The 96,446-nt window shown below is 59.3% G+C and carries 87 protein-coding genes and 2 tRNA genes; 50 read left to right on the top strand and 39 right to left on the bottom strand.

What is annotated here, in order from left to right; all coding sequences use genetic code 11:
- Positions 1–219: 219 nt before the first annotated feature.
- Positions 220–2,670, bottom strand: a complete 2,451-nt coding sequence (locus LQ215_RS07820; protein ID WP_230148588.1) for a glycogen/starch/alpha-glucan phosphorylase — start codon at positions 2,668–2,670, stop codon at positions 220–222.
- Between the two features lie 253 nt (positions 2,671–2,923).
- Between LQ215_RS07820 and LQ215_RS07815 the strand changes: the two genes are divergently transcribed.
- Positions 2,924–3,361 (top strand): YkgJ family cysteine cluster protein, encoded by a 438-nt coding sequence (locus LQ215_RS07815; RefSeq protein ID WP_003196865.1) that lies wholly within the window; start codon positions 2,924–2,926, stop codon positions 3,359–3,361.
- A 221-nt stretch (positions 3,362–3,582) separates the two neighbouring features.
- Here LQ215_RS07815 and typA read toward each other — a convergent pair whose 3' ends face one another.
- Positions 3,583–5,403 carry a translational GTPase TypA gene (gene typA / locus LQ215_RS07810; RefSeq protein ID WP_003186725.1) on the bottom strand — a complete coding sequence of 607 codons (1,821 nt, stop codon included), beginning with the start codon at positions 5,401–5,403 and terminating at the stop codon, positions 3,583–3,585.
- 138 nt (positions 5,404–5,541) lie between these two features.
- Positions 5,542–6,996 (bottom strand): tRNA uracil 4-sulfurtransferase ThiI, encoded by a 1,455-nt coding sequence (thiI, locus tag LQ215_RS07805; protein WP_230148586.1) that lies wholly within the window; start codon positions 6,994–6,996, stop codon positions 5,542–5,544.
- 328 nt (positions 6,997–7,324) lie between these two features.
- Here thiI and glnA point away from each other — a divergent pair, with 328 nt between their 5' ends.
- The 6 genes from glnA (at position 7,325) to ntrC (ending at position 14,191) form a co-directional block, all read left to right on the top strand.
- Positions 7,325–8,731, top strand: a complete 1,407-nt coding sequence (glnA, locus tag LQ215_RS07800) for a type I glutamate--ammonia ligase (RefSeq protein ID WP_014336114.1) — start codon at positions 7,325–7,327, stop codon at positions 8,729–8,731.
- 121 nt (positions 8,732–8,852) lie between these two features.
- Positions 8,853–9,416, top strand: coding sequence for a chorismate mutase (locus tag LQ215_RS07795; protein ID WP_230148584.1), 564 nt, complete (start codon positions 8,853–8,855; stop codon positions 9,414–9,416).
- 864 nt (positions 9,417–10,280) lie between these two features.
- Positions 10,281–10,799 (top strand): DUF4124 domain-containing protein, encoded by a 519-nt coding sequence (locus tag LQ215_RS07790; protein WP_230148582.1) that lies wholly within the window; start codon positions 10,281–10,283, stop codon positions 10,797–10,799.
- Positions 10,796–11,419, top strand: coding sequence for a DUF4124 domain-containing protein (locus tag LQ215_RS07785; RefSeq protein ID WP_230148580.1), 624 nt, complete (start codon positions 10,796–10,798; stop codon positions 11,417–11,419). Before LQ215_RS07790 ends, LQ215_RS07785 begins: the two co-directional genes overlap by 4 nt.
- Positions 11,420–11,672: 253 nt before the next feature.
- Positions 11,673–12,758 carry a nitrogen regulation protein NR(II) gene (gene glnL, locus LQ215_RS07780; protein WP_053117539.1) on the top strand — a complete coding sequence of 362 codons (1,086 nt, stop codon included), beginning with the start codon at positions 11,673–11,675 and terminating at the stop codon, positions 12,756–12,758.
- The gene (gene ntrC, locus LQ215_RS07775; protein ID WP_058546238.1) at positions 12,755–14,191 is read left to right on the top strand and encodes a nitrogen regulation protein NR(I); all 1,437 of its coding nucleotides are present in this window, start codon (positions 12,755–12,757) and stop codon (positions 14,189–14,191) included. The genes glnL and ntrC overlap by 4 nt, the downstream gene beginning before the upstream one ends.
- A 540-nt stretch (positions 14,192–14,731) precedes the next feature.
- Here the strand turns inward: ntrC and LQ215_RS07770 are convergent.
- A complete protein-coding gene (locus tag LQ215_RS07770; RefSeq protein WP_230148578.1) occupies positions 14,732–15,172 on the bottom strand; it encodes a hypothetical protein in 441 nt (146 codons plus the stop codon).
- Between LQ215_RS07770 and trmL the strand changes: the two genes are divergently transcribed.
- Entirely contained in the window at positions 15,171–15,626 is a 456-nt protein-coding gene (gene trmL / locus LQ215_RS07765) for a tRNA (uridine(34)/cytosine(34)/5-carboxymethylaminomethyluridine(34)-2'-O)-methyltransferase TrmL (RefSeq protein ID WP_003196848.1), read from the top strand. The genes LQ215_RS07770 and trmL overlap by 2 nt on opposite strands.
- A 187-nt stretch (positions 15,627–15,813) precedes the next feature.
- Here the strand turns inward: trmL and secB are convergent, their stop codons facing one another.
- Genes secB through LQ215_RS07750 form a run of 3 tightly spaced genes read right to left on the bottom strand, consistent with a single transcriptional unit; the run spans position 15,814 to position 17,007 of the window.
- Positions 15,814–16,296, bottom strand: coding sequence for a protein-export chaperone SecB (gene secB, locus LQ215_RS07760; protein ID WP_230148576.1), 483 nt, complete (start codon positions 16,294–16,296; stop codon positions 15,814–15,816).
- 41 nt (positions 16,297–16,337) lie between these two features.
- A complete protein-coding gene (grxC, locus tag LQ215_RS07755) occupies positions 16,338–16,592 on the bottom strand; it encodes a glutaredoxin 3 (protein WP_230148575.1) in 255 nt (84 codons plus the stop codon).
- Between the two features lies 1 nt (position 16,593).
- Positions 16,594–17,007, bottom strand: coding sequence for a rhodanese-like domain-containing protein (locus LQ215_RS07750; RefSeq protein ID WP_230148574.1), 414 nt, complete (start codon positions 17,005–17,007; stop codon positions 16,594–16,596).
- 152 nt (positions 17,008–17,159) lie between these two features.
- Between LQ215_RS07750 and gpmI the strand changes: the two genes are divergently transcribed.
- The 4 genes from gpmI (at position 17,160) to LQ215_RS07730 (ending at position 22,328) form a co-directional block, all read left to right on the top strand.
- Complete coding sequence (gene gpmI, locus LQ215_RS07745) at positions 17,160–18,689, top strand: 2,3-bisphosphoglycerate-independent phosphoglycerate mutase (RefSeq protein WP_230148573.1); 1,530 nt, start codon at positions 17,160–17,162, stop codon at positions 18,687–18,689.
- 216 nt (positions 18,690–18,905) lie between these two features.
- Positions 18,906–20,198: a murein hydrolase activator EnvC family protein gene (locus tag LQ215_RS07740; RefSeq protein WP_230148572.1), complete on the top strand. Its 1,293-nt coding sequence runs from the start codon at positions 18,906–18,908 to the stop codon at positions 20,196–20,198.
- A gap of 32 nt (positions 20,199–20,230) precedes the next feature.
- A complete protein-coding gene (locus LQ215_RS07735; protein ID WP_230148571.1) occupies positions 20,231–21,547 on the top strand; it encodes a S41 family peptidase in 1,317 nt (438 codons plus the stop codon).
- 1 nt (position 21,548) lies between these two features.
- Positions 21,549–22,328, top strand: a complete 780-nt coding sequence (locus LQ215_RS07730; RefSeq protein ID WP_230148570.1) for a divergent polysaccharide deacetylase family protein — start codon at positions 21,549–21,551, stop codon at positions 22,326–22,328.
- Between the two features lie 313 nt (positions 22,329–22,641).
- On the opposite strand, the gene LQ215_RS07725 is transcribed toward LQ215_RS07730, so the two are convergent.
- The 7 genes from LQ215_RS07725 to LQ215_RS07695 all read right to left on the bottom strand — a co-directional run bounded on the left by LQ215_RS07725 (position 22,642) and on the right by LQ215_RS07695 (position 28,451).
- A complete protein-coding gene (locus LQ215_RS07725; RefSeq protein WP_230148569.1) occupies positions 22,642–23,388 on the bottom strand; it encodes a substrate-binding periplasmic protein in 747 nt (248 codons plus the stop codon).
- Between the two features lie 63 nt (positions 23,389–23,451).
- Positions 23,452–24,222, bottom strand: a complete 771-nt coding sequence (gene hisF / locus LQ215_RS07720; RefSeq protein WP_003186747.1) for an imidazole glycerol phosphate synthase subunit HisF — start codon at positions 24,220–24,222, stop codon at positions 23,452–23,454.
- 9 nt (positions 24,223–24,231) lie between these two features.
- Positions 24,232–24,969 carry a 1-(5-phosphoribosyl)-5-[(5-phosphoribosylamino)methylideneamino]imidazole-4-carboxamide isomerase gene (hisA, locus tag LQ215_RS07715; protein ID WP_003196828.1) on the bottom strand — a complete coding sequence of 246 codons (738 nt, stop codon included), beginning with the start codon at positions 24,967–24,969 and terminating at the stop codon, positions 24,232–24,234.
- A gap of 42 nt (positions 24,970–25,011) precedes the next feature.
- Entirely contained in the window at positions 25,012–25,266 is a 255-nt protein-coding gene (locus tag LQ215_RS07710) for a DUF2164 domain-containing protein (protein WP_230148568.1), read from the bottom strand.
- Positions 25,266–25,904 (bottom strand): imidazole glycerol phosphate synthase subunit HisH, encoded by a 639-nt coding sequence (hisH, locus tag LQ215_RS07705; RefSeq protein ID WP_003196824.1) that lies wholly within the window; start codon positions 25,902–25,904, stop codon positions 25,266–25,268. The genes LQ215_RS07710 and hisH overlap by 1 nt, the downstream gene beginning before the upstream one ends.
- Positions 25,904–26,497 (bottom strand): imidazoleglycerol-phosphate dehydratase HisB, encoded by a 594-nt coding sequence (gene hisB / locus LQ215_RS07700; RefSeq protein WP_003186751.1) that lies wholly within the window; start codon positions 26,495–26,497, stop codon positions 25,904–25,906. The genes hisH and hisB overlap by 1 nt, the downstream gene beginning before the upstream one ends.
- 292 nt (positions 26,498–26,789) lie before the next feature.
- A complete protein-coding gene (locus LQ215_RS07695) occupies positions 26,790–28,451 on the bottom strand; it encodes an OFA family MFS transporter (RefSeq protein WP_230148567.1) in 1,662 nt (553 codons plus the stop codon).
- 508 nt (positions 28,452–28,959) lie between these two features.
- Here LQ215_RS07695 and LQ215_RS07690 point away from each other — a divergent pair.
- The 11 genes from LQ215_RS07690 (at position 28,960) to LQ215_RS07640 (ending at position 39,633) form a co-directional block, all read left to right on the top strand.
- Positions 28,960–31,191, top strand: a complete 2,232-nt coding sequence (locus tag LQ215_RS07690) for an AsmA family protein (protein WP_230148566.1) — start codon at positions 28,960–28,962, stop codon at positions 31,189–31,191.
- Complete coding sequence (gene mutY / locus LQ215_RS07685) at positions 31,188–32,255, top strand: A/G-specific adenine glycosylase (protein ID WP_230148565.1); 1,068 nt, start codon at positions 31,188–31,190, stop codon at positions 32,253–32,255. The genes LQ215_RS07690 and mutY overlap by 4 nt, the downstream gene beginning before the upstream one ends.
- Positions 32,252–32,524, top strand: coding sequence for an oxidative damage protection protein (locus LQ215_RS07680; protein ID WP_230148563.1), 273 nt, complete (start codon positions 32,252–32,254; stop codon positions 32,522–32,524). The genes mutY and LQ215_RS07680 overlap by 4 nt, the downstream gene beginning before the upstream one ends.
- Positions 32,525–32,626: 102 nt before the next feature.
- A tRNA-Phe gene (locus LQ215_RS07675) sits at positions 32,627–32,702 on the top strand.
- A gap of 365 nt (positions 32,703–33,067) precedes the next feature.
- Complete coding sequence (locus LQ215_RS07670) at positions 33,068–34,015, top strand: antitoxin Xre/MbcA/ParS toxin-binding domain-containing protein (protein ID WP_230148561.1); 948 nt, start codon at positions 33,068–33,070, stop codon at positions 34,013–34,015.
- A 122-nt stretch (positions 34,016–34,137) separates the two neighbouring features.
- Positions 34,138–34,467 (top strand): DHCW motif cupin fold protein, encoded by a 330-nt coding sequence (locus LQ215_RS07665; RefSeq protein WP_230148559.1) that lies wholly within the window; start codon positions 34,138–34,140, stop codon positions 34,465–34,467.
- Positions 34,468–34,528: 61 nt separating this feature from the next.
- A complete protein-coding gene (locus LQ215_RS07660; protein WP_230148557.1) occupies positions 34,529–34,936 on the top strand; it encodes a hypothetical protein in 408 nt (135 codons plus the stop codon).
- Between the two features lie 220 nt (positions 34,937–35,156).
- Entirely contained in the window at positions 35,157–36,215 is a 1,059-nt protein-coding gene (locus LQ215_RS07655) for a PDDEXK nuclease domain-containing protein (protein ID WP_230148555.1), read from the top strand.
- 94 nt (positions 36,216–36,309) lie between these two features.
- Positions 36,310–36,915: a biliverdin-producing heme oxygenase gene (locus LQ215_RS07650; RefSeq protein WP_230148553.1), complete on the top strand. Its 606-nt coding sequence runs from the start codon at positions 36,310–36,312 to the stop codon at positions 36,913–36,915.
- Entirely contained in the window at positions 36,912–39,146 is a 2,235-nt protein-coding gene (locus LQ215_RS07645) for an ATP-binding protein (protein ID WP_230148551.1), read from the top strand. Before LQ215_RS07650 ends, LQ215_RS07645 begins: the two co-directional genes overlap by 4 nt.
- A gap of 40 nt (positions 39,147–39,186) precedes the next feature.
- Positions 39,187–39,633 carry a hypothetical protein gene (locus tag LQ215_RS07640; RefSeq protein WP_230148549.1) on the top strand — a complete coding sequence of 149 codons (447 nt, stop codon included), beginning with the start codon at positions 39,187–39,189 and terminating at the stop codon, positions 39,631–39,633.
- Positions 39,634–39,642: 9 nt separating this feature from the next.
- Here LQ215_RS07640 and LQ215_RS07635 read toward each other — a convergent pair whose 3' ends face one another.
- On the bottom strand, positions 39,643–40,080 hold the full coding sequence (locus LQ215_RS07635; RefSeq protein ID WP_230148547.1) for a carboxypeptidase regulatory-like domain-containing protein: 438 nt from the start codon (positions 40,078–40,080) through the stop codon (positions 39,643–39,645).
- Between the two features lie 376 nt (positions 40,081–40,456).
- On the opposite strand from LQ215_RS07635, the gene LQ215_RS07630 reads away from it, so the two are divergent.
- The 8 genes from LQ215_RS07630 (at position 40,457) to LQ215_RS07595 (ending at position 47,471) form a co-directional block, all read left to right on the top strand.
- Positions 40,457–41,230: an ABC transporter ATP-binding protein gene (locus LQ215_RS07630; protein ID WP_014336086.1), complete on the top strand. Its 774-nt coding sequence runs from the start codon at positions 40,457–40,459 to the stop codon at positions 41,228–41,230.
- Positions 41,231–41,243: 13 nt separating this feature from the next.
- Complete coding sequence (locus LQ215_RS07625) at positions 41,244–41,999, top strand: ABC transporter substrate-binding protein (protein WP_230148545.1); 756 nt, start codon at positions 41,244–41,246, stop codon at positions 41,997–41,999.
- 78 nt (positions 42,000–42,077) lie between these two features.
- On the top strand, positions 42,078–42,773 hold the full coding sequence (locus LQ215_RS07620; protein ID WP_057449165.1) for an ABC transporter permease: 696 nt from the start codon (positions 42,078–42,080) through the stop codon (positions 42,771–42,773).
- Complete coding sequence (locus LQ215_RS07615) at positions 42,770–43,459, top strand: ABC transporter permease (RefSeq protein ID WP_230148543.1); 690 nt, start codon at positions 42,770–42,772, stop codon at positions 43,457–43,459. Before LQ215_RS07620 ends, LQ215_RS07615 begins: the two co-directional genes overlap by 4 nt.
- The gene (locus LQ215_RS07610) at positions 43,440–44,672 is read left to right on the top strand and encodes a methyltransferase (RefSeq protein ID WP_230148541.1); all 1,233 of its coding nucleotides are present in this window, start codon (positions 43,440–43,442) and stop codon (positions 44,670–44,672) included. The genes LQ215_RS07615 and LQ215_RS07610 overlap by 20 nt, the downstream gene beginning before the upstream one ends.
- Before the next feature lie 331 nt (positions 44,673–45,003).
- On the top strand, positions 45,004–45,828 hold the full coding sequence (locus LQ215_RS07605; protein ID WP_230148539.1) for an FkbM family methyltransferase: 825 nt from the start codon (positions 45,004–45,006) through the stop codon (positions 45,826–45,828).
- 75 nt (positions 45,829–45,903) lie between these two features.
- A tRNA-Thr gene (locus LQ215_RS07600) sits at positions 45,904–45,979 on the top strand.
- Between the two features lie 172 nt (positions 45,980–46,151).
- On the top strand, positions 46,152–47,471 hold the full coding sequence (locus LQ215_RS07595; RefSeq protein ID WP_095068254.1) for a tyrosine-type recombinase/integrase: 1,320 nt from the start codon (positions 46,152–46,154) through the stop codon (positions 47,469–47,471).
- A 31-nt stretch (positions 47,472–47,502) separates the two neighbouring features.
- Here the strand turns inward: LQ215_RS07595 and LQ215_RS07590 are convergent, their stop codons facing one another.
- Entirely contained in the window at positions 47,503–47,850 is a 348-nt protein-coding gene (locus LQ215_RS07590) for a hypothetical protein (RefSeq protein WP_041475665.1), read from the bottom strand.
- A gap of 1,110 nt (positions 47,851–48,960) precedes the next feature.
- On the opposite strand from LQ215_RS07590, the gene LQ215_RS07585 reads away from it, so the two are divergent.
- From LQ215_RS07585 to drt3b, 3 genes are all read left to right on the top strand, one after another.
- Complete coding sequence (locus LQ215_RS07585) at positions 48,961–49,932, top strand: integrase domain-containing protein (protein ID WP_230148537.1); 972 nt, start codon at positions 48,961–48,963, stop codon at positions 49,930–49,932.
- 455 nt (positions 49,933–50,387) lie between these two features.
- Entirely contained in the window at positions 50,388–51,722 is a 1,335-nt protein-coding gene (drt3a, locus tag LQ215_RS07575) for an antiviral reverse transcriptase Drt3a (RefSeq protein WP_230148535.1), read from the top strand.
- On the top strand, positions 51,715–53,646 hold the full coding sequence (drt3b, locus tag LQ215_RS07570; RefSeq protein WP_230148533.1) for an antiviral reverse transcriptase Drt3b: 1,932 nt from the start codon (positions 51,715–51,717) through the stop codon (positions 53,644–53,646). Before drt3a ends, drt3b begins: the two co-directional genes overlap by 8 nt.
- A gap of 258 nt (positions 53,647–53,904) precedes the next feature.
- Here the strand turns inward: drt3b and LQ215_RS07565 are convergent, their stop codons facing one another.
- The 3 genes from LQ215_RS07565 to LQ215_RS07555 form a co-directional block, all read right to left on the bottom strand.
- Positions 53,905–56,175, bottom strand: a complete 2,271-nt coding sequence (locus tag LQ215_RS07565; RefSeq protein ID WP_230148531.1) for a hypothetical protein — start codon at positions 56,173–56,175, stop codon at positions 53,905–53,907.
- A gap of 556 nt (positions 56,176–56,731) precedes the next feature.
- Positions 56,732–57,157: a type II toxin-antitoxin system HicB family antitoxin gene (locus LQ215_RS07560; protein ID WP_230148529.1), complete on the bottom strand. Its 426-nt coding sequence runs from the start codon at positions 57,155–57,157 to the stop codon at positions 56,732–56,734.
- A gap of 121 nt (positions 57,158–57,278) precedes the next feature.
- Positions 57,279–57,476 (bottom strand): type II toxin-antitoxin system RelB/DinJ family antitoxin, encoded by a 198-nt coding sequence (locus LQ215_RS07555; protein WP_230148527.1) that lies wholly within the window; start codon positions 57,474–57,476, stop codon positions 57,279–57,281.
- Positions 57,477–57,950: 474 nt separating this feature from the next.
- On the opposite strand from LQ215_RS07555, the gene LQ215_RS07550 reads away from it, so the two are divergent.
- Positions 57,951–58,229: a DUF3077 domain-containing protein gene (locus LQ215_RS07550; protein WP_057449173.1), complete on the top strand. Its 279-nt coding sequence runs from the start codon at positions 57,951–57,953 to the stop codon at positions 58,227–58,229.
- Positions 58,230–58,457: 228 nt separating this feature from the next.
- Positions 58,458–60,065: a methyl-accepting chemotaxis protein gene (locus tag LQ215_RS07545; protein WP_230148525.1), complete on the top strand. Its 1,608-nt coding sequence runs from the start codon at positions 58,458–58,460 to the stop codon at positions 60,063–60,065.
- A 138-nt stretch (positions 60,066–60,203) separates the two neighbouring features.
- Here LQ215_RS07545 and LQ215_RS07540 read toward each other — a convergent pair whose 3' ends face one another.
- Complete coding sequence (locus LQ215_RS07540) at positions 60,204–60,881, bottom strand: RES family NAD+ phosphorylase (protein WP_230148590.1); 678 nt, start codon at positions 60,879–60,881, stop codon at positions 60,204–60,206.
- Positions 60,881–61,291: an MbcA/ParS/Xre antitoxin family protein gene (locus LQ215_RS07535; protein WP_003196771.1), complete on the bottom strand. Its 411-nt coding sequence runs from the start codon at positions 61,289–61,291 to the stop codon at positions 60,881–60,883. The genes LQ215_RS07540 and LQ215_RS07535 overlap by 1 nt, the downstream gene beginning before the upstream one ends.
- 394 nt (positions 61,292–61,685) lie before the next feature.
- Between LQ215_RS07535 and LQ215_RS07530 the strand changes: the two genes are divergently transcribed.
- Positions 61,686–62,612 carry a LysR family transcriptional regulator gene (locus LQ215_RS07530; RefSeq protein WP_230148523.1) on the top strand — a complete coding sequence of 309 codons (927 nt, stop codon included), beginning with the start codon at positions 61,686–61,688 and terminating at the stop codon, positions 62,610–62,612.
- Here LQ215_RS07530 and LQ215_RS07525 read toward each other — a convergent pair.
- The 8 genes from LQ215_RS07525 to LQ215_RS07490 form a co-directional block, all read right to left on the bottom strand.
- On the bottom strand, positions 62,529–62,846 hold the full coding sequence (locus LQ215_RS07525; protein ID WP_116643381.1) for an AzlD domain-containing protein: 318 nt from the start codon (positions 62,844–62,846) through the stop codon (positions 62,529–62,531). The genes LQ215_RS07530 and LQ215_RS07525 overlap by 84 nt on opposite strands.
- Positions 62,825–63,538 carry an AzlC family ABC transporter permease gene (locus LQ215_RS07520; protein WP_003196767.1) on the bottom strand — a complete coding sequence of 238 codons (714 nt, stop codon included), beginning with the start codon at positions 63,536–63,538 and terminating at the stop codon, positions 62,825–62,827. The genes LQ215_RS07525 and LQ215_RS07520 overlap by 22 nt, the downstream gene beginning before the upstream one ends.
- Entirely contained in the window at positions 63,535–63,972 is a 438-nt protein-coding gene (locus LQ215_RS07515) for a GNAT family N-acetyltransferase (protein WP_230148521.1), read from the bottom strand. Before LQ215_RS07515 ends, LQ215_RS07520 begins: the two co-directional genes overlap by 4 nt.
- Before the next feature lie 13 nt (positions 63,973–63,985).
- Positions 63,986–64,732, bottom strand: coding sequence for a 2OG-Fe dioxygenase family protein (locus LQ215_RS07510; protein ID WP_230148519.1), 747 nt, complete (start codon positions 64,730–64,732; stop codon positions 63,986–63,988).
- Positions 64,733–65,182: 450 nt separating this feature from the next.
- The gene (locus tag LQ215_RS07505; protein ID WP_230148517.1) at positions 65,183–66,469 is read right to left on the bottom strand and encodes an OprD family porin; all 1,287 of its coding nucleotides are present in this window, start codon (positions 66,467–66,469) and stop codon (positions 65,183–65,185) included.
- A 391-nt stretch (positions 66,470–66,860) separates the two neighbouring features.
- Positions 66,861–67,061 carry a hypothetical protein gene (locus tag LQ215_RS07500; protein ID WP_041475659.1) on the bottom strand — a complete coding sequence of 67 codons (201 nt, stop codon included), beginning with the start codon at positions 67,059–67,061 and terminating at the stop codon, positions 66,861–66,863.
- Between the two features lie 243 nt (positions 67,062–67,304).
- Complete coding sequence (gene aguA, locus LQ215_RS07495) at positions 67,305–68,411, bottom strand: agmatine deiminase (RefSeq protein ID WP_230148515.1); 1,107 nt, start codon at positions 68,409–68,411, stop codon at positions 67,305–67,307.
- Positions 68,412–68,663: 252 nt separating this feature from the next.
- A complete protein-coding gene (locus LQ215_RS07490) occupies positions 68,664–71,576 on the bottom strand; it encodes an aminotransferase (protein WP_230148513.1) in 2,913 nt (970 codons plus the stop codon).
- Positions 71,577–71,805: 229 nt separating this feature from the next.
- On the opposite strand from LQ215_RS07490, the gene rfbB reads away from it, so the two are divergent.
- From rfbB to LQ215_RS07455, 7 genes are all read left to right on the top strand, one after another.
- Positions 71,806–72,888, top strand: a complete 1,083-nt coding sequence (rfbB, locus tag LQ215_RS07485; RefSeq protein ID WP_230148511.1) for a dTDP-glucose 4,6-dehydratase — start codon at positions 71,806–71,808, stop codon at positions 72,886–72,888.
- Positions 72,885–73,760, top strand: coding sequence for a glucose-1-phosphate thymidylyltransferase RfbA (rfbA, locus tag LQ215_RS07480; protein ID WP_230148509.1), 876 nt, complete (start codon positions 72,885–72,887; stop codon positions 73,758–73,760). Before rfbB ends, rfbA begins: the two co-directional genes overlap by 4 nt.
- A complete protein-coding gene (gene rfbC / locus LQ215_RS07475) occupies positions 73,757–74,302 on the top strand; it encodes a dTDP-4-dehydrorhamnose 3,5-epimerase (RefSeq protein ID WP_230148507.1) in 546 nt (181 codons plus the stop codon). Before rfbA ends, rfbC begins: the two co-directional genes overlap by 4 nt.
- Positions 74,299–75,180, top strand: coding sequence for a dTDP-4-dehydrorhamnose reductase (gene rfbD, locus LQ215_RS07470; protein WP_230148505.1), 882 nt, complete (start codon positions 74,299–74,301; stop codon positions 75,178–75,180). Before rfbC ends, rfbD begins: the two co-directional genes overlap by 4 nt.
- Positions 75,181–75,253: 73 nt before the next feature.
- Positions 75,254–77,062 carry a sensor histidine kinase gene (locus LQ215_RS07465; RefSeq protein ID WP_230148497.1) on the top strand — a complete coding sequence of 603 codons (1,809 nt, stop codon included), beginning with the start codon at positions 75,254–75,256 and terminating at the stop codon, positions 77,060–77,062.
- A complete protein-coding gene (locus tag LQ215_RS07460; RefSeq protein ID WP_230148495.1) occupies positions 77,059–78,450 on the top strand; it encodes a sigma-54-dependent transcriptional regulator in 1,392 nt (463 codons plus the stop codon). Before LQ215_RS07465 ends, LQ215_RS07460 begins: the two co-directional genes overlap by 4 nt.
- 37 nt (positions 78,451–78,487) lie before the next feature.
- Positions 78,488–78,943, top strand: a complete 456-nt coding sequence (locus LQ215_RS07455) for a YiiD C-terminal domain-containing protein (protein WP_230148489.1) — start codon at positions 78,488–78,490, stop codon at positions 78,941–78,943.
- 165 nt (positions 78,944–79,108) lie between these two features.
- On the opposite strand, the gene cysQ is transcribed toward LQ215_RS07455, so the two are convergent.
- Positions 79,109–79,936, bottom strand: coding sequence for a 3'(2'),5'-bisphosphate nucleotidase CysQ (gene cysQ, locus LQ215_RS07450; RefSeq protein ID WP_230148487.1), 828 nt, complete (start codon positions 79,934–79,936; stop codon positions 79,109–79,111).
- On the bottom strand, positions 79,933–80,499 hold the full coding sequence (gene nudE / locus LQ215_RS07445) for an ADP compounds hydrolase NudE (protein ID WP_230148485.1): 567 nt from the start codon (positions 80,497–80,499) through the stop codon (positions 79,933–79,935). Before nudE ends, cysQ begins: the two co-directional genes overlap by 4 nt.
- Positions 80,500–80,587: 88 nt before the next feature.
- On the opposite strand from nudE, the gene yrfG reads away from it, so the two are divergent.
- Positions 80,588–81,250, top strand: a complete 663-nt coding sequence (yrfG, locus tag LQ215_RS07440) for a GMP/IMP nucleotidase (protein WP_214510974.1) — start codon at positions 80,588–80,590, stop codon at positions 81,248–81,250.
- A 655-nt stretch (positions 81,251–81,905) separates the two neighbouring features.
- Here yrfG and lysM read toward each other — a convergent pair.
- The gene (gene lysM / locus LQ215_RS07435) at positions 81,906–82,346 is read right to left on the bottom strand and encodes a peptidoglycan-binding protein LysM (RefSeq protein WP_230148483.1); all 441 of its coding nucleotides are present in this window, start codon (positions 82,344–82,346) and stop codon (positions 81,906–81,908) included.
- Between the two features lie 133 nt (positions 82,347–82,479).
- Between lysM and LQ215_RS07430 the strand changes: the two genes are divergently transcribed.
- The 4 genes from LQ215_RS07430 (at position 82,480) to LQ215_RS07415 (ending at position 87,491) form a co-directional block, all read left to right on the top strand.
- On the top strand, positions 82,480–83,367 hold the full coding sequence (locus tag LQ215_RS07430) for a LysR family transcriptional regulator (protein ID WP_230148481.1): 888 nt from the start codon (positions 82,480–82,482) through the stop codon (positions 83,365–83,367).
- A 93-nt stretch (positions 83,368–83,460) separates the two neighbouring features.
- The gene (fdhD, locus tag LQ215_RS07425) at positions 83,461–84,300 is read left to right on the top strand and encodes a formate dehydrogenase accessory sulfurtransferase FdhD (RefSeq protein WP_230148479.1); all 840 of its coding nucleotides are present in this window, start codon (positions 83,461–83,463) and stop codon (positions 84,298–84,300) included.
- Positions 84,297–86,645, top strand: a complete 2,349-nt coding sequence (locus tag LQ215_RS07420) for an FdhF/YdeP family oxidoreductase (protein ID WP_230148472.1) — start codon at positions 84,297–84,299, stop codon at positions 86,643–86,645. Before fdhD ends, LQ215_RS07420 begins: the two co-directional genes overlap by 4 nt.
- A 366-nt stretch (positions 86,646–87,011) precedes the next feature.
- Positions 87,012–87,491 (top strand): glycine zipper domain-containing protein, encoded by a 480-nt coding sequence (locus LQ215_RS07415; protein WP_058544959.1) that lies wholly within the window; start codon positions 87,012–87,014, stop codon positions 87,489–87,491.
- A gap of 79 nt (positions 87,492–87,570) precedes the next feature.
- On the opposite strand, the gene LQ215_RS07410 is transcribed toward LQ215_RS07415, so the two are convergent.
- From LQ215_RS07410 to LQ215_RS07390, 5 genes are all read right to left on the bottom strand, one after another.
- Positions 87,571–87,990, bottom strand: a complete 420-nt coding sequence (locus LQ215_RS07410; protein ID WP_230148470.1) for an acyl-CoA thioesterase — start codon at positions 87,988–87,990, stop codon at positions 87,571–87,573.
- 45 nt (positions 87,991–88,035) lie between these two features.
- The gene (locus LQ215_RS07405) at positions 88,036–89,262 is read right to left on the bottom strand and encodes a 3-hydroxyacyl-CoA dehydrogenase (RefSeq protein WP_230148468.1); all 1,227 of its coding nucleotides are present in this window, start codon (positions 89,260–89,262) and stop codon (positions 88,036–88,038) included.
- A 107-nt stretch (positions 89,263–89,369) separates the two neighbouring features.
- Entirely contained in the window at positions 89,370–91,298 is a 1,929-nt protein-coding gene (locus LQ215_RS07400) for a RecQ family ATP-dependent DNA helicase (RefSeq protein WP_230148467.1), read from the bottom strand.
- A gap of 193 nt (positions 91,299–91,491) precedes the next feature.
- Positions 91,492–91,746: a colicin E3-like toxin immunity protein gene (locus LQ215_RS07395; protein WP_230148465.1), complete on the bottom strand. Its 255-nt coding sequence runs from the start codon at positions 91,744–91,746 to the stop codon at positions 91,492–91,494.
- 7 nt (positions 91,747–91,753) lie between these two features.
- Positions 91,754–93,001: a colicin E3/pyocin S6 family cytotoxin gene (locus tag LQ215_RS07390; RefSeq protein WP_230148459.1), complete on the bottom strand. Its 1,248-nt coding sequence runs from the start codon at positions 92,999–93,001 to the stop codon at positions 91,754–91,756.
- A gap of 189 nt (positions 93,002–93,190) precedes the next feature.
- On the opposite strand from LQ215_RS07390, the gene LQ215_RS07385 reads away from it, so the two are divergent.
- The gene (locus LQ215_RS07385) at positions 93,191–93,544 is read left to right on the top strand and encodes a DUF1493 family protein (protein ID WP_230148457.1); all 354 of its coding nucleotides are present in this window, start codon (positions 93,191–93,193) and stop codon (positions 93,542–93,544) included.
- A 76-nt stretch (positions 93,545–93,620) separates the two neighbouring features.
- Here LQ215_RS07385 and LQ215_RS07380 read toward each other — a convergent pair whose 3' ends face one another.
- Positions 93,621–95,165 (bottom strand): phosphoenolpyruvate carboxykinase, encoded by a 1,545-nt coding sequence (locus LQ215_RS07380; protein ID WP_230148455.1) that lies wholly within the window; start codon positions 95,163–95,165, stop codon positions 93,621–93,623.
- A gap of 178 nt (positions 95,166–95,343) precedes the next feature.
- Complete coding sequence (gene hslO, locus LQ215_RS07375) at positions 95,344–96,246, bottom strand: Hsp33 family molecular chaperone HslO (RefSeq protein WP_230148453.1); 903 nt, start codon at positions 96,244–96,246, stop codon at positions 95,344–95,346.
- Between the last annotated feature and the right edge of the window lie 200 nt (positions 96,247–96,446).

Genomic DNA, 96,446 nt, shown 5'->3' with positions numbered 1-96,446 from the left:
GAGCAAAGCTTGCTCGCGATCCAGGCGCTGCGGTCCTCAAGAGACCGCGGCGTTTTCATCGCGGGCAAGCCTTGCTCCCACACAGCCCGCTCCCCACATTGGATTGTCGGCGTGCCATTAACTGAGCCCGGCCACACCCCAGCCCGGCGAAACTGGCGCCTAGTATATCGACGAAGCCCAACTGCCGTTGGGCTTCGCTCACATTTCTTACAGCAAATGCTACTCCAGGGCTTTCCAGATGTCGGTCGCGTACTCACGGATGGTCCGGTCCGAAGAGAACCAGCCCATCCGCGCGGTGTTGAGCACTGCCGAACGCCACCATTGCTTGGAGTCGTGCCAACGCTCTTCGACCTTGACCTGGGCGTTCCAGTACGCGTCGAAGTCGGCGCACACCAGGAAGCGGTCGTAGTCCACCAACGAGTCCACGAGCCCGACGTAGCGCATCGGATCATCTGGCGAGAACACTCCGCCGCGAATCGCCTGCAACACGTCGTTGAGTCGATGGGACGCGGCGATGTCCGGCGCGGCGCTGAATTCGCCGTTTTGCTTGCGGGCCTCCACCTGCTCGGCGGTCAGGCCGAAGATGAACATGTGCTCACCGCCGACGCGCTCATGCATCTCCACGTTGGCGCCGTCCATGGTGCCGATGGTCAGCGCGCCGTTGAGGCCGAACTTCATGTTGCTGGTGCCCGACGCTTCGAAACCGGCCGTGGAGATCTGCTCCGACAGGTCCGCCGCCGGAATGATGCTTTCGGCCAGGCTGACGTTGTAGTTGGGCAGGAACACCACTTTGAGCAAGCCGCGCACGGTCGGGTCGTTGTTCACCACCCGGGCGATGTCGTTGGTCAGCTTGATGATCAGCTTGGCCTGGTGGTAACTGGCGGCGGCCTTGCCGGCGAAGATCTTCACCCGCGGCACCCAGTCCACTTCCGGCTCGGCACGGATCGCCTGGTACAGCGCCACGGTGTGCATCAGGTTGAGCAACTGGCGCTTGTACTCGTGGATCCGCTTGACCTGCACGTCGAACATCGCCGCCGGGTTCACGGCAATCCCCAACCGCTCGTGGATCAAGTAGGCCAGGGCCTTCTTGCTGTGCAGGCGCTGCTCGGCGAACTGCTTGCGAAACGCCGGCTTGTCGGCAAACGGTTCCAGTTCGATCAAGCGCTCCTCGGGGTTGTCGAGCACGCTTGGGCCGAGGGCATCGACCATCATCGAGGTCAATTCGGAGTTGGCCTGGAACAACCAGCGGCGGAAGGTGATGCCGTTGGTCTTGTTGTTGATCCGATCCGGATAGAGCTTGTGCAACTCGGAAAACACCGTGCTGCGCATCAGTTGGGTATGCAACCCGGACACGCCGTTGACGCTATGGGAACCAAGGAACGCCAGGTTGCCCATGCGCACCCGGCGGCCATTGTCTTCTTCGATCAGCGACACCGAGCGCAGCACATCGAAATCGTGCACGCCCTTGGCCCGCAGTGAATCGATGTGCTGGGCATTGATCAGGTAGATGATCTGCATGTGCCGGGGCAACATGCGCTCCATCAACCCCACCGGCCAGGTTTCCAGGGCTTCGGGCAGCAGCGTGTGGTTGGTGTAGGACAGCGTGTCCTGGGTGATCTGCCAGGCCGCGTCCCAAGCCACGTCGTAGACGTCCACCAATTGCCGCATCAGCTCGGCCACGGCAATGGACGGGTGAGTGTCGTTGAGCTGGATTGCGGCGTGATCGCCCAGGGTCAGTACCGAGGTGTGCATGTTGCGATGCCGGCGCAGCAGGTCTTGCAGCGAGGCGGCGACGAAGAAGTATTCCTGACGCAGACGCAGCTCCTGACCGGCCTCGGTGCTGTCGGCCGGGTACAGCACGCGGGAAATACTTTCGGCCCGGGCCACTTCAGCTACCGCGCCCAAGTGGTCGCCGGCATTGAAGCGCTCCAGGTGCAGGTCTTCCACGGCTCGGGCACGCCACAGGCGCAGGGTATTGACGCTGGCACCGCGCCAACCCACCACCGGCGTGTCATAGGCAATGGCCCGCACGGTTTCGCCCGGCGTCCAGACTTGCCGGGTCTTGCCGGCGTCATCGGTGACGGTCTCGACGCTGCCGCCAAAGCCGATCGGGTAGACCACCTCCGGCCGCTCGAACTCCCACGGGTTGCCGAAATCCAGCCAGTGTTCGGTCTGCTCCTGCTGCCAGCCGTCGACAATCGCCTGGCGGAACAGGCCGTGCTCGTAACGGATGCCGTAGCCATGGCCGGCAATGCCCAGGGTCGACATGCTTTCCATGAAACACGCGGCCAAGCGGCCAAGACCGCCGTTGCCCAATGCCGCATCCGGCTCGAGCAAGCGGATACGTTCCAGGTCCACGCCCAGCTCGGTCAGGGCCTCGCGCGCCGTGTCCAGCAGGCCGAGGTTGCTCAGGCTGTCGTAGAGCAAGCGACCGATGAGGAATTCCAGGGAGAGGTAATAGACGCGCTTCTGACCCTTGCGGTAGATCTGTCGCGTGTGATCCATCCAGTGTTCGACCATGTGGTCGCGGGCAGCGAGGGCAATGGCTTCGAACCAGTCGTGATCAAACGCATGATCCGGGTCCTTGCCGACGGCATAAGTGAGTTTGGTCAACACGGCGTCGCGAAATGCCGCAACTTCGGCTTCGCGAACAAGTGGTTCTTGAGTCATTGATGAGACCTCGAACGAGCATGGAATTGTCTGAGCCTAGTCGGTCTGACAGACGGTACAGGCTCTTGGTTCGGTGGATTTCCCCGAGTGTCGGAGAATCGCCGCCATGAAATTGCCGGATGGTCGAATGAATGCAGGGGCCGTGCCGATCCGGGCGGGTTTGGCCGGAATGAAAAAAAACTGGCGGATGGTCGTTCAAAATTTCACCAGTCCCGGTATGATCGCGCGCCCTGATGCATGCTGGTAAACCGTGATGATGAAGCCCAACCTGATCGCCGCCGCGGAGATCGACCGACTCGATACCTGGGCCAAGTACTCTGCCCCGATGTGCGGTTCCTGCGTGTCGAGCTGCTGCACGCTGCCGGTGGAGGTCAAGATCAAGGACCTGATCCGCATCGGCATCGTCGATGAGTTCGAACTGGGCGACCCGCCGAAGAACATCGCCAAGCGCCTGCAAAAGGAAGGGATCGTCGAGCGCTACAACCAGAAATCCGAGATCTTCACGCTCCAGCGCATGAGCAACAACGATTGCCTTTATCTGGATCGCAAGAGCCGGTTGTGCACCATTTACGAGAAACGCCCGGACACCTGCCGCAACCATCCGCGGGTTGGACCACGGCCAGGCTATTGCGCCTACAAGCCCAAGGAAGTGGAGCGCGAGCGTAATCCGCGGACGCTGGACAAATTCTGACCAAATGGCTCAGCGGCGTCTGAGCCACCGTCATCGCGAGCAAGCTCGCTCCCACAGTAGATTTATGTCGGACACAAAATCCGTATCCACCGCAAATCCACTGTGGGAGCGAGCTTGCTCGCGATAGGGCCCTGACAAGCGACACACAAAACCCAGGCATAAAAAAACGCCCCCGATCTCACGACCGGGGGCGTTTTTTTAGCCGCTAACTAAGTCGAAACTCAGTTGCCGCTTTTCTTGGCAGCGCGGGTACGCTCGCTTTCGCCAAGGATTTTCTTACGCAGGCGAATCGACTTAGGCGTCACTTCACACAGTTCGTCTTCCTGCACGAACTCCAGCGCTTGCTCCAGGGTGAACTTGACCGGCGGAACCAGGGCGATGGTTTCGTCCTTGCCCGAAGCACGCATGTTGTCGAGCTTCTTGCCTTTGGTTGGGTTCACGCCCAGGTCGTTGTCGCGGCTGTTCAGGCCGACGATTTGACCTTCGTAGATATCCTGGCCGTGCTCGACGAACAGCTTGCCGCGCGCTTGCAGGGTTTCCAGCGAGTAGGTCAGGGCCTTGCCGGTCGCAACCGATACCAGGACACCGTTCTGACGGCCGGACATGTCACCGGACTTCATCACGTCGTAACGATCGAAGATCGAAGTCAGGATGCCGCCACCGGAGGTCAGGGTCAGGAACTCGTTACGGAAACCGATCAGGCCACGAGCCGGGATGTTGTACTCAAGGCGCACACGGCCCTTGCCATCCGGAACCATGTTGGTCAGGTCGCCTTTACGCAGGCCCATTTGCTCCATGATCGCGCCCTGGGATTCTTCCGGCAGGTCGATGGTCACGTTTTCGTACGGTTCGTGCTTGACGCCATCAACCATGCGGATGATCACTTCAGGACGGCCCACGCCCATTTCGAAACCTTCACGACGCATGGTTTCGATCAGTACCGAGAGGTGCAGCTCGCCACGGCCGGAGACCTTGAACTTGTCGGCCGAGTCGCCTTCTTCAACGCGCAGGGCAACGTTGTAGAGCAGCTCTTTGTCCAGGCGTTCCTTGATGTTACGGCTGGTCACGAACTTGCCTTCTTTACCGCAGAATGGCGAGTCGTTGACCTGGAAGGTCATGGAAACGGTTGGCTCGTCGACGGTCAACGGCTTCATCGCTTCGACGTTCAGTGGGTCGCACAGGGTGTCGGAGATGAACAGTTGCTCGAAGCCGCTGATGCAGACGATGTCGCCGGCTGCAGCTTCTTCAACGTCGATGCGGTGCAGGCCGTGGTGACCCATCAGCTTGAGGATACGACCGTTGCGCTTCTTGCCGTCGGCGTCGATGGCAACCACCGGGGTGTTCGGCTTGATGCGACCACGGGCGATACGGCCAACACCGATCACACCCAGGAAGCTGTTGTAGTCCAGTGCCGAGATCTGCATCTGGAACGGACCGTCACGGTCGACTTTCGGTGCTGGTACGTCGTCGACGATCGACTGGTACAGCGGGGTCATGTCTTCAGCCATGGCGGTGTGGTCCAGACCGGCAATACCGTTCAGGGCCGAGGCGTAGACGACTTTGAAGTCCAGCTGTTCTTCGGTGGCACCCAGGTTGTCGAACAGGTCGAAGATCTGGTCCAGAACCCAGTCCGGACGCGCGCCTGGACGGTCAACCTTGTTGATGACCACGATCGGACGCAGGCCGGCTTCGAAAGCCTTCTTGGTCACGAAGCGGGTTTGCGGCATAGGGCCGTCCTGGGCATCAACCAGCAGCAGCACGGAGTCAACCATCGACATCACGCGCTCTACTTCACCACCGAAGTCGGCGTGGCCCGGGGTGTCCACGATGTTGATGTGGTAGCCATTCCAGTTGATGGCGGTGTTTTTCGCCAGGATGGTAATACCGCGCTCTTTTTCCTGGTCGTTGGAGTCCATCACGCGCTCGTCGTTGAGCTCGTTGCGCTCCAGGGTGCCGGATTGACGCAAGAGTTTGTCTACCAGGGTGGTCTTACCATGGTCAACGTGAGCAATGATGGCGATGTTGCGTAGATTTTCGATCACTTGTGTATCTCGATCAGAGGATTCGGTGTGCTGACAGGTCGTGGCAGCGATTTACGTTGAGTCCGACAAGGCCGTTACAGCCTGTCGGCGGCGTCGGGGGGCCGGTGACGCAGGCCACAGGCAAACAGCCCCGGGCACTTAGCTCGGTCGATAAACGCGCACATTGGCATGCCCCTCACTGAGCAAATGGTGGGCATGCAGGCGACTCATCACGCCTTTGTCGCAATACAGCAGGTACTGGCGAGTAGGGTCCAGTTCCTTGAAACGCGCGTTCACGGCATAGAACGGCATCGTTTTTACCTCGATGCCGGCGATACTCAGCGGGTCGTCTTCAGCGTCGTCCGGGTGACGGATGTCGATGATGATCTGACCGGCCAGCGCTTCGCCGACTTCTTCAATCTGAATGTTCTGGCCCAACTCATCGATGACTCGATCGATTGGCACCAGCCTGGCGTTTTCGAGCGCACGCTCGAGCACCGCCATGTCGAATTCTTTCTCTTCGTGCTCCACCCGCCCGCGCTTGGCCGCCGTCTTCGGATTGACCGAGATGACGCCGCAGTACTCCGGCATGTGCCGGGCAAACTCGGCGGTGCCGATTTCATTGGCCTGGTCGATGATGTCCTGCTTGTGGCTGGCAATCAGCGGCCGCAAGACCAACTTCTCGGTCACGCAGTCGATCACCGACAGGTTCGGCAGCGTCTGGCTCGACACCTGGGAGATCGCCTCGCCGGTCACCAGTGCATCGATTTGCAGGCGGTCGGCAATTCGTGAAGCGGCGCGCAACATCATACGCTTCAAAATGACGCCCATATGACTGTTATCGACTTTGCCGAGAATCTCGCCCAGGACTTCTTCGAACGGCACACTCACAAATAACACGCGCTGGGAGCTGCCGTACTTCTTCCAGATGAAGTGCGCCACTTCCATCACGCCCAGTTCATGGGCACGTCCGCCGAGGTTGAAGAAGCAGAAATGGCTCATCAAGCCGCGACGCATGATCTGGTAGGCGGCCACCGTGGAGTCGAAACCGCCGGACATCAACACCAGGGTCTGCTCCAGCGAACCCAGCGGGTAACCGCCGATGCTGTTGTGCTGGCTGTGGATCACGAACAGCCGCTGGTCGCGAATTTCGATGCGCACTTCGACCTGCGGGTCTTTCAGCGAAATACCGGCCGCGCCGCACTGTCGGCGCAACTGGCTGCCGACATACTTCTCCACATCCATCGAGCTGAACGGGTGCTTGCCGGCACGCTTGCAGCGCACCGAAAAAATCTTGCCGGCCAGGGCATCACCATAATGGAGCATGCACTTGGCGAGGATGTCGTCGAAATCCCCCAGCGGGTATTCGTCGACTTGCAGGAAATGCGCGATGCCCGGCATGCAGCTCAGGCGCTCGGTCATTTCCTTCAGGACCTTGGGTTCGCTGACACGGGTTTCCAGCTCGAGGTTGTCCCACACGCCGTTCACCACCACGGCCGGGTCCAGGTCTCGGAGCACGGCGCGGATGTTCTTGGCCAACTGGCGGATGAAACGCATCCGTACCGGGCGGCTCTTGATGGTGATCTCGGGGAAGACTTTTACGATTAGTTTCATGAAAACAGCGCGCGAACGGCCAGCCGAAAAAGGGGGGCGCGGATTATAGCGGAAATTGCTCAAGGTTTAACCAGTTTATGTGCAGATGGTTTTGCATGCACCAAAACAGGTCATTATCGATTGGCGACGCCACATTGCAGTGCGTTATTGTCTGACAATCTTTGATTTACGCCTTTAAAAGCGTGGATTTGGTGCAAAAAACCCATGCTGGGGCACTGGCATGCAATTTGCTCCCTTGTGAGGCAGGTTGCCATGGCAGAGTATTCGCGCCGGCATCACCCATATCTAAGGGCACTCCACTACCCGCCCGAAGCCACCCGGAGGACATATGTCGAAGTCGGTTCAACTCATCAAAGATCATGACGTCAAGTGGATTGATCTGCGCTTCACTGACACCAAAGGTACTCAACATCACGTGACCATGCCGGCCCGTGATGCGCTGGACGACGAATTCTTTGAAATCGGAAAGATGTTCGACGGTTCCTCCATCTCCGGCTGGAAAGGCATCGAAGCCTCCGACATGATCCTGATGCCGGACGACGAAACGGCCGTCCTGGACCCGTTCACCGAAGAGCCGACCCTGATCCTGGTCTGCGACATCATCGAACCTTCGACCATGCAAGGCTATGACCGCGACCCACGCGCCATCGCCCACCGCGCCGAGGAATACCTGAAGTCCACCGGTATCGGCGACACCGCTTTCTTCGGTCCTGAGCCTGAGTTCTTCATCTTCGACTCGGTCAAGTTCAAGTCCGATATCTCCGGCTCCATGTTCAAGATCTTCTCCGAACAAGGTTCGTGGATGTCCGACCAGGACGTGGAAGGCGGCAACAAAGGCCACCGTCCAGGTATCAAAGGCGGCTACTTCCCGGTTCCACCGTTCGATTTCGACCACGAAATCCGTACCTCCATGTGCAACGCACTGGAAGAAATGGGCCAGACCGTCGAAGTTCACCACCACGAAGTGGCCACTGCCGGCCAGAACGAAATCGGCGTGAAGTTCAACACGCTGGTCAAGAAGGCTGACGAAGTCCAGACCCTGAAGTACTGCGTACACAACGTTGCCGACGCCTACGGTCGCACCGCGACCTTCATGCCGAAGCCACTGTACGGCGACAACGGTTCGGGCATGCACGTTCACATGTCGATCTCCAAGGACGGCAAGAACACCTTCGCCGGCGAAGGCTATGCCGGCCTGTCGGACACTGCCCTGTACTTCATCGGCGGTATCATCAAGCACGGTAAGGCCCTGAACGGCTTCACCAACCCGTCGACCAACTCCTACAAGCGTCTGGTACCAGGCTTCGAAGCCCCGGTCATGCTGGCCTACTCGGCTCGCAACCGTTCCGCCTCGATCCGTATTCCTTACGTGAACAGCCCGAAAGCCCGCCGTATCGAAGCACGCTTCCCGGATCCGGCTGCCAACCCGTACCTGGCCTTCGCTGCACTGATGATGGCCGGTCTGGACGGTATCCAGAACAAGATCCACCCTGGCGATGCCGCTGACAAAAACCTGTATGACCTGCCGCCTGAAGAGGCCAAGGAAATTCCACAGGTGTGTGGCAGCTTGAAAGAAGCCCTGGAAGAGCTGGACAAGGGCCGTGCCTTCCTGACCAAGGGCGGCGTATTCAGCGATGACTTCATCGACGCTTACATCGCACTGAAAAGCGAAGAAGAAATCAAGGTTCGCACCTTCGTACACCCACTGGAATACGAGCTGTACTACAGCTGCTGATCCAGTAAACGCCGCCACGCACGGCGTGAATAAAGAGAGGCCTCCTTCGGGAGGCCTTTTTTATGGGCGCAGGTTACGTGCATGATGCCCCGGCGCTCCCCCACAGAAGACGAGATTGCCCATGACTTTGCGCTTCAAGCTCTGCCTTGCCCTGTCTGCCGCGCTGCTGGCCGCCACCGCCGAAGCCGCCTCGGCTCCCGCCCCTGAAGCCCTTACCCCGTTGCTTAACGCCATTGGCGAACGCCTGGCCCTCGCCGATCAAGTGGCGTTGAGCAAATGGGACAGCCATAAACCGGTAGAAGACCGTCAGCGCGAGCGTGAAGTCATTGCCGGCGCCGTTGCCCAGGCGCCGGCCTACAAGCTCAGTGGCGAAACCGTGGAAGCGTTTTTCGCCGCCCAGATAGAAGCCAACAAAATGGTGCAGTACATCAACCTGTCCGACTGGGCCCTGGAAGGCAAGGCCCCGGACCTCCCACGCCCGGACCTGGTGGGACAGATCCGCCCGCAGCTCGATCGACTGCAAAAACGCCTGCTGCAACAACTGGCCGACTTCACCCCCTACCGCACCGACCCGCAGTGCCCGCAATGGCTGGCCCGAGCCACCCACCACAACAAACAGCACCCGGTACACCGCCTCGCCCTGATCCGGGCGACCGGAGAGCTATGTATCTCCACAAAATCCTGAGGCACCCCACTTCCCCTGTGGGAGCGAGCTTGCTCGCGATGAGGCCGGCACAGCCAACATCTCAGTGACTGACATACCGCTTTCGCGAGCAGGCTCGCTCCCACAGTGGTTCTGCATCGGACACAAGATTTGTGTTCACAGCAGATCTCCTGTGGGAGCGAGCTTGCTCGCGATGAGGCCGGCACAGCCAACATCTCAGTGACTGACATACCGCTTTCGCGAGCAGGCTCGCTCCCACAGTGGTTCTGCATCGGACACAAGATTTGTGTTCACAGCAGATCTCCTGTGGGAGCGGGCTTGCTCGCGATGAGGCCGGCACATCCAGCATCCCTGTGACTGACACGCCGCTATCGCGAGCAAGCTCGCTCCCACAATGGTTCTGCATCGGGCCCAAGGGTTGTGTTCACAGCAGATCCCCTGTGGGAGCGAGCTTGCTCGCGATGAGGCCGGCACATCCAACATCTCAGTGACTGACATACCGCTTTCGCGAGCAGGCTCGCTCCCACAGTGGTTCTGCATCGGACACAAGATTTGTGTTCACAGCAGATCTCCTGTGGGAGCGGGCTTGCTCGCGATGAGGCCGGCACAGCCAACATCTCAGTGACTGACATACCGCTTTCGCGAGCAGGCTCGCTCCCACAGTGGCTCTGCATCGGGCACAAGATTTGCGCTCACAGCAGATCCCCTGTGGGAGCGAGCCTGCTCGCGAAGGCGGCGGCACAGTCGATACCGATGCAAGCTGACACACCGCATTCGCGAGCAAGCCCGCTCCCACAGGAGGCGCATGTAACACAACAACTTGGGCCAACCCTCCGCCCTGACCTATGCTGCAACCCATCACTTTTAGTTTTCGGTCGATTTTCCATGGGTCGTGGTTTTCCAATCATCCTGTTGTTGCTGTTGGCACTGCCCGCCGCCGCGCAGATCTACAAGTACACCGACGCCGAGGGCAACACCGCCTACAGCAACCAGCCGCCCCAAGGCGTACCGGCCCAGACGGTGGAGTTGCCGCCGCTCAACAGCATCGAACGCCAATCCCCAGCCAGCCCGAACACACCACCAGCCCCCGCCAACAGCGACGAGCCGCGCAATGCCTACGAGATATTGGAACTGACGGACATCCCCACCGACGAAGCCCTGCGCGCCAACAATGGCACTTTCACCGTTGGCGTCCGGGCACAACCGCGCCTGCAGAGCCCGCATCTGTTCCGGTTGTTGCTGGACGGCCAACCCTACGGCCAGCCGTCCAACGTGCCGCGCCTGCAATTGATGAACATCGATCGAGGCGAGCACAGCCTGGCGGTTCAAGTCATCGACGGGGATACCCTCGTGCAACAAAGCGAGACCGTGACCTTCACCGTACAGCGGGTGCACCAGCCATGATCCGCTGGTTGCTCGCGCTCAGCCTGGCACTGGCGGCGCTGCCTGGGGTGGCGCAGGTCTACACCTACATCGATGCCCAGGGTAATCGCGTCTTCACCGATCAGCCGCGCCCCGGCAATGCGAAGAAAGTCCAACTGCCACCCAGCAACCGGATGTCGACGCCGCCCCCGAGCACAACCTCGGCGCCCGAGCCCGAAGCCCGGCCCGAGCCCCTGTTTCATTACGAAATGCTCCGACTGTTGATACCCGAGCCGGACGCGACGATTCGCAGCACCGCAGGCGAACTGATCGTCAGCGTCACCAGCGAACCCGGCCTGAAAAAGGGCCACCGCTATCGCCTGTTGCTCGATGGCCAGCCAACAGGCGCGCCGGGGCCGAGCCCGGTGTTTGCCTTGAGCAACATCGATCGAGGCACGCATCACCTGGCGGTAGAAATCCTCGATGAGCAGGACCGCATCGTCGAACGCACCGCCAACCAGCCCTTCCACATGCAACGCATGTCCCTGGCGCAAAAGCGCCGCATCAAACCCTGCGCCCTGGCCGATTACGGTCAACGCCCCGAGTGTCCCCTCGCCGAAAAACCTGAAGAAGAAAAAAGCAGCATCTTGCCGTTCTTCTGATGCTGCTCAGGCTGGCGCACTATATTGGTGCAATCCATTGCACGCTACTCAGTTTTTAAACCCATTTTGGTTCGAAAGTACCCGAAAAAGCTGGCAGAACGCCACGCGACAGGGCGAAAAACACCCTTTTGAGGCTCTAAACGCTTCTTTTCGGAGCCTTGGTTTGGTTTTTGCATTTTCCTGGCAATAGCGCATCAATCGCGCGCGCAATTTGGGACCGGTCCCCAGTTGCTACGCTCCAAAAGAGGTCCTGATGACCATTAGCGACGCACTACACCGCTTGCTGCTCGACAACCTCACTACCGCGACCATCCTGCTCGACGCCGAACTGCGCCTCGAGTACATGAACCCGGCGGCAGAGATGCTCCTGGCCGTCAGTGGCCAGCGCAGCCACGGGCAGTTCATCAGCGAGTTGTTCACCGAATCCGCCGAAGCGCTCAATTCCTTGCGCCAGGCGGTGGAACAGGCCCATCCGTTCACCAAGCGCGAAGCGATGCTCACCGCGCTGACGGGCCAGACCCTGACCGTGGACTACGCGGTTACACCGATCCTGAACAACGGCGCCACCCTGCTGCTGCTGGAAGTCCACCCGCGTGATCGCTTGCTGCGCATCACCAAGGAAGAGGCGCAACTGTCCAAGCAGGAAACCAGCAAGATGCTGGTGCGTGGCCTGGCCCACGAGATCAAGAACCCCCTCGGCGGGATTCGTGGCGCGGCGCAGTTGCTCGCCCGCGAACTGCCGGAAGAAAGCCTCAAGGACTACACCAACGTCATCATCGAAGAAGCCGACCGCCTTCGGAACCTGGTGGACCGCATGCTCGGCTCGAACAAGCTGCCATCGCTGGCGATGTGCAACGTCCATGAAGTGCTGGAGCGCGTCAGCAGCCTGGTGGAAGCCGAAAGCCAAGGCTGCATCACGTTGGTGCGCGACTATGACCCGAGCATTCCCGATGTCTTGATCGACCGCGAGCAGATGATCCAGGCCGTGCTGAACATCGTGCGCAACGCGATGCAAGCCATCAGCAGCCAGAACGAGCTGCGCCTGGGTCGCATCAGCCTGCGCACCCGCGCCATGCGCCAGTTCACCATTGGCCATGTGCGCCATCGCCTGGTGACCAAGATCGAAATCATCGACAACGGCCCGGGCATCCCTGCCGAACTGCAGGAAACCATCTTTTTTCCCATGGTCAGCGGCCGCCCGGACGGTACCGGGCTGGGCCTGGCCATTACCCAGAACATCATCAGTCAGCATCAGGGCTTGATCGAGTGTGAAAGCCACCCCGGCCACACCACTTTCTCGATCTTCCTGCCACTGGAACAAGGAGCCACATCGACATGAGCCGTAGTGAAACCGTGTGGATCGTCGATGACGACCGTTCTATCCGTTGGGTCCTGGAAAAAGCCTTGCAACAGGAAGGCATGACCACCCAGAGCTTCGACAGCGCCGATGGGGTGATGAGTCGCCTGGCGCGTCAGCAACCGGACGTCATCATCTCCGACATCCGCATGCCTGGCGCCAGCGGCCTGGACCTGCTGGCGCGGATTCGCGAACAGCATCCGCGACTGCCGGTGATCATCATGACCGCCCATTCCGACCTGGACAGCGCCGTGGCGTCCTACCAGGGCGGCGCTTTCGAATACCTGCCCAAGCCGTTCGACGTCGATGAAGCCGTGTCCCTGGTCAAGCGCGCCAATCAACATGCCCAGGAACAACAGGGCATGGAAGAGGTGCCGGCCCTGGCCCGCACCCCGGAAATCATCGGCGAAGCGCCGGCGATGCAGGAAGTGTTTCGCGCCATCGGGCGCCTGAGCCACTCCAACATCACCGTGCTGATCAACGGCGAGTCGGGCACCGGTAAAGAACTGGTGGCCCACGCCCTGCACCGTCACAGCCCACGGGCGGCATCGCCGTTCATCGCGCTGAACATGGCCGCGATTCCCAAGGACCTGATGGAGTCCGAGCTGTTCGGCCACGAAAAAGGTGCGTTCACCGGCGCGGCCAACCTGCGGCGCGGGCGCTTCGAGCAAGCCGACGGCGGCACATTGTTCCTCGACGAAATCGGCGACATGCCGGCCGACACCCAGACCCGCTTGCTGCGCGTGCTGGCCGATGGCGAGTTCTACCGGGTGGGCGGGCATACGCCGGTCAAGGTGGACGTGCGCATCATCGCCGCGACGCACCAGAACCTGGAAACCCTGGTTCACGCCGGCAAATTCCGTGAGGACTTGTTCCACCGCCTGAACGTGATCCGCATTCATATCCCGCGCCTGGCGGACCGTCGCGAAGACATCCCGACCCTGGCCCGGCACTTCCTCAGCCGCGCGGCCCAGGAACTGGCGGTCGAGCCCAAGCTGCTCAAGAGCGAAACCGAGGAATACCTCAAAAACCTGCCGTGGCCGGGCAACGTGCGTCAGTTGGAAAACACCTGCCGCTGGATCACGGTGATGGCTTCGGGGCGCGAAGTGCACATCAGCGACCTGCCGCCGGAGTTGTTGAGCCTGCCGCAGGATTCGGCCCCGGTGACCAACTGGGAGCAAGCCCTGCGCCAGTGGGCCGACCAGGCCCTGTCTCGCGGCCAGTCGAGCCTGTTGGACAGCGCCGTACCGGCCTTCGAGCGGATCATGATCGAAACCGCCCTCAAGCACACCGCCGGCCGCCGCCGCGACGCCGCCGTGCTGCTGGGCTGGGGCCGCAATACCTTGACCCGCAAGATCAAGGAATTGGGGATGAAGGTCGACGGTGGGGATGATGATGACGGGGATGAGGGCTGATCGGCCTTTAACCCTTCGCTGATCTTGAAGGCCAATCGCGAGCAAGCTCGCTCCCACAATGGTTCTGCATCAGGCACAAAATTTGTGTTCACCGCAGATCCCCTGTGGGAGCGAGCTTGCTCCGGGCGGCGATCCGACGATGCTTTTTAAAGGACTGTGTGCACCGCATCAATGCACTGCGAACCGCAATTGCGCATGCACAACGAGCCAAAACCAATCGATCCAGCTCAAAAAAAAATGCACAAATAAAAACAAAAGCCCCGGAATACGGGGCTTTTCGCTTCTTCAGCAGATTTTTTGTGACAAGCCATTTAAAACTGGCACGCCCCCTGCAATAACCCAATCACTACCCAGTTTCGGGGACCTTGGTACAGGCAGGCCGGGGATTCCCCATTTTATACCGGGCTCATCGAGCCCACTGTTTTGGGGGCCTTGATACAGGCAGGTCAAGGTTTCCCTTCTTTACACCAGGGCTGGACCTTCGCGGTAAGCCCTCCCGTTTTGGGGACCTTGGTATAGGCAGGCCGGGGATTCCCTCTTTTATTGCTCCTGGAGACGGACCTCCAGCCGCCAGCGGTCATCGACCTCGCTGGCGGTCCACGTCCCGCGCAACGGACGCGCCGCCACCAGCGTCAGCAAAACCCCTTTGTCACTCAACCGCACCCGCCAGTTCACGTCCTTGCCGTTGAGCTTGAGCTGGCCCTTCTGCGGCCGACCTTGCGCTTCGAACAACAGCGCCACCGAGCCGTCGATGACTTCCCCGTGCAGCTTGGGTTCGGTGTTGAACCAGGCCACCACCCCACCGTCAATCACCTCGACCTGCTGCAGCACGCTCGGTTCGGGCGTGGTCAGGCGTCCGATCATCAATCCGACCATCATGCCGAAGATCGCCAACGAACCCATCACCCGAGGCATTAGCTTCGAACGTCGGTCGGTTTGCGGCGTAGAATGCCGCTCATCTTCATCTGCGGAGCCGTGCATGTTTCACGTCATCCTTTTTCAACCGGAAATTCCGCCGAATACCGGCAACGTCATCAGGTTGTGCGCCAACAGCGGCTGCCACCTGCATTTGATCGAACCGCTGGGCTTCGACATGGACGACAAGCGCCTGCGCCGTGCCGGTCTCGACTATCACGAGTATGCCACCTTGCAGCGTCACGCCGACCTTGCCAGCTGTCTGGAAAGCCTCGGGCATCCGCGCCTGTTCGCCTTTACCACCAAGGGTTCGCGGCCGTTCCATGACGCCAGCTTTGTCGCCGGAGATGCGTTCCTGTTCGGCCCGGAAAGCCGTGGCCTGCCGGCCGAGGTGCTGGACGCCCTGCCCGCCGACCAGCGCCTGCGCCTGCCGATGCGCGAAGGCTGCCGCAGCCTGAACCTGTCCAATACCGTGGCGGTGGCGGTTTATGAGGCGTGGCGGCAGAACGGCTTCGCCTGAGCCCTTCCTGCCCGCCAGAAACACCTGTGGGAGCTAGCCTGTAAGAGCCGAGCTTGCTCGCGATGAAGTCGACACGGTTCAACTGCAAAACCGCGTCATCGTTCATCGCGAGCAAGCTCGGCTCCCACAGGGCTCGCTCCCACAGGTTTTGTGCTCGGCTGACGGACGCTATGCCCGACCGTGCCGCTTACTGAACGGTCGCGTCGCCTTCTTGCTGCATGCGCTGCAGTTCTTGCGCATACAGGGCATCGAAGTTCACCGGGGCCAGCATCAGGGCCGGGAACGAACCGCGGGTCACCAGGCTGTCCAGGGTTTCGCGGGCGTAAGGGAACAGGATGTTCGGGCAGAACGCGCCGAGGGTGTGGCTCATCGAAGCGGCATCCAGATTCTTGATCAGGAAGATCCCGGCCTGTTGCACTTCGGCGATGAACGCCACTTCGTCACCGTTTTTCACGGTAACCGACAGGGTCAGCACCACTTCGTGGAAGTCATCTTCCAGGGCTTTCTGGCGTGTGTTCAGGTCCAGGCCTACGCTCGGCTCCCACTGCTGGCGAAAGATCGCCGGGCTTTTCGGGGCTTCGAAGGACAGGTCACGGACATAAATGCGCTGCAAGGAGAATTGCGGTGCGGCTTCTTCTTCAGTGGCAGCTGTGTTCTGTTGGTCAGTCATCGCAGATCCTTCTTACTTTCAGGTTCTATTAATAGGAAAATTCAGGCCTTGAGCAGTGCGTCGAGCTTGCCGGCGCGCTCCAGGGCGAACAGATCATCGCAACCGCCCACGTGGGTGCTGCCGATCCAGATCTGCGGCACGGACGTGCGCCCGGCCTTCTGGGCCATTTCGGCGCGCAGTTGCGGCTTGCCGTCGACCTTGATCTCTTCGAAGGCCACGCCTTTGTTCTGGAGCAGGAACTTGGCTCTGGAACAATAGGGGCAGTAATCGCTGGAATAGACAACGACGTGGGACATTTCACTTCACCAGGGGCAGATTGTCGGCTTTCCAGCTCGCAACACCGCCGGACAGCTTGGCAGCGGTGAAACCGGACTTCATCAGCTCGCGGGCGTGGGTGCCGGCGTGCTGGCCTTGGGCATCTACCAGGATCAGCGTCTTGGTCTTGTGTTTTTCCAGCTCGCCGATCCGGGCGATCAGTTTGTCCTGGGGGATATTCACCGCCCCGACAATGTGGCCGGCGGCGTAATCCTTGCTCGGGCGGATGTCCACCACCACGCCGGCATCCTTGTTGACCAGCGCCGTCAGCTCGCCGGTACTCAGGCTGCGACCGCCACCCTGTATCGTATGGGCTACCAGCAACGCCAGCAGTACGACGAAGATACCGACGAGAATGTAGTGGTTAGTGGCAAATTCAATCAGGTGAGCAACCATCGAAGGAGGTTCCAGGGCGTTAAAATGTCGGCCAGTATACACAGCACGCAAGGCCGGCCAAACCCCGCCCGGCGGTGACGCCGTCGGAACTTACCTTTAAACTGCCCGTCCCTTTTGCATCGTCTTCTTTTAACCCGCCACGAGTGGATTCCATGACTACCACGCCTAAACCTTTGGTCCTGATGATTCTCGACGGCTTCGGTCACAGTGACAGCCACGAATCCAACGCCGTGTATTCGGCCAAAAAGCCTGTACTGGACCGCTTGTGGGCCACCGTGCCCAACGGCCTGATTTCCGGCAGCGGCATGGACGTCGGCCTGCCGGACGGGCAGATGGGCAACTCCGAAGTCGGCCACATGAACCTCGGCGCCGGCCGCGTGGTGTACCAGGACTTCACTCGCGTGACCAAAGCGATCCGCGACGGTGAGTTTTTCGAAAACCCGACCATCTGCGCCGCCGTGGATAAAGCCGTGGCTGCCGGCAAGGCCGTGCATTTCATGGGCCTGCTGTCCGACGGTGGCGTGCACAGCCACCAGGACCACTTGATTGCCATGGCCGAACTGGCCTTCAAGCGCGGTGCCGAGAAGATCTATCTGCACGCGTTCCTCGATGGCCGCGACACCCCGCCGAAAAGCGCCACCTCGTCGATCGAACTGCTGGACGCCGCGTTCCAGGCCCTCGGCAAGGGGCGCATCGCCAGCATTATCGGCCGCTACTACGCCATGGACCGCGACAACCGCTGGGACCGCGTGGCCCAGGCCTACAACCTGATCGTCGACGGCAAAGCCGAGTTCAACGCCGCCACCGCCCAGGAAGGCCTGCAAGCCGCCTATGAGCGCGGTGAAAGCGACGAGTTCGTCAAGGCCACCACCCTCGGTGAGCCGGTCAAGGTAGAAGACGGCGATGCCGTGGTGTTCATGAACTTCCGCGCCGACCGCGCCCGCGAACTGACCCGCGTGTTTGTCGAAGACGACTTCAAGGAATTCGAACGCGCTCGCCAGCCGAAACTGGCCGGTTTCGTGATGCTGACCCAATACGCCGCCAGCATCCCCGCGCCATCGGCCTTCGCCGCCGGCAGCCTGGAAAACGTGCTGGGCGACTACCTGGCGAAGAACGGCAAGACCCAACTGCGCATCGCCGAAACCGAAAAGTACGCCCACGTGACGTTCTTTTTCTCCGGCGGCCGTGAAGAGCCTTTCCCAGGCGAAGAACGCATCCTGATCCCTTCGCCAAAAGTCGCCACCTACGACCTGCAACCGGAGATGAGCGCGCCGGAAGTGACCGACCGCATCGTCGAGGCCATTGAAAACCAGCGTTACGACGTGATCGTGGTCAACTACGCCAACGGCGACATGGTGGGCCACAGCGGCGTGTTCGAGGCGGCGGTCAAGGCCGTGGAATGCCTGGACACCTGCGTTGGCCGCATCGTCGAAGCCCTGGAAAAGGTCGGCGGCGAAGCCCTGATCACGGCCGACCACGGCAACGTCGAGCAGATGTCCGACGAATCCACCGGCCAGGCCCACACCGCCCACACCACCGAGCCGGTGCCGTTCATCTATGTCGGCAAGCGCAACTTCAAGGTCCGCGACGGCGGCGTGCTGGCCGATGTCGCGCCGACCATGCTGATGTTGCTGGGCATGGAGAAACCGGCGGAGATGACCGGGACTTCGATCCTGGTCTGACCCAACACTTACCAATGTGGGAGCGAGCTTGCTCGCGATAGCGGCATTACAGTCAACATCTATGTTGGATGTCATGGCCTCATCGCGAGCAAGCTCGCTCCCACAGGGTTCAAGGTGTTTTTTGGGCCAGTTATCACACAGCCCCAAATGGGCGTTTTTTTTGCAGCCTGGGGCGGGCATACTAGGCCGTCCCTTTCCCTGGTGTCGCCCGCCTCTATGCTTCGCGTCCTGATAGCCCTCGCTCTGACCTGCTTGCTCCAACCGGCCTTCGCCGACGAGCGCGCGCAAACCCAACAGCAGTTGGAAGCCACGCGCCAGGACATTGCCGAGCTGAAAAAGCTGCTGGGCAAGTTGCAGGAAGAGAAATCCAGCGTGCAGAAAGACCTGCGCGGCACCGAGACCGAGATGGGCAATCTGGAGAAACAGGTCGAGGCCCTGCAAAAAGAGCTGAAGAAAAGCGAATCCGAGCTGCAGCGACTCGATGGAGAGAAAAAAAAACTCCAGAGCGCGCGCACTGAACAGCAAAAGCTGATCGCCATCCAGGCTCGGGCCGCCTACCAGAACGGCCGCCAGGAATATCTCAAGCTGTTGCTCAACCAGCAGAACCCCGAGAAATTCGCCCGCACCCTGACTTATTACGACTACCTGAGCCAGGCCCGCCTGGAACAGCTCAAGAACTTCAACGAAACCCTGCGCCAACTAGCCAATGTCGAAAAAGACATCGAACTGCAGCAAGCCCAGTTGCTGGTGCAGAAAAGCAGCCTCGACACCCAGCGCGAAGCACTGGAGAAGGTTCGCAAGGAACGCCAGGTGGCCCTGGCCAAGCTCAATGATGACGTGAAGGCCCGCGACAGCAAACTCAAGGCCCGCGAGCAGGACCAGGCCGAACTGGCCAATGTGTTGAAAACCATCGAAGAAACCCTGGCCCGCCAGGCCCGAGAGGCAGAAGAAGCGCGCCAGAAAGCGCTGATCGCCCAGCAGGAAGCCGAAAAAAAGCGTTTGCGTGAAGCCCAGGCCGACGCGGACGCCGGCGATGCGCCGCGCAAGCCGGTGAAATCAAGTCCCGGCGCGCTGGTTTCCAGTGATGGCGAAACCTTCGGCGGCGCTTTTGCGTCGGCGCGGGGCAAACTTCCATGGCCGGTCAATGGTCGACTGCTTGCGCGCTTCGGTGAAACCCGCGGCGACGACACCCGCACCAAGTGGGACGGCGTGATGATCAGCGCCTCCGCCGGCAGCCAGGTGCATGCCGTGCATGGCGGGCGCGTGGTCTTCGCTGACTGGCTGCGCGGCGCCGGCCTGCTGGTGATCCTGGATCACGGCAACGGTTATTTGAGCCTGTACGGCCACAACCAGACGCTGCTCAAGTCCGCGGGGGATGTGGTCAAGGCCGGTGAGTCCATCTCCACGGTCGGTAACAGTGGCGGGCAGGATACGCCAGCACTGTATTTCGCTATTCGTCAGCAGGGTCGCCCCAGTGACCCGGCCCAATGGTGTCGTGCGCAAGGATAAGCGCGCCCATCCTATTAAGGAGTTCGTTCGACATGCTGCATTTGTCCCGCCTTACCTCGCTGGCCCTGACGATCGCCCTGGTGATCGGTGCGCCCCTGGCTTTCGCCGCCGAACCGGCCCCGTCGGCACCCGCCGCCACAGCCGCGACCACCAAGGCCCCGCTGCCGCTGGACGAACTGCGCACCTTTGCCGAAGTCATGGACCGGATCAAGGCCGCCTATGTCGAACCGGTGGACGACAAGGTACTGCTGGAGAACGCCATCAAAGGCATGCTCAGCAACCTTGATCCGCATTCGGCCTACCTGGGGCCGGAAGATTTTGCCGAGCTGCAGGAAAGCACCAGCGGCGAATTCGGCGGCCTGGGCATCGAGGTCGGCAGCGAAGACGGTTTCGTCAAAGTGGTTTCGCCGATCGACGACACGCCCGCCTCCAAGGCCGGCATCCAGGCCGGTGACTTCATCGTCAAGATCAACGGCCAGCCGACGCGCGGCCAGAGCATGACCGAAGCCGTGGACAAGATGCGCGGCAAGATCGGCCAGAAGATCACCCTGACCCTGGTGCGCGACGGTGGCGCGCCGTTCGACGTGACCCTCACGCGCGCGGTCATCCAGGTCAAGAGTGTGAAGAGCCAGCTGCTGGAGTCGGGCTACGGTTATATCCGCATTACCCAATTCCAGGTCAAGACCGGCGAAGAAGTCGCCAAGGCCCTGGCCAAGATGCGCAAGGACAACGGCAAGAAACTCAACGGCCTGGTCCTGGACCTGCGCAACAACCCCGGCGGCGTGCTGCAATCGGCGGTGGAAGTGGTGGATCACTTCATCACCAAGGGCCTGATCGTCTACACCAAGGGCCGCATCGCCAATTCCGAGCTGCGTTTCTCGGCCACCGGCAACGACCTGAGCGAAGCGGTGCCATTGGTGGTGCTGATCAACGGCGGCAGCGCCTCGGCCTCGGAAATCGTCGCCGGCGCCCTGCAGGATCAGAAGCGCGGCGTGGTCATGGGCACCACCAGTTTCGGCAAAGGCTCGGTGCAAACCGTATTGCCCCTGAACAACGACCGCGCCCTGAAGATCACCACCGCGCTGTACTTCACGCCCAACGGTCGCTCGATCCAGGCCCAGGGCATCGTTCCGGACATCGAGGTGCGCAAGGCCAAGATCACCAACGAGCAGGACAGCGAATACTTCAAGGAAGCCGACCTGCAAGGTCACCTGGGCAATGGCAACGGCGGCGCCGACAAACCGACCGGTTCCGGTGGCAAGGCCAAGCCAATGCCACAGGATGACGACTACCAGTTGGCCCAGGCCCTGAGCCTGCTCAAAGGGTTGAACATCACGTCCGGCCGCTGAGATGGGCCTGCGTTTCACCTTCGTCCTGCTGTGCCTGCTGGCGGGGGCCGTTAACGCGGCGCCCGCCACACCTTCCTCGCCGCCCAAGGCCTACCTGAGCCTGATCATCGACGACCTGGGGCAAAACCTGCCTCGGGACCGCCGGGTACTGGCCCTCCCCGGCCCGGTCACCGCCGCGATCATGCCCGACACACCCCACGCCGCCGAATTTGCCCGCGAAGCCCATCGCGCCGGCAAACTGGTCATGCTGCACATGCCCATGGACCCGGCCACGGGGCCGTTCGCCTGGCACCCGGAGCTGCCCATCGAAGAACTGGGCAAGCGCCTCGACGCGGCGTTCGCGGCCGTGCCTTATACCAGCGGGATCAACAACCACATGGGCAGCCGCATGACTGCCCAGCCCCAGGCCATGGCGTGGTTGATGGCGAACTTGCAACAGCGACACAAGTTTTTCGTCGACAGCCGCACCAGCGCCCAGACCGTCGCCGCCGCCGAGGCGCAGAAGATCGGCCTCGCCAGTGTGTCGCGGGACGTGTTCCTGGACGACGAGCGCACCGAAGCCGCCATCACCCACCAGCTCCAGACCGCCATCGACCTGGCCCGCCGGCAAGGCTCGGCCGTGATGATCGGCCATCCCTACCCACAGACCCTGGCGGTGCTCGAACGCGAGCTACCCCAGCTCAAGGCCCAGGGCATCGAATGGATCGACATCAAGTCGATGATCAGCCTGCGCAGCAACCGGGCGATGCTCGGGCATGGGAAAGATGGGGTTTATCGGTAGCGGCTGACCGCGTCGCCGCCATCGTCGGATCGCCGCCCGGAGCAAGCTCGCTCCCACAGTGGTTCTGCATCGGGCACAAGACTTGTGTTCACCGCAGATCCCCTGTGGGAGCGAGCTTGCTCCGGGCGGCGATCCGACGATGAAGGCTGCACATTCAACATCTCTGCAAGCTGATCCACCGCATTCGCGAGCAGGCTCGCTCCCACATTTTTATCTGTGGTGAATGCAGTATCTGGGTTCGCCCCGATACCTGTGGGAGCGAGCTTGCTCCGGGCAGCGATCCGACGATGACGGCAGTGCGGCGGGTACAGCCTTAGAGATACCGCGCCATGATCGCGTCCACTTCACCTTCCTTGCGCAGTTCATCCAGGGCCTTTTGAAGCCGGGCGACCACGTCGTCGGGCACGTCCTTGTTCAAGGCCAGGTACAGCTCGGCACTGTTGAAGCGCAGCACGGTCTTGAGATCGTTCACCCCTTCCTGACGTGCCAGGTAACGCCCGGCAGGATCCCCGGTGGCCCACAGATCGATCTGGCCGTTGACCAGTTTCCGGGCGTTGTCCTGATCGCGTAACACGACAATCGGCTTCAGCCCTTGCTTGGCCAATGTCTCGGCAATCGCGTCGCCCTTGTAGGCACCGATCTTGTACTGGCGCGCCTGCCCCAGCGAGTCGAGGGCGATCTTGCTGTCGGACTTGGCGAGCATGATCCAGTCATCCGGACCGATGGGCCCGACCCATTTGAACAGCTTCTCACGCTCCGGCAACCGCGCCATGACAAACACGCCGTAGCCAGGGTTTTCCAAGGCGAGTTTGTAGATGCGCTCCCAGGGGAAACGCAGCGTCAGGCTGTAGGAGATATCGGCGCGCTTGAATATTTCCCGGACGATGTCCACGGCAATGCCATGGATGTTCTCGTCCTGGGCGAAGTTCTTGCCGTTCTTGGCCATGTTGTACGGGGGGAAGTTTTCCGTCAGCAACACCAGCGATGTATCAGCGGCGCGGACAGTGCCAGCGAGCAGCAACGTGGCACCGGCAAAGGCAAGAACGAGGCGTTTGAGCATGTCGGGCTACCGCAATCCATGGTGTGCCCAAGAGTGCCTTGGGCCCGCCATGGTGTCCAGCGGTCAGCGAACGCAGATACCGCGATGCGCCATGTAGGCCTTGGCTTCCGGCACGGTGTATTCGCCAAAGTGGAAAATGCTCGCCGCCAACACCGCGCTGGCATGGCCCTCGATAATCCCGTCGGCCAGGTGTTGCAGGTTGCCGACGCCGCCGGAAGCGATCACCGGAATGCCCAGGGCATCGCTGATGGCGCGGGTCACACCGAGGTCGAAGCCGTTTTTCATGCCGTCCTGGTCCATGCTGGTCAGCAGGATTTCACCGGCGCCCAGGCCTTCCATCTTCTTCGCCCACTCGACGGCGTCGAGGCCCGTGGGTTTGCGACCGCCGTGGGTGAAGATCTCCCAGCGCGGGGTTTCGCCAGGGCCGGAGACCTTCTTCGCGTCGATGGCGACGACGATGCACTGCGAACCGAAGTGCTGGGCCGCTTCACCGACGAATTCCGGGTTGAACACCGCCGCGGTGTTGATCGACACCTTGTCGGCACCGGCATTGAGCAGGTTGCGGATGTCCTGCACGGTGCGCACGCCACCGCCCACGGTCAGCGGGATGAACACCTGGCTGGCCATGCGTTCGACGGTATGGAGCGTGGTATCGCGGCCATCGACGCTGGCCGTGATGTCGAGGAAGGTGATCTCGTCCGCACCCTGTTCGTCGTAGCGACGGGCGATTTCCACCGGGTCGCCGGCATCACGGATGTTCTCGAACTTGACGCCCTTGACCACCCGGCCGTTGTCCACGTCCAGGCAAGGGATGATGCGTTTGGCCAGCGCCATGGTGAGTCCTCAGCCTTTATAGGTATCGCAGAAGGCCTGGGCCTCGGCGACGTCCAGGGTGCCTTCGTAGATCGCGCGACCGGTGATCGCACCGATGATGCCCGGTGCCTTGGCGTCGAGCAGTGCCTTGATGTCACCCAGGTTGTGGATGCCACCGGAAGCGATCACCGGGATCTTCGTCGCTGCAGCCAGGGCGGCGGTGAACGGGACATTGCAGCCCTGCATCATGCCGTCTTTGGCGATGTCGGTGTAGACGATGGCAGACACGCCGTCGGCTTCGAAACGCTTGGCCAGGTCGATCACCTGTACGGTACTGACTTCAGCCCAGCCGTCAGTGGCGACGAAACCATCTTTTGCGTCCAGGCCAACGATGACCTTGCCCGGGAAGGCGCGGCACGCTTCAGCCACGAACTCGGGCTCCTTCACGGCCTTGGTGCCGATGATCACGTAGCTCACGCCAGCCTTGACGTAGTGCTCGATGGTTTCCAGCGAGCGGATGCCGCCGCCGATCTGGATCGGCAGGTTCGGGTAGCGCTTGGCAATGGCCGTGACCACTTCGCCATTGACCGGCTGCCCTTCGAAGGCGCCGTTCAGGTCGACCAGATGCAGGCGACGGCAGCCGCCCTCCACCCACTTGGCGGCCATGCTCACCGGGTCATCGGAAAACACCGTGGAGTCTTCCATGCGGCCCTGGCGCAGACGTACGCAAGCGCCGTCCTTGAGATCGATAGCGGGGATAATCAGCATCTGGCAAACCTTCAAATACGAATATTCAGCTTGGCTCGAAAATCAGTTTTTCTCGAGCGCCCACAAGTCGCTTTCAATGCTTTCGAACCTTTCTTTAAGGTGCGTCTGCACATCGAAAATCGCCCTGTTGTAATAGTGCGGAGCAATTTCGCGGGTAAACAGGTCAAGAATTTCCGCCGCTTCGAACGAGCCCAGGTCCAGCTCGAAACGTTCCTCCATGAACCGCTGGATCTTGCGGTTCGCTTCACTCTCCTGCTCGGATGTGAGGCTGAGGATCGGCGGTTTCTTGCGGGCCATTACCAGCGCCCATCCCACGCCGCGAAGTTCTGCAACAGTTGCAGGCCATGGGTATGGCTCTTCTCGGGGTGGAACTGCACGGCGAAGCGCGAACCATCGGCCAGGGCCGCGGCGAAATCGACGCCATAGTGGCCGCTGCCCACCACCTGCCGCGCATTGCCGGCGGCGATGTAGTAGCTGTGCACGAAGTAGAAGCGCGCCAGGTCCGGGATGTTGTGCCACAGCGGGTGATCCACCGTCTGCTTCACTTCGTTCCAGCCCATGTGCGGGACTTTCAGGTGCTCGCCGTCTTCATGCAGGCCCTTGCCGAAAAACTTCACCTGGCCTGGGAACATGGCAATGCAATCGACGCCGTCGTTCTCTTCGCTGTGTTCGAGCAAGGCTTGCATGCCCACGCAGATACCGAGGAACGGACGGTCCTGGCTGACTTCGTGCACCAGCTTGTCGAAGCCCAGGCGACGAATCTCGGCCATGCAATCGCGAATCGCACCGACGCCGGGGAACACTACCCGGTCGGCTTCGCGAATCACGTCGGCATCGCTGGTGATCAGCACCTTGCCGGCGCCCACGTGCTCGAGGGCCTTGGCCACCGAGTGCAGGTTGCCCATGCCGTAGTCGATAACCGCGACCGTCTGCATTACAGGACGCCCTTGGTGGAAGGCATCTGGCCGGCCATGCGGTCATCGAGCTCGACGGCCATGCGCAGCGCGCGGCCGAAAGCCTTGAACACGGTTTCGATCTGGTGGTGGGTGTTGTGCCCGCGCAGGTTGTCGATGTGCAGGGTCACGTTGGCGTGGTTGACGAAGCCCTGGAAGAATTCCTGGAACAGGTCGACGTCGAAGCCGCCGACGGTGGCACGGGTATACGGCACATGCATCTGCAGGCCCGGGCGGCCGGAGAAGTCGATGACCACCCGCGACAGCGCTTCATCGAGCGGCACGTAGGCATGGCCGTAGCGACGGATGCCCTTCTTGTCGCCGATGGCTTTGGTAAAGGCTTGCCCCAAGGTGATACCGACGTCCTCCACCGTGTGGTGGTCATCGATATGCAGGTCACCCTTGCTGACGATGTCCAGGTCGATCAGCCCGTGACGGGCGATCTGGTCCAGCATGTGCTCAAGAAAAGGTACACCGATATCAAACCGGGCCTTTCCGGTGCCATCCAGGTTGATCGAGGCTTTGATCTGGGTTTCCAGAGTGTCGCGCTCGACAGACGCCTTACGTTCGGCCATCACCAGCTCCGCAAAATCATTGGGCGAAAAAGGCAGCCATTATAGGGGCGCGAGCGGCAAACAGAAACACAAGAGGTGACATCACTGACGGGCTGAATCCCGGGCTGTCGGTGATAGACATGTCCATACAAGTCTTTGCCATCACCCAAAACGACTGTGGGAGCGAGCTTGCTCGCGATAGCGGTGGGCCAGCCGACCATGATGTCGACTGACACACCCTCATCGCGAGCAAGCTCGCTCCCACACAAGCTCCCATAAGAGTTGCCCTGGCCTGATGGCCAGGGCAACGGTCTTAGTGGAACAACACCGCCGTCTTCTGCAGGGTCACCCACACACCCCACGCCAACGGAATGCCCACCACCAGCCAGGCGGCGATTGCCAGGGGTTTGGTGCCTGGCGCCGCTTTCCACTCCAGCGAAGTGGTGCTGTCGGCGCCCTTGTCATGGCCCAGCGCCTGTTCGGCGGCCAGTTCGGCGTCGGTCATGAAGTACTTGTCGGCGACCGGACGGACCAGCAGGTTGCACAGGAAGCCCAGCACCAGCAGGCCGGCGAGGATGTACAAGGTGATGTCATAGGCCGCGGCACGTTCAACGCCGATGCTCAGTTGATATTCACGCAGGTAGTTCACCAATACCGGACCCAGCACGCCCGCCGCCGCCCATGCGGTCAACAGGCGACCGTGGATCGCGCCGACCATTTGCGTACCGAACAGGTCCGCCAGGTAGGCCGGCACAGTGGCGAAACCGCCGCCGTACATCGACAGGATGATGCAGAACGCCGCCACGAACAGCGCGACGCTGCCCAGGTGACCGAGGTTCGGGATCAGCGCGTACAGGGCAAAGCCCAGGGCGAAGAACACGAAATAGGTGTTTTTGCGACCCAGGTAATCCGAGAAGGATGCCCAGAAGAACCGGCCGCCAATGTTGAACAGGCTCAGCAGACCGGTGAAACCGGCCGCGATGGCCGCGATCTGGCCCAGTTGCACGGCGTCCAGCTGACCGAAAGGCAGGTCATTGCCGAGCAACTTGCCGCCGAACACTTCCTGCAACAGTGGCGAAGCCATGCCGAGGATGCCGATACCGGCGGATACGTTCAGGCACAGCACCAGCCATACCAGACGGAACTGCGGGGTCTTCCAGGCCACGTTCACGTGAACGTGGCGATGGGTGATCATCGCGTTCGCGGCTTTCTTCGGTGCCGGGGTCCAGCCTTCAGGCTTCCAGCCGGTTGGTGGAACGCGGTACGACAAGGCGCCACCGATCATGAACACGAAGTAGATCGCGGCCATGACCAGGAAGCTCTGCCATACGCCCACGCCGGTTGGCGAAGCGAAATGGCTCATCAGCGCAGCAGCCAGCGGAGCACCGACCATCGCACCACCGCCGAAACCCATGATCGCCATGCCGGTGGCCATGCCGCGTTTGTCCGGGAACCACTTGATCAGGGTCGACACCGGGGAGATGTAGCCTAGCCCCAGGCCGATACCGCCGATCACGCCGGAACCGAGCCACATCAACCAGATCTGGTGGGTATAGATACCCAGCGCAGAAATCACCAGGCCACCGCACCAGCACAACGCCGATACAACACCGGCCTTGCGCGGCCCGGCGTGTTCCAGCCAGCCGCCCCAGATGGCTGCCGAGCAACCCAGGAAAATGAAGAACAGGGTGTAGATCCAGCCGAGCATCGAGATCGGCCAGTCACATTGGGACGAAAAGACTTGCGAGATGAAGCTCATATCCGGAGCACAGGCCACAGGCTTGGAAATACCCAAGGCTTTGGACAGTGGCAGCCAGAACACCGAGAAGCCGTAGGCCATGCCGATGCACAGGTGAATGGCCAGTGCGGCCGGTGGAACCAGCCACCGGTTGAAACCGGGCTTGGCGATGATACGTTCCTTGGAGAGGAACGCTGGCTGGTCGGCGACGCCGCCTGCCGTGATGCTCGTGCTCATTGTGTATCCCCCAATTATTGGAATGGTCCGTCAGCCACGCGTCACCCTCAGCCTTCATTGCACGCAGGCATGGCTGTATTTTCTGGTGAAGCTCCATAGTGTGCGACATCAAGTCGCAGAAGGACGGACGAACGGGCAAAGGTTACCATTTGCTGGTGACAGAAAAACCAAAGTGATATCACCTTTTTCGTGCCATCTGTCTTATCGCACGCTGGCTCGCTTTCTGTAGGGGGCTAACGATTTATTTTTTCAGGAACTGACACCAGCCCCTGTGGCGAGGGGACTTATCCCCGCTGGGGCGCGAAGCGGCCCTGAGACTCGATACTTCGGTCCATCAGGTTGATTGCGTTTGCTGATCGGTGTTGCTTCGCAACCCTGCGGGGATAAATCCCTGTCCCCATTGGTCTTTGTTCGGCAGGCCTGCCGGAAGAACGATCCCCAACGCGCCATCAACGCAGGGCGTTATACTCCCGGCTAAATTTTGAACTCAACCTACAAGGATTCGCCCATGAAAGCGTTCGGCAAAATCCTGGGTCTGGTACTTCTCGGGCTGTTGCTGATCATTGTGGCCCTGGGCTTTGCCCTGACCCACCTGTTCGATCCCAACGACTACAAAGAAGAGATCCGCCAGATAGCCCGCGACAAGGCCCACATCGAGCTGACCCTCAATGGCGACATCGGCTGGAGCCTGTTTCCATGGCTGGGCCTTGAGTTGCACGACGCCAGCGTCGCGACCTTGGCCAGTCCGGGCAAGCCTTTCGCCGACCTGCAGATGCTCGGTCTTTCGGTCCGGGTAATACCGCTGCTGCGCCGGGAAGTACAGATGAGCGATGTGCGGGTCGAAGGCCTGAACCTGCGGCTCAACCGTGACAAGAACGGGCACGGCAACTGGGAAGACATCGGCAAGGTGCCCGCCTCTGCGTCGACGGCGAAGGCGCCGGCGCCCGTGCCGGCCGAACAACCGACCCCGCCCGTCGGCACCCCGGCAGAAAAACCTGCCCAGCCGACCCGCCTGGACATCGATAGCCTGACCGTGAACAACGCCCGGGTCGAATACACCGACGAGCAGACCGGCAAGCTGTTCACCGCCGAGAGCATCCAACTGAGCACCGGCCCAGTCCACGACTCCACCAATATCCCGGTCACCCTGACGGCATTCCTGTCCAGCAACCAGCCAGCCGTACGCGTACGCACCGAGGTGACGGGTGAACTGCGCTTCGAACGTGCCCTGCAACGCTACAAGTTCGAAGACCTGAAACTGTCCGGCGAAGCCACGGGCGACCCGTTGCAGGGCAAGACCCTGAACTTCGCCGCCCAAGGCCAACTGTTCCTGGACAAGGCGGCCAACGTCGCCGAATGGACCGGCATCAAGCTGTCGCTCAATCAACTGCGCGCCCTGGGTGAACTGAAGGTCAACGACCTCGACAAGACTCCACAACTGAATGGCGGGGTGTCGATCGCTCAGTTCTATCTGGCGAAGTTCGTCGACAGCGTCGGCCAGCAACTCCCGGCCATGGCCGAAGGCAGCCTGAGCAAGGTCGAACTGGTCAGCCGCATTGCCGGCACGCCGAGCAGCGTCGAATTCAACAACATCAACCTGAAGGTCGACGACAGCAATTTAAGCGGTCGCATCGCCGTGGAAGACTTTGCCAAACAGTCCCTGCGCGTACAGCTCAAGGCCGACACGTTCAACGTCGACCGCTACCTGCCGCCAAAGTCCGCCGAAGCCGACAGCTCCAAGGCGGCCCGCGAGGCTGAAGTCAGCAACACCGAAGCCAGCGCCATGGCCGGTGCCGGCAGTACACCGCTGCCAAGCGCCCCGACCCAGGGCGCCTGGAGTAACGACCGACTGTTTCCGGTGGAACGCCTGAGCAAGCTGGACCTCGATGCCGACCTGACTTTCGGACAACTGACCCTCGATAAACTGCCGATCCAGAACGCCGCGCTCAAGGCCACCGGCCGGGGCGGCCTGCTGACCCTGGAGAACCTGCGGGGCGATCTGTACAGCGGCAACTTCGAAACCAAGGGCACCCTGGACGTGCGCCAGCCTACGCCACAGTTGAGCCTGCAAACCCGTATCAACCGGGTCCCTGCCGAGAAGATCATCGAAAGCCAGGGCAAGAATCCACCGGTCAAGGGCCTGGTCACGCTCAATAGCGCAATCACCGCCAGCGGCAATAGCCAGAAGGCCCTGATCGACAGCCTCAACGGCAACGCCGGGTTCGTCATCCACGATGGCGTGCTGCTCAATGCCAACCTCGAACAGCAATTGTGCAAAGGCATCGCCACCCTCAATCGCAAGAGTCTCAGCGGCGAACCCCGGGGCAAGGACACGCCGTTCCAGCAACTCAACGGCAACCTCACCTTCAACAATGGCGTCGCCAACAACCCGGACCTGAAAGTGCGCATCCCCGGCATGACCGTCAACGGCAACGGTGATATCGACCTGCGGGTGCTGGGCATGGACTACCGTGTCGGCATCATCGTCGAAGGTGACAAGAGCGACATGCCCGACCCGGCCTGCCAGGTCAACGAACGCTACGTTGACGTCGAATGGCCGTTGCGCTGCCGCGGCCCGTTGGAGCTGGGCGCCAAGGCCTGCCGCCTGGACAACGAAGGGATGGGCAAGGTCGCGGCGAAACTGGCCGGTGACCGTCTCGGCGACAAGATCGACGAGAAGCTGGGCGACAAGGTCAGCCCCGAACTCAAAGATGCGCTCAAGGGGCTGTTCAAGCGATGAGAGCGGAACAGTTTTCCACCGCCGTACTGGACTGGTTCGACCGCCACGGGCGCCACGATTTGCCCTGGCAACAAGCCATCTCGCCCTATCGGGTGTGGGTCTCGGAAATCATGTTGCAGCAGACCCAGGTCAGTACCGTGCTCAACTACTTCGACCGGTTCATGGCCTCGCTGCCCACCGTTCAAGCCCTGGCCGCCGCGCCGGAGGACGAGGTGCTGCATTTGTGGACCGGGCTGGGCTATTACACCCGTGCGCGCAACTTGCAGAAAACCGCGAAAATCGTCGTCGAGCAGTACGGCGGCGAGTTTCCCCGGGACGTGGAAAAACTCACCGCGTTGCCGGGGATCGGCCTGTCCACTGCCGGCGCCATCGCCAGCATCAGCATGGGCCTGCGGGCGCCGATTCTCGATGGCAACGTCAAGCGGGTACTGGCGCGCTTCACCGCCCAGGAAGGCTACCCAGGCGAACCCAAGGTTGCCAAACAGCTGTGGGCCACCGCCGAACGCTTCACGCCGCAGGACCGCGTCAACGCCTACACCCAGGCAATGATGGACCTGGGCGCCACGCTCTGCACCCGCAGCAAGCCCAGTTGCCTGCTCTGCCCGCTGAAGCAAGGCTGCGAGGCCCACATGCTGGGCCTGGAAACCCGCTACCCGATTCCCAAGCCTCGCAAGGAAGTGCCCAAGAAGCGCACCTTGATGCCGATGCTGGCGAACCACGAAGGCGCAATCCTGCTTTACCGTCGCCCTTCCACAGGGCTGTGGGGCGGACTGTGGAGCCTGCCGGAACTCGACGACCTCGATGACCTGCAGCACCTGGCCCTGCAACACTCGCTGGAATTGGGCAGCCAACAGGAAATGCCAAGCCTGGTGCACACCTTCAGCCACTTCCAGTTGGCGATCGAACCCTGGCTGGTCCGGGTCCGGGAAACCGGCCATCACGTGGCCGAGGCCGACTGGCTCTGGTATAACCTCGCCACCCCGCCGCGCCTGGGCCTTGCCGCCCCGGTCAAAACCTTGCTCGAACGCGCGGCCGCCGTAATGAACGCAGGAGAGTTGCAATGACCCGCACCATCATGTGCCGCAAGTACAAAGAAGAACTGCCTGCCCTGGAGCGTGCTCCATTCCCGGGCGCCAAGGGCCAGGACATCTACGACCACGTCTCGGCCAAGGCCTGGGCCGACTGGCAGAAACACCAGACCCTGCTGATCAATGAAAAACGCCTGAACATGATGAACGCCGAAGATCGCAAATACCTTCAAGGCGAGATGGACAAGTACTTTTCCGGCGAAGATTACGCCAAGGCCGAAGGCTACGTACCGCCATCCGAATAAGCTGTTCAGCGCGGGGGCGGATCGTAAGCGACGGTAATAGTTAAATATTTTTTGAAAACTTGCTTGACGCCCCCCTGAAAAACCCGTTTAATGCGCCCCGTTGCCCAGATAGCTCAGTCGGTAGAGCAGGGGATTGAAAATCCCCGTGTCGGCGGTTCGATTCCGTCTCTGGGCACCAAATACCGAAAACCCCGATCAAGCAATTGATCGGGGTTTTTTATTGCCTGAGTTTCCTTGCGCTGCACAATTGATCTCTTCCGGGCAGCCCCTGTCCCTCAAGAGCAGTCAGCATAAGTGTTGCGGCTCGTTTCCGTCTTTGATCCACACATCGCGAGCGATTAACCTCTTTCCCCACGCCGATCTGATGGGCTCTTCCATTCATGATCGAATTTGCGCCACACGCAGTGAAAATTTGCGTCATACGCAGAATCTGCGTAATACTGCCCCCAACAACTAACCCTCGTGACCGGTGTGGCCTGACCATCTGGTTGGAGGGGGAAAAAGCCGGCGCAAGCCGGTTTTTTCGTTTCTGGAGCATCAGATATGCAGGGATCGCCCGATCTCGAACCTCTGCGCACCCGTATCTACATCGATGGCTACAACTTCTACTACGGTTGCCTGAAGGGAACCGCGTACAAATGGCTCGATTTGCTGCCACTGTTTGAAAAACACGTCCTGCCATCTGTGCAGGTCAAGGGCAATGAAGGCCTCGTCAGGCAATCGGCCCTGCTTGCCTCCCCCTCGATAAAATTCTTTACCGCCAAAATCATCGAGACCGTGGCACGGGCGCAAGATTCTGTCTCGTCTCAAGCCCGCTATCACACAGCCCTGCGCAAGCTGTACGACGAGCGCATCGACTTGGTGGAGGGTTACTACGCGGTCAACAGGATGAAGGTGAAGGTTGTCGATGTCCGTCATCCGGATCGCGCCCCTCGTGAATGTGAAGAAATCCAGGCCTGGAAAGTTGAGGAAAAGCAGAGCGATGTGAACCTGTCTCTGCACGCCTATCACGATGCGATTACCGGGGCGATTGATCATGCGGTGTTTGTCACGAACGACACAGATATCGCCCCGGCTCTCCAGATGATTCGTAAGCACACGACCGTCAGGGTGGGTGTCGTTATTCCAACAACCAACCACGAACGAATTCCTAATACCGAGCTAGCCGACACGGCTCATTGGGTGCGTACTCATATCACTCACGCGGAGCTTGCTGCCTGTCAGCTACCTCGAGTAATCCCCGGACGAAAGGCGACGGTAAAACCAGAATCCTGGTATGCACGTCCCGATTTACTACAACAGGTCCTCGAGTTGGTTATTCCCATCCGAGGGAATCGCGGTAAGGCGTTCAAATGGATGGAACAACCCAACGTCCACCTGAACGGCCATCGTCCTATCGAGTTGGTAGAAACCGAGAAGGGAACCCAGCAGGTATTGAGCTATATCCATGACTGGATGGCTCATCAAGCCAAACTCCCAGACAGCATGTAGGCACCATCGGCATCAGGATGGGTATTTGCCAAAGTTTCTGTGGCCAGCGACTTCTTCCTCTGCCACATAGACTCAGCTACATTCGACCCTCGTTACCCCCTCCCACAAACAGACGAGTCGACATGGACATCACCGGCATCCCCTTCGGCACCACCGATTGGTCAACCATCGAACCCACCGAGCACAAAGGCGTCACCGGAACCGCTTATTGGCGCACCCAACAGTTCGGGAGCATTCGCGTACGGATGGTGGAATATACGCCGGGTTACCTGGCCGACCATTGGTGCACCAAGGGCCACATCCTGTTTTGCCTCAAGGGCGAGCTCAATACCGAACTCGAAGACGGCCGGCAATTTTTGCTCAAGCCCGGCATGAGCTACCAGGTCGCCGACCAGGCCGAGCCCCATCGATCCTCCACTTCATCGGGAGCTACGCTCTTCATAGTGGATTGAGATTCGAAGCGTTCCCACTGAAGCTGTAGGATAGATGGCCTTATCCATCAGGAATCCGACCATGTCATCGGCGAACAAACAGCAGAAGCGCAGCCAGCGCGCCAAGGCGAAAGCCAAGCAGAACCGTACCAAGCGTGCTGCTGCGCCGAACGATTTCCTCGACCCGAACGACGAGCGCATCGATCTGGAAACCGTGGACCTGACGGAGATGTTCCAACTCATGGGCGCCGCCGAAAAGATCAGCCAACAGGCCATGTGCACAGTCTTCCTGGGGCATCCACTGCTGGAGTTGGTGCTGGAGCAGGAAGGTGAGGAAGAAGCCACTGACTTCATCATTACGGCCCTGATCGAATATCGCCGCCTGACCACGGGTGTCGATGAGCAGACCGCGCTGGATTGGGTGGAAAGCGAGCAGTTCCAGGCCGATTATGTGGCCGCATCCCAGGCTCTGGCGCAAGTTAAGGTCTGACTCTCGCCCGCCAAGCGCTTTGTGCCGAAGGGGTTCGCGGTGGCTGACAGGCTGGGGGGATAGCTCCTACAACCCAAGGTCAACCAACAGGGGGCGGCGTCATACCCGTCCTGCATAAATCCGTTATTTTTCCGCCCAAACAATCAGCCCCGTCCGGCATCATCGAAACGTCGCCTGGAGCATCCTCGCGGTCCGCCCCTCTCAATGGCTGGACACTGCGATGACGCCACTGCTGCCCCAAGACGACCCACAGCTCGCCCCCTTGATCAACGAACTCGGCGAGCTGATTCGCCAGGCACGCCAGAAGATTCTGCGTGCCGTCGATACGCACCAGGTACAAACCTGCTGGCAGATCGGCCAGCACATCATCGAATTCGAACAGGGCGGCGCCGAACGGGCGGCTTACGGCGCAAGATTGCTATCGTCGTTGGCGAAAGTGCTGACGGCGCGGTTTGGGAAAGGGTTTGATGCTTCAAATTTGCGCTACATGCGCCTCTTTTATCAGGCGTTTCCAATCTGTGACGCACTGCGTCACGAATTAAGCTGGACTCACTATCGAACGCTGCTACGCGTCGAAAATGCGAATGCACGCCGTTGGTACATGAACGAAGCCGTCACTCAAAACTGGTCCACCCGCGCCTTGGAACGCCAGATCGGCACGTTCTATTACGAACGTCTCCTGGCAAGCCGCGACCGGCCTGCGGTAGAGCAGGAAGCCGCCGCCAATATTGAGAAACTGGATTTCGGTCCCAGGGACATCGTCCGGGATCCGGTGGTCCTTGAGTTCCTAGGATTGCCCAATACCGGCATGCTGCTGGAAACCGAGCTCGAACAGGCCTTGATCGACCAGCTACAAGGCTTCCTTCTGGAACTAGGGAAAGGCTTCGCCTTTGTCGCCCGCCAACAACGCATCAGCACCGAAAGCAAAGACTTCTACATCGACCTGGTCTTCTACAACTACTTGCTCAAGTGCTTTGTGATCGTCGATCTCAAGCGTGGCGAGCTCAGCCACCAGGACATCGGCCAGATGGATATGTATGTGCGTCTCTACGATGATCTCAAGCGCGGCCCTGACGACAAACCCACCGTCGGCATCATTCTCTGCGCTCAAAAGGATGAGTCGGTGGTGCGTTATTCCGTGTTGCAGGGCAATGAACAGCTATTCGCCAGCCAGTATCAGCTGGTGCTCCCCACTGAAGAAGAGCTGCGCAACGCGCTGGATCGCGAACAGGCACGCCTTGAGGAAGGGGCAATCGTGCGCAGCGAGTTGGAGGAATAAAAGCCGATACCCAATGACCGCGCACTCAAAAAACCCATGTAAGATTGGTGCGCTTTTTTTCCAGCAATGCTTCAGTCAATGAGCTTCAGCCTGCATGTCACCGGCCGCACCCCACCCTTCCCTGATCCAGGCGTTGCGGACCGAAACCGCTGAACTGCACGTCGCCCTGGAAAAACGCCTGCCGTTTTTCTCACCGCAGTTGGACCTGGATCTGTACCGACGCCTGATGGCGGCCTACTACGGTTTTTATCAGCCGCTGGAGCAACGGCTGCATGTGCTGGCATTGATTCCAACCGGGCTGGACCAATCCCTGCGCATCAAACTCCCGGTATTGCGGGCCGACCTCGCGGCATTGGGCCTGAATGAAGCCGCTATCGAGGCATTGCCCACCTGCCAGGCGCTGCCAAGAATCGACTCCCGAGCCGCTGCCCTCGGCGTTTCCTACGTCCTGGAAGGCGCGACCCTCGGCGGACAGATCCTGCGGCGCAGGGTGGCCGAGCAGCTCGGTCTTGATGCTTGCAGCGGCGCTGCCTTTCTCAATGTGTATGGCGAACTCACCGGCCGACGCTGGAAGGATTTCCTCCAATACCTGGACGACAGGAACCTTGGCGAGGCCCAGGTGTTCGAAGTCACACGCGCCGCCAAGGCGACGTTCTCTCATTTTGAACACTGGCTGGACAGCCAAAAGGTACTGTTATGACCCCGGAAAACCAGGAAGCCTTCGAAGAACTGCTCGCCAATTGCGCAGACGAACCGATTCGCTTTCCTGGGGCCATCCAGCCTCACGGCGTGTTGTTGATGCTGTCCGAGCCCGATTTCGTGATCCGTCAGGTCAGCGCCAACGTGTTGCAATTGATGGCGCAAGATCCCCACAGGTTGTTGGGCCAGACGCTCGACGCACTGTTGGGGCCGGAACAGGCCGAGAAGATCCTCATTTCCTGTCGCGCCGCCCCGCAAAGCGACAACGCGCCCGTGGCCATTGTCGTGAACCAGCAGCGCTTTGACGCCTTGGTGCATCGCCACCAGGGCGCCCTGATCGTCGAACTGGAACAGCACCTGAGCGACTATCGCCCCGAAGGCGTCAGCGGCGAGGCCAACCTGGGCCGCATGCTGCAACGCCTGCAAAGTGCGAAAACCCTCCAGGCCCTGTACGAAATCAGCGTGCGGGAAATCCAGGCCATGACCGGCTACGACCGGGTGCTGATCTACCGCTTCGAGGAAGAAGGCCACGGCCAGGTGATCGCCGAGGCCAGCGCGCCGTCGATGGAGCTCTACAAGGGCCTGTTTTTCCCCGCCTCGGATATTCCCGAACAGGCCCGCGAGCTGTATCGCACCAACTGGCTGCGGATCATCCCCAACGCCGACTACGCGCCAGTGCCGCTGGTCCCGGAACTGCGGCCCGACACCCAGGCGCCCCTGGACCTGAGCTTTGCCACACTGCGCAGCGTCTCGCCGATCCACCGCCAATACATGAAAAACATGGGCGTGCTGTCCTCCATGAGCATCTCGTTGATGGAAGGCGAGCGCTTGTGGGGGCTGATCAGTTGCGGCAATCGCCAGCCGCTGCTGGTCCCCCATGAAATGCGCATGGCCTGCCAGACCATCGGCCAAGTGCTGTCGTTGCAGATCAGCGCCATGCAAGCCCTGGAACTGACCCGGCAACGGGACGCCAAGCTGGAAGACCTCAAGGTCCTCGCCACCGTCATGGCCGAGTCCAGCGAAAACGTCTTCGATGGCCTGTCCCATGAGCCACAACGGCTCATGGACCTGACCGGCGCCAGCGGCGTGGCGATTTTCGAAGACAACAAGCTGCACCGCCACGGCCAATGCCCGGAGCCGGAGCAGATCCGCGAACTGCACAAATGGATCCTGGAAACCGGCAAACCGGTGTTCTCCCACCACCACCTGAGCAGCGTCTTTGCGCCTGCCCAGGCTTATCAGGACGTGGCCAGCGGCGTGCTGGCGATCCATCTGCCCAAGCCTGTGGAAAACGGCGTGCTGTGGTTCCGTCCCGAGGTGAAGCAGACCCTCCAATGGAGCGGCGACCCGCAAAAACCCCTGGACCTGGAAAACAGCGAGACCGGCCTGCGCCTGCGCCCCCGGACGTCTTTCGAGATCTGGAAAGTCGAAATGGCCGGCATCAGCGCCAAATGGACCCATGGCGATCTGTTCGCCGCCAACGACCTGCGGCGCTCGGCCCTGGAAAACGACCTGGCCCGGCAGGTGCGCAAGGAGCGCCAGGCCGTGCAGGCCCGCGATGAGCTGGTGGCCGTGGTGTCCCATGACCTGCGCAGCCCGATGACAGTCATTTCTATGCTCTGCGGCATGATGCAAAAGGCCTTCAGCTCCGACGGTTCTCACAGTTCCAAACGAATCTCGTCAGCCATCGACACCATGCAACAGGCCACCAGCCGCATGAACTCGCTGCTCGAAGACCTGCTCGACACTTCGCGCATCGACGCCGGGCGCTACACCATCAATCCCCAGCCGATGGACGTCAGCCAGATCTTCGAAGACGCCTGCTCGCTGCTGACGCCGCTGGCCACTGCCAAGGCCATCGCCATGTCCTTCCACGCCGAACCCAACCTGAGGATCAATGCCGATCCCGAGCGACTGTTCCAGGTGCTGTCGAACCTGATTGGCAACGCCATCAAGTTCACACCGCAACAAGGCACCGTGGGCATCAGTGCGATGTCCGTCGGCGATGAGATCGTCTTCAGCGTCCGCGACACCGGTGAAGGGATCGCACCAGAGCAGTTGCCTCATGTTTTCGAGCGCTACTGGACAACCAAGGAAGGCAACCCGAACGGCACCGGGCTGGGGTTGTACATTTCCAAGGGGATTGTCCAGGCCCATGGCGGTAAACTGCACGCCGAAAGCCAGCCAGGCCAGGGCAGCGAATTCCGCTTTACCGTGCCGAAAATCGACTGAGCCGGGCACCGTCCCCTAACGAACTGGAAACCGAAGCCCAATGGCCTCACTGAACAAGCAGCAAAAACGCGCCAAACGCGCCAAAGACAAAGCCAAGCAGATCCGCATGACCGGACGCAAATCGATCCCAATGTATGGCGACCCGGCCCACGCCACCGCCCAGCCACCGGTCTACGTGCTGGAACTGTTCGCCAAGCTGCGCGAAGCCGAGGCCATCAGCCGCAGTGAAATGCTCGATACGCTGCTCACGTCCCTGAGCGTGATGATCATCGAACGCCCAGGCCTGCTCGACCTGAAAAACGCCGAAAACGAAAGCATGGCGGCGACCAACCTGGCCGCGGACATGCTGGTGGACTACCGCATGTGGGTCGATGAAATGGACCGCGAGACCGCCCAGCGCTGGCTCAGCACACCGGAGTTCATCAAGGACTTCAGCGAGGCGCTGGATCGGTATCGCCAGTCGATGGAAGAACCCGCCAGCGAATAAGCCGGCCGGTTATTCGTCACCGTTCCAATGGAACACCAGGTTGCGCGCGGCCCCGCTGCCTACCTCTGCAGTGTCGCGCCGCTCCTCACCGTTGCGCGTCGCCACCACGGTGTACTTGCCCGGCGGCAGTTGCACATAAACCAGCGGCCCCGCATCGCTGAGGGTCAGCAATGTTTGTTCCGATGCATTCTGGATGACGACCTTCACATCCGGGATGTATTTGTTTTCCGGGCCGACCGCGAATGTCATGTGCAAGTTGTAACCCTGGGCCTGCCCAATGGCCCGGGCTTCATCCTCACCGATACCGCCGGACAGATAAGTGATGCCGTTCTGCTGCATGGGCTGGACCTGGACGCCTGTGCTGTCTACAGGGGCGAGGCTGGTGGCGTTGAGCATGGGTGGGACAAACAGCGCGCCTAGAACGATGAGGCAAAATAGCGACTTCATGACACACCTCCTGAGATTGGACGCCACTTCGTTTGATCGGTTTATGAACATCGACGTTCAGACCGATTGGAAGTTGAGGCGAATGCCAATCGGAATAGGCACGCTCATCCGGTTAACCCTTCCAACCCCCGCCCAAAGCTGGCACCATCGCGCCTTTTTTTACGCGACTCCCCGGACTTTCAGCGGTAAACAAGGTTCAAACGGCCGTTAGGTTGTTGATGGCGCGACAGTCTGCTGCGCCGATGCGACAACCTGCCGCACATCACCGGTTTACCGCCCGTAGCGCTGTTGGCGGCCATTCGGACGCATGCTAGCTTGGCCGCCTCGCCAAGGAAGGCAGCCAACAGCAAGGGAGCACATACCATGAGGACCGCACATGGCCCAGGCCACGCCCGCGCTTGAAATCCGCAACCTGCATAAACGCTACGGACAGCTGGAGGTGCTCAAAGGCGTCTCGCTGACCGCCCGCGACGGCGACGTGATCTCGATCCTCGGATCCTCCGGGTCCGGCAAATCCACATTCCTGCGCTGCATCAACCTGCTGGAAAACCCCAACCAGGGCCAGATCCTGGTGGCCGGCGAAGAACTCAAGCTCAAGGCCGCAAAGAACGGTGAACTGGTGGCCGCCGACGGCAAACAGATCAACCGCCTGCGCAGCGAGATTGGTTTTGTCTTCCAGAACTTCAACCTCTGGCCGCACATGAGCGTGCTCGATAACATCATCGAAGCGCCGCGCCGGGTGCTTGGCCAGAGCAAGGCCGAAGCCGTCGAAGTGGCCGAAGCCCTGCTGGCCAAAGTCGGTATCGCCGACAAGCGCCACGCCTATCCGGCCGAACTGTCCGGCGGCCAGCAACAACGCGCCGCCATCGCCCGGACACTGGCGATGCAGCCCAAGGTGATTCTGTTCGACGAACCCACCTCCGCCCTTGACCCGGAAATGGTCCAGGAAGTACTTAGTGTGATCCGCGCCCTGGCCGAAGAAGGACGCACCATGCTGCTGGTCACCCATGAAATGGGCTTCGCCCGTCAGGTTTCCAGCGAAGTCGTGTTCCTTCATCAAGGCCTGGTCGAGGAGCAAGGATCGCCACAGCAGGTCTTCGAGAACCCGCTTTCGGCGCGCTGCAAACAATTCATGTCCAGCAACCGCTAACGGAGCAGTACACATGCAGACCTACAAGAGATTCCTCCTGGCCGCAGCGGCCAGCCTGGTCTTCTCGGCCAGCGCCATGGCGGCCGACAAACTGAAGATGGGCATCGAAGCGGCGTATCCGCCATTCAATAACAAAGATGCCAGCGGCCAGGTCGTGGGGTTCGATAAAGACATCGGCGATGCCCTGTGCGCCAAGATGAAAGTCGAGTGCGAAGTGGTCACTTCCGACTGGGACGGCATCATTCCCGCCTTGTTGGCCCAGAAGTTCGACTTCCTGATTTCTTCGCTGTCGGTCAACGACGAGCGCAAGCAAGCCGTGGACTTCACCGACCCGTACTACTCCAACAAATTGCAATTCATCGCACCGAAAAACGTCGATTTCAAAGTCGATAAAGAGTCTCTCAAGGGCAAGGTCATCGGGGCACAGCGCTCCACCCTCGCCGGTACCTGGCTGGAAGACGAACTGGGCAGCGATATCACCGCCAAGCTCTACGACACCCAGGAAAACGCCTACCTGGACCTGACCTCCGGTCGCGTCGACGCGATCCTGGCGGACAAATACGTGAACTACGACTGGCTGAAAACCGACGCTGGCCGTGCTTACGAATTCAAGGGCGACCCGGTGGTGGAAGGCGACAAGATCGCCATTGCGGTGCGCAAGGGTAACGACGAGCTGCGCAACAAGCTGAACGCCGCCCTCAAGGAAATCATTGCCGACGGAACCTATAAAAAGATCAACGACAAGTACTTCCCGTTCAGCATCTATTGATACTGACGTGCCTGGCCGGCGCTGTTCCCTGGCAACGCCGGCCCTTAGCAAAGCCTGCCGCGATATGAACTCTTACCCATGATGATCGATCTCTACGGATTCGGCCCGGCGCTTGCCGCCGGCGCGCTGATGACCGTCAAACTGGCGCTCACGGCCCTCTGCCTGGGGCTGGTGCTCGGCCTGCTCGGCGCCTTGGCCAAGACCTCGCCGTACAAGCCGCTGCAATGGCTGGGCGGCACCTATTCGACACTGGTTCGCGGCATCCCGGAATTACTCTGGGTGCTGTTGATATATTTCGGCACCGTCAACCTGATGCGTGCCCTGGGTGAGTATTTCGGCAAACCCGACCTCGCCCTCGACGCCTTTGCCGCCGGGGTCATTGCCCTGGGCCTGTGCTTTGGCGCCTACGCCACGGAAGTGTTTCGCGGCGCGATCCTGGCGATTCCCAAGGGCCACCGCGAGGCTGGCGTTGCCCTGGGCCTGTCGAAGTGGCGGATCTTCACCCGGTTGATCATGCCGCAGATGTGGCGCATCGCCCTGCCCGGCCTGGGCAACCTGTTCATGATCCTGATGAAGGACACCGCGCTGGTCTCGGTGATCGGCCTGGAAGAGATCATGCGCCATGCGCAAATCGGCGTGACCGTGTCCAAGCAACCGTTCACCTTCTATATGGTCGCAGCCTTCATGTACCTGGGCCTGACGGTGTTCGCCATGATCGGCATGCACTTGCTGGAACGACGCGCCGCCCGTGGATTTACCAGGAGCACCCAATGAACTGGGACGTCATCATCAAGTGGCTGCCGAAGCTGGCCCAGGGCGCGACACTGACCTTGGAGCTGGTGGCCATCGCCGTGATCGCCGGGCTGCTACTGGCGATTCCGCTGGGCATCGCCCGCTCTTCGCGCCTGTGGTACGTACGGGCGTTGCCCTACGCCTACATCTTCTTTTTCCGTGGCACGCCGCTGCTGGTGCAACTGTTTTTGGTCTACTACGGCCTGGCGCAGTTCGATGCCGTGCGCAGCAGTGCAATGTGGCCGTACCTGCGGGACCCGTTCTGGTGCGCCACGGCCACCATGACCCTGCACACCGCCGCCTACATCGCCGAAATCCTGCGCGGTGCAATCCAGGCCATCCCCCGTGGCGAGATCGAAGCCGCGCGGGCCCTGGGCATGTCGCGGCCAAAGGCGCTGCTCTACATCACGCTGCCTCGCGCCGCGCGCATCGGCCTGCCGGCCTACAGCAACGAAGTGATCCTGATGCTCAAGGCCAGTGCCCTGGCGAGCACCGTGACCTTGCTGGAACTCACCGGCATGGCGCGTACCATCATTGCCCGGACCTATATGCCGGTGGAGATCTTCTTCGCGGCCGGCATGTTCTACCTGTTGATGTCCTTCGTCCTGGTGCAAGGTTTCAAGCAATTGGAACGCTGGTTGCGCGTCGATGCCTGCCAAGGTCGGTGAAAGCGACATTCTGACGGGCGAGGCCTTGCTCGCCCGCTTCACGGCGCTGGATACTTTTCTCACAGCGCACCAGGCACTGTGGAAACCGCGTCCGTTCACCCATCTGCAACTGCCTTGGGAAACGTCCCACCCGGAATTGTCCCAATGGCTACGCCAGCGTTCGCTGGAAGCGGCAGAAAACGACCATCATCAGCCGTGGTTGATGGAGGAAGCGCCAGCGCCCTTCCCCGAATTGGCCGCTATCTCCCGTGCATTGAGCGCTGTCGCAGAATTGCCGGCCAGCACGCTTGAAGCACCAAGCCATCGCCTCAACGTCGACGTACCCGGGCGCAAGTGGCAGCAGATCGAAGCCTTCGCCAGCCGCCTGCACTTCACCACCCAACCGACCCATTGGCTGGATTGGTGCGCCGGCAAAGGCCACCTCGGTCGACGCCTGCTGCACGGTGAGCAGCAACTGACCTGCCTGGAATACGACCCCGCACTGGTCGCCAGCGGCCAACAATTGAGCCAGCGCCATCACCTGCCCGCCACGCACCGGCAACAAGACGTGCTGGCGGCGGACGCCGCCCAGACGCTCCACCCCGGACACACGCCTGTGGCCCTGCACGCCTGCGGCGACCTGCATGTGCGCTTGATCCACCTGGCCAGCGCTGCGGGTTGTGCACAACTGGCGATCGCGCCGTGCTGTTACAACCGCATCAACACCGAGCGTTATCAAGCACTGTCCGACGCCGCCAAGGGCTCTGTCCTACAGCTGTCGCTCGATGATCTCAGCCTGCCGCTGACCGAAACCGTCACCGCTGGCGCGCGCGTCAGGAGACAACGGGACCGATCCATGGCCCGGCGCCTGGGCTTCGACCTGCTGCAACGACAAATCAGAGGGCGCGACGACTACTTGCCCACTCCCTCGCTGCCCAGCGCCTGGCTGGAAAAATCCTTCACCCAATACTGCATCGATCTGGCAGCCCTCAAAGACTTATCCACAGTCGGCGTGCCGGATTGGGTCGCCTTGGAAGCCGCGGGCCATCAGCGTCTGGCCGAGGTGCGCAACCTGGAGTTGTTGCGAGGCCTTTTCCGCCGACCATTGGAGCTTTGGCTGGTGCTGGATCGGGCGCTGTTCCTCAGTCAAAAAGGCTACGAGGTTCGTCTTGGCACCTTCTGCGAAACACCGCTGACGCCGCGCAATCTGCTGTTGCTGGCAGAGCGTTGCTGAGACGAAACACCCTGTGGATAACTCTGTTGATGAAATAAACCTGGATCCAAGAAATTCGCGATTTCCTGACCGATTCAACATTGGTCATTTTTTGTTCACATGGATAAAAAACCATGAAAACAGCAATTTGCGACGAAACGCGAAAGCGGTCACAAAATTGCAAGGTTCCGTCGACCTCATCCTGCCCGTTGTGCATAAGCGCATAAGCAAAACGACATAACCGCCGAATTCAGTGCTGCCCCGCGCCAATAATTGCGTCCACCGCGCCCGTGCTATACAACAGCCCAACGTATCGTGATTGACACAATGCCGACACACTCAAGGACTGGCCGTGACGTTCATTTCCTACGCACAGAATTTCGAAGACATACGCCTGTGGCGCGCCCTTCAATCGGTGGAAAACGGCTTTTACCTCGACGTCGGCGCCAACCATCCGACCGATGATTCGGTCACCCGAGCGTTCTACGACCGCGGCTGGCGCGGTATCAACATCGAACCGGTGCCGGCCTACTACGACGCCCTCTGCCAACAACGCCCCCACGACATCAACCTGCAATGCGTGGCCGGCGAAAACGCCGACAGCCTGACCTTCTACACCATCGCTGACACAGGCCTTTCCACAGCAGAGGCCAGCGTCGCCCAACAACACCGCGACGCCGGCATGGACGTGCGCGACCAGACCGTCCAGTCCCGCACCCTGGCCTCCATCTGCGAGCAATACGCCCAGGACCGCCCCATCCACTTCCTGAAAATCGACGTCGAAGGCCACGAAGAAACCGTGCTGCGCGGCATGGACTTCAGCCGCTGGCGCCCCTGGATCATCCTCATCGAAACCCCATGGGCCCGCGACCAGACCTGGGAAGCCCTGGTGACCGACGCCGGCTACCATTCCATCCTGTTCGACGGCATCAACACCTACTACCTCGCCGAAGAACACCTGGCCCTCAAACCCGCCTTCGACATCCCACCGTGCAACCTCGACGGCTTCCAACTCTGCAAAGGCCACAAATTCAGCCACCCCATCGACGACGCAGACCAACAGCTCAGCGCCGCCCTGCAACGGGCTGAACAGGCCGAAGCCCAACTCCAGGCCATGCAAAACAGTCGTGCGTGGCGAGCCTTGCAGAAAATGCGCGCCCTGCTGCGCCGCGCTTGAGCATGGGTCGTGCAAAAATAGTCAGAATTCAGGGGTTTACAGAACGCACCCAATCGCTATAATCGTCGCCCACACGCCGGTATAGCTCAGTTGGTAGAGCAACTGACTTGTAATCAGTAGGTCCCGGGTTCGACTCCTGGTGCCGGCACCATACAAGGTTCCAGAGAAGGCTTTCAAAATCTCTGAAACCCCCGAAAAACCCGCCTTTTGGCGGGTTTTTTCGTTTTGGCGTTCCGTCGGATTCCGGTGAATCCTTGTGGATTCCAACCGGTTTAAGGGTAGAGTTGGGGGTAAAGGTCACTTCGATAAAAGGGAGTACCCTTATGTCGCGCACCACTGCTCCACTCTCTGATTCGGCTTGCCGCTCAGCCAAGCCCACCGACCGCGCCTACAAGCTTTTCGACGGCGACGGCCTCTACCTTCTAGTCCAACCCAATGGCCGCAAAGGCTGGCGGCTCCGTTACGTCAAACCTGATGGACGGGAAGGACTGACCTCGTTCGGCAACTACCCTGTCATTGGCCTCGCCGATGCGCGCCGCAAGCGCTTGGAGATCAAGCGAATGCTGGCGGATGGCATTGATCCCATAGAGACCAAGCACCAAGCCAAGGCGGAAGCCGTGATCAAAGGCAGAACCTTTGAAAGCGTTGCGCTGGACTGGCACACGGAAATGTCGGCCAAGTGGGCTCCAGGCCACTCCAAGACTGTGATGAGCCGCCTCAAAACCCACGTGTTGCCGCTGATCGGCGCCCGCGCCATTGTCGAATTAGACACCCATGACCTAATGCAGCCCTTGGAAGCAATCAAGAAGCGCGGAACGATAGACGTTGCTTTAAGGGTACAAAACTACCTGCAGAGCATCATGCGCGAGGCAAAACGCCTCCGGCTTATCACCGCAAACCCTGCTTACGACCTCGAAGGCTTGATCAAAGCCCCGCGGGTGGTACATCGCCCCGCTCTACCCTTATCGCGACTGCCGGAACTACAGGAGCGGATCGACACCTATAAAGGCCGGGCACTTACTCGTCTGACGGTGATGCTGTCGCTGCATGTGTTTGTACGCTCCAGCGAGCTGCGTTTCGCACGCTGGAGCGAGTTCGACCTAAAGCGCGGCACCTGGGAAATCCCAGACACTCGGCCAGCGCTGGAGGGAGTACCCTTTTCCACAAGGGGTACGAAGATGGCCGGGGACATCCACCTTGTACCCTTATCGCCGCAAGCTGTGGCCTTGCTTGAACAGATCCACGCCCTCACCGGTAAATTCGACCTGGTGTTTGCAGGCGATGCCAAGCCCTGGAAACCCATGTCCGAAAATACCGTGAACAACGCGCTACGGACGATGGGATACGACACCAAAACTGATATCTGCGGACATGGGTTTCGTTCGATGGCCTGCAGCGCACTGATCGAGTCAGGATTGTGGTCGGAGACAGCCATTGAACGGCAGATGAGTCACAAGGAGCGCAACAACGTCCGCGCCGCTTACATCCACAAGGCCGAGTTCATTGAGGAGCGCAGGCTGATCATGAACTGGTGGAGCCGGTACCTGGAAGCCAACCGTGAAGAGCATGTCACTCCGCATGAGTTCGCTAATCAGATTGGGGCGAATGTTACCCGGATAAAGGTGAAGCGGATCAATGATTGAATCCGCCACCCAGGTCACTGAGACAGTCCTGCTATGGGAGGATGCCTAAAACCTCAGGCGTCAAGATCTGAAGCCCAATCCCAGACAACAGACTTGTGCCCAACACGAAGAGAGCTACTTTCAACACCAAACGAATACCACCGCCGAACCCTTTATGACGCAACAAATAGCTGGCAACAATCTTCCTGTAACCATCGCCGTGGCTAAACGCATAGATGATTGCTACCGCGAAGACAAACCATGCAGCGCGCTCGGGATGAGGCATTGTGATTATCGTCAACGCCAAACCGACACAAACAAAACCAATGCTATTAACCTTCTTGAAATAGCTCTTGGCGATGGCTTCATCTTCATCGTCCAGAAAGAAATTCGGTCTCATTGATATGCTCCTTTTGAGATCACAGTGCCGATCACCATGTCATCCAGTCACAGATTAAGAACTCCCTCTGACCGTTTCCACCCGAAGCAGGCGCATTTCTCCCGCAAATCGACAGGAGCATGTCACCCCCCACGAATTCACGAACCAGACCGGACCGAACGTCACTCGCTTAAAAGCAAAACGTGGCGCAACTGAGTTAGCGCTCGGTCTTCATATCTCAGTGATCCGCTTGGCCAAGCAGGTCCATCCAAACAGGGCTGCAAAGCCGCCCTGTTTGGATGGACCTCACTTAAAAATCTAAAGCCCACGCAACTGTCTGTGGAAAACCACAGATTTCCACCGGTGGATAATTTCATCCACAGCCGCAGAATCCCCTACAATTCGAGCCTTGACCCAAATTATCCACAGGCGTAGAAAAGATCGGGCAAAGCGCTGTCGTTGACAGCAACCCAGGTAGCCAGAACCTTTAAGGCTACGCCACACCGTGGTGGTTCTCCCAAAGTGCGATTAGCGTCCGGCGGCTCGCACGGTCACAGCGATGTGATGGATGCCTACTTTTACCAGTGTGCCCACTGCGGCAACTCATCCCCTTTCATAGCTGCCCTGCAGCAACCTATCCGCTTGGCCATTCCCGTGCGCCAACCTGCGCCCGTCTCTTTCTCCCGGAAAGAGACGGGCGCTCCTACCACTGCTGCAGCCCAACTCGTACAAGGCTTTGCGGCATTTCCCCTCGTGACAATCGGCGTGACAAACACCGAAAAGTCACCAGCAACAGCGATACCGATGATGGTGCCGCAGCCCACGGAATGGACTGCACCTGACTGACAGTCAGGCATGCCCCGGTCATCGCTTCACTGCCTTCACCCGACTCAGGATCTCGCGGCACTGGCCTCGTCAGCCAGCGCAGCCTCCACCCGCCCACTTCCCCGGAAGTGTTCAGGAGGCCAGATCATGAGATGCCCAAGTTCCCGGTCGTAAGGAGCCGCCAGTCCCGCGTTAGTGGACAACCCTCACAGGTCGCAGGGGCCTTGATCCCTGATAACACTCAACATTCGTGGCGGGATGACGTGGGGAAGGTTTTACAAGTGTGGCTTCGAGAGGAGTTTGGTCATGGCATTGGTCGGTAGACGGGGTGGGCGTAATTTTGGCTATGGTCGGCAATTGAGTTACGCCGGACCGCAGGCGTTGCAGGACATGTTTGGCGGCGGACATTACGGGACCGTCAAAGCGCACAGTGATCGTTGGCAGGCATTCGTGCGCTGGTGTCGCTCAGACGACGGACCAGGACTCAACGATGCACGGCAGATAGATCGCCAGATCTTGTCGGATTACGCGGCGCATCTGCATCATTTGGTCGAGCGCGGCGACCTCGCGATCGCCACCGCAAAAAATCGATTGTCCAGCGTCAACCGAACCATGGCAGCGCTTCGCGGTGATCAGTACGTGAAAGTGCAGAGTCCGAGCAAGGCGTTGGAAATGCAGCGCACCACCATCCGCATGACAGTTCCACAAGGCCAGGATCGCGAACACGTGATGCGCATCGTCGATGCACTCCGCGAACAGTATCCCCGTGCCGCCGCCATCGTGCAGTTGGCACGCGCCACCGGCATGCGTTTGCGCGAGGCCATCTTGGCCGACCTTCCCCGTCTAAAACGTGAAGCTGAGCAATTCGGCAAGATCAACATCCAGGACGGCACCAAAGGTGGCCGTTCAGGCGCGTCAGCACCTCGTTGGCTTACGGTAGATGATCATATTCGTGACGCACTGAGGTTTACCGAACAGGTCTCGCCCGACGGTAGCCGCAACCTGCTTGCACCGAACGAACGCTACATCGATTTCCAGCAGGGAATCGTCCGACCCGCCCGAGATATCCTCCATACGCACAAACTCAAAGGATTCCACGAACTGCGCGCAGCCTATGCGTGCGAACGCTATGAGCAGATCACCCACCACCTAGCGCCCATCAACGGAGGCAGGTGCCTCCAGCACCACCGATCTCTTGATGCGGAAGCCCGAGCACAAATCAGCTATGAGCTTGGGCACAGTCGCATCGATGTGGTCCGTGCGTATATCGGTGGCTGAAGATGGCAAATCCTTTCGATATGGAGGTATTTTTGAACGGCGTGCTCTCCGGATCTCATACGACCCGTCGGCGCCACCTTCGTCAGGCTGTGACTATTCAAACCGCAATTTCTAATCGCTGGAAACGTAACAATCCATGGACATGGCAGCAAAAACATCTTGCATGGTTTATGGACCAGGAGTTACGAGATCGTGCAGAGCCAACACGATATTACTTCTGGCTCACTGTCCAGTTGATCGTCTTACGGCTTGGCAAGTCATGGTTCGGATCTAAGCCATCAAGACGTGAAAATTAAGTCCTCTTTCTGTCTGTCTAGACAGTCAAGCGAGGACTATAGACGCAGCGGCAGCATCTCTGATAGCTTCTGCTGAAGCCGCCATATCAGAATCAAGTCGCATAGTAAATTGTATTTAGCCTTTCAAATTTCAATTTGCGCTGCTATTCAGGGAAGACTATGAACTCGCCTACTCAGGATTTCACAGCAAAAAACCTAAACTGGATGCGAAAGCGTAGAAAACAATTCGGGCTAACCCCTGATAACAATGATCATCTGGAAACCAACGATGAATGGTCTAAATATCTGATTTCTCTGGAGCTACGCATTGCCCAGAATCAAATGAACTTCATAAAACTCAGCACATTCGTAACTAAGAAAAGTAAAAAAAAGAGAACAACTGTCAGGACTAAAAGCCTAGACGAAGCGTTAACCTTAAGAAAAATAAATGACAATTTAAGACGCGCATATCATATAAAGAGCCCGAGTAGAGACAACATCGTAAAACTAGTCATCCAAGCTCTCAGAGATCCTTCTCCAAAAACAGTCTACAGGTTAGATATCAGATCATGTTTCGAGAGCATTCATAGAACCAGCTTAATGAACAAAATAGCCAGAGATGGCCATGTATCATTCCAAACACTGCAGCTTCTAGACAATTTTTTCTCTCATGCCTATTCAATAAAACCCGAATTAAAGAAAAGCGGACTACCTAGAGGTGTAATTATCACCAGCACCTTAGCTGAAATATATCTAAATCAGCTAGACCTAGAGCTTAGAAATATTACTGGAGTTTATCTCGCCGTTAGGTATGTTGACGACATTGTAATATTTGCAACCTGCGACGAAGTCACGCTTAAGCGAGAAGTGCAAAGCTGCTTATCAAAATATCGACTTAAAACCAATGAATCAAAAAGTAATATTTTCAGTATAAAATGCACTTGCAGTGATATTTGTGGCCATCCAGAAAAATGTCCATGCGAACGCTCTTGCAAGTGTGCAAAATCTGACAGCTCACTTGTGTCTCCGGCTCCGGAATACCTCGGATACAAAATACTAATTGGCAAACGGAATGATGAAAAAGAAAACAAAATAACTCTCCTGCTCTCGGATAGCAAGATATCTAAACTCAAGCAGAAGATTTTCTTGTCTCTACAAGACTTTAAGTCCAACAAGAATATAAATCTATTAAAAAATAGGCTTTCATATTTAACTGGAAACCAACTACTTCCAAGCGATCCAAGCCGAAGAGGACTATATACTGGGCTAGCCTACACGCATTCGCTCTACAGCCATGATGATTCTCAGGAAGCGACCTCAAGTAATTCGCTATCTACACTTGATACTTTTTTTTCAAATCTCGCGAGGCCTGCATTGCGTAGACTGGGGATATCAAAAGAAGAGACAAACGCAATAACAAAGTACTCGTTCGTATCAGGTTTCATCAAACGGCGCAGAACCAAATTTAGTGCCAGAGATGTGATAGAAATAACTAGGTGCTGGAATCATGTCTAAAAAAATAAAGAAAATTAAAGACAGAGACTGTGCGCGGATGCTTCTGACAGACGTCCTACCCTATGAATTACCTCTGTATTTTACAAATGAAAAACTTTATAAATTCGCAAAATCCAACACAAATCAGACACCACTAATATCAAAAATCTTATCAACAAAAGGGGAGACCATTCCTGCAAGTTTAAAGATTGGTAAAATCGACCAAAAAACCAGAACGCTATCTATCATTCATCCTGCGACCCAGCTTAGGGCTAGCGAATTTTACCGAAAGTATGACATTTACATATCCCACCTTTGTACTAGAAGCGCGTACTCCCTAAGACATCCTTACCGAGTCGCATCAAAATTCTATGACAGTCGTTATATAGATGAATCCTTGAATGAATTTGCACCGGAACTGGTCGAAGGATCTTTTGAGCCAGAAAAACCATATGCATCAACTTATTTTTCGTACAAAACATATGCTCAAATTTATAAATTTTTCTCGTCACGCGAGTACGAACTATTAGAGCAAGAATACAAATACATGGTTCAATTAGACATTGCAAAATGCTTTTCATCTATCTACACCCACTCTATTGCCTGGAGCATGAGGGGGAAAACTTTTGCCAAAGATAATCGAGGATTAGAATTCTTCGAGAGCGAATTCGACAAACTCGTAGGAAACTTCAACTGGGGCGAGACTAACGGAATAATTATAGGCCCGGAAATTTGTAGAATATTTGCGGAAATCATACTTCAAAGCGTAGACATCGCAATCTCTAAAAAAGTCCAGTCAAAAACTACGATAAAACGTTACGTTGACGATTATTTTATTTTTTCAAATGACCTTGAAGACCTCCAAACAATCGAACGAGTGATAGCTGAAGAGCTGGAAAAATATAATCTTTATTTGAATGAAAGCAAGAAAAAAATTATTGAGCGCCCGCTAATAACAAATCTAACTATCGCCAGAAATAAGATCCAAACTGAAGTTCTAGACTTCATTAATCTTTTCAAATCTGCTTTAGGTTCTGTTCAGACAGAAGCTGAACAATCGAAAGCGATAGGAGAGTTGAAAAAACAATCACGAAAAATCATCACGGAGATTAGATCTGTAGCACGAACCAACCAAGTAAAATACGCCGACTTAGCATCCCCTGCTCTAGCAATTATTGCAAGAAAAATGAATACCATTCGATACCGCTCAAAACCAAGTCCAGGCGAGACGTCCGTAATCTCCACCAAATTTGAGTCGACATTTCAAGCAGTCTTAACAGTTTCAGAGTTTCTTTATCTAATGGATATCAGGGCCGCCACTTCCAATAAAATGGCCAGGATTTTTCTAGAGTTGGACGAATTAGCTAGAAGTGTTGGGCTTGCTCGTCCAGCATTTGAGTCTCAAATTCTCGATATCACCCGTAAGGCGATAATAGAGTCAAAGAAGCATGCAAGCACTGCAGACGTATTAAACATCGCCGTAGCCGCTGATTCCATCTGCTCAGACAAACAAAAGCTAACAAAAATCGATTTGCAGGTGCTTTTTAGCGTAACGGATGAAAATAGCAGTTCGATGAACGACTATTTTTCTATAATAGCAGCATTATATTTTTCAAAAAACAGACGAGATCTACGCCCGATAAAGCAGGCAGCAATAAAAAGCGCCGACCATATCATAATGAATAACGCAGCACGCCTAAACAAAAATACCGACGCATTTATGCTGTTCGTGGATATAATCGGCTGCCCATATATAGACGAGGCGGACAGAGCAGCACTTTACAATAACGTGCATAAAATCAGTCAGGGGCGGCTACTCAGTCAAGGGGATGCATTGGGGCAAGCTCGGCTGCTTTCAAAAAGCAATGGATTTACCGTTTGGCAAGGGGTCTCATCTTTACGATCTTTGTTAGCGAAAAAAGACTTGCGCCCTGCTTATGAATAAAGTTAATGTAATTATAGTCAAAGTGAGAAGGGAAGCGTCTTAGCTTTCACAGTAATGCATAGCTTTCGGCGGCCTCTGTCCTGTAACAGGATTGCGTCGGTATGCTAAGAGCGAGCCTCATGGGCAGATGATTAGGCGTTCATCAAAAGCTAACGAGGCGTTTTTAGATTTCCAGAACGCTCACACACACAAACTTCTCTTTTCACTTTGACCCTCTCACAAAGCCGCCTCGACTAGCACTCCATAACTCCCCAGTGATTAATTAACAGGTGGAGTAGCGACCATCAGAAACTGATAGGGTCTAGTCCACTCCTCAATCATACGCCCCACAACAACACATCGCTTCTTCCCACCGTCCTCAAGAACATTACTAGCAATCTCCGAAACCGATTCATTTCGCCGCTCTGAAATAGCTTTTGGATACACGTAAAAAACCACACTTGCTTCTCGGTGCGCTGGCGGCTCGATAATCATCGATGATAGGTGATAAGGATCTTGGTAGTTTTTTTGAACACTTATTTTAAGATTTTCCAACTCTTTGAAGAGCTGAGTTTGTTGCCCAAAATCACCGATTCTAAGCATATCAATAACCATAGTGGTCCAAGCTTCAACACCCTTCCGCTGTATTTCTAATACGATACGCTCAAGATGCGGATGCAGCTTAACTTTTGGTTTTCGGACTCGAACGCCTGCGTCTGCGCTATTATAAAAGTGATCGACCGAACGAGACATACCAACTATAGCCACGCAAGTATCCTCGCTTTCAAGGACTGCGGAATTGAAGCCTGTTTCAAGATAAAGGCCGAGATAGTCCATCTCATCCCCCATCATTTGCGTAGACTTTTGAATTCGTTCACGCTCTGCAAAATAATGAAGGAAGTATGCTGGCTCGTTAAGAATTTCGGCAACACATGCTAGGTCAGCAATATTTAGAGTAGGAGCCAAGGGGAGATCCTCTGGCACCCATCCAGCACGTTTTAACTCCGCCTCAGCACTGCAAATTACCGAAAAGTCATCGAGCGTTACAGAGATACGAATAATGGTGTCTACTTTTTCAGCGACCAAACCCAGTTGTGCTGTGAGTTTTAAAGCATCAGCATCACCTGACTTTGCCTTCCACAAGATTTGCTCGAGACGATGCGATTGCTCCGCGGGTTCGACGATAAGATCTCGCACATGCCGTTTCACTCGATCAGGGGCACCACGTAAACCTTGGGGAGTAAGAGCCGCAGATTTTGCTTCAACAATAAGTATCGCACGGTCGACTTGGCCAAGAAAATCTGTTTCAAATCTATCTTGACCTACTATCCATTTGGCATTTAACGCAAACTTAATGGTCGGAAAGACACCCTCGATTACATCCTTAATTTTCTCCTCTAGATAAATTGCTCGGCGCTTTTTCAGTTTTTCTAGCAAGCCTGCGTCGTCTAACAATGATCTCATCACAGCGTGGATATTACTGAATATGACTTGCGGAACTGGAAAGAAAAATCCACCTGCGATATTAATTCCCGGCGCAATCCACGTTGGATTACTGAGAAAGAAATTAGGAATATTTTCCCGATCAAGATCCCCCGGCATTAGAGAAAGACGGTTCAGAATGAGCAAAACAACATCTTCTGATCGCTTCGTCAGCTCTGCAATTTTTTCTACTTCGACACTCGCTAATGATGGTAAAACCATGTCGGAGTGTGCTTGTAGAATTCCAGCCACACCTATCAGATCAATATCTTTCGGCAAACCTTTAAGAAACTCTGAAGGGTTTCCTTCTACATAAGGATAAATAGCGAAGTACCGCTTAACTAATTTTTCCTTTGTTTTCGATCTAAATATCTTTTGAAGAAGCTGCATCCTCTTACTTGAGCGTTCCTCCAAACGCTTCAAGATTGCAACCGACACGTCGATAAGATCAGTAGCGCTAAACCCAAAAAACTTTTTTACATCCTGATCTAGAGGACTATATAGTTCCTTTGATATCTTGGAAACAGCAGCGAAATAACCCCAATTCCTTACAAATTGCGTATGAGCTCTTAGCCGCTCTTGGAGCATGAGTATTGTCTGCTGGGAGGCGTCTCGTTCCTCCACCATCGAAAGAAATCGACGATGAATGAACGCGTCAGCAAGAGCCTTCACATTCTCAACCACCTTTTGAATTTCCAACGGTTTCGCTGGTCTCTGTCCCCATTCACCGTGTGGAATAGTAAGTGCCAATGCCTGGAGGATTTCCACATGGTGCTGTTGGACGTCCGGCATCATAGACTCTCGCGATACTCCCTCGTCTCCAACCTGCACCTGAAGGCCGTAAGCGCTAAGCATTGCAATAATATGCGGCGGATATGAGGCTCTAAACTGTGACAACAACGAATCACAGAGTTCGGGGAACCTCTCTTGACTCTTTTCACCCTCTGCAATTAACGCCGCTTTCAGGACATCCCTGTCAATGTCGTTTAGGGGATGAGAAAATAAACCAAATTCATCAGAGGCGTCGGACAAACTGCTTCCGCTCTCTAAACTCTTAGACCTGTCCATTTGTCTCATCCACTCGCTTAAAAATTGACATTTTAGCGCGGGGACAATTTCCAACGCGCTCAGCGCTTATTCTAATCTTCAGGGTACACTTTGGGGTAGAGGCTGTGTAACACACCTAAAATCACATTAAATAACAAATAGTTATCTGTCGGTTCGACTCTTGGTGCCGCACCATACAAAACGAAGCCCTCGCAGAAATGCGAGGGCTTTGTTGTTTCTGGGGTGTTCACTTTTTATCCGCCCCCCCTGAAAAACCTGCGGGAGCGAGCTTGCTCGCGATGAGGCCGTCAAAGCCACCGACAATTTTTCGGCCAAGACGACGGGCAGCCTTTCCTGGACCAGCTCAACCAAACAGCATCTTTTGCCAGAGGTTGGCAAATCTTTGCGCGGCCCAAATGCCGACGCAAGGCCCGTCGGTGGGAGATAAGTACTTTCTCAGTAAATTTTTCTTGGCTGCAGAATTTCTTCAAGGCCTATCAACAGCAGTGCCCAGGTACAAAAAAGCCCCCGACAGCGGTGTTGTGGGGGCTTTTCACCAGCGATCAGCCACTGGGGCTTAGGCTGCTTCCACTGAAAGCGAGAGTCGGCGACCGAGTTGTTCCAAGGCGCGCTCGACGTTCTCGATCTTGGAGTGGTGCAAGAAGTCGACCAGACGATCTACTTGAGGTCTTTGTACGTCCAGGCGGCGCGCCAGCTCGGCTTTGCTCATTCCAGACTCCAGAAGCGCATTCCACAGCCCAACCTTGGCTGCAGTCAGAGTGGGTAGGCGGAGCACGAAATGGCCTGTCTGCCCACCTGGTTTACCGGCAGGAATTGCCCGACGTTCATCGACGTAGATGGACAGTGCTGTCTCGATCGCATCAAGGGCGCCGTCCAAGGCTTCTTCGAGATTATCGCCGGCGGCGTGCATTTCCGGAATTTCCGCGCACGACAGCCAGACGCAGCCTGGCTCCTCGTGAATGTCCAACGCATATTCAAACATGCCGCTTCTCCTCTGCCTCAACTACCGATACAGCTAGACCTCAACATCTCATTGGAAGACACCCTTCCGCCTGTGTCCGGGTCCGTACAGACTGTGTCATTCCTGCCCACCGAACTCAGGGCTATAGATCATTCATAGAAACTTTAACTCGTTGTGGGGCCGCAAGCCGCTCTCGCACCTTACGAATCAAGGCCGCATCATCGCTCATCAGGGCCGACTTAAAGGGCAATTGGCCCCGCTTAGCCAGCGCTTCCGACTCTGTCATTTGACGTTCAGGGTCGAATGCGTCCTGCCGAAATTCCTCATATTCATCATCCATTGGAAATTTCCTCCAATCACTTATCTTCGCGCGTCGACAGCTCGGCATTTCCACTGCGAGGCAAATTATTGCCCATCCATAAAATTACCTAAACCTCACCCGCCAGCATCGCGCCACGATTGCAGCCTCCCCCATCGCCAGCTACTCTCCAACTGTCGCTGCCAATTCAGCGACCGGGCCTGAGAACCCGAGTAAGATGCAGGCGCTACAGCGCCCGAACCACGTTTTGCGGCGTTTTTTCATGTCCGCATTCCGTGCAATGGCGGCTGTGCGTGGGAGACCTTCGGGTCTGCCGGGTTCCTGTATCTCCGGTTTCTCAGCCTGCGCACAGCTGCCACCCATTCGCCTGAGAACGAACGTGGCAGCTCTCACTTGATATGGGAGTTTATCGATGCATGCCATGGATCTGCTGCAGTCTCGCTTTATCGCTTTGCTAGTCACCACCCGCCGCCAATTGGTAAACGGAGGTGCGCAATGACCCATCCCAAAGACCTCAAAACCCCAGGCTTAACCCCCTTCTCCTACCACTCCGACCGCCCGCTATTCCGCGTCAACAGCGGCATCCCCATTGGCGAAGCCCTGTCCCACGCTTCCGACCTGCTCCACGTTGCCAAGGTCCTGGCCGAGGATGCGGCGATGATTCGTAGCACGGATCGGTATGCCTGGGCGTCGTGTTATTTGCAGGATATGAGCAAGGCCGTCATCGATGACGTGGTGAAGGTGCTGGAGGCGCCGGGAAGTAATCCGGCTTAAGGGTCGCAAACCAATGCTGCTCACGAACGGGGCAGCATTGGATTTTATCTGCCGAAGCAACCTAAAGAAGGGCTGCTTCGCACCCCAGCGGGAGCAAGCTCCCTCGCCACAGGCTCATCTAATTCTTCCCTGCGCCGATAGCCTCGAATAAGAACATGGCCTGTCCCAGGACTCTGCTGGCACTCGACTACACTTCCCAGAATTCCCCCGCTCCAGGAGCAGTACGCGATGAAAATCCGCACCAAGGTCATAGGCTCGGGGTTGGTCAGCCTTTCTTTCGCGCTGTTGCTTGGCGGTATCGGGTTGTGGGGTTATCACTCCATGACCGAGGCCCTGGTGCAGAACGAGACCAGTATTTCGGCCATGCGCAAGCACATGGAGGCGGACATGATGCATGACGCCATACGTGCCGATGTGTTGGCTGCATTGCTGGTGGCGCCGGGGGACACTCAGGCGGCCAAGGAGGTGACGGAGGCATTCGATGAGCATACGCAGCGGATGCGCAAGGTCATCGCCGAAAACGCCGAAGCCAAGCTGCCCAAGGATGTCGCCCAGGCGATCATCGAGTTGAAACCACAAGTCGAAACCTACATCGATAAAGCCAAGCAAGTCATTGGCAAGGCGCTGAGTGGTGCGCAGGATGGCCATGCGTTGCGGGCGGAGTTCGACAAGGCGTTTTCAGCGCTGGAGGAACGCAACGAGGCAGTGAGCGAGTTGATCGAGAACCAAGCGCAGTCGTCCCGCGAGTATCAGGACAGCAGCATTCAAACCTCGCAAACCTGGCTGATCGTTACCTTGTTGGCCACTTGTGTGGCACTGGCACTGTTGTCGTGGAACCTGCTCAAGGCGGTGCTGACGCCGCTGAACAAAATCATCCTCAATACCCAGGCGATTTCCCAAGGGGATTTGCAGCGCTCGATGGGGGCTCAAAGCAAGGATGAGCTGGGTCAGTTACAAGGTGTGATCGAGCAGATGCAGACCAATCTGCGGCAGATGATCGCCACGATCCGCGGCCAGAGCGATGAGTTGCATGGCACGTCTCGGAATTTGGGCGATACGGCGCGGCAGATTGTGTCCAGCGCCGATCAGCAAGCCCATAGCGCGACGAGCATGGCAGCGAGCATGGAACAGATGATGGCGAACATCAGCCAGATCCATCAGCACGCCGACAGCGCCCGCACGATCTCGGCGCAGTCCGAGCAGCTGGCGAGCAGCGGTGGCCAGGTGATTCTCGGGGTGGTGGAAGGCATGAACCGGATCGCCGAGGTGGTCAACCAGTCGTCCAGCAAGATCACGGCACTGGACGCGTCGTCCGAAGACATTCACTCCATTATCCAAGTGATCAAGAGCATCGCCGAACAGACCAACTTGCTGGCCCTCAACGCCGCCATCGAAGCCGCCCGTGCCGGTGAGGCGGGGCGTGGTTTTGCGGTGGTGGCCGATGAGGTGCGCAACCTGGCGGCGCGCACCACGCAGTCCACCCAGGAAATCACCGCGATGATCGAGCGCATCCAGTCCAGCGCCCGGGACGCGGTGGCGAATATGCAGGCGTGCGTCAGCCGCGTGGACGAAGGCGTCAACCTGGCCCAGCAGGCCGGGGTGTCCATCAGCGAAATCCGCACCGGTGCCCGGCATGCCGCCGAAGTGGTGGAGGAAATATCCCAGACCATTGCCGAGCAATCCAAGGCCAGCGATGAAATGGCCCAGCGGGTGGAGTCGATTGCCGAGCAGTCCCGTGAGAACACCCGTTCGATTCACACCCTGACGCAAACGGCGGATCAATTGAACAACGCGGCGGGGTCGATGCAGGCTTCGGTGCAGCAATTCAAGATTTGATCAGCCGGCGCTTTTGTGGCGAGGGAGCTTGCTCCCGCTGGCTGCACAGCAGCATCTGGTTTCAATAATCGCGAATTATTGAAAATTATGGCTGGGCAATAATTATTGCCCAGCCATAAAACACCATAAAGCCCTGCCTCACACCTGACTCACCTCAAACACAAACGAAATCTCCCGCTTCTGGGCACTCCAGACGTACCGAATGTGCTTGCCCTGCGTCGGAATCGAAACCGCCGGCGGGCGAAACGCGGCCACGCATTCGTGGCCGGGCAGGCGGACGCTGTTGTACAGCAGCCCCCAGGACAAGGTTTCACGCAGTTGCCGGGCGAACACTTGGGATGGGCCGTAGGCGGTGGGGTCCGGGTTGTGGAGGTGGGGGTGGTCGTGGCGGATGTCGTGCAGGGGTTTGATGACCTTGTTGACGTAGGTGCGCATGGTCAACTCCAGGTCCGGCTCGTTGGTCGCGCCAAGGAATCGAGCCTGGTGGTAGCAGGTTTCGGCGATGGCGGCTTCCTGGCTGCTGGCGGCGTAGTAGACGCCGAAGGTGCCGTCGCTGAAGCGGCTGCTTTTGCCGATGTGGGTGAATGCCGCCATTACCGGCGAAGAGCCGGGCCCGGAAATGCGGTCCTCGGGGCGGACCCGGGACAGCACGCCGGCTTGCTCCATCAGCCGATCGTTGGTCAACGCTTCCAGGGCGTAGGCCGTGGGCAGGTCTTCCGGGTCGAGTACGTCTTCAAACAGCGAAATCGGCGGGAAGCTGCTGTTGACGATGCGATAGGCCCGGTTCCATTGCGGGTCCGCCAGTGGTGGCACCATCAACCGCGCACTCCGTCGAGGTATCGCCGCACATCGGCGATGTCCACCACCCGGCCGGTCAGCATGTAGGACAGCGCCGACTGGCCGTTGAACGGTGCCGCGGTGTTGGGGCTGCTGACCCATTGATACGCACGGTCCCGGCTGTTGCTGAAGATAATGCTCAACGCCTTGTGGATACCCATGAGGTAGGAAATGCGCTCCAGCGTATCGCGAGGCAGCTTCACGTTTTCCGGCAATTGTTTGTATTTGTAGAAGGTCGTGTTTCCCACCTTGCCCAGCAATGTGCGCTGCTGTTCGACGCTGCAGCCCCAGAGCGCCATGAGATTGAAGAAAAACTTCAACGCGACTCGACCCGCATCCGGGGAATCCAATTGTTGCTGTGCGTTGAGGGTAATGGAGGAAGTCGCCATGGGTTTGGGCTCCTTTGTCGCGGGGTGGTGCTTAGAGAATAGTACAGATGCGGATTATTTTTAAGATTTTATTCGTAAATGGAATCCACAGCTCCCTATTTGAATAATTCGGCATGACTTCCCAAGTCAAAAAACGTAACCAGGGTCGGGCGTGAGACTCACGCAGGATTTTTCGCAAGACAGTCCACCTATGACCCTGCTAACTGATCCCGGCCAGCACCGACTGGGCAAAATCCCCAAATCCCGCATAAGCTCCAACCATCGCCTCCCGGCGCTTTTCGGCACAAAATCGCGACAACCGTGGCAAGGTGCATGATGATAGCCCGCATGCACTGCCTGGCCCGGCCCAGGTGCACAACAATAGCGAGCCCACTTAAGCAGAGGGCATTACCTCATGGATAGCAGAACCCTACGCAACCTCATGCGTATCGTGCAGACCGGTTCGTTGTCGGCAGCGGCCGAGCATTCGTGCCTCACGGTGCAGGCGTTGGCGGCGCAGTTGAACAAGGTCGAGGAACAGTTCGGTTTCCGGTTGTTCCGGCGCTCGAACAAGGGCCTGACGTTGACGAGCCAAGGCTCGGAACTGACCCCCTTCATGGATCAGGTGCTGGTTGCCACCCGGCAGTTGGAGGAGAAAGTCGCGGCGCTCAAGACCCCGCGACAGCGCACCCTCAGGGTGGCGCTCAATACCACCCTGCCGGCGGATTTCAACCGGCGGATGATCGACCGGTTGATTGCCGTGTTCCCCCAGTATCAGCTGGAATTCAGCTACGCCGAGTCGATGGAGAACCTGAGCAAGCTCAGGAACGAAGATTTTGACCTGGCGATCCTGATCGGCCAGCAACAGAGCGGTTTTACCAGCATCACCATGCCGGATGTGCAGGTGCGGGTGGTCGGCGCCCATTGTGGCGAGGCAGACGATTCCCTTGGCCTGCTCGGTGACAAGTTTCAGGTGCGTCCGGCAGAAGAATGTCCGTATTCCCACAGCTTCCTGCGTTTTCTCGACGCGGGCCTGGGCGAATACGGGTCGAGCCAGCGCATGGTGTACTCCTGCAGTGAGACGCTGACGTTGTCGTTGATCACGCAGCTCGATGGTTTGGGGCTGGTGTCCCGGGAGGCGGCGCTGCGCAACGGCCTGGCGATTTTCCCGGACTTCGAAGATTTCCTTGAAGTCCGCCTGGCGGTGAACAATTCGGAGTTGTCCGGCCAGGCGCTGCACGACGTGGTGGACCTGACGCTACAGGAACGAACCGAGCGCGATGTACGCCGCCGTGCCCACCGCCACACTGAGAAACAGGTTGCGGCTGAAATACGCACATAACAGCGTCGGAATCGCGGCATAAAACTCAGGGCGATCGAGTTGTATCTGCTGGTCCTTGATCAGCAACGGGGTCAGGCTGATGGCAGCGACGATCGCCACTGGCAGGTATTCCAGGGCGCGGGCGACGAAAGGCGGCCAATGGTCGGTATTGATCTGCAACGGCAGGGCGCGCGGCAGGAAGGTCACGGCCATCATCAGGGCCACGACCAGGATCAGGAACGTTTGGTCAGGCATACGCCCACCCCGCAGCCAACGAACGTGGCAATGAAGACATTGAATGGCGAGCTGCCCAGCAGGCTCAGCCCGCCCATGCAGACGACAGCCGCCAGGGCTGCGATCAGTTTGTTACGGGTGTTGCACAACGAAACCAGCACATAGAGCATCATCGCGGTCAGGGCATAGTCGAGCTGGTATTTGATGAGGTGCGCCGCGTATTGCGCACACACGGCGCCCAACAAGCCACCGAGTACCCAGGATGTGTGGCAGAACAGGTTGAAACCGACCAGGTAGCGCACGCTTACCGGCGCGCCGCTGCCGAGCTTGACGCTATGGAACGCGAACGACTCGTCCGTCAGCCCCGCCGCGTAGCACCAACGCTCGAAACGACTGAGCCCCAGCGCACGCAGGGCCTTGGCCATGTAGACCGACATCAGCATGTGCCGGGCATTGATCAGGAACGTGGTGAGCACGATGGTGGTCAGCGACGCACCGCTGGAAATCAACGCCAGCGCCGCGAATTGCGAAGCGCCCGCGTAGACGAACAGGCACATCGCCACCGGCAACCACAGGGGCAACCCGGCGTTGACCGCCATCAGACCGAACACAAACGAAACCGTGAAATAACCCGCTACCACCGGACTGGCTTCAGCAAAGGTACGCGAGGCTTGTGGTTCGACTGCCAGCGGCTGGCTGGAAGTCTTGTTCATAAATCCCTCTCGAAGGTGATTTCACCCCGGGGCTCACAGAAGCCCTGGGCCGCCCAGAAGCGCTTGCCGGCCAGATTAGCATCGTCGACGAAAAGGAACATGCGCAGCACGCCGACCCGCTTCATGTCCGCCGATGCGGCCTCGACCAGGCGCTGGCCCAGGCCTTTGGTGCGATGCTGCGGGCTGACCGCCAAGTGATTGATCGTGCCACGGGTACCGAGCATGCCGCCGATCACTGCGCCCACCACGTCACCGCTCGCATCGATGGCCAGGTACGCGGTGGTGGTGTCTTGCAACAACACACCGCGCAAGAATCGGGCATCCTGCCATTCGCAGAACGACACTTCGTCGAAACCGCGAAAGAACCGCTCCAGTCGCTCGGCGTCCCGGACCATGGCCCGGCGCAACAGAACCTGCTGCGTCGGCTCGTCCATGGGTTCGAGCCGTTCAGCGAACAATGTCGAAAGCGGTCCCGGGCCGCGAGAAGGAAATGGCCAGGATCTGCCGATAAGCCATGTCATGGCTATGGGTGTTGCGCGCCGGGGTCACGTAATGACGCATGTCGCGATCCAGGAAGAACGTGGTGTCGAGGATGTCCTCGTAGGTCGTCGCCGCCAGCTGTTCTTCCTGGGCGCTGTACAAGCGGCTTTCCGCACCCGCCACATTATGGCGTCCCCAGAAATGCACGCCGCTGAACGGATAGCCGTCGCAGTGGATCCCTTCGGGGGTGATTTCCAGCTGCTTGCCAGGCTTGATCTCGATGCGGATCTGATGGATCTGGCATTGCCAGATTTCATCGTGCAGTTCCTGCGGCAGGACGTTCTTGTAAACCTCGAAATCCGTGTCGATCAGGCTGCGCATCACCGGCGAATTGATCACTTCGTTGGAGAAATCCTGGAAGTGCCGTTCCAACCCGCCGACATAGCTGTTGTTGGCCTTGGACTGAATGTAGGCCCGGTGTTCGAGCTGGGTGAGCTCGCGGGTCGTAGGGTTGTACTGGAAGTCGCTGTAGCGGCGAAAACGCATGCCTGACTCGGCCTGGCCGTAGTAACTGTCGGGTTCCATGTTTTCCCAGCTTTTGGTCAGCCGGACAAAATCGCCGAAATGACCGTAGAGGTTGAAGTCCCCACCGCGAACGTTGACGTATTTGTCACGTCTTAGCGCTTCGCCCACTTCCCTGTTCAGAACGATCATTTTTCATAGGTCTCCACTGCATTGAGCGGCCTAATCTAGTAGGTGCAGGATTTACGTCCATGAGAAAGTATTTCAGGCATTTCAAGCGGTGCTTGAAACGGCGGGCAAAGTTGAATTAGTACGACTTTTGCTCGGGAAAACAGGCGGTTCCAGCGGTGTTTCTTGCGCTGAAAGCCAAAAAGACCCGAGCTTGAGGCGGCAACGCTATTCATTTCAGGCAGACATGACTCAAGCATGGCGAGAGAGCTTGCTCCCGCTGGGCTCTGTAGGAGCTGTCGAGTGCAACGAGGCTGCGATCTTTCCCAGACAGTTGAGTCTCAAGCGAAAGATCAAAAGATCAAAAGATCAAAAGATCAAAAGATCAAAAGATCGCAGCCTACGGCAACTCCTACGGCCAGCGGGAGCAAGCTCCCTCGCCACGGTTTTATACGCTCGTAACCTATTCAGGCATCAGAAGACGCTGATCGGATAATCCACAAACACCCGCAGCTCATTGCCGCTGACGTTGTACTCGCTAGACTTCTGCGACACCCTCAACACGGAACTGCGCAACCTGACGCTCAAGTCCTTGGCCGGACCGCTCTGGACCACGTACTTGAACTGGTTGAAGATCTCGCGCTCGGTACCGCCTTCGCTGGTGGAGGTGGTGATGTTATCGCCACGCACATAAGCGACGTTATAGCTCAGGCCCGGTACGCCGAAGGTGGTGAAGTCCAGGCCGTAGCCCAACTGCCAGCTGCGTTCGTCTTCAGCATTGAAGTCGGACCAGTAGGAGTTGGCCAGATAGATCGTGTTGCCGCCGTCACCCACACGATTCTGCTCGCGCTGATAGCCGCCATAGGCATAACCCAGGTTGCTGTCGCCGGTGCTGCGCTGGTGGGCGAGCGTGAAGCTGTGCGGGCCCGTAGCGAAGGTGGCAGCCAGGCTCCAGATCTTGTTGTCGTCGCCGGTGACGTTGTTTTCGCGAACGTAGCTGTTGTCCAGCTTGGTGCGATAGCCGTTGAAATCCAGGGTCAGGGACTGATCCTTGGCCAGCGGGAACACGTAGTTGGCGTTCACGTATTGCTTCTTCAATACGTCCTCGACATCCGAGGCGTAGAGCGAAGCCTTGAACTGCTCGGTGAACTGATAGCTGCCACCCAAGACGTTGATCGACTTCAGGCCACCGCTGTCGCGGCCTTCAGCGCTCTTGCGCGATTCGGCGGTGAAACGGCCGGCATTGAGTTCCAGGCCCTTGATCTCCTTGGAGGTGATCAGCGTGCCGGTGTAGCTTTCCGGCAGCAGGCGCGAGTTGTCATAGCTGAGCACCGGCAGGGCCGGCATCTGGTCGCCGTAGGCCAACACGGTATTGGAGACACGGAACTTGACCGCCGCGCCGAACTTGGACAAGTCATCGACCGCGTTGCCGCTGTCGCCTTGCTTGAAGAAGTCGATGCCGCCCGCCCCGCTGCGGCCTTTACCGCCGTCCAGGCGCAGCGCGTACAAACCGAACGCATCCACGCCGACACCCACGGTGCCCTGGGTGAAACCGGACGAGAAGGTACCGATGGCCGCCTGGCCCCATTCGGCCTTGTCTTCGTTGCCATCTTTGTAGTCGCGATTGATATAAGCGTTGCGCAACAGCACTTTCAAGCTGCTGTCTTCAACGAACCCTTTGGACTCAGCCTGGTCGTTGGCCATGGCGTGTGTCGTGCTCAAGATCCCCAGTGCGATCAAACTAATGCGCTTGTTCAACATGTTTATTTTCCTTGTACGGGTTGATACGCACTGCGACGGGCAACCGAAATGGCGCTTTTGCGCTCTTTTTCGGACTCTTGCTCCTGAAAATAATGAAAAGGCCCGCCCACGAATGATCGTGTCGGGCCTTTTTATTATTTAAGAGTCATGGCTGTTAGCCACAGGCGTAGGACGAATCCTAGTCGCGCCCTCAACGGTGTGTCAATTTCGTGAATCGTCTGTAATTAGGCGAAAAATGTCTAAGAACTGCTCATCGCGATCAGCCCGGTAGGGCTTGCGTTAGTCATTGGCTTGCTCGCTCCCACAGGGGGTTTGCGTGAATCCACAGTTCTTTCGGACACAAAAAAAGCGCTGCCATCCCGGCCAGCGCTTTTTATCAATCCGTCGAATTCTATCCTTGCATCACATCCCACAACGCTTCCAGCTCCGCCTCGCTGAACAGGCCAGCGGGGTAACGCTCAACGATCATCCGGCGCGGATCAGGTTCTCTGATCTGACGCGTTCCGTTGGACTTCAACCACTGCGCCAAGGCTTGAAGCGACTCACCATTAACGGCCAAGGGATGGCATGTGCGCTCGCTTATCATATTCATTCCAGCGCCCTCTCCTGGTTGATGAGCGGCCAATTTATCCAAGGTTTATGACAAAACAACGCAGTTCCGCTCCCCGAAACTGCGGGGATGCTGATACAAGAGCTATGCCAATGTATCCACGACAGCTATAGACAGGCACAAAAAAACCCACGACCCAATCGGGCCGCGGGCTTGCCAGGATGGATCCAAAAACGCCGACTTAGCGCCGGCGCAGCCGATATCACCCAGCTGTTACATCGCCACTCATTTTGCCCGCGGTGCAGGTTGCTGTTGAGTAAGGCAATGGATATTGCCGCCCCCCAGTAACAGTTCGCGTCCTGGCACCATGACCACTTCGTGCTGCGGGAACAGGCTTTGCAGGATGTCCCTGGCCGGCGCGTCCAGCGGATCGTCAAAACTTGGGGCGATGATGCCGCCGTTGACGATCAGGAAATTCACATAGGAACCGGCCAGCCGTACGGTCGGGTTACGTTCCTGGGAACCTTCCACCGCATCGACGCCTGCGCATTCCTCTTCGGTGGCATACATCGGCCCCGGAATCGGCATTTTGTGCACTGTGAACGGGCGCCCCTTGGCGTCAGTGCTGTTTTGCAGCACGTCCATCGCCGCATGGCAGCGGGTGTAGTTCGGGTCTTGCGGGTCGTCGGTCCAGGCAAGCAGGACTTCACCTGGCCGCACGTAGCAGCAGAAGTTATCCACATGGCCGTCGGTTTCGTCATTGAACAGGCCATCCGGCAGCCAGATGATCTTGTCCACCGCCAATTGTGCGCTGAGCACCGCCTCGATCTCTTCACGGCTCAAGTGCGGGTTGCGATTGCGGTTGAGCAGGCATTCTTCGGTGGTGATCAGGGTGCCTTCGCCATCCACGTGGATCGAGCCGCCCTCGAGCACAAAACCTTCGGTGCGATAACGCGGGCTGCGCTCGATCTCGAGGATCTTGCCGGCCACTTGCGCGTCACGGTTCCAGGGCGCGTACAGGCCACCGTCGAAACCGCCCCAGGCGTTAAAATCCCAATCGACACCGCGTACTTCACCACTGTCGTTGATCACGAACGTGGGACCGGTGTCGCGAACCCAGGCGTCATCACTGGACATTTCCACCAGGCGGATATTCGGCACGTCGAGACGCGCCCGGGCATTTTCGTATTGGGCCGCAGACACCGCCACGGTCACCGGTTCAAAACGGGCGATGGCCTTGGCGACCGCGACGTGTGCCGCCTGCGCAGGCTTGCCGCCCAGGCGCCAGTTGTCGGGGCGCTCGGGCCAGATCATCCAGACCTGGGTCTGGGTCGCCCATTCGGCAGGCATGTGGAAACCATCCGCGCGGGGAGTGCTGTGCAACGTTGTCATGGGTCATCTCCTGGGCGATGGGCAGTGGCAACTTTATAGACGATAAATATCGACTAATAAAGCCATAAAAACCAGCACCCATCAAAAAATAGCGCCAAACATCGACAAAAATCGATTTAAAAAACCGCAAAACCCTGTGGGAGCGAGCTTGCTCGCGATAGCGGCGAGTCAGCCAAATCAATATTGGCTTGGGCACCGTCCATCGCGAGCAAGCTCGCTCCCACAGGGGAACAGCTTGGCGTGCCAGATTGGTTACAGCCCCTCGTCCAAGACCTTCACCAGCATATCGACGAAGAAATCCACGCTCTGGCGCGTGGTGACCATCGGCGGTTTGATCTTGAGGATGTTCAGGTAATCGCCGGTCGGTTGCATGAAAATCCCCAACGCTCGCAGGCGGTTGCACAGCGCCGTGGTTTCTTCAGTGGCCGGCTCCAATGTGTCGCGGTCGCGGATCAATTCCACGCCCAGGTAGAACCCGGAGCCATGCACCGCACCGACCAATGGATAACGGTCGATCAAGGCCTCCAGTCGCGCCTTGAAGTGCCCGCCCACCACCCGGGCGTTTTCCCAGAGATTTTCTTCTTCCATGACATCCAGCACCGCCATGCCGATCTGGCAACTGACCGGGCTGCCTCCGGCCGACGAAAAGAAATACCCCTCGGCCTCCAGCGCCTCGGCGATTTCCCGGCGGGTAATGACCGCACCCAGCGGCTGGCCGTTGCCCATGCCCTTGGCCATGGTGATGATGTCCGGCACCACGCCTTGCTCTTCGAAGCCCCAGAAAAACTCGCCCATGCGCCCGTAACCGACCTGTACTTCGTCGGCGATGCAGACCCCACCACGCTCGCGCACCATCGCGTAGACCTGCTTCAGGTAACCGGGTGGCAGCGCGATCCCACCCGCGTTGCCGTACACCGGTTCGCAGATGAAACCGGCAAGTTGGCGCTTGTTCTCGGCGATTTTCGCCAGGTTGTGTTCGACGCTGCGCACGTAGTCCGGCGCGGTGTGGGGGCCACGGAATTCGCCGCGATAGGTGTTCGGGGCGGTCACTGGATGCACCCAGTCCGGGCGGCTGCTCAAGGCCTGGGGGTTGTCGGCGATGGACGTCGAGACCGCATCGGCCGCCACCGACCAGCCGTGATAGGCCTCCAATACGCTGAGCATGTCCCGCCCGCCGCTGTAGGCCCAGGCCAGGCGGATCGCCAGGTCATTGGCCTCGGTGCCGCTGTTGACCAGGAACACACGGTCCATGTTGGACGGCGACAACGCCAGCAGACGCTCGGAAAATTCGGCAACCGCCGCATAGTGGAAACGCGAGTTGGTATTGAGCAGCGACCACTGCCGGGCAGCCACTGCCGCCATGCGTGGATGACCGTGGCCCAGCACCGCGACATTGTTGAGCATGTCCAGGTACGAGCGGCCCTGCATGTCGATCAGGTGGTTGCGCCAGCCGCGCTCGATACGCGGCGGGTCGACGTAATAGTGCTTCTGCGAACGGGCAAAACTTGCATCGCGACGGGCCAGCAGCACGTCGGGATCGATCTCCGGCTCGGCATCGCAAGCCAGCCCTAGCAGCACCGCCGGCGAAGGGCAGAGCGCCTGCCAGGCCGGGGCTCTGGTGGGTGTGCAGAACAACGGTGGGTTCACCTGGGCGCCACGGCACAACTGGACCCGCAACGGCCCCGTCACTTCGCCCAGCACCTGCCCCTTGACCAGTGCCGCGCCGGAATGCAGCGGCGACGTCACGCCCCACAGCCGCACGCTCAACTGCGCGCTGTCCAGCTGCAACAGGCCGTCGGCCATCTTGTGCACGACCCCAGCGAACGGGGATTCGAGCGGCGTCCCCTGAGGAACGCTCAACTCCACGTGCAGTGGATAGGTATCGGGTTCGACGGCGCTGTCCGGCCGGGTCCGGGATAACCGGTACTGCCCGTAGCGGCTGGCGGCCAGGCCATGAACGCCCGCGGCCTCGCTCAGCAGGCGCTGGTCGATCCCCGGCTGCTCCCAATTGCCAGCCTCGAAGTGTGGGCTCAGCACCCCCAGGTCAATCAGCGCGAACTCACGCCCCACCAGGGTCGGCAACAGCGGCGCAAAGCCTTCGCTGGCAATCGGCGGCAGGCTTTGGTCGACGGCGGTGAGAATCGCCGCTTCCATCAGTTCGAGGGGCACCGAGTGGGCGACCCGGAAAATCTCCCATTCATGGGCCAGGTTGTCGCGGCTGTATTGGTTGCCCGGGTCGATGGAAACCTGCTGCTCACCGCTGAGCACCAGTACCGCGGCACGCGCCACGATCAGTGGCCACAGCGCCAACAGTTCTTCGCGCTGCAAGGGGTTGACTGCGTGGTAGGCCTTGATCGCCGGCAAGATGAAGAATGGATCGCCGTCGGCGTGGTGCAGAAGGGCCGCGCACGTCACCGACAAGTCAGTGATGCGCCAGGTGCGGATCAGGTCGCCGAAGTCGATGACGCCCTGCAATTGCCATTGGCGCTGGGCATCGCGCTGCCAGACCACGTTGTCATCAGTGATGTCCATGTGGATCGCCTGCACCGGCAGGCTGGCCTTGAGCGGCTGCAAGCGCCGCTCGGCCTGTTGCGCGACCTCGGCGATCAGTTGCCGCCGCTGATCGTCGTCGATGACAGGCAACAGGTGATCGACCAGGGCGGGGGCGTGGCGCGCGTCCCACTGCAGGGTACGCTCCAGGCCTGGGTGGTCGAATGTCGCCAGGGCCAGGTCCATTTCCGCGCACAGGCGGCCCAGGCCGGTCACCAGCTCAGCCGGCAAGTGCTTGAGCTGCGTGAGGGACTGGCCGTCGATGTACTCCAGCAGCCGCATATGGACCGCCTGGCCGTCGACGTCCAATGTCAGCAGGTCCTGGCCGTTGCTGGCGGTAATCACCCGCGGCACCTTCACCGCGCCGTGCCCGGCCAAATGTTTGAGGGCAGCGTGTTGGGCCTGGAGCTCCTGGACGGCGTAGTCGCCATGGCAAACCTTCAGCACAAAGCGCCCGCGCTCGCTGTCGACGCGGTAATTGAGGTCCTGGTGGCTGCCGAGGGGTCGCAGGTCACCGCTGAGTCCGTAATTCAAGCGCAACAGCACCAACGCCTGCTCGGCGCTGATCTGTGGGCTTGGCAAACTGGCACGGTGAACCAACGTAGTGAGTGGCATACAACGACCCCTGAGGTGGTTTTGATTGGATGACTATCTCGCCACTGAGTCGTGGGATAAGCAACCCCTCTTACATACGCGTCCTGGTATTGGGCCTGCGGTGAGGGGATTTACGTTCATTCTTGCGCTGGTCGCCTGTCGACGCGGCAATCTCCCACTTGCGCCGCCCTCGCCATGCCTACAAGCTATGCTCTTATCGCTCGACTCTCTGGTCCAAAAGGCTTACTGGATGCGCATTCTCATCACTGGCGGTGCCGGCTTCATCGGCTCGGCTCTCATACGGCACTTGATTCTTGATACCGGGCACCAGGTCCTGAACCTCGATAAGCTGACCTATGCCGGCAATCTCGAATCACTGAGCAGCATCGATCACGACAGCCGGTACGAATTCGTCCAGGCCGATATCGTCGATCAACCCACCGTCAGTGCAGTGCTGGCGCGATTCAAGCCTGACGCCATCATGCATCTGGCGGCCGAGTCCCATGTAGACCGCTCCATCGATGGCCCGGCGGACTTCATCCAGACCAATATCGTGGGCACCTACAGCCTGCTGGAAGCCACGCGAGCCTATTGGCAGGCCCTGCCCGAGCCACAGAAACGCGCGTTTCGCTTCCACCACATTTCCACCGACGAAGTGTATGGCGACCTGCACGGCGTGGATGACTTGTTCACCGAGGCCACCGCCTACGCCCCAAGCTCACCGTATTCGGCGAGCAAAGCGGCGTCCGACCATTTGGTCCGCGCCTGGCAGCGCACCTATGGCTTGCCCGTGCTGTTGACTAACTGCTCGAACAACTACGGGCCGTTTCACTTCCCCGAGAAGCTGATTCCACTGGTGATCCTCAACGCACTGGCCGGTAAGCCCTTGCCGGTCTACGGCGACGGCCAGCAAGTTCGCGACTGGCTGTTCGTCGAAGATCATGCCCGTGCGCTGCTCAAGGTCGTCACAGAAGGCGCGGTCGGCGAGACTTACAACATTGGCGGCCACAACGAGCAGAAAAACATCGACGTGGTGCGCAGCATCTGCGCGTTGCTCGAAGAACTGGCGCCACGCAAACCCGAGGGGGTCGAACACTATGCCGACCTGATCAGCTTCGTCCAGGACCGCCCCGGCCACGACCTGCGCTACGCCATCGACGCCAGCAAGATCGAACGGGAACTGGGCTGGACCCCCCGGGAAACCTTCGAAACCGGGCTGCGCAAGACCGTGCAGTGGTACCTCGAGAACCTGCTGTGGTGCCAGCGTGTCCAGGACGGCAGCTATCAGGGCGAGCGCCTCGGCTCGCTCGACAACAAGGATGCGATTGCATGATGAAGGGCATTGTTCTGGCCGGCGGTTCCGGCACACGCTTGCACCCGATTACCCTCGGGGTTTCCAAGCAACTCTTGCCGGTTTATGACAAGCCGATGATTTATTACCCGATCTCGGTGCTGATGCTCGCCGGCATCAAGGACATATTGGTGATTTCCACCCCGCAGGATCTGCCGCAATACCGCAGCCTGTTGGGCGACGGCCAACAGTTTGGCGTGCAGTTCAGCTACGCCGAGCAACCGAGGCCCGATGGCCTGGCCCAGGCGTTCCTGATTGGCGAACAGTTCATTGGCAGCGATTCGGTGTGCCTGATCCTGGGCGATAACATTTTCCACGGCCAGCATTTTGGCGAACAGTTGCAGACCGCCGTCAACCGGCAGAGTGGCGCGACGGTGTTCGGCTACTGGGTCAAGGACCCTGAGCGTTTTGGCGTGATCGACTTCGATTCAGAAGGACGAGCAATGTCCATAGAAGAAAAACCCACCGCGCCCAAATCCAGCTACGCGGTGACCGGCCTGTATTTCTACGATAACGACGTGATCAAGATCGCCAAGGCAATCAAGCCGTCCAAGCGCGGCGAACTGGAAATCACCGACGTTAACAATGTCTACCTGCAACGCGGCGACTTGCACGTCGAGCGCTTCGGCCGTGGTTTCGCCTGGCTGGACACCGGCACCCACGACAGCCTGCTGGAAGCATCCCAATACGTGCAGACCATCGAACATCGCCAAGGCCTGAAAGTGGCGTGCCTGGAAGAAATTGCCTACCAGCAAGGTTGGGTCAGCCGCGAGCACGTCCTTGAACGCGCCCAGTATTTTGGCAAGACCGGCTACGGCCAGTACTTGTTCAATATCGCCGGAGAAACACGATGAAGGTCATCGCCACTCGCCTGCCGGATGTCCTGGTCATCGAACCGAAAGTCTTTGGCGACGACCGGGGGTTTTTCTACGAAAGCTTCAATGCCCGGGCCTTTGCCGAAGCGACCGGCTGCACCCTGCAGTTCGTCCAGGACAACCATTCACGCTCCACCAGGGGCGTGCTGCGGGGCCTGCACTATCAGATCGAACAGGCCCAGGGAAAACTCGTGCGCGTCACGGCGGGGGAAGTGCTGGATGTCGCGGTGGACATCCGCCGCAGCTCGCCGACCTTCGGCCAATGGGCCAGCGTACGTTTGTCGGCGCAGAACCACCGGCAGATGTGGGTCCCGCCAGGGTTTGCCCACGGTTTCGTGGTACTGAGCGAATCAGCGGACTTCCTCTACAAGACCACTGATTACTACGCACCCTCGGCCGAACGCTGCATTCGCTGGGACGACCCGCAGCTGGCCATCGATTGGGAGTTCGAAGGCGCGCCGATCCTCTCGGCCAAGGACCAGAACGGCAAGACCCTGCACGAGGCAGACCTGTTCCCATGAGTGCTCCCCTGCGCATCTTGATCATCGGCCAGAATGGCCAGGTTTCCCGGGCGCTCCAATCGCGCCTGGGCGGACTGGGCGAGTTGATCGTACGCGGCAGCGACCAGCTCGACCTGGCGCAACCGGATTCCCTGCACGCCCCCATTGAAGCCCTGAGGCCCGGCCTGATCATCAATGCCGCCGCCCACACGGCTGTCGACCAGGCCGAGAGCGAACCGGAGCGGGCGTTCGCCATCAATGCCACGGCACCAGGCATCCTGGCCCAGGCAGCGGTTGCGCTGGGCGTCCCGCTGATTCATTACTCCACCGACTACGTCTTCGATGGCCTCAAGCCCACCCCCTACACCGAGGACGACACGCCCAACCCATTGAGTGTCTACGGACGCAGCAAGCTGGCCGGCGAGAACGCCATCCGCCAGGCTGGCGGCCAGCACCTGATCCTGCGCACCAGTTGGGTGTACTCCACCGAGGGCCGCAACTTCCTGTTGACCATGCAGCGCCTGTTGCAGGAAAAACCGCAGCTGCGGGTGGTCGCCGACCAGGTCGGCGCACCGACCTGGGCCGGCACCATTGCCGACAGCACCGCGCAACTGATCGAGCGCTGGCAGGCCGGCCAATCCGGCGCCTGGGGTACCTATCACCTGACAGCCCGGGGCGAGACGTCCTGGTTCGGTTTCGCCCAGGCCATCGGCGAAAACCTGCTCGCTCGGCACAAGCCGTGCGCATTGCTTGAGCCCATTGAGTCGAGCGCTTATCCGACTCCGGCCCCGCGACCACTTAACTCGCGCCTGGATTGCACGCGCCTGTTCAAGACGTGGGGGGTGAGCCAACCGGACTGGCGAAACGCGTTGCAGCAGTGCCTAGCCGGACAAATCTAGTACTGCCTTACAAATAGTATTTGTGAGGCGGCGCTGGGCATAATACGCCTGTCACCACAGGCGCCCGAGGCTCATGAACTCCACCCTTCCCCGCAGACCCCGCTGGCGCAGCCTGGCCTTGCTCGCGCTGTGCCTGGCGCCGTTGCTGTGGCCGTTGGAGCACCTGGCCGAACGTTATTACCGCAGCGAGCTGGCGGGGCAGAACCGCCAGACCCTGGACCTCTACGTCGCCAACCTGTTGGGCACACTGCACCGTTATGAGGTGCTGCCACAGATTCTCGGCGAGCTGCCGGCCTTGCGCGCCGCCTTGTCGGCCCCGGACGATGGCGTGACCCAAGGCAATGCCAACCGGCTGCTGAAAAACATCAGCGCCCAGACCGGCGCCGAAGTCATGTACCTGATGGACCCTTCCGGCAAGACCCTGGCCGCGTCGAACTGGGACAAACACGACAGTTTCGTCGGACGCAATTTCGCCTTCCGGCCGTACTTCATCGAAGCCATGGCCGGGCGCCTGGGCCGCTTCTTCGGCTTGGGCACGACGTCGGCCAAGCGCGGTTATTTCTTTGCCGCCGCCGTGCGCGACCGCGAGAAAGTCATCGGCGTGCTGGTGGTCAAGGTCGACCTGGACCACACCGAAAGCCTGTGGGGCAAGACCCCGGAACAATTGCTGGTGACCGACCACAATGGCGTGGTCATCCTCACGTCGCGACAGGAATGGCGATTTCGCGCGACGCGGCCCTTGAGTGACGCCGAGCGCGAGGCCATCAGCGCCGTACAACCGTATCCGACCCGCGATCCCAAGCCGCTGAACCTGGACGCCAACGCCTGGCTGCCCCAGACCCAGTCCATCGAGGAAACCGGCTGGAGCGTGAGCATTCTCGCCCCGCGCACGCTGATTGATCGCCCAGTGCGCACCGTGGTCGCGATCGGTGGCGCAGCGTTGCTGGTCTTGATGCTGTTGCTCGGGCTGATGATGCAACGCCGGCGCCATTACCTGGATCGGATCGCCTTCGAAGCCAAGGCCCGTCACGAATTGGAAGGCCGGGTGGCCGAGCGCACCAGCGACCTGGAAGGACTGAACCGACGGCTGAAGCAGGAAGTACTGGAGCGTGAGCAGGCCCAGCAGGAGTTGGTCCGCGCCCAGGATGACCTGGTGCAGGCCGGCAAGCTGTCGGCCCTGGGCACCATGTCGGCGAGCATCAGCCACGAACTCAACCAACCGCTGGCGGCGATTCGCAGCTACGCCGAAAACGCCGAAATTCTGCTCGACCACCAACGCACCGAAGACGCCCGGGGCAACCTCAAGCTGATCAGCGAACTGACCGGGCGCATGGCCTCGATCATCGCCCACCTGCGCGCCTTCGCCCGCCGCGACCGACATGCGCCGGAAAGCGTCGCCCTGCAGCCGGCGCTGGACGATGCCCTGGCCCTGCTCGCCAAGCGCCGACGCAGCATGGAAGTGGAGCTGATCCGCGATTTGCCGGCCGCCACGCTGTGGGTCGAGGCCGGCGAAACCCGCTTGCGCCAGGTGCTCGGCAACCTGCTGGCCAACGCCCTCGATGCCCTCACGGAGAAAGGCCCGCCGCGCAAACTCTGGCTCAGTGCCCAGGCCACCGAAACCGGCGTCAACCTGTACATCCGCGACAACGGCCCAGGGTTTTGCATGGAAGCCCTGGGCCGTGCCGGCGAACCCTTCTACACCACCAAGACCCGCACCCAGGGCCTTGGCCTGGGGCTGGCGATCTGCGACACCCTGATGCGCGCCTTTGGCGGTGAACTGTCGTTCGCCAACCACAAGGAAGGCGGCGCCCTGATTACCCTGAAGCTGCGCGCCGGCGCCCCCGGGGTGAGCCTGCAACCGTCCGAGGACCGAAGTGTATGACCATCGACAACCGGATTGAGGTGGTGCTGATCGACGACGATCCCCATCTGCGTCAGGCCTTGAGCCAGACCCTCGACCTGGCCGGCCTGAAAATCCTGCCCCTGGCCGAAGCCAAGGGTGTGGCCGGGCAACTGCCCCGTGACTGGCCGGGCGTGGTGGTCAGCGATATTCGCATGCCGGGCATGGACGGCCTCGAACTGCTGGGCGAACTTCACGCCCAGGACCCGGAGCTGCCGGTGTTGCTGATCACCGGCCACGGCGATGTGCCACTGGCAGTGCAGGCGATGCGCGCCGGAGCCTATGACTTCCTGGAAAAACCCTTCGCCAGCGATCATCTGCTCGACAGCGTACGCCGGGCCCTGGCCTTGCGCCGCCTGGTGCTGGACAACCGCAGCCTGCGCCTGGCCCTGAGTGATCGCCATGAACTCAGCGCTCGCCTGGTCGGCCAATCGGCACCGATATTGCGCCTGCGCGAGCAAATCGGTGCATTGGCCGCCACCCGCGCCGACGTGCTGATCCTCGGCGAAACCGGAGCCGGCAAGGAAGTGGTCGCCCGTGCGTTGCACGATCTTTCAGGCCGGCGCAACGGCCCCTTCGTGGCGATCAACGCCGGGGCCCTGGCCGAGTCGGTGGTGGAAAGTGAGCTGTTCGGCCACGAACCCGGCGCGTTTACCGGCGCGCAGAAACGCCGCATCGGCAAATTCGAATTCGCCAACGGCGGTACGCTGTTCCTGGATGAAATCGAAAGCATGAGCCTGGATGTCCAGGTCAAGCTGCTGCGCCTGCTGCAGGAGCGCGTGGTGGAGCGGCTGGGGGGCAATCAACAGATTCCGCTGGATATCCGCGTGATCGCCGCCACCAAGGAAGACCTGCGCCAGGCCGCCGACCAGGGGCGTTTTCGCGCCGACTTGTATTACCGCCTGAATGTCGCGCCGCTGCGCATACCGCCGTTGCGTGAACGGGGGGAAGATGCGCTGATGCTGTTCCAGCATTTCGCCGACGAAGCCAGCGCTCGCCACGGCCTGCCGCCCCATGAATTGCAACCGGCACAACGGGCGCTGCTACTGCGCCACAGTTGGCCGGGCAATGTGCGGGAGCTGCAGAACGCCGCTGAACGTTTCGCCCTGGGCCTGGAACTGGCCCTGGACAACAGCGCGCCCGACGGCAGCCCCAGCGCACCGGTGGAACTGGTCAGTGGCGGTTTGAGCGAGCAGGTGGAAAACTTCGAAAAAACCCTGATCGCCGCCGAACTGGCCCGCCCCCACAGCTCGGTGCGCAGCCTGGCCGAAGCCTTGGGCATCCCACGCAAGACCTTGCACGACAAGTTACGCAAGCATGGGCTGAACTTCGGTGACAGCAGCCATGGTTCGGCCGACGAGTCCGATTGAGTTATCGTCATTACCCTTTCAAGCAAAAGGCCCCGCGATGAACCGCGACAGTCGTTACCTGGAATCGATCCTGCACCACGATATCCCCTTGACCCGGGACATGGGCCTCAAGGTGCTCGATTGGCAGGCCCGGCAACTGCGCCTGTCCTTGCCGCTTGCGGCCAACGTCAACCACAAGAGCACCATGTTCGGTGGCAGCCTGTATTGTGGCGCGGTGCTCGGCGGCTGGGGCTGGCTGCACCTGGCCCTGCGCGAGGAAGGCATCGTAGACGGGCATATCGTGATTCAGGAAGGGCAGATCAGCTATCCGCTGCCAGTGACCGGCGATGCGACCGTCGTCTGCGAAGCGCCGGAGGAAAAAGTCTGGAAGCGCTTCCTGGCCACCTACCGGCGTTACGGACGGGCACGGCTGGCGTTGCAGACGCGGGTGATGAATACCGGCAGCGAGGAGGTGGCGGTGCAGTTTGAGGGGCAGTACGTGTTGCACCGCTAAAAAGCGCATGACCTTTTGAACTAGGGCATGGTGCCCCCTGTGGCGAGGGAGCTTGCTCCCGCTCGGTTGCGCAGCAACCGCCAAAGCGAGGGGCTGCTTCGCAGCCCAGCGGGAGCAAGCTCCCTCGCCACAAAAAGCTCTTTTGCCACAGAAAGCAGAAAGGGTTCAGGAGCGAGCAAGCTCCAGCAGTTTTCCACGCCACGCCGCTTTCGCCGGCAACGCCAGGAACGACGCATTCAACAGCGACTCACGCGGTGGATAACAGAACGGTTCGCCGCTCAAATCCAACACCTCGCCACCCGCACCTTCCAATACACCCTGGGCAGCGGCGGTGTCCCACTGGGAGGTCGGCGCCAGCCGTGGATAACAATCCGCCGCGCCCTCGGCCACCAGGCAAAACTTCAACGAACTGCCAATACTGGTCAGTTGCAGCTCACCCAGGCTGGCGCTCAAGCCATCCAGCAGGCGTTCCTGCTCCGGGCTGGTGTGCCGGCGACTGGCAACCACGGTGAAGGCGTCACCTGGCGCCAGTGTGTCACGAACCGCGATCGGCAAAGGCTCGCCGCCCTTGTCGCCACGCCAGGCGCCCAGCCCTGCGCCGCCCACGTAAAAACGCCCATTGGTGGGCATCGTCACCACGCCGAACACAACACGGCCCTGCTCCACCAACGCGATGTTGACGGTGAACTCCTCGCTGCCGGAAATGAATTCCTTGGTGCCATCGAGCGGGTCTACCAGCCACCAGCGTTGCCAGCCGGCACGCACGCTTTGGGCAATATCGGCGTCTTCTTCGGAGAGGATCGCAATATCCGGAGCCAGTGCCAGCAGCCCGGCCACGATCACATCATGAGCGGCCATGTCTGCGGCGGTCACCGGTGACTCGTCAGCCTTGTGGTTGACCTGCACGTTGGCACGCCAGAACGGCAGGATCGCTTCACCGGCCTGGAGCGCCAGCTCGACCACAGGGGCCATCAACGGATGAGGGAAAGTCATGACAGGAAAGCTCCACGCTGGGTCAGCAGGTCACGGGCCAGGTACAGCGCCGCCAAGGCCCGACCCTCCGTGAACTGCGGGTTCTGTGCCAGGGCCGACAGCTCACGCAGGTTGACCTTGTCCACGCGCATCGGCTCGGGCTCGTCACCCTCCAGCTGTTCTTCATACAGATCGGTCGCCAGCACCACCTGGATCTTCTGGCTCATGTAGCCGGGCGACAACGACAGCTCGGTCAGGTGTTCCAATTGACGCGCTCCGAAACCGGCCTCTTCCTTGAGCTCCCGCTCGGCCGCCGCCAACACATCTTCACCGGGCTCGATCAAGCCCTTGGGCAAGGACAGTTCATAGGCGTCGGTGCCACCGCAATACTCTTCCACCAACACCGCGTGGTCGGCATCGAGCATCGCCACGATCATCACCGCGCCATAACCTGCGCCCTTGCTCGCCAGACGTTCGTAGGTGCGCTCCACACCGTTGGAAAACCGCAATTTCAGTTCTTCCACGCAAAACAGGCGGCTGGTAGCGACGATCTGGCGATCGAGTATGGTGGGTTTCTGGCGCATAAACGGCTCCCTGGGCGATAGCGGGCTACTATACCCGGCCTATTCTGATTGTTTGTGTCGGATATCCGATTACCGCTGGAGAAGTTTTATGGCCTTGCTGCCCTGGCATGAGATCGATACGGTTCTGCTGGACATGGACGGCACCCTGCTGGACCTGCATTACGACAACCATTTCTGGCTCGAACACCTGCCCCAGCGCTACGCCGAACTGCATGGCGTGAGCCGGGCGATGGCCGAGATGGAGCTGCAGCCGCTGTTCGAGCGCAACGCCGGTCAGTTGCAATGGTATTGCCTGGATTTCTGGAGCGCCGAGCTGAAACTGCCAGTGCGCGAACTGAAATTGGAAACCGCGCACCTGATCGCCTTGCGCCCGGACGCCGATACCTTCCTGGCGGCGATCCAGCGGGCCGGCAAACGCGTGGTGATGATCACCAACGCGCACCGCGATTCATTGTCCCTGAAGCTGGAACGCATCGAACTGGCCCCTTATTTCGACCGCTTGATCAGCTCCCACGACTACGGCTTCCCCAAGGAAAACCCGCAATTCTGGGATGCGCTGCAAGCCGACCTGAATTTCGACCCGGCCCGCAGCCTGTTCATCGACGACACCCTGCCGGTGCTGCGCAGCGCCCGGGACTTCGGCGTGGCGCACTTGCTGGCCGTGAGCGAGCCGGACAGCCGTAAAGGGCCGAAGGACACGGGGGAGTTTGACGCGTTGGGGGATTATCGGGACCTGATTGCCGGGCTTTGAACCGTGTCGCATTCATCGCGAGCAGGCTCGCTCCCACAGTTGGATCGGGGTACGGCCGGAGAAATAGGCCGGCTGTTAGGTCGCCTCGCGAGCAAGCTTTGCTCCCATAGGTCCTGCTCAAACAGATCTGATGGATGTACGGCCGGGAGAGCCAGGTCGGCTACTAGGCCGCCTCGCGAGCAAGCTTTGCTCCCACAGGTCCTGCTCAAACAGATCTGAGGGGTGTACGACCGGGAGAACCAGGTCGGCTACTAGGCCGCCTCGCGGTGGACGTTGATCTCGGCGCCCCGTTAACCACGATGGCCGAACGCAGGCATTGTGGAGTGGGCATCCCGGCATGGATGCCGGGATAGCCGCGCTGGGCCATGGATGGCCCTTCGCGGCGGGCCCACGGAGCAATGCCGGAGTGAGGGCATGCCGAGCCTAAGCGAGGCACCGAGTGGTGGGGCAAAGCGCTTTTGCTTACTTTTGGCGCTCTTCCAAAAGTGAGCCGCTGTAAGAGCGGAACCATAAGTAGCCGTTACCGCAGCAATGGATATGCACTCAGTCAGGCCGCCATCGCGAGCAAGCTCGCTCCCACAGGGGGATCTTTGTTCGCCACAGATCCAGTGTGGGAGCGAGCTTGCACGCGATGAAGGCACCACAGGCCTGAAGGTTACTCGGGAATACGCAACACCTGCCCCGGATAGATCTTGTCCGGGTGCGACAACATCGGCTTATTGGCCTCGAAGATCTTGTTGTACTTGTTCGCATCGCCGTACTCGGCCTTGGCGATGGCACTGAGTGTGTCGCCCTTCTTCACGGTCACGAAACGCGCCGCCTGAGCCACCGGGCCAGTCACCGTAATCTGGTCGTCGACACTGCCGACACCGGCGATATTGCCCACCGCCAACAGGATCTTTTCCTTTTCTTCCTGGCTCGCGACTTCACCAGTGACGATGACTTTGTCGCCCTCGATGGTTGCCTGGACATTCGGATTACCCAGGCCGACCTTCTCAATATGCGCTTTCAGTTGTTCGCTGGCATTGGCATTGCCGGGGGTGAGCAGGTCGATCAGCTTTTCACCGGCTTCCTTCACAAAACTAAAAATACTCATGGCACACGCTCCTTGATTTAAGTGTCCAGACGCAAAGACTAGACCAGGCGAGACGAACCCGGTTCCCAACCGACCAATGACCCCGCCACGCGCAAGCGCTAGAATCCGAACCTTCCTGCGCCCTGGAGCGAAGATGGACATCAAGCAGCTGAAATTTCTCATCGCGCTGGACGAAACCCGCCACTTCGGCCAAGCCGCCGCACGCTGCCACATTACCCAGCCGACCCTGTCGATGCGCCTGCGCAGCCTTGAGGAAGAACTCGACCTGCCGCTGGTCAACCGCGGCCAGCGTTTTGAAGGTTTCACCGCGCCGGGGGAACGGGTACTGGCCTGGGCGCGCACGGTGCTGGCGGCCTATGACGGGCTGCAGGCCGAAGCGGCGGCCTGTCGCGGTAACCTGGTGGGCACGCTGCGCCTGGGCGTGGTGCCGTTGTCGGACTTCGACCCGCTGGCGATGATGCAGCGCTTGCACGCCGAGCACCCCAACCTGCGTTTCGAATTGTCGTCCCTGAGCTCCGAACGCATCCTCGAACAGTTGGCGAACAACCGTATCGACCTGGGTATTTCCTACCTGGAACGCCTGGACAACGAACGCTTCGAAGCCCTGCCCTTCAGCCACACCCGCATGGGTCTGCTCTACGACCAGCGCTTTTTCTTCTTTGGCGAACAACCGCTGAGCTGGGAAGCCCTGATCGAACTGCCCCTGGGCATGCTCACCAGCGGCATGCACTTTCGCCAATCCATCGACCACAATTTCCACAGCCGGGGCCTCACGCCTCAACCGCTGTTGCAAACCGACGCGGTGCATCAATTGTTACAAGCTGTGCACGGTGGACTGTGTTGCGCGGTGATGCCCCTGGACAGCGGCCTGGATGTACTGACCGAAGACTTGCGCATCCAGCCCATCGAAAGCGCGCAGACGTTGGTCCCGCTGGGCCTGATCATGCGGCGCGGAGCCCCACGCTCGGCCTTGGCAGAGGCCTGTTTCGCCCTTTACCAGAAATCATCGACAACATCTTGATCGACGTCATCTATTGAGAGATCAGTAATAGCGATTAGACGTGGCAGATTGCCGCATTTAGTCTTAACACTATTCCTACTTTCAGTGATGCCTATGAACGACAAGCCTCCGGTCAGTCCAGCGCCCGCGATGGAAACATCCGCGCCGGCCGCCAGCCAGAGCTATCGCTACTGCAACCTGGACCACTCCCAATCGGACAGCACCGCGCTGGCCGAGGAAGTGGCGCTGGCGATTGCCTATAACGGCATCAGCCAGGCGGTCATGCTCGTCACCCCCACCGACCTTGAAGACTTCATCGTCGGCTTCAGCCTCGGCAGCGGCATCATTGAAGACGCATCGGACATCTATGACCTGCAACTGAGCGGCGCGGGTGCTGCGCACCATGCCGAGGTGACCATCGCCAACCGCGCCTTCTGGAACCTCAAGCAGCAACGCCGGCAATTGACGGGCACCAGTGGCTGCGGCTTGTGCGGCGTGGAAGCAGTGGAACAGGCTTTGCCAAACCTCAAGGTGCTACCCGGCGCACCGCTGCCACCGGCCCAATGGCTCGACGGCCTGCGTGACCGTATCAGCCAGTTTCAGCCCCTGGGCCAATACTGCGGCGCAGTCCACGCCGCGTTGTTCATGAACGCCCAAGGCGAATTGCTGCTGGGTCGCGAAGACATTGGCCGGCACAACGCCCTCGACAAGCTGATCGGCGCGTTGATCCGGCAGCAGATCCCGGTGGCCGGCGGCGTGGCGATCGTCACCAGCCGCTGCAGCCTGGAACTGATCCAGAAAGTCCTGCGGGCCGGCATCCAGACCCTGGTCAGCCTGTCGTCGCCCACCGGCCTTGCGGTGCAGTGGGCTCGCCAACACAACCTCAACCTCATCCACCTGCCGCAAAAAAGTGCGCCGCGGGTCTACAGCCCTGCGATGGAGAAACAAGCGTGAGCAATCATCAACAAGCCGACCAGAAACCCGTACCGCGCTACAAGCCCTACAAGGGCCCGGCCGGTGGCTGGGGAGCGCTGATCAGCGTCGCTCAGGCCTGGTTGACCAGCGACAACGCGCTGAAAAACATCCGCATGATGCTCAAGACCAACCAGAATGGCGGTTTTGACTGCCCAGGCTGTGCCTGGGGGGACTCGCCGGAAAGCGGCGTGGTCAAGTTCTGCGAGAACGGCGCCAAAGCCGTGAACTGGGAAGCCACCAAGCGCCGCGTCGATGGCGCATTTTTCGCCAAGCACAGCGTGAGCTCGCTGTTGGAGCAGAGCGATTACTGGCTCGAGTACCAGGGTCGCCTGACCGAGCCCATGCGCTACGACGCCGAAACCGACCGCTACAAACCCATCAGTTGGGAAGCGGCGTTCGACCTGATCGGCAAGCACCTGCAAGGGCTGTCCAGCCCGAACCAGGCCGAGTTCTACACCTCGGGCCGGGCGAGCAACGAAGCGGCCTACTTGTATCAGCTGTTCGTGCGCGCCTATGGCACCAACAACTTCCCCGACTGCTCGAACATGTGCCACGAAGCCAGCGGCGTAGCGCTGTCCCAGAGCGTGGGCGTGGGCAAGGGCACGGTGACCTTCGATGATTTCGAACACGCCGACGCGATTTTCGTCTGGGGCCAGAACCCCGGGACCAACCATCCGCGGATGCTCGAACCACTGCGTGAGGCGGTAAAACGCGGCGCCCAAGTGGTCTGCATCAACCCGCTAAAGGAGCGTGGCCTGGAGCGTTTCCAGCATCCGCAGAACCCGATCGAGATGCTCACCAACGGCAATAAGCCGACCAACACCGCCTATTTCCGCCCGGCCCTGGGTGGCGACATGGCGATCTTGCGCGGCATGGCGAAGTTCCTCCTGCAGTGGGAGCGCGAAGCGCAGAACAGCGGCGCGGCGGCGGTGTTCGACCACGCGTTCCTCAATGAGCACAGCACCAACGTGCTGGATTACCTGGCGGCGGTCGACGACACGCCGTGGGAACAGATCGTCGAGCAATCGGGCATGACCCTGGTCGACATCGAGCAAGCGGCGCGCATGTACGCCAAGAGCGAGAACGTGATCATGTGCTGGGCGATGGGGATCACCCAGCACCGTCATTCGGTGGCGACCATCCAGGAAATCGCCAACGTGATGATGCTGCGCGGCAATATCGGCCGGCCAGGCGCAGGCCTGTGCCCGGTTCGCGGCCACAGCAACGTGCAGGGCGACCGGACCATGGGCATCAACGAGCGTCCGCCAGTGGCGTTCCTCGACTCGCTGGAGCGGCGTTTCCAATTCAAGGTACCGCGTGAAAACGGCCACAACGTGGTCGAGGCGATCCACGCCATGGCCGACGGCCAGGCGAAGGTATTCATTGCCCTGGGCGGCAACTTCGCCCAAGCCACGCCGGACAGCCATCGGACGTTCCAGGCCTTGGGCAATTGCGACCTGACGGTGCAGATCAGCACCAAGCTCAATCGCAGCCACCTGGCTCACGGCAAGGACGCGCTGATCCTGCCGTGCCTGGGCCGCACCGACATCGACCTGCAAACCGAAGGCGCGCAAGCGGTGACCGTGGAAGACTCCTTCAGCATGGTGCATGCCTCCTACGGCCAGTTGCAGCCGCTGTCGAACCAGATGCGCTCCGAACCGTGGATCATCGCCGGCATCGCCGCCGCCACGCTGGGTAGCCGTCCGGTGGACTGGAACTGGCTGGTGGCCGACTACAGTCGCATCCGCGACCTGATCGCCGAGACCGTGCCCGGTTTCAAGGACTTCAACGAAAAGCTGAAGAACCCTGGTGGGTTCTACCTCGGCAACAGCGCCGGTTTGCGACGCTGGAACACCCCGTCGGGCCGCGCCAACTTCAAGCCCAACCGGTTGCCGACCGACCTTGTGCATGAACGCACCCGGGCCACCGGGCAGCTGCCCGACCTGATCATGCAATCCATGCGCTCCCACGATCAGTACAACACCACCATCTATGGCCTCGATGACCGCTACCGCGGTGTGAAGGGCCAGCGTGATGTGTTGTTTGCCAACGAAGCGGACATCATTCGCCTGGGCTTCAAGCCGGGGCAGAAAGCCGACATCGTCTCGCTCTGGGATGACGGCCGCGAACGGCGGGTCAAGGGCTTTACCCTGCTGGCATTCGACATTCCTGCCGGGCAGGCTGCGGCCTATTACCCTGAAGTGAACCCGCTGGTGCCACTGGAAAGCACGGGCGACGGCAGCCACACTCCGACGTCGAAATTCGTCGCGATCCGCCTGGAAGCGGCGGGCGAAAATGGACTGATCCTGGCCAAGTCGGCCTGATACAGCCTTTTGGATCATGATGGCCCTGTGGCGAGGGGATTTATCCCCGCTGGGGCGCGAAGCGGCCCCTAAAACAATCGACTTGGTTATGCTGGCATACCGAGTCATCAGGTTTAGGGCCGCTCCGCGCCCCAGCGGGGATAAATCCCCTCGCCACAAAGTACTTTCCAGCACGCACAAAAAAGGCCGTTTTCCCTAGAAAACGGCCTGTCCGAAGTAGCTAAAGACCGACCTATTTGCCTTAAGTTCCCACCGAAAAACAATAACTTAGAGAATTGTGCACAAGTCGTGTTACTCGTCGGATTTCTATTGTAACCAAGCGAAGCCAGCCTCAGGATCGCGCCGTCATCCCTTTGAGGCTCCTCTATGAAGTTCTCCTCCATTCTCTTGTTGTCCCTTAGCCTGGCCAGTGGCATCGCTTCTGCCGGTGGTACTGCCGAAGCAGGTGTGGGCGGCGCATTGGGCGGGGTTTTGGGTTCGGTCGTCGGCCAGTCCCTGGGCGGCAACACCGGCTCCACGATCGGCGCGGCGCTGGGCGGCGCGGGCGGCAGTGCAGTCGGCGCAGACAAACACAGCCGCGGCGAAGCGGCGATCGGCGGCGCGCTGGGCGCAGCCGGCGGTAACGTGGTCGGCCGTAGCGTCGGCGGCACCACTGGCAGCCTGATCGGTGCGGCAGCGGGCGGCGGCGCGGGTGGCGCCCTGGGTAACTACATGGGCAAGGACGATGACGATGATCGTCACTACGACGGTCGCCGTGGCGATCGCCGCTACTACCGTGACGGCCACCCAGGTCGTGGCCATGCCTACGGGCATCGCAAAAAACATCATCGCTACTACCGCGACTAACGGCTGGCTGATAAACCGCCGTTGAAGATCGCAGCCTCCGGCAGCTCCCAGAGCTGACAGGAGGCTGCGATTTTTTGTTTCAGACCACCAACTGTTCCAAAGCCCCGCGCAGCCGGTCCGGAATCGCCACCGGCCGATTCGACGCCCGGTCCACGAATACGTGAACAAAACGCCCCGCCGCGCAAGCCTCCTCCTCCCCCGCCTTGAACACCGCCAACTCGTACTGCACCGAACTGCTGCCCAACTTCCCGACCCGCAGGCCGATTTCAATCCGGTCTGGAAAGGCGATCGAGGCAAAGTAGTCACAGGCTGAACTCACCACGAACCCCACCACCTCTCCATCATGGATATCCAGGCCACCGACTTCGATCAGGTAGGTATTCACTGCGCTATCGAAAAAGCTGTAGTAGGTGACGTTATTGACGTGACCGTACACGTCGTTGTCGTGCCAGCGCGTGGTAATGGCTTGCAAGTGTCGGTATTCGTTGCGTTGGGGCATCAGGTGTCCTTTACGGTTGTTCAATGATCTTGACGTGGCCCGGCCTCAGGCCTGCGCGAAGCCCTTGCCCTGCGCTGCCAGCTCGCCGATCAGGCGCGCGGGCTTCCACTGGTCGCCCTGCTTCGTTTCGAGCGCCAGCAAGCGTGCGTGGATATCTTCCAGCCCCTGCCCGTCGGCCCAGGCCATCGGCCCGCCCTTGTCCACAGGAAAGCCGTAGCCATTGAGGTAGACCAGGTCGATGTCATGGGCCGACTCGGCAATGCCTTCCTGCAGGATCTTCGCCCCCTCGTTGACCAGCGCCAGCAAGCACCGCTCGAGGATTTCTTCCGGGCCAATTTCGCGTCGCTGGAAACCCAACGCCTCACTGACTCGTAGCACCAGCGCATCGACCTCGACATCATGCTCGGCCTGTCGACTGCCCGGCTCGTAGTGATAGTACCCATTGCCGCTTTTCTGGCCGAACCGTCCCAGCTCGCACAGACGGTTGTCCACCTGCACCTCGGGCGCATCCTGGCCCTTGCCCGCCAGCTCACGGGCGCGCCACTCCAGATCAATGCCAACAACGTCGTACATACGAAACGGTCCCATGGCGAAACCGAAGCCCTGCAACGCCGCATCCACCTGATGGGGGAACGCCCCCTCCAGCAGCATCTTGCGCGCTTCCAGCACATAAGGATGAAGCATTCGGTTGCCGATGAATCCATGGCAATTACCTGATACAACGCTGACCTTGCCCATGCGCTTGCCCAGCACCAGCGCGGCGTCCAGCACCGCTTTGGAGGTATGTGCGCCGCGAACGATTTCCAGCAGCTTCATGATGTGCGCCGGGCTGAAGAAATGCAGGCCCAGGACCTGGGCTGGCCGGCGCGTGACAGCGGCGATGGCATCGATGTCCAGCGCCGAGGTGTTGCTCGCCAGGATGGCCTCGGGCTTGAGCAAGCCGTCCAGCTCACGAAAGATGTTCTGTTTGAGTTCGAGGTTTTCGTAGACCGCCTCGATCACCAGGTCCACCTCACGAATCGCCGCGTAATCCTCCGCCCGTGTTACCCGGGCGATCCGTGCATCCGCCTCGTCTTGGTCAATACGGCCCTGGCGCACACCATGGGCATAGGTCTCGGCCACAGCGACCAGTGCCTGCTCGAGCATTTGTGGATTGTTGTCGACCCACTGCACCGCCACGCCCGCGTTGGCCAGGCACATCACGATGCCCCGGCCCATGGTGCCCGCACCGACCACCGCGGCCCGCTGAATATCGAAAGGTGTCTGGTTCATGTTGGCTCTCTTGTTGGCGATCCAAAGACAGCCTTCACCTTAGTCAGCCACCGAATATTTTTGAAATTTATTCGTGTGATGCAGGGCATTCAGCGGATGGATACAGCTCACAGGTGCGCTTGGGCCCACTGACGAACTTCAGCGTATGGATACGCCTCCAGTGCGGCATATCCACTGATCTTCCGTGCCTTCAATCGAGTGAACAGCGGCACGCTGATCCCGCACAGGAAGCGGGTCAGGCGCTCGGCAGACGGCACGCTGGCGCTGTGCTGCTCATGCTTGTGGATAAAATCGCCACACAGCGCCTCGAAACTTTTATCCACAAGTGCCGGCAGCGAAGGTGGCTCCGGCAGGCGAGCGACATGCCCATGGCACACCGAACAATGACCACACTGGCGTGGCGCATTGTCATCGCCGAAATACTGCGCCAGGCGATAACCCAGGCAACGGTCGGTGGCGAACAACTCGAGCATGGCGTGGATCCGTGCGATTTCACCTTGTTCGTGCCGGGTGAAATAGGCGTGTAGCTCGGCGCTCAAGACCTGCACATCCAGGTCCGCGTCCAATACGCTGTACACCTCGGTCATCTGATTGCTTTCCAGCTCGATCCAGCCCTTTTCCTGGAAATAGTCCAGCGCCTTGACCACGCGATTACGCTCAGCGTGATATTGCTGGTACATCCCGTCGAAATTCACCGTGGCCCACGCTCGGGCGCGACTGGAGGTCTGGATGATGGCCGAGACGAAGTCCCTTCGCTCGCCTTCGAAGCGCTCCAGCAGTTCTTCTGGCTCAGTCAGGAACTTGAAGCGGTACTCCGCGAAATAGGCATAACGCGGCGCGATCAGCCGACGTAGCTCCAACTGGACCAGCAACGTCTTGAGTGGCAACTGCCGGATGTTGCTCTGGTCCGCCAGAGGTCCCAGCAAGAACTCCCATTGCCCATCGGGAGCGGCGGCCTGCAGCTCATCGAGCACGCAACGAATGCCGGCAAGCTCCGGCGTATCGCCATACACAAAGTTTTCCAGCACGTTGAGACTGTCGCGGTTGGCCAGCACCAGGCAATCGGACGGTTGCCCGTCCCGTCCGGCCCGGCCAATCTCCTGGCTGTAGTTTTCGATGGATTTGGGCAGGTCGAAGTGCACGACGTTGCGGATGTCGCTCTTGTCGATGCCCATGCCAAAAGCGATGGTCGCGACGATGCAATTGGATTGCCCGCCCATGAACCGCCGCTGGATATCTTCGCGTTGTTCATGGGGCAAACCGGCGTGATAGGCCTCGGCCTCGATCCCGTGCCGGCCCAGGTGCTCGGCGATCTGCTCGGCGGTTCGCTGCAAGGTCACGTAGACGATGCTCGGCTGCCCGGCACGCTCGCCCAGCCACTGCACCAGCCGTGCGCGCTTGTTGGCACCGCTCACGGGTTCGACCAGCAGATTGAGGTTCGACCGATAGAAACCCGTCGTCACCACATCAGAGGCGGCGATGGCGAATTTCGCCTGCATGTCGGCGATGACCTTGGGTGTGGCGGTGGCCGTCAGCAGCAACACCTGGGGAATATTGAACTCACGCTGGTAATCGGGAAGCTTGAGGTAGTCAGGTCGAAAGTTATGCCCCCATTCCGAAATGCAGTGGGCCTCGTCCACCACCAGCAACGAGATCGGCACCTGCTGCAGGAAATTGCGAAAGCGCTCGTTCTTCAGGCGCTCCACGGAAATCATCAGGATCTTCAACTCGCCCGACCTGGCCCGCGCCATGGCGTCGTTGGCTTCGTCACGGCCCTGGGCCGAATCGATACTCGCCGCCGCAATGCCGTGGCGCTTGAGAAACGCCAACTGGTCCTGCATCAACGCCAGCAGTGGCGAAACCACCAAGGTCAAGTGCGGCAATAGCAGGGCCGGCAGTTGATAACACAGGGACTTGCCCGAGCCAGTGGGAAAAATGGCCGCCGCTGACCGACCGGCCAGTACGGCGCCGATGACCGCCTCCTGGCCGGGACGAAACTGTGGATAACCGAAAACCTGTTCCAGGGTGCTGTGCATGCGCGGTCGCTCCTTTGACTGCTGCGATGCCCAAAGCCTAGCGCGGCAACGCGGCGAGTCGAGAAAAGGTCGGGGTCGAATCGATACGGGATGATACAGCTTGGTGCCTAAGACCTGGTCCGGGAATAAACCACTGGAAATGCGAAGCAACCTACCGCCTCTCGGCGTTGGCGGTTGGATTCAAGCTGGATGACTACCAAGCATCCCGATAATCAAAAGACACCTGATAATCGTATATCGATAAATCCAAGGCATGCTCGAAATATGGCTGTAGGATTTCAGCCCATTCGGTACTCACGTCGAAATTTCCATTATTGATATTGTTTTCCAAAGGAAGATCCAGATCGTCGAGAACAATAGAGTCCTCTCCAAAATCCTTCGAATACTCTTTTCCGACCAACACCTCCGTTTCTTTATCGAACCATCTCAACCTTACTTTTAATCCCATATCTTCCTCACAGAAATTTTTTGATATTGCGTTTCGGATTCGGTTTTTTCTTCTGTTCACCCGTAAGGTGATCAAATGAACCCAAATGGCTACCGCCGCTCGCGCGATACACCTCTAGCTCAGCGTGCCTGGAATCCCACTCGTAAATCTTCCTGCCCTTAGCGTCCGTCCAACGCTCCCGAAACCCACCGCCACCTTGACGTGGCGTCTTTGCTTTGACTTCGAACAAGCCATCAAAACCAGTTATTTCGTGTGTTCTTGGCGCCTGATGATAATCATGTGTCGCCTCTGGCAGCCCCTTGCGACGAATACTAAAAACTATATACAACGGCGAAACCCCAGAATCCGCCGGAAACACAAGAATGAAATCCTTGTACTCCGGCGGATAGATCGGGTTGACGATGATGCTGTCCGCCGCTGGCGTTGGCGGAAAAATCCAGATATGCGGAGCCTGTGGCGCGGCCTCCAGCGCCGGGATGCCCAGCGTGGCAGACGGATCGACCGCCGGTGTCCAGATCAACTCGACTCCATCGCCAAAGTCCGCCACTTGCTGCTCGCCGCGAGCCTGGAACGTCACCACCGGAATCATTTCCCAGTCACGTCGCGCCTGGGTGTTGTAGCCGTATCCCTTGAGTGTTCCATCGGCCTGGGTTTCGACATGCAGCCGAACCCGGGTGCGTGCCTGCTCCAGGGCACGCAGTTGCTCTTCGGTGTACAACGAGCCGTCACCCAGGCTCGAGGGCACCAGCAACCCCACCAGACCGATCAGTGCCCCCGCTGCCACAGGAGCAGTGACCGCGCCAGCAGCCCCGGCCGCCGCGCTGAGGGAGGCAGGCATCGTTCGACCCAAGGCAAACGTGCCGAAGCTTGCCGGTAACGACCCACTGATACTCTTAAGCTGAATGCGCCCTGACTCGTCAGCTTGACGGCCACCCAACAAGGTAAATTGGCCGTACTCCCTCAGGGCTTCAGTCGGGATGTAGCCGCTTGGGTTGTGGTAGTCGATGACTGAATCAGGCAGCTTGCAGGACTTGGCAAATACACAGCCCTTCACGTCGGAAGGTGATGCTTCGCGGACTTGGGCCAGACGTTCGCTCATGTAAGCCGCTTGCCTGGCCAGCATGCCCTCATAGGCCTGTTGATCGGCGTATCTCTTCTCCAGTTCACTGGGGGTCATGTCCCGCAGGATCCTGTAGCCCCGATCACCACCGTAATGCTCCCAAACCTGCGGAACACCGGCCTTTCCTTTCGTCATGCTTCATCCCTGCTCGATCGCCATTGCCACCATTGAAAGGGCGTGGCGAACCTTACCGGACGACTAAAGGTTTACTCAGCAGACGGTTCCGAGACTGCTGTGAGATCTTTCTTCTTTTCCAACGGGCAACGATTTCCCCCTAAACTTTCCCTTCAGACGGACGCACGCGAACCTCCCGGAAACTTCGCCATGTACCTCGCCCCCGACTTCCCCGACGATCACGCCATGCGCCAGCTCATGGAACTGCTGCACGAAGAGATCGGCCTGCCCGAACGCAAGACCATCCGCCTGGACACCGCGATCAATCTCGACTTGGGTTGCGATGGCGCGGATGCCCGGCATCTGATGGAGACATTGGAGGAGCGATTCGCCATCGAGCTCATCGACTACGACGCTTACCGCTATTTTCAGCCGGAAGGATTTGATGTGTTTCAAAAGCGCAGGGCCAAGGGCCGTGGGAACAAGATGCCACTGACCATTGGCATGCTCTACAAGGCGATCAAGGCGCAACGATGGGATACGCGGGAAGTGGAAGAGGCCTAGCTGATCGGGGCGCCTCAAATGGTCGCCCATAAAAAACCGCCCATGAAGGGCGGTTTTTTCATTCACCAACCAAGCCTTACAGCTGCGGACCCGCTGCCTTGATCGCGTCGCTCACGTCGAACTTCTTGAAGTTCTCGGTGAACAGACCGGCCAAGGCCTTGGCCGCTTCGTCGTAGGCAGCTTTGTCGGCCCAGGTGTTGCGTGGGTTCAACAGGCCAGTCTCGACGCCTGGAACAGCCAGCGGCACGTCCAGGTTGATGATGTCCAGGTGTTCGGTTTCAGCCCCGATCAGCGCACCGCTCTGGATTGCTGCGATCACCGCACGGGTGGTCGGGATGTTGAAGCGCTTGCCGACGCCGTAGCCGCCGCCGGTCCAGCCGGTGTTGACCAGGTAGACCTTGGAGCCGAAACCACGGATGCGCTTGATCAGCAGCTCAGCGTATTCACCAGCCGGGCGCGGGAAGAACGGGGCGCCGAAGCAGGTGGAGAAGGTCGACTTGATGCCGCTGCCCGAACCCATTTCGGTCGAGCCCACCAGTGCGGTGTAGCCGGACAGGAAGTGGTAGGCGGCTTGCTCTTCGCTGAGAATCGACACAGGCGGCAGTACACCGGTCAGGTCGCAGGTCAGGAAGATCACGGCGTTTGGCTCGCCACCGAGGTTTTTCGGTGCGCGTTTTTCGATCAGCTCACGCGGGTAGGCGGCGCGGCTGTTCTGGGTCAGGCTGTCGTCGGCGTAGTCGGCTTTCTTGGTGACCGGGTCGATGACAACGTTTTCCAGGACGGCGCCGTGCTGGATGGCTTTCCAGATAACCGGCTCGTTCTTCTCGGACAGGTCGATGCACTTGGCGTAGCAGCCGCCTTCGATGTTGAAGACCACGCCCACGCCCCAGCCGTGCTCGTCGTCACCGATCAGGTAACGGCTTTCATCGGCGGACAGGGTGGTCTTGCCGGTGCCCGACAGACCGAAGAACAGGGTCACATCGCCCTCTTCGCCCATGTTGGCGGCGCAGTGCATCGGCAGCACGTCAACGGCTGGCAGCAGGAAGTTCTGCACGGAGAACAGGGCTTTCTTCATTTCACCGGCGTAGCGCATGCCGGCGATCAGCACTTTCTTGGCCGCGAAGTTGATGATCACGGTGCCATCGGAGTTGGTGCCGTCGCGCTCAGGCTCGCAGACGAAGTTCGGCGCGTTGATGATCTGCCATTCATCCTTGCCGCCGGCATTGTATTGCTCGGGGTTGATGAACAGGCAACGGCCAAACAGGTTGTGCCACGCGGTCTCGGTGGTCATCTTGACCGGCAGGTAGTGCGCAGGATCGGAGCCTACATGCACGTGGGAGACAAAACGCTCGCGCTCGCCCAGGTAGGCTTCGACGCGGTTCCACAGGGCATCGAACTTGTCGGCCGGGAACTTGCGGTTGATCGGGCCCCAGGCGATGGCGTCCTGGGTGGTTGGCTCCTCTACGATGAAACGGTCGACTGGCGAGCGACCGGTACGATGACCGGTACGAACAACCAGCGCGCCAGTATCGGCAAGCTCGCCTTCACCGCGATTCAGGGCTTCTTTGACCAGATCATCGACACTCAGATCGGTGTACACGGCGTTATTGGCTTGCGTCATGAGATTCCCCGTCGGCCCGTGGCCGAGTGCTCCAAACGTTTTGTAGTAGGAAGTCGCGCACTACTACCCGAAAAAAGTGGGCCGGATTATGCCAGAAAACCCCAAAAAGAGTAGGGCCCTCCCGTCAGTACGGCGTAAATCCGGCGTTTGTCAGGAGATTTACCTGCGCTGAACCGTTTTAGTGACGAGTATCTGACGGTGTGTCGACACCCGCCCCGGCGAACAATTGCGCGATGTCCGCGGCGTCGAACAGGTAGCGCTCGTTGCAAAACTGGCAATCGATCTCGATGGCGCCGCCATGCTCGATCATCAGTTGCTGCGCATCTTCCAGACCCAGACTGACCAGCGCATTGGCGGAACGTTCACGAGAGCAACTGCATTGGAAGCGCAACGGCTGGCCGTCGAACAAGCGTACCTGCTCCTCGTGATAGAGACGATGCAGCACGGTTTCGTTGTCCAGGCTCAACAGCTCATCGGCGCTCAGGGTGCTGGCCAGAGCGGTGATGTGCTGCCAACTGGCGTCACGTTCTTCCGGGTCGCGCAGGCGGTCGGCAGGCAGTTGTTGCAGCAGCAAACCGCGAGCGCGCCGCCCGTCGGCGTAGAGCCAGAAGCGGGTATTGGTCTGCTGGGACATGACGAAGTAGTTGGTGAAGCAATCGGCCAGGGTTGCCCCGTCCAGATCGACAATTCCCTGGTAACGCTGGCCTTGGGTCGGGTCGACCGTGAGGGCCAGCACGCCGTTGGGCATCATGTCGGCCAGGGTCGCGTCGGGCGCGATCTGCTCGGCGTCATAACGGGCCAGGCCGCGGATCTCGCGCTCGCTGGAGCACTCGATCATCAGCAGCGGGACCGGACCATCGGAGCGGGCCTGGAGAATCAGCAAGCCATCGAACTTCAAGGTGCCCACCAACAACGCCGCAGCCGCCATCAGCTCGCCGAGCATTTGTGCGACCGGCTCCGGATAGGCGTGCTTGGCGAGGACTTCGGCGTAGCTACGCTCCAACGCCACCAGCTCGCCACGGGCATCGCTGTCATCGAAGATGAAACGTTGGGTGTAGTCGGTATCCGGTAAATCAGTCATAGGGTCTGGTATCTGAGGTAATGACAAATGATGGCGGGCATTTTATGGCCATTCAGGGTGGGTTCCAAGCAAGGCTTGGGTTTGCCTGACGGGAAGGGGCTGACGCCTCAACTGAATGTGTAGGCTGACACATTGTGGCGAGGGAGCTTGCTCCCGCTGGGCTGCGCAGCGGCCCCAAAATCTTACGGTCGCTGCGCAAC

It is taken from the genome of Pseudomonas brassicacearum, assembly GCF_918698105.1.
GTDB classification, from domain to species: Bacteria; Pseudomonadota; Gammaproteobacteria; order Pseudomonadales; family Pseudomonadaceae; genus Aquipseudomonas; species Aquipseudomonas brassicacearum_F.
This window is presented reverse-complemented; position numbering and strand designations above follow the sequence as displayed.

What these genes read in the sequence shown, in the direction of transcription:
- LQ215_RS07820 (WP_230148588.1), bottom strand. Translation starts at nt 2,670, where the DNA reads ATGACTCAAGAACCACTTGTTCGCGAAGCCGAAGTTGCGGCATTTCGC.
- LQ215_RS07815 (WP_003196865.1), top strand. Translation starts at nt 2,924, where the DNA reads ATGATGAAGCCCAACCTGATCGCCGCCGCGGAGATCGACCGACTCGAT.
- thiI (WP_230148586.1), bottom strand. Translation starts at nt 6,996, where the DNA reads ATGAAACTAATCGTAAAAGTCTTCCCCGAGATCACCATCAAGAGCCGC.
- glnA (WP_014336114.1), top strand. Translation starts at nt 7,325, where the DNA reads ATGTCGAAGTCGGTTCAACTCATCAAAGATCATGACGTCAAGTGGATT.
- LQ215_RS07795 (WP_230148584.1), top strand. Translation starts at nt 8,853, where the DNA reads ATGACTTTGCGCTTCAAGCTCTGCCTTGCCCTGTCTGCCGCGCTGCTG.
- LQ215_RS07790 (WP_230148582.1), top strand. Translation starts at nt 10,281, where the DNA reads ATGGGTCGTGGTTTTCCAATCATCCTGTTGTTGCTGTTGGCACTGCCC.
- LQ215_RS07785 (WP_230148580.1), top strand. Translation starts at nt 10,796, where the DNA reads ATGATCCGCTGGTTGCTCGCGCTCAGCCTGGCACTGGCGGCGCTGCCT.
- glnL (WP_053117539.1), top strand. Translation starts at nt 11,673, where the DNA reads ATGACCATTAGCGACGCACTACACCGCTTGCTGCTCGACAACCTCACT.
- ntrC (WP_058546238.1), top strand. Translation starts at nt 12,755, where the DNA reads ATGAGCCGTAGTGAAACCGTGTGGATCGTCGATGACGACCGTTCTATC.
- trmL (WP_003196848.1), top strand. Translation starts at nt 15,171, where the DNA reads ATGTTTCACGTCATCCTTTTTCAACCGGAAATTCCGCCGAATACCGGC.
- LQ215_RS07770 (WP_230148578.1), bottom strand. Translation starts at nt 15,172, where the DNA reads ATGCACGGCTCCGCAGATGAAGATGAGCGGCATTCTACGCCGCAAACC.
- secB (WP_230148576.1), bottom strand. Translation starts at nt 16,296, where the DNA reads ATGACTGACCAACAGAACACAGCTGCCACTGAAGAAGAAGCCGCACCG.
- grxC (WP_230148575.1), bottom strand. Translation starts at nt 16,592, where the DNA reads ATGTCCCACGTCGTTGTCTATTCCAGCGATTACTGCCCCTATTGTTCC.
- LQ215_RS07750 (WP_230148574.1), bottom strand. Translation starts at nt 17,007, where the DNA reads ATGGTTGCTCACCTGATTGAATTTGCCACTAACCACTACATTCTCGTC.
- gpmI (WP_230148573.1), top strand. Translation starts at nt 17,160, where the DNA reads ATGACTACCACGCCTAAACCTTTGGTCCTGATGATTCTCGACGGCTTC.
- LQ215_RS07740 (WP_230148572.1), top strand. Translation starts at nt 18,906, where the DNA reads ATGCTTCGCGTCCTGATAGCCCTCGCTCTGACCTGCTTGCTCCAACCG.
- LQ215_RS07735 (WP_230148571.1), top strand. Translation starts at nt 20,231, where the DNA reads ATGCTGCATTTGTCCCGCCTTACCTCGCTGGCCCTGACGATCGCCCTG.
- LQ215_RS07730 (WP_230148570.1), top strand. Translation starts at nt 21,549, where the DNA reads ATGGGCCTGCGTTTCACCTTCGTCCTGCTGTGCCTGCTGGCGGGGGCC.
- LQ215_RS07725 (WP_230148569.1), bottom strand. Translation starts at nt 23,388, where the DNA reads ATGCTCAAACGCCTCGTTCTTGCCTTTGCCGGTGCCACGTTGCTGCTC.
- hisF (WP_003186747.1), bottom strand. Translation starts at nt 24,222, where the DNA reads ATGGCGCTGGCCAAACGCATCATCCCTTGCCTGGACGTGGACAACGGC.
- hisA (WP_003196828.1), bottom strand. Translation starts at nt 24,969, where the DNA reads ATGCTGATTATCCCCGCTATCGATCTCAAGGACGGCGCTTGCGTACGT.
- LQ215_RS07710 (WP_230148568.1), bottom strand. Translation starts at nt 25,266, where the DNA reads ATGGCCCGCAAGAAACCGCCGATCCTCAGCCTCACATCCGAGCAGGAG.
- hisH (WP_003196824.1), bottom strand. Translation starts at nt 25,904, where the DNA reads ATGCAGACGGTCGCGGTTATCGACTACGGCATGGGCAACCTGCACTCG.
- hisB (WP_003186751.1), bottom strand. Translation starts at nt 26,497, where the DNA reads ATGGCCGAACGTAAGGCGTCTGTCGAGCGCGACACTCTGGAAACCCAG.
- LQ215_RS07695 (WP_230148567.1), bottom strand. Translation starts at nt 28,451, where the DNA reads ATGAGCACGAGCATCACGGCAGGCGGCGTCGCCGACCAGCCAGCGTTC.
- LQ215_RS07690 (WP_230148566.1), top strand. Translation starts at nt 28,960, where the DNA reads ATGAAAGCGTTCGGCAAAATCCTGGGTCTGGTACTTCTCGGGCTGTTG.
- mutY (WP_230148565.1), top strand. Translation starts at nt 31,188, where the DNA reads ATGAGAGCGGAACAGTTTTCCACCGCCGTACTGGACTGGTTCGACCGC.
- LQ215_RS07680 (WP_230148563.1), top strand. Translation starts at nt 32,252, where the DNA reads ATGACCCGCACCATCATGTGCCGCAAGTACAAAGAAGAACTGCCTGCC.
- LQ215_RS07670 (WP_230148561.1), top strand. Translation starts at nt 33,068, where the DNA reads ATGCAGGGATCGCCCGATCTCGAACCTCTGCGCACCCGTATCTACATC.
- LQ215_RS07665 (WP_230148559.1), top strand. Translation starts at nt 34,138, where the DNA reads ATGGACATCACCGGCATCCCCTTCGGCACCACCGATTGGTCAACCATC.
- LQ215_RS07660 (WP_230148557.1), top strand. Translation starts at nt 34,529, where the DNA reads ATGTCATCGGCGAACAAACAGCAGAAGCGCAGCCAGCGCGCCAAGGCG.
- LQ215_RS07655 (WP_230148555.1), top strand. Translation starts at nt 35,157, where the DNA reads ATGACGCCACTGCTGCCCCAAGACGACCCACAGCTCGCCCCCTTGATC.
- LQ215_RS07650 (WP_230148553.1), top strand. Translation starts at nt 36,310, where the DNA reads ATGTCACCGGCCGCACCCCACCCTTCCCTGATCCAGGCGTTGCGGACC.
- LQ215_RS07645 (WP_230148551.1), top strand. Translation starts at nt 36,912, where the DNA reads ATGACCCCGGAAAACCAGGAAGCCTTCGAAGAACTGCTCGCCAATTGC.
- LQ215_RS07640 (WP_230148549.1), top strand. Translation starts at nt 39,187, where the DNA reads ATGGCCTCACTGAACAAGCAGCAAAAACGCGCCAAACGCGCCAAAGAC.
- LQ215_RS07635 (WP_230148547.1), bottom strand. Translation starts at nt 40,080, where the DNA reads ATGAAGTCGCTATTTTGCCTCATCGTTCTAGGCGCGCTGTTTGTCCCA.
- LQ215_RS07630 (WP_014336086.1), top strand. Translation starts at nt 40,457, where the DNA reads ATGGCCCAGGCCACGCCCGCGCTTGAAATCCGCAACCTGCATAAACGC.
- LQ215_RS07625 (WP_230148545.1), top strand. Translation starts at nt 41,244, where the DNA reads ATGCAGACCTACAAGAGATTCCTCCTGGCCGCAGCGGCCAGCCTGGTC.
- LQ215_RS07620 (WP_057449165.1), top strand. Translation starts at nt 42,078, where the DNA reads ATGATGATCGATCTCTACGGATTCGGCCCGGCGCTTGCCGCCGGCGCG.
- LQ215_RS07615 (WP_230148543.1), top strand. Translation starts at nt 42,770, where the DNA reads ATGAACTGGGACGTCATCATCAAGTGGCTGCCGAAGCTGGCCCAGGGC.
- LQ215_RS07610 (WP_230148541.1), top strand. Translation starts at nt 43,440, where the DNA reads ATGCCTGCCAAGGTCGGTGAAAGCGACATTCTGACGGGCGAGGCCTTG.
- LQ215_RS07595 (WP_095068254.1), top strand. Translation starts at nt 46,152, where the DNA reads ATGTCGCGCACCACTGCTCCACTCTCTGATTCGGCTTGCCGCTCAGCC.
- LQ215_RS07590 (WP_041475665.1), bottom strand. Translation starts at nt 47,850, where the DNA reads ATGAGACCGAATTTCTTTCTGGACGATGAAGATGAAGCCATCGCCAAG.
- LQ215_RS07585 (WP_230148537.1), top strand. Translation starts at nt 48,961, where the DNA reads ATGGCATTGGTCGGTAGACGGGGTGGGCGTAATTTTGGCTATGGTCGG.
- drt3a (WP_230148535.1), top strand. Translation starts at nt 50,388, where the DNA reads ATGAACTCGCCTACTCAGGATTTCACAGCAAAAAACCTAAACTGGATG.
- drt3b (WP_230148533.1), top strand. Translation starts at nt 51,715, where the DNA reads ATGTCTAAAAAAATAAAGAAAATTAAAGACAGAGACTGTGCGCGGATG.
- LQ215_RS07565 (WP_230148531.1), bottom strand. Translation starts at nt 56,175, where the DNA reads ATGGACAGGTCTAAGAGTTTAGAGAGCGGAAGCAGTTTGTCCGACGCC.
- LQ215_RS07560 (WP_230148529.1), bottom strand. Translation starts at nt 57,157, where the DNA reads ATGTTTGAATATGCGTTGGACATTCACGAGGAGCCAGGCTGCGTCTGG.
- LQ215_RS07555 (WP_230148527.1), bottom strand. Translation starts at nt 57,476, where the DNA reads ATGGATGATGAATATGAGGAATTTCGGCAGGACGCATTCGACCCTGAA.
- LQ215_RS07550 (WP_057449173.1), top strand. Translation starts at nt 57,951, where the DNA reads ATGACCCATCCCAAAGACCTCAAAACCCCAGGCTTAACCCCCTTCTCC.
- LQ215_RS07545 (WP_230148525.1), top strand. Translation starts at nt 58,458, where the DNA reads ATGAAAATCCGCACCAAGGTCATAGGCTCGGGGTTGGTCAGCCTTTCT.
- LQ215_RS07540 (WP_230148590.1), bottom strand. Translation starts at nt 60,881, where the DNA reads ATGGTGCCACCACTGGCGGACCCGCAATGGAACCGGGCCTATCGCATC.
- LQ215_RS07535 (WP_003196771.1), bottom strand. Translation starts at nt 61,291, where the DNA reads ATGGCGACTTCCTCCATTACCCTCAACGCACAGCAACAATTGGATTCC.
- LQ215_RS07530 (WP_230148523.1), top strand. Translation starts at nt 61,686, where the DNA reads ATGGATAGCAGAACCCTACGCAACCTCATGCGTATCGTGCAGACCGGT.
- LQ215_RS07525 (WP_116643381.1), bottom strand. Translation starts at nt 62,846, where the DNA reads ATGCCTGACCAAACGTTCCTGATCCTGGTCGTGGCCCTGATGATGGCC.
- LQ215_RS07520 (WP_003196767.1), bottom strand. Translation starts at nt 63,538, where the DNA reads ATGAACAAGACTTCCAGCCAGCCGCTGGCAGTCGAACCACAAGCCTCG.
- LQ215_RS07515 (WP_230148521.1), bottom strand. Translation starts at nt 63,972, where the DNA reads ATGGACGAGCCGACGCAGCAGGTTCTGTTGCGCCGGGCCATGGTCCGG.
- LQ215_RS07510 (WP_230148519.1), bottom strand. Translation starts at nt 64,732, where the DNA reads ATGATCGTTCTGAACAGGGAAGTGGGCGAAGCGCTAAGACGTGACAAA.
- LQ215_RS07505 (WP_230148517.1), bottom strand. Translation starts at nt 66,469, where the DNA reads ATGTTGAACAAGCGCATTAGTTTGATCGCACTGGGGATCTTGAGCACG.
- LQ215_RS07500 (WP_041475659.1), bottom strand. Translation starts at nt 67,061, where the DNA reads ATGAATATGATAAGCGAGCGCACATGCCATCCCTTGGCCGTTAATGGT.
- aguA (WP_230148515.1), bottom strand. Translation starts at nt 68,411, where the DNA reads ATGACAACGTTGCACAGCACTCCCCGCGCGGATGGTTTCCACATGCCT.
- LQ215_RS07490 (WP_230148513.1), bottom strand. Translation starts at nt 71,576, where the DNA reads ATGCCACTCACTACGTTGGTTCACCGTGCCAGTTTGCCAAGCCCACAG.
- rfbB (WP_230148511.1), top strand. Translation starts at nt 71,806, where the DNA reads ATGCGCATTCTCATCACTGGCGGTGCCGGCTTCATCGGCTCGGCTCTC.
- rfbA (WP_230148509.1), top strand. Translation starts at nt 72,885, where the DNA reads ATGATGAAGGGCATTGTTCTGGCCGGCGGTTCCGGCACACGCTTGCAC.
- rfbC (WP_230148507.1), top strand. Translation starts at nt 73,757, where the DNA reads ATGAAGGTCATCGCCACTCGCCTGCCGGATGTCCTGGTCATCGAACCG.
- rfbD (WP_230148505.1), top strand. Translation starts at nt 74,299, where the DNA reads ATGAGTGCTCCCCTGCGCATCTTGATCATCGGCCAGAATGGCCAGGTT.
- LQ215_RS07465 (WP_230148497.1), top strand. Translation starts at nt 75,254, where the DNA reads ATGAACTCCACCCTTCCCCGCAGACCCCGCTGGCGCAGCCTGGCCTTG.
- LQ215_RS07460 (WP_230148495.1), top strand. Translation starts at nt 77,059, where the DNA reads ATGACCATCGACAACCGGATTGAGGTGGTGCTGATCGACGACGATCCC.
- LQ215_RS07455 (WP_230148489.1), top strand. Translation starts at nt 78,488, where the DNA reads ATGAACCGCGACAGTCGTTACCTGGAATCGATCCTGCACCACGATATC.
- cysQ (WP_230148487.1), bottom strand. Translation starts at nt 79,936, where the DNA reads ATGACTTTCCCTCATCCGTTGATGGCCCCTGTGGTCGAGCTGGCGCTC.
- nudE (WP_230148485.1), bottom strand. Translation starts at nt 80,499, where the DNA reads ATGCGCCAGAAACCCACCATACTCGATCGCCAGATCGTCGCTACCAGC.
- yrfG (WP_214510974.1), top strand. Translation starts at nt 80,588, where the DNA reads ATGGCCTTGCTGCCCTGGCATGAGATCGATACGGTTCTGCTGGACATG.
- lysM (WP_230148483.1), bottom strand. Translation starts at nt 82,346, where the DNA reads ATGAGTATTTTTAGTTTTGTGAAGGAAGCCGGTGAAAAGCTGATCGAC.
- LQ215_RS07430 (WP_230148481.1), top strand. Translation starts at nt 82,480, where the DNA reads ATGGACATCAAGCAGCTGAAATTTCTCATCGCGCTGGACGAAACCCGC.
- fdhD (WP_230148479.1), top strand. Translation starts at nt 83,461, where the DNA reads ATGAACGACAAGCCTCCGGTCAGTCCAGCGCCCGCGATGGAAACATCC.
- LQ215_RS07415 (WP_058544959.1), top strand. Translation starts at nt 87,012, where the DNA reads ATGAAGTTCTCCTCCATTCTCTTGTTGTCCCTTAGCCTGGCCAGTGGC.
- LQ215_RS07410 (WP_230148470.1), bottom strand. Translation starts at nt 87,990, where the DNA reads ATGCCCCAACGCAACGAATACCGACACTTGCAAGCCATTACCACGCGC.
- LQ215_RS07405 (WP_230148468.1), bottom strand. Translation starts at nt 89,262, where the DNA reads ATGAACCAGACACCTTTCGATATTCAGCGGGCCGCGGTGGTCGGTGCG.
- LQ215_RS07400 (WP_230148467.1), bottom strand. Translation starts at nt 91,298, where the DNA reads ATGCACAGCACCCTGGAACAGGTTTTCGGTTATCCACAGTTTCGTCCC.
- LQ215_RS07395 (WP_230148465.1), bottom strand. Translation starts at nt 91,746, where the DNA reads ATGGGATTAAAAGTAAGGTTGAGATGGTTCGATAAAGAAACGGAGGTG.
- LQ215_RS07390 (WP_230148459.1), bottom strand. Translation starts at nt 93,001, where the DNA reads ATGACGAAAGGAAAGGCCGGTGTTCCGCAGGTTTGGGAGCATTACGGT.
- LQ215_RS07385 (WP_230148457.1), top strand. Translation starts at nt 93,191, where the DNA reads ATGTACCTCGCCCCCGACTTCCCCGACGATCACGCCATGCGCCAGCTC.
- LQ215_RS07380 (WP_230148455.1), bottom strand. Translation starts at nt 95,165, where the DNA reads ATGACGCAAGCCAATAACGCCGTGTACACCGATCTGAGTGTCGATGAT.
- hslO (WP_230148453.1), bottom strand. Translation starts at nt 96,246, where the DNA reads ATGACTGATTTACCGGATACCGACTACACCCAACGTTTCATCTTCGAT.